The organism is Streptomyces sp. NPDC052910 (genome assembly GCF_055585605.1).
The window spans coordinates 1-107,338 of the sequence record NZ_JBVJJR010000015.1; the positions used below are offsets into that span (position 1 = coordinate 1).

The following is a 107,338-nucleotide window of genomic DNA, read 5'->3' on the forward strand; positions in this document are numbered from 1 at the left end:
GTCGTGGCGGGTGTCCCAGCCGGTGCAGTGGGTGGTCTCCTGGCCGTTGCTGTCGTAGCGGACGGTGATGTCCCAGACGGGCCAGGTGCCGAGGGGGCGCGGGCCGCGGGTGATGGCGAGGACCTCGTAGGCGCTGGTGTCGTCGCCGTGGTCGTAGCGGCCGCCGACGACGCGGGGGCCGATCTGGGTGGCGATCCACTTCTCGTGGGTCATCTCGAACCCCTCTTCGTCCCCGAGGGACTCGGCGGACATCGTGCTGCCGCACCAGTTGCAGTGGCTGCGGGTGGAGGGGTGGACGGTGCCGCAGGCCGCACAGGTCCAGGACGGACGCTGGCAGTCGTGGCAGGCGTCGTACGAAGGCGGGTTGTCGGCCCCGCAGATGCAGCCCCAGGCCCGGCCAGCCGCCTTCGCGCCCGCGAGGTCGGTCTCGTAGGTACCCATGGATCTCCTTCTCGTACGTACGGGCCCGGGGCCCGGGGTGGTGGTCTATCTGGCCAGATAAAACGCGGCTACACGGCCCGCAGGCGGCGCGGGGAGCGGGCCGCGGGCGGGTTGCCCGGGTCGGGCCAATCGTCGGCGGAGGGGCCGTAGGAGGGGGCTTCCAGCTCGCCGGGGCGTAGTGCCGGTAGACGTCCTCCCACGGCGCCTTGAAGTACGCCGGCAGCAGGCCGCCGCGGTTCGGGATCGGCTCGGGCGCCGCCGCGTTCTGCTCGCGGACCTGCTCGGCGACGCGCTCGGCGTGGTCGACGTGCCGCTTGCAGAACCAGTGCGGGATCGTCCAGCCGGTGCGCGGGTCCAGCTCCAGCACCTTGTGGTGGGAGTCGGCACCGCAGATCTGCCGTTCGTTGCGGACGTCGACCGGCGGGACGTAGCCCGGGTCGACGTGCACGACCGGCTCGGGCAGCGGCCGCAGCGGCACCGCGGCCACATCCTCCCCGCTTGTGGCGGGTCGGCGCGGCCGGTAGACGTGCGGCCGCAGACGCGGCGCCTCGCAGCCCGGCGCCTGCCCGGGGCCCCAGTCGGCGGCCGCGCGGGGTGGCTAATAGCGGGGCGCGTCGTCGCGACCAGGGCGTCGAACCGGGGGTGGCCGGTCGCCGGACTGCGGCCCAGGGCCCGAGCGGCGGTGTTCAGCACCCGTCCGGACTCGCCCGGGGCGACGAAGAGGGCGTACGCCACGGCGAGCAGCAGCTCCTGCGCCGGTGGGGTGGCCCGGCGGTCGCGGTAGATCCGGTGCACGGTCTTGACGTACGTCTCCGCCTGGTCCAGCCGGGGCAGTTCGTCCGGCGCGCTTACTGCGGCTTCCCGTCGGCGGGCCGGGCCACGAACGGCAGCCGGGCGGTCCGCTCCGCGTCGCTGTCCTCGGGCTCCGCGTCGATGACGACGACCTCCCGGGCGGCGGGCCGGGCGGCGAAGGGCAGGCGCGCGGCGCGCTCGGCTGCGAGGTCTTCCAGCTCCTTCAGGAGCCAGTCGAGCTGGATGACCGATTCGCGTGGTACGGGCTCGTGACGGCTCAGATGGCGGGCAGCGGTATCAACCAGCCGTTGTGCTCGTGTCAGCCCGCGGTAGATCCAATGCACCCGCAAGGACAACAACTCGGCGTCGGTGAAGGGTGCGGTGAGCGCGGTGAGTAGCGAGCCGTACCGGGCAGGTCGCCCATCCTCGACATACCTGCGCAGGTGGAACACGGTGTCGCGCGAGTCGGTGTAAAACGTCTGCACGTGCTGCCCGGTCACCCGCCCGTAGGCGTAGGCGACCAGAACGGCCGCCAATTCTCCGTCGACGACTTCTGGGGATCGCGGCATGGCCGCCACGCGCACGCTGTCCTCTTGGAGGCCCTCGCGGGAAGCCAGCACGAATGCCGCTGCTGAGCCGTCGTACTTGCGGGACTGGCCCCAGTCCGTCACCCACCCCCGCTCGCCGATATCCACCGCCGCGGGCAGAGTCGAGCGGGAGACGAGGCCCGTGGCGATGGTCTGGCTTGCTTCGTCCAAGCGGAGGAAGCTTTCCGCCGGCTTGCTCGCCGATACCGCGTGGCGCAGGTCGGTCATCACCCGCCGGTACCCCACTTCGATGGTGGCGGTGGCCAGGCGGGCGAGGTGCGGGGCGACGTGCGGGCGCAGCGAAGGCGCCAGCGACTCCACGCTGCGGGCCTCGACGAGGGACCGGATCAGTTCCCCCACGCTGAGGGGGGCGACGATGAACACCTGGTCATCGGGCTCGACGGCCGCCAGGCTGATACACAGCGCGGCCACTGCGCACTCGTCGGGGCCCACGTCCGGCTCGCTGATCCGTAAGGCGCGGCGACCGCTGCCGCCCGAATGTCCCCAGTTGTTGCCGATGGCCCGGTATCGCAGGCGCAGCACTGCGACTCGCGGCGCACCGCTTGATTCCGAGCGCCACACCTTCAGCACCTGCCGGATCGTGACGCGGCGTTCTGGCACGTCAAGGTTCTGACAGCCCTGGCTGGCACAGATCTCGGAAGCGCCGGGCGTCAGGTCGACGGACGGGACGGCGGGGTCCGTGGGCTCTTGTCCCTCCTCGGTGCCGGTGCTCACGGCTGCTGGTTCTCCTCGTCGTCGCCCCACAGCCGAGTGATGGCCTCTCGGAAAATGGGGACGTCCTCGTTGGCCATCTGGTAGGCGATGGCCTTCTGCCAGGAGGGGTTGTCCGGGTCGTACACCACCTCGATCGGTGTGCTGATCCCCTCCGGCCACCAGCCCTCGCGCACCCCACGCGGAACGGCGCGGGAGAGGGCGACGGTGGGGCCGTTGAGCTTGCCCAGCGCCTGGCGGAGCGTGTCGGCGTCGGCGTAGCCGTCGTTGTCGATGACGACGATCTCGGCGAAGCGGCGGGCGCCGGCGGGGAGGGAGCGGAGGTAGCGTTCGGCGCGTTCGACGGTCCAGGCGGTGTCGATGACGGTCAGCTCGGCGCGGTGCTGGGCGGCGAGCGTGACCACCTTCTCGGCGAATTCCTCGCTCGCGCCTTCAATGGTGATCTTCACAGAGGCCTTTCGACGGAAACTTACCCGGTTCTCCGGGATCTCCATGAGGAGTCTGCCCGCCCGGACCCCTCCGCGTACAGACCCCGGAGAAACTTGGCGGAATTCCGCACGCGATCGAGTGAACCGGTGGCACGGTGCGTCTCGGCTCGGATAATGTGCCATATCCGAGGTGATAAGCCGGTCCTGACGCCACGTCGGTCCGGCCCTCCCATCCCAAGCGGAAGGCGGACCTCCGTGTCCCAGCCCCAGGAGAACGGACAGCCCCTCTTCGACCCGGCGCACTTCGTGCGCGGCGGCGTGGAGAAGACCAGCATCGAGACGCCCGCCGTCCCGGCCGCCACCCTCCGCCGGTGGCAGGACCGCGCGCACCAGCAGCTCGCCGAGTTCCTCGCCCGCGGCGTGCGGGCCGACCTGCCGCCGCTGGTGTGGACGCTCGCCGCGAACGGCGCCCTCACCGGCGAGGCCGACAGCCTCACCTACACCCCCCACCAGCAGCGCGAGGCGATCCGCCGGTGGACCGACCTCCTGCGCATCCCGCTCGACACCCGCACCACCGCGGACGGCCGCGAGGAGCTGTTCGCCGGATGGAGCAAGCCGGTGAAGGGGGAGGCCGAAGTGCGCGGCTGCTTCCGCGCCACCATCTTCCTGGACAACGAGGACACCCCGCAGGAGATGCGGTGACCGCCCCGGCCGACCAGCCCGTCGCGGCCTCGATCCCCGCCGAGCACTTCGAGCACATCGCCGCCTTCGTCCTCGCGCGCCTGAAGAGCGCGCGCATGGAGTCCGCCGGCGGCGAGAGCGGGCGGGCCCTGGACGCCGTGCAGTACCTCGTCCACGCGGCCGACGACCGCCACCTCCACGTCACCCGGGGCGACGCCGACGCGGGGCCCTGGAGCATCCTCCACGCCCCGCCGGCGCCCATACGCCGCGCGGAGTTCAGCCAGATCAGCCTGCACACCGACCACCACCCGACCCCCGCCACCGAGAGGCCGACCCCCTCATGCCGCTGAGCGTCCCCCTGCTGCTGATCCCCGGCGAACCGGACCGCCACTACACCGTCCACACCCGCCGCGCCCGCTGGGACGCGGCCAAGCTCGCCGAACGGGGCGGTCGGGCCGCCCTGGAGGAGAGCGTGCGCGCGGGCCTGCGCCACGTCTCCGAGTGCCTGGCCGCCGAGCTCGCTGACGCGGACGTCGTCGTCACCGACCACCCCGACGGCTCCGTCGATGCGGTGGCCCGCGTCCTGTGCGACGAGGAGATCTGCGCCGCCGTCGCCGGGCGTACCCGCCGCGACGCCGACGAGGACATCGAGGCCGAGGCCGCCCGCGCCTGGGCAGCCACCAAACTCCAGAACCAGACCGTAGAACTCCTGCAACTACGTGGCGAGTTGGAGTGCAGCACGCCCGGCAAGACGCCCGCGGACATACTCGCCGCCGTGCTCGCCGCCCAGCAGGAGCGCACCGGCGGTTCGCCCGACCGCGTCGTGCTGATGCTGGACGAGGCCGCCCACCTGTTTCGGGAGAACGGCCTTTTCCACGACCGGTCCCCGGAGGGGGTGCGCAGGGAGATTGACCGGCTGGTCCGGCAGAACCGTGCGCCGTACCCGGGCGCCGACACCTGGGTGACGCCCCCGACCGACGCGGTAGCCGACCTGATCGCCATCCCGGACTGGGCGGCAGGGGTAAAAGCCCACCTGGACCTGCCGAACGCCTTCCACATGCAGCCCGAGCACCTCGTGCGCGAGACCGAGACGCTGGCCCGCTCCATCGCCGCGCGCGAGACCCGCAGCCTCGGCGTGAAGCGGCTCGCCGAGCTGTGCGGCGAGATCGCGCGGCGCTGCGACGCCGAACCGTATCCCCCGTGCCCCACCGACTGCGGGCAGTGCCGGCGAGAGGACCCGGACCCCGCACACGAGCTGATGCACCTCGTCGGCTACCGGACCCGCGCGGTCCCGGCCGGCGAGGTCCGCGCCGCGCTCGCGGGCGCCACCCGGGACTGGTCGCTGCGCACCCTGCCCGGCACCCTGCCGCAGGACGACGTGGACCTGGTCTTGGTGTACCGCGAACCCACCCCCGGCCTCGCCCTGCTGGAGCACCTGCGCACCGGGAACGACGCGGCCGTTCCGGGCGACATCACCGTCTTGCTGCGGTGGCTCACCGCGGACGGGAAGTGATGGCGTCATGATGCTCGCCCCCGTCACCCTCCCCGCCGGCGCCGCGACGGAGGACTCCTGATGAGCAGCTCCGCCGCCCTCGCCGCCCATCTGGGCTGGGCACCGTTCCGTCATCGGCAGGACTGTGCCAAGCCGGTGTGGGAGGTCGACCAGCAGAGCGAATCCGACACCCGACGCCCTCGCCGGGACGGCCCCGAGCACGCGTGCCCCAACGAGGACTGCGGCCACGGCGCCCACTACGACAAGGTCACCGTGCGGGTGCTGTGCCGCTCCTGCGGCGCGGTGCACCTGATCAGCGGTGAGGAGCACACCAGCCGGACGACCACCACGGCACGCACCGGCTACGGACAGCCGCCCAAGAAGGTGGGCGGCTTGTGGCTCTACCCCGGCCCGCCGCTGCTCGACCTACGGGACTACACCACGCCCGGCGCCTACCTCTGCTCCCGCGAGAAGGCCGACCGGCTGTCGGAGGACGACATCGTCGGCGTCGTCAGCGAGGGCCGGGGCAAGCGCGGCGGGACGGTCTGGCACGCGGCCATCGGGCCCGACTTCCACCCGCCCGCCCGTGGCCTCTCGGGCTACGCGACGTGGGCGAAGAACAGCGGCGAGAAGCCGTTCAGCACCGTCACCGCGGCGGCGAAGTGGGTGGCGGCGGAGCTGGAGGCGGCCGCCGCGACCGAGAGGAAGGAGGACCAGGACCGATGAGCACCGCCGAGCAGATCGACGGCACGGCCGTCGTCACTACGTACTTCGAGGACCGGATCGCCGAGGCGCAGAAGGAGGCCGAGCGGGACGCGTTCGTCCGGGACGGCTCCCTACACCCGGCCGCGTACAACGCCGAGACCGGTCAGCCGGAGTGGGAGCTGTGCCAGTGGGCGCAGGGTCGCATCGCCGACGTCGCCTTCACGGACATGACCGCCACGGGCACCACCGTCTACAACCGGCTGCGGGCCGAGGAGAAGGCGGCCCACGCGTGGCTGCGCGAGCACGGCCGCATCGTTCCCGAGCCGTTCGAGGGGAAGGCATGACCGAGGCACACGTCGGCGCGGACGTGACGTTCATGGCCGCCGAGACCCACCGCCCCGACGACGTTCCGGCCGGCACGCCGCTCACCTCCCTCGTGGAGAAGCGGGCCGCGGCTGGCCAGCGGCTGCTGAACAACCGGCTTCCCGACGACTTCCCGCACCCGGTCGACCGAGGCGACGTCGGGGACGCCCTGACGCAGCTCGCGCTGGGCGAGGTGATCCGCCGGACCATCAGTGGCCAGCGCGGCAGCGCGATCCGGGAGGCGCTGCTGCTCGGCGCGGACTGGAACCAGGTGGCGGCCGCGCTCGACACCACCGTCCTGGCGGCGGCGGACGAGCTGCGGGTGTGGGCCGAGGGGCAGCGCACCCTCTACCACCGCTTCCGGGCGGAGCACCCGCAGACGCAGATCGGGCTGGACGACGAGGCGCACGCCGCAATGATGGGCGCGGTCGACGCCGCCATGGGGCAAGCCGCCGCCGATGCCCGCGACACCTCCACGGAGCAGGCGCCCCGGCTGAGGGCGGCGGTCGCCGCGGCGCCGATGGTCGACACCGTGGGCGAGCTGCGCGCCCTGCTGGAACAGCTCCCCGGCGACATGCCGCTTTCCCTGGACGACCACCACCGGGCCCTGCCCGACGAGCCGAACCAGGTGCACACCGTGCACCCGAGCCTGGTGGCCACGGTCTCCGGGCTCGGCACCGAAGCCGAGAGCAAGCAGCCCGGACTGATGCTCACCCAGGTGTACGTGCCCTTCCCCGCCGAGCCGGAGGAACAGGCCGCCGTCGCCACCCGCGACGACCTGCCCGCCTACGGCGAACTCGCCCGCGCCGCGTACTACCTGGAGCGCGGGGAGCTTCGGGCGGGGCTGAAGGACGTCACCGAGGTGCTGGAGGAGCTGGCCCACCTGGTGGGCGAGGTCGCGGCGGACTTCACGAAGCACGACGAGGACGGCTCGACTCTCAGGGTCGAGGCGAAGCGGATCACCCATGCCTCCGAGCGGATCGGCAAGCTCGCCGACGAGGTGGAGGAGATCACTGAGTGACGATCACCAGGGAGGAGTACGGGGCCGCGCTGGAGCCGGTGGAGGTGGTCGACGCCGAACTGGTGGACGCCGATGCCCCCGGCGCCGGCGAGGTCGCCGTGCACGACCCGGTGGCCGCCGTGCTCGCCGCGCTGGACACGAAGGCCGCCGAGGACCTGCACGACTCCCGGCCCCGCAAGACGAAGACCGGGTACGCACGGGACTGGGCACTGTGGCGCGAGTTCCACGAGTGGCTCGGAGAACAGACCGGCACCCGCCTGCCGCTCAGCAAAATCACGGTCGGCACCTACGTCGCCTTCGTGAAGTGGCTGGACGAGGTCAAGGAAGCCGCTCCCAACTCGATCGAGCGCCGGGTGACCGGGGTGGCCTCCGAGGCCCGACGGCACGGCTACGACGTGCCCAAGGCCGCCCGGGCGGCCGCCACCCAGGCGCTCAAGCCGCTCAAGCTGGACAAGGAGCGGCAGAAGCGCGGCCGCGGGAAGGCCGCCGCGATCACCCCGGCCGACCTGCGGAAGATGAACACCGCCCCGCGCGAACGCGCTCCGCAGCCGGACGCCCGGCGCCGCCGGGTGCACGTCGTGCCGGAGCTGGCCCGGCTTCGAGACCGGTCACTGCACACCATGCGGTTCGCCGTCGCGGGCCGCAACGAGGAGATGAGCGAGCTGGACGACACCGGCATCCGGCTCGTGGCCGAGGGCCTGGAGGTCCACGTCCCCAGCGTGAAGGGCCGCCCCGAGCGCGACGTCGTCGTCTCCTACGGCGAGAACATCGACACCTGCGCCGTGCGCTGCTGGATCGCTTGGCAGGAGGCCAAACTCGCCGCCGGCGCGGCTCCCGACGGGCCCGCGTACCTGCCCGTCGACCAGTGGGGCAACCTCGGCACCGAGCGACTGTCGCCGGACGGCTGCGGCCGGGCGATGTCGCGTTCCGCGCAGTACGCGGGCATGACCGGGCGCCGGATCACCGGGCACTCCGGCCGCCGAGGACTCGTCACCACCGGCCGCCGTAAGGGCAAGCGACCCGAGAAGCTGCGCACCCAGGGCGGCTGGTCGAAGAACTCGCCGGTGTTCTGGGAGTACGTGGACGAGGGCGAGAAGTGGGAAGACAACGCGACCGAGGGGATCGGCCTGTGAACCGGCAGCAGCGGAACCGGGGCGGCACGGTGTATGAGGGCCTGCCGCCGGTGACGGCCGTGCCGACCGGCCTGCCGACGACCGACGGCTTGCTCGCCGCGCTGATCCTGGTCGTGGAGCCGGGCGTGGACCAGCAGGAGGTGAACGACTTCGTCACCCGCTACGGCCTGGTCCCCGGGGCAAGACCGCCCGGGCCGCCGACTCGCAGGCCCGGTGGACCTTGGAGACAGACGGCCGGGTGACGGTCCATCCGCTGTGCGACGAGAGCGCCGCCCGCATCGTTTTCCCCTCGGACCCCCGCATCCACCTGTGGGCGACCATGGCGCGGTCGGATGGCGGCAGCGTGTCCCTGATCGTGGCCCCCGCCCTACCCGACACCGACCTGACGACCATCGGCCGTCACCTCGGGCCGTACGGCGGACCGTACTGGCACATAAGCGTCGGCTGCATCCCCGCCTGACGCCCGCTCATGCGTACGGCGGTGGCCCTGAGGACTCCTCGGGGCCACGGCGTCGGCACCCGCGACCCGCTCAAGGCGGTGCCGCTGTACTGGCCTGTAGAACGCTCGATCGACGTGGCCGCTCGCTCTCCGGTGGTCACCGCCCGGCCGTCAACCGGGCAGTGACCACCGCATACCGGCGGCGAAGAGGCCGCCGAGCTGCACCTTGACGACAGGAGCATGCGATCGACGGCGGCGATGACCGTTCGCTACAGTTGGGTCTGCGGTCGTTGGACCGTGGGCCCGGCTCGTGGCCCGGTGCGTTCGGCCCAGACCGGACGCGCACCCCGAAGGTGCTCCGCGCCGAGCCGCCTTCGTTTTGCCTTCGCTGGTCTCGCTCTTGAGCGGCCGGTGAGTCTGGGATCACCGCAAGCCGCGGAGAAGAGCTTGAGATGCCGAAGGACCACGCGCGCAAGAAGGCCCTCGCTGCCCTCAAGGACGAGTTGGGCATCAAGCACGCCGACGCCATCGCGCTCCTGGACCACCCCGACCCCGACGAGCGGGAGATGCTGGAGCAGTACCTGGCGGAGTACATCGACATCAACACCTACCGCGAGGCGGTCGACTACCTGCGCCAGGAGCAGGCCGACCCGCGCAACCAGGTCATGTGCGAGCGGTGCGGGTGGACGTTCGGGATGGTATGCCCCGAGTGCTCCGAAGGGTGCGGCTGCTCGATCGGGTGCACGGGCTGGCGGCACGGCGAGTACCAGGAGGACGACTACGACCCGGACGCCGGCGCGGACTGCTTCGACTGCGGGGCCGGGTCCTCCAGCCCGTACGAGGAGTGCACCTGCTACGAGGACGACGACGAGGACCAGGAGCACCAGGCGGTCCCGGCGTGACGACCGCTGCCGCTGTCGGTCTCGCCGCCCGCGGCCTGGCCGTCTTCCCCCTCCCACCCGGCGGCCGGCGCCCCACCGGGCCCTGGCACACGCGGTGCCTCACCGACCCTCAGCACGTCCGGGAGCTCTGGCGCGACGGCGACAACATCGGCGTCGGCTGCCGGGCCTCCGGCGTCGTCGGCCTGGACCTCGATATCGAGGACGACGGCCCGGCCGTGCTCGCCGCGCTCGCCGCCCGCCTCGGCCGGCCGTGGCCCACCACGCTGACCGTCGCCACCCCGAGCGGCGGCCGGCACTTGTACTTCGCCGCGCCGCACGGCTGCACCATCGGCAGCTTCTCCGGCGCCCGCAGCCCCCTCGGGCCCGGAATCGACGTACGCGGCCCCGGCCTGCGCACCGGCGGCTACCTCATCGGGCCCGGCTCCGTCGTCGGCGGCATCCCCTACACGATCGCCCGCGACGAGCCCGTACGCCCCCTCCCTCGCTGGATCGCCGACCGGCTCCAGCACCACCCAGGAAGGACCAGCACGTGAACGCCTTCGACATGATGGCCGCCAACGGGCACCCGCTCGGCATCGGGATGCAGATCCCCGACGTCCTCCTCACCCTCCAGGACGTCCTGGAGCAGTACCGCGGGGACACCGAGCGGGCCGCCGGCAACAAGGACGCGCTGCGCACGTGGAGCGAGGCCGCCCCGGAGACGCGCTCCGCCCTCCTGCTCAGCACTGCCTGGGCCGCCCGCGCGGGCCGGCTCGACGCGGGTGAGGACACCGCCGGCCTGTACGCGGCCGACCTCCACGAGTACGCCCGGACTTTCGAGGGCGACGCCGAGGCCTTCCACGGCCCCCGCTTCCCCGCGATGCCCCTGCCCGCCCAGGCCGGGGCGCTCGCCTCCTCCCTCGGCTTCGACCGCGACGACGCCGAGACCTCGCTGAAGACCCTGTTCCTGCTGCTCGGCGTGGTCCGCGCGCTTCCCGCTCCGCCGCAGCCGCACTAGGAGGTGCCCGTGGCTTCCGAACCCGTCGAGCTTGGTACCAGAGAGGACGCGCACCAGGAGGTCGAGCTCGGCGACGGCCGTACGCTACTGGGCCGAGAAGGTCCAGCCGGACGGCATCAGCAGCACAGGCGTCCAGGCGTACGCCGAAGACCGCGTGAAGGCGTACATCAAGCAGGCCGCCCAGGAAGCCGAAGCCAACCACCCCGGCCTGCTCGCGGAGGTCGAGGAGGAGCTGTTCTCCCGCTACAGCAAGGCCGACCTGAAGACCGAGGCCGGCGCCAAGGCCGCGCTCGCCGCGTTCGAGTTCGACGGCTTCCGTTTCGACACCGCCGGCTGGGAGTTCACCGAGTACGACTACTGGTTCCTCTACACCTGCCAGGCCCTGGCCTGGACTGTGGCCCAGTACGATGCCCGCGTCCCGGTCGCCGCCTGACCCTGCCGTTCGGCAGGGTCAGGCCGTGCAGCGGCGCCACGGCTTGTCGTACGAGCCGCCGCAGGCACGGCAGGAGGCGGCGTAGACGGCGCTGGCGGGCGTCATCTGCTCCGAGGGCTCCGCCGGATACGGCTGGCCCATGATGATGGCGGTCAGCTCCGGCTGTGCGCAGGAGCACGGGCCGCCCGCATGTCCGGGGCGGCCCCTGCGCGGCGTGGGCACCGCGGCCGCGCCCGCCGCACCCACGATCTGTGCCGAGAGGTGTTCCATCCGCCAGCCGTCGATGGGCACCTTGCGGCGGCGACGGGCACGAGTGTTTCGGTCGAAACGCCGCTGCTCGGCGTCCGTCTCGAACAGCAGCAGCATCCCCGCCAGCAGCAGGAACGCCTCCCCGTTCACCATCCCGGACACCGGAGACAGAACGGCAACCGGGGTGCCGTCCGGGCCGATCAGAGGCGTCCCGCCGCCCCAGCGCCACTCGGCGGTGCTCATCCCGACTGTTACGTTGATGTGGTGCTCGCGGGCCAGGTAATCAACGGCTTCCCGCACACCCGGCCGGCGCATGAGCTTGTCGCGCCACCGGGCCCCGGCGGGCCCGAGGTTCGCCCGGCGCGCTTCCGCCTCGGCGGCGGTGGCCCGCTCCAGCGCGGCCCGGCGGGAGGCGGCGTTCCTCCGGTCGATCCCGGCCCGCTTGACCGCTGCCTTCTCCTTCAGCCGCGCCCGGCGCTCCTCCAGTTCACGCTGCCGCTTCTCCTCCTCGGCCAGGTAGGCGTCCTCGGCCGCCGCGTACTGCGGCGCCGTCCACACCTGCGCGAGCTGACGCTGCGGGTAGAACAGATGGCGGCGCGGAGCGTGCGGGGCGACCTTGCCGGCGAACACCCAGCGCAGGAAGTCGGCCACCGGCGCCTGTGGTGCCGCGACCCACCCGCCCTGGGCGAACTTCACCAGGCCCTCGGCGATGATCAGGCCGCCGCCGGTGGCGGTCAGCCGCAGGGACGGGACGCTGCCCAGCCAGGGCGGGCGGGCCCGGTCGCTGAACCAGCAGCAGGTCACGCCGTGCTCGCGCATCCGCTCAGTGCGGGCGGTGATGTCCGCGGCGGTGATCGGGGAGAGCTGGGCTTCCAGCGCCATCCGCCACTGCCCGGCCGGGTCACTGGCCAGCACGTCGGCCCGCCAGGAGCCGTCCGGCGCCCTCACCTCCAGCTCGGCGTCGGCGCCCGCGTCCCGGGCCGCGCTGGCGAGTTCGAGCTTGAGGAGGTGGTGGGCCTCGGACTCGCCCTGGCGGGCGATCTCGCAGTCCGGGGCGTGCGGAGCGTGGGCGAAGAACCGAAGGCCCCGCTCGGAGACCTTGGCGTACATCGGGTGCCGGCACTCCGCGCACGCGATCGGTGCGGGCGGCCGGATCTTCCAGACCGCCTCCCACGCCTGCCCGCACCCGAGATCCGGCAGGTGCGAGAACACGGTGCCCCACTCGGCGTGCACAGCCCGGAACGCCATCCGCCCCCCTCTGAACGACTTCTCGCTCAGAGTGTTGCGGCGGCCACTGACAGTCGATACCGCCGAATTCAGATGGACGGCCGGAAGTCGATCACCCACTCCCCGCGACGGCCGTGTGACGGCTACGCGATCCGGTGGCCCACCCCGCCGACGGGGCCAGACGGCCACCGAGGAACCTCCAGCTCAGGACCATGATCAATCTCAGCGCTACATCCTGTACCGCAACTACTCAGACCCGCACTCGACGGTCATTCGCACGCACATGCGAATTCGGGAGTAGAATCGCCGATTATGCGCGATTTCGACTTCCCCGCTCAACTCCTGGACGACCAGCGGGCGCTCGACCAGGCACGGGAGGAGCTCTCCGCGCTTGTGGCACGACTGCCATGGTCGGTCGAGCCCATGCAGAGCTGGAGCAGCGCGCGACCGGACAGCCCGGGGTGGACGCCCGAGGAGCTCCAGGCCGTCACCGCCCTGCGCGAGCGCGTCCTGGAGTTGAGCATCGCCGTGTCCACCCACCCGTACTGGACGACCGTCACCGAGGGTGTGGTCGAGGCCCGGATGGCCCTCAAGAGCGCGCACAAGAACACGGCGGAGGCGGCGTAGTGGACGCTGCTGCCTACGGCCCCCCGGGACCAGCGCCCCGGGTCTGGGTGGAGCTCCCCGGGGAGGTTGGCGTGCTCGCCGAGCTCCTCGCCCGAATCCGCCAGCGCTCGGGCGAGTGGTGGGTCGAGGTCCGCCTCGATCTGTGGGCGCAGGCCCAGCGCTCCGATGGCACCCCCACCGTCGAGCCCTCGCCGGTGATCTTCCGTGTGCCGGCCCGGCTGGTCACCCCGATCGAGGGCACCGACTACACGGCCGTGCCCACCCACCGCCCCGGCCCGGCCGGAGACGACCCGGCCGACGAGGCAGCGCCCCAGTGGAGCTTCCAGGAGCTGCCGACCGCTGTCGGCCGGCCCAAGCTCCGCGTCGTCCACCACGAGACCTGCTTCCTCGCCGACGCCGAACCCCACCTCACCCTCGATGAGACCCGCCGCGCCCTGGCCGAGGGCGCCGAGCCCTGCACCGTCTGCGGCGTACGGGAGAAGATCCGCGGCTGAGACAGCGTGCCCGACGTCCCGGCCGCTCGTTGGTCCGGTCGTGCGCCTCCCGGAGCCGATGCTCGCCGCCTCGCTGGACCGTCTACCCGACGACCTGACGGGCACCCAGGTGGAGGCCAAGTGGGACGGCGTCCGAGCGATCCTCGCGCGGGCGGGCGACGGGATCGTGCAGATGGCCTCCCGCCGCGGTACCGCCCTGGAGACGGCGTTCCCGGACGTCATGGCAGCGGCCGAACGCGACCTGCCGCCAGGGACGATGGTCGACGGCGAGCTCGTGATCCTCTCCGAAGGCCGGCTGGCCTTCGAGGCCCTTCAGCAGCGCCTGCGCAGCCGCCGCACCGCCCAACGCCAGGCCGACACGCTGCCGGCCCACATGGTGCTCTTCGACCTGCTGCACACCCCCGCCGACGGCGACATCATGGCCTGGCCCTACCACCGGCGCCGCGCCGCCCTCGAACGCCTCTTTGTCGACCGCGCGCTGGGCCCGCCGTGGACGCTCTGCCCGGCCACCGACGATCGATCGACCATGGAGGAATGGCTGAGCCCGGCCTGGGGTGCCGTCGGGATCGACGGAGTCCTGCTGAAGCCCAGGACGTCGCCGTACACGCCGGGGCGTCGCGGCGGGTGGCGCAAGATCCGCTCCCGCCAGACCACAGAGGCCATCGTCGGTGCCGCTTCCCCCTCCCGGACGGCGCCGCGGTCCGTGCTGCTGGGGCGCCTCGATGACCACGGGCGGCTGCGCTACGTCGGCCGGACCACGCCGCTGCCCGCCACGGCGGCCGCGCTCCTGGCCGACATGCTGACCCCCGCCGGTGCTGACCACCCGTGGTCAGGGCGCCGCTTCAGCTCCTCGTGGACAACCGCCGAGGCTCTGACCGTCGACCTCGTCGTCCCCGAGCTGGTGGCCGAGATCGCGGTCGACGCCGCCGTGGATGCCGGGCGCTTCCGCCACCTGACCCGCTGGGTGCGCGTCCGCCCGGACATGACCGCCGCTGATGTCCCTCCGTTCGGCGAGGGCGACCGGCCCGCAGACGGCTGACATACCCCGCCCGCCCCGGAAAACGAGCCCGCCGACGGCATGCCGCCGAGCGGTTCGTGAAGCCGTGACGCCGGGCCCAGGAGCATCGCGGGTCCACGAACCCCCTACCGGCCGCTGAGCTGCGCTGACCACCGGGGCTCTGCCGGTCCTGAACCTCCCCGACGTGCGGGGCGACGACGACGGCTGGTACTACAGCCGCCCCACACGTTGAGGAAAGCGCCGAGGACACCGGGCTTCGCCGGGCTAACCGGCACGCTCGCCGGCCGGTTACGCGGACGCACCCGAACGGCCCCTGGTCCGCGTCCACAGTCGTCGACATCGCCGGCACGCTCCTGCGCCCGCCCGAATCGATCCCGGCCCGACGCAGGGCAGAAGATCGCGGGCAACGAAGGGGCATGACCCAGATACGCCAGGAACCCGCCACGGAATGATCTTGGTTACCGTCCGAGGGCGCTGACGCGGTTCTCGTACTCGCGTCGGACCTTGCGCTGGGCGGGGACCACCGGGGCGCCCTGGCTGCCGTCGAGGGGCTGGCAGCGGGCGAGGAGCTGGCGGTGCACGGCGGGGACGGCGGTGACGCGCAGGGTGTAGCCCTGGCCGCGCCGTACGGTCACCCCCTGGTGTGCGACATCCCGCGAGTTCCTCTGAGCCCCGCTGAGCCCCTGGCCCCGTGGCCAGGGGGTTCTTCCTCCTTCGTGTGCTCTGCTGGCTTGTGACGTAACTTCGGGATTCCTGAAGCGTTCTCATCTCGCCCGACCGATCCGCAGTCGGGCTGAAGGTGAGGAGGCTCGGATTGGCGGCGCTGGCAGTCGTACGGGACCTGCGTGAGCACTGGGCGCCCGCGTCGGCGGAGGAGCTGGAGCGGTTCGAGACCGACGTGCTGTCCGGGTTCGTCCTCGCGCGGGCCTCGGCGGGCCTGGCGGACGGCACCATCCGCGGCGACGTCGGGCACCTGGACCAGATTCGTACGTGGTTCGGCCGGCCGCTGTGGGACATGGAGCCTGCTGATGCCGACGCGTACTTCGGGAAGGTGCTGCGGAACTCGCCGAGCGGGACCCGGCTGGCCCGGTCGCAGGCGCTGACGACGTACTTCATGGGGTACCGCCGAGGTGAAGGCGGAAGCCGCCAGTAGTTGATCTTGGATTCGGCGGCGTTCAGGGCCGGGCGGGCTCGGCTGTGGCTGCCGGGCGTGGGGCGGGGACTTCACCGGTCTGGAGGGCGCCGAAGTCGGCGTGGGCGGCCTCGATGGCTTCGGAGTGCGCCTCGCGCTTGGTGTGGTCGGCGAGCGCCCGGTAGATGCTGGCCACCGAGGGGTTGTGTCCCTTGCGCTTGCCCGTAGGGATGAACAGGTCGGGCTTGATCTGCTCGACGGACTCGGGGTGCCGCTTACGAACGGCGAACGAGGTGCCAAGTAACCCGCCAGTAGCCTTCGGTTCGAAGGCGCTGGGTGCGGCGTGGTCGTTGTTGGAGGCGTGGCGGTCGTCCCCGCCCTCGACCGCTACGGCCGCTCCCTCCAGACACCTCAGGCGAGTAACTCGTCAAGTTGGGGGCCTCGGATCACTGTGTAGCCTGTCGATCTGTTCGAACAGGATGAGAGTGGACGTGGAGACGCTGGTGGAAGCGGCTGTCGCGGAGGCGCTTCGTGACGGGCACGACGAAGCGGTCCGGCTGTTTGTCGCTGCCTGTGCCGAACGCATGGCGCCGCTCTTCGTGGGCGTCCGGGCGGGCGTGCCGGGCCGGGAAGCCGACCTCGACTTCTATGTGGAGTCCGTTCGCGATCTCTGGTACGCCGACCGGCCACTCGCTCACGCCGCCGAGCGCGTGCGCCTGCTGGAACGGTTCCCAGAGCTTCAGCCGAACGAGGAGGGGATCACCGATGTTGCCGACACCTACGCGTTCTTCGCTGTCCTCTGCCTGAGGTACGCCCTGCTGGCCCACGACTCGGGCAACGCTGATGACGCGGAGTCCTGCGGCCATGCGGTGCTTACCGCGATGGGGATGCTGGACCGGAATGTGGCGGGTGCCAGCCTCCTTGCCGACGAGCAACGGCTCCAGTCCCTCTCGCTGAGCGATGACATCTCAGGTCTGTGGGACGCGAGCGTCACGGCAGGGAGAGAGAGGCTCCGTGCCGTGCTGGGCCGCCTGCCCCGCAGGTAGGCACGCTCCTGATGGGGGATCGCCGAGGTAAACGCAAAAGGGGCCACAGGATGATCTTGAAGCCCTACCGGACGGGCTCCGGCTGGTCCGCCGGGCGCGGGCCGGGGAGGTCCTCGGCCTTCAGGGCGGCGAAGTCGGCGTGGGCCTGTTCGACGGCTTCGGGGTACGCCTCGCGCTTGGCGTGCTCGGCGAGCGCCCGGTAGATGCTCGCGACGGAGGGGCTGTGCCCCTTGCGTTTGCCGGTGGGGATGATCAGGTCGGGCTGGATCTGCTCGACGGACTCGCCGCCCGCGCGGCGCCGCAGGACGGTGTGGAGCATGTCGTCGGTGATGACCGGGGGCCGACCGCCGTGCTTGCCCTTGCGGGCCGCGGTGTCGAGCCCCTCCAGGGTGGACTCGCGGATGTTCTCCCGTTCGGTCTCCGCCATCGCGGCGAAGAACGCGAACAGCAGCTTCCCCGGCCCCGTGGGGTCGTAGAGCCCGGGCAGGGGGCCGGCGAGCATCTCCAGGATCAGGCCGTGGGCGGTGAGGTGGTCGGCGAGCGCGGTGAGCTCGGCGGCGTCGCGGCCGAGCCGCTTCATCTCGTAGACCGTGAAGATCACCCGGCAGTGCGGGGCGTGTGCCTTGACCTCCCGCGCCGTCCGCAGCGCCTCCTCGAAGGCGGGCCGGACCCGCACCCGGGTGCTGATCTTCTCGCTGAAGATCTTGTCCCTCGGGATGCCGTGCCCCGCGAGCGCGTCGAGCTGGGAGTCGAGTTCCTGCCCGAGCGTCGAGCAGCGCGCATAACCGATGCGGATGTCCGCGCTCGGCAGGTCCGCATCGATCGGCGCCGGAGGCGGGGTGCCCGGCCGCCAGGGCCGGCCCGGCCCGCGGTCGGCGGGGGTCGGCACGCGCAGTGCCTTCTTCAGTCGGGGCACCGTCGTGAAGCGGCGGGTGTGGTAGGCGGAGGCGACCGCGCCGCCGCGCGAGCGGCAGGGCGAGCCGGGCTGGGCGTCGCACGTCGGGCAGGCGTGCTGTTCGACGTCGTCGGCCTCCGACCGGCCGGCCGGGGAGGACTGCTGAGGTTCCGTCACGGCCCGGATTTTCGCACAATGCAAGTCTCAGAAGGGGATCCGTCCCGCTTTTGAGTGAGAACGGGTTGTGAGAGTGGATCCGGGGTCGGCGGGCGCCCGCCGACCCCGGATTGATCTTGCTCGGGCAAAGGATCGTTTGTGAGAACACGGCGGCGTGGTCCGGTCTGTGGTGCACGGGGTCGCCGTATCTCCGCCGAGGCCGCCAAGCGGCCTGACGGGTCACGGCGACCGCCGGCCCGTCGGGCCATGTGTCATGGCTGATGCGGGAGTGTGTCAGGAGCTGCGGGCGGGTTCGTTGTGGGTGGCCTGGGGTTGGGGCTTGTGGCTGGTTCGGTCGCGGGGGATGAGGAGGGTCGCGATGAGGCCGAGGGCGACGAAGCCGGCGGCCAGGTAGGCGCTGATGGTGACGGCGTGGCTCATCGCGGACTGGGCGGCGTTGGCGACGGGGGCGGTTGGCTGGTGGTGGGTGAAGGGGGTGATGACGGCGCCGGCGCTGTCGGTGACCGCGGTGGTGAACCGGTCGGCGGTGGTGCGGGGCATGCCGGAGGCGGTGAGCTTGTCGCGCAGGCTGGTGCCCAGGGTGGTGAAGAAGACCGTGGTCAGGACGGCGATGCCGAGGGCGGAGCCGAGCTGGCGGAAGGTGCTCTGCACCCCTGAGCCCTGTCCGGCGCGGTGGGCGGGTACGTCGGCGAGGACGACGTTGGTGACCTGGGCGGTGGCGAAGCCGACGCCGATGCCGTAGCCGAACAGCGGGAAGATGATCGCCCACCAGGGGGTGTCGGTGGCGGCGGTCAGTGCGAGGACGGCCAGTCCGACGCCTTCGAGGGCCAGGCCGATGCGGAGCATGGCCAGCGGGGTGGTGCGGGTCATCAGCCCGTAGCTGGCGCCGCTGGCGACGAAGCTGCCGACCGCGACGGCCAGCACGGTCAGGCCGGTCTGGACGGGGCTGTAGCCGAGAGTGAACTGCAGCCACAGCGGCAGCACGGCCATCAGGCCGAACTCGCCGAGCGCGATGATCGCGGTGGCCAGGTTGCCGTTGCGGAAGGACGCCAGGGAGAACAGTTTGATGTCCACCAAAGCGCGCTCCGGCGCGCTGCTGTGGGCCTGGCGCACCTGCCGCCAGGCGAACGCGGCCAGCGCCGCGGCGGCGACGACGAGCGCGACGAGGACGGGGGAGGGTCCGCCGTCCCAGACAGCGCCGAGCAGGTGGAACGGTGCGACGGTGGTGATCCAGCCGTAGGTGCGGCCTTCGACGAGGCCGAAGGCGAGCAGGCCCAGGCCCAACACCGACAGCACCGCACCGGGCAGGTCGACGCGCCCGTGGCGGCGCGGGGAGGGCGCCAGGAACGCCCAGGCGCCGGCGCACACCAGCAGGGTCAGCGGGATGTTGATGCCGAACGCCCACCGCCAGGAGGTGTGCTCGGCCAGCCAACTGCCCAGCAGCGGGCCGACGGCCGCGCCCGCGCCGATGGTCGAGCCCCAGATGGTGAACGCCTGGTCGCGTTCCTTGCCCGTGAAGGTGTGGTTGAGCAAGGACAGCGAGGTGGGCAGGATCATCGCCGCGGACGCGCCCTGCAAGAACCGGGCGGCCACCAGCACCTCGCCGCTGCCGGCCAGCCCCGCCAGCAGACTGGTCGCACCGAAGCACGCCACGCCGAGGACGAAGATCCGCCGGGCCCCGACGATGTCGGCGATACGCCCGGCCACCAGCAGCAACGCGGCGAACAATATCGCGTACGACTCCTGGATCCACTGCCCCTGGACCGACGTGACGTCCAGGTCCTTGATGACCGAGGGCAGGATCACGTTCACGATCGTGGTGTCCACCACGATCATCGCCACGCCCAACGAGATGGCCAGCAGCCCCAGCCACCGGCGGGCGGCCGAGGGGGCCTGTGACGCCGCCATGGCGGCACCTCCCATGAGTTACGGACCCCCGGGGGTCCTGCGGACATCACCGCACAGTGCTTTCACGGTGAAACAAACTCTGGCCACGGTAAGGTTGTTTCACCGTGAAAGCAAATGGCGTCCTGGGCAGACCCGGGACGCAGAAGGGGGGCACCGTGAGCGACGACAAGACGCGCGTGGACCGGCGCAGAGAACTGCTGAACCACCTGCGCCGTTACGGAACCGACTACGAGGACCTGCGCCGCGCCTTCGCCGCCTGGCTGCAACTGCACCCCACCGACGCGAGCGCCCTCACCGAGATCGCCAACCAGGAACTCGCCGGCCGCCCGCTGACCCCCGCCGCCCTCGCCCGCCGCATCCACCTCTCACCAGGCGCCACCTCCAACCTGCTCAACCGGCTCGAAAAGGACGGCTACATCCACCGCAGCCGCGACGACAGCGACGGCCGCAAAGTCATCCTGCGCACAGGCGGCCACGCCGCCGAACTCGCCCACACCTTCTTCGACCCCGTCGCCGCACGCCTCGCCGCCGTCATGGACCACTACAGCGACGACCAGCTCCGCACCCTCGCCCGCTTCCTCGACGAGGTCCACCAGACCATGCGCGAGCTGCTCACCACACCCCCGCCAGAGGCGGCACGCCCAGACACGGAACCACGCCACACCGCACCCTGACACCGCCAACCGGCTGTGGGCACGCCGCACACTGGAACAGCTTCGCGCTGCCGGTGGAATAGCGCACAGCGGGCCGGTCAGGCCGCCTGGCCGTAGCCGTCCGGCGCAGGTGGCCCGTCGCCGCGCAGCGGGCTGAAGTCGACGTCCAGGTGCGGGTCGTATGCCTCGGGTACGAGGCCGAGCTCATGGGTGGAGTACTCGCCGAAGCGGCGGATGTGCTCCGTCAGATACGGCGAGATGTGGGCCAGGTCCTCGGGGTCGATGACGTGGCCTTCCTCTTGGAGGCGGCGCACGGTCTCGGCGATGTCCAGGGCGTTGTGGAAGATCACCGCGTTGGTGAGCAGCGCGTTGAACTTCGCGGTCTTCTCCTGCTCGACGGGGTCGTTGTCGGTGAGGACGCCGCCGTTGCCGAAGCCGATCCACTGCGAGAAGCCGTTGAACGCCTCGACCTTGTTCGTGGCGGCGGTCACCCGCCGGCGCAGCGGGGCGTCGGAGAGGTAGCGCAGCAGTTGGACGGTGCGCATCACGCGGCCGACTTCGCGGAAGGCGGTGTAGGTGGCGTTCTTGCGGGAGCCGGCGCGCAGGCGCCGCAGCAGCAGCGTGGAGGAGATGGCGCCTTCGCGCACGGAGACGGCCACGCGCATCAGGTGCCGGAACTGGGACTCGATCAGGCCCCAGTCGATGACGTTGCGTCCGCTCTCGCCGAACAGGGCGTCGATGTGCACGTACTCGGCTGTCTTCGTGGGCCGGTAGAAGGTCAGGTCCTTCCAGTTCCTGATCCTGGGCATCAGGTCGAAGCCCAGCAGGTGGGCGAGCGCGAAGACCGGGAACGATTGGCCCTGCGTATCGGCGTGCACCGTGGTCGGCTTCACCTCGGCCGTGTTCTTCAGCAGGCCCTCGATGATGTAGACGGCCTCCCATACCCCGCACGGGATGAAGTGCGTGAACAGCGCGATGTAGGTGTCGGAGATGTGGTGGTAGGCGATGCCGCCCGGCTTGCCGTAGCGCACGGACGTCTCGGCGAGCAGGTTGTTGAGGTAGGTGTCCATGTGGGTGCCGTCCGCGGCGACCGTGGAGCCGTCGCCCCATGCCTGGGAGATGTCCAGGCGGGCGTGCGCGTTGACCAGGTCGGCGATGGCCTCGTTCAGCGTGGGGATGGAGAAGTGCCGGTTCGCGGCCAGTGACAGCTCGTGCCCCGAGACGCCGGGGATGTGGCGGGCGGCCTCGTAGGGGCCCATGTTCGTGCCCTTGACGAACGTGGTGATCACGTACCGGCCGAAGGGGTCCTTCAGCTTCGGCTCGTTGCCGGAGGGAGGGCCGAAGCGGCGCCACCACTCCACCCAGTACGCCGTGCGGGAGACGATCCCGAGCAGGGACCGCTCCGGCATCCGGGCCTTGATCGCCTGCTCCAGGGCCTTCGCCGAGGCCCGCTGGCCCTCACAGCGGTGGGCCTTCAGGGAGGGGATACCGCTCTCGGGGTCGATGACCAGGCCCTCGTTGTCCGGGTACCCGGCGTCCGCCGCCGCGGCGGCCGCACTCAGCTTGTCCTCCAACTGCCGGCGGAACGTCACCGCGTCGTACGGCGCCGCGTCGCCGGGCTCGGCGAGGCCGACCTCCACCAGGTAGTCGCCCAGCTTCGCCTCGACGTCCTCCCACTCCAGGAGCTGCTCGCTCCAGTCGGCGTACTCCTCGGAGCCGGCCACCGCGACGTCACCGGTGCGCAGCTCCTCGGCGAGCGCGGCGAAGACCATCGCCTCGAAGTGCTTGCGCACGAAGGCCCCGGGCCGGTTCTTGTCGCGGACGGCCTTCTGCCAGTTCAGTGTGGCGAACGAGATGTCGACCGGGCGGCCGTCCGCGTGCCGCTCAGGGATGCAGTCGCGCAGGTGCTTGTGCCGGCGGGCGTGCGCGAGCGCGTCCAGGACCCGGTTGTCCTCGGAGGTCGCGGTCAGTTCCAGGCGGCCGGTCAGGTCGTACAGGGTGGAGCGGTCCTTGAGCAGGTGCCCGTACAGCAACACCTCCCAGTAATTGCCGTGATGGGCGGCGACCTTCTCGATCCGCTCGTACTGCCCCTCGAACCCGCCGAAGCCGTCCACCGCAGCCGCGGGCACTCCCAAGGCGCCGGCCTGCACCCGCAGCGCCTTGGCCATCGTGTGCAGCGCGGGCGCGAGCCCCTCGCCGAGCCGGGCCGCGACGACGCCCGGCGCGGCGTCCTGGTCGAGCTCTGCGACCGCCGTCAGGATCCCGGCGGTCCACGCCGCCGCCTTCTCCCGCGCCGCCTGCACGGGAGAGTCGGCGTCGATGTGCTTCAGCACCGTGCGGTAGTTCCCGATCAGCGCCTCGACCAGGGCCTGCTGCTGCTCCCGGATCTGCTCCAGCTCCGCTTTGGCCCGCTTGACCTGCAACGCGATCCGCTTGCAGAACATCGTGGTCAGGTCGTCCCTCGCCCGCATCCGTGCCTTGTGGACCAGGCACACCAGCAGCGCGAGCCGCTTCACCAGGTTGTAGTCCCGCAGCCCCGGCGCGTCCGCGGCGTCCGCCTCACCGGCGAAGTCCGTGATCTTCCCCGAGGCGACGCCGGCCAGCCACACCCCGCTCTCACCCAGCCCGTCCACCCACCCCAGGTGCTCGGCCTGGGCGCGAAAGTGCGACCACGTCGGGGCCTTCGCCGACTGCTTCAGCCGGTTGTACTTCGTGGTGCCGCAGGTGTCCTTCTCCGACAGCAACGCCAGCAGCCGTTCGCGGTGGGCCTCGCTGAGCTGGTCGTGGATGCCGATGCAGATCGAGGCGTTCACCTCGGTGCGGACCTTCGCCGCGAGCGCGTCCAGCGTGGTGAAGCCCGGCAGCTCCAGCCCGGCCTCGACGACCTTCTCCAGCGCGAGTTGATCAGGTCCGCCGGACGGTTCTTCACCGCCGCCTCGCTCCGCATGACCGCCTCGGCGATCTTCCGGGCCTTCGCCTTGTCGTAGGTCAGGCCCGTCCGCCGGCGCACGGCGGTCCGCTGCCGCTCCGCCGTACGGTTCGCGGCCCTCGCCACCGTGCCCTGCGGCAGGTCCACCGCACGGCGGACGAAGTCGACCACCGTCTCCGGGATCTCGTCCAGCTTCGGGAAACACCCCATGCGCTGGTACGACTTCAGCGCCAGGAGCTGGGCCAGGAGGTGCTCGTCGCAGTCGGTCCGGGCGGCGGCCCACTCGACCTCGTCCCGACTCGGCGCGAAGAACAGATGCAGCTCATGCGCGGTGATCAGCCGCTTGAACCGCGGATACGCGGTCCTCTCGATCGAGGTCACAACCCACCCCGCCCCAGACGAAACCCAACATCACCAGCAACGACACCAGGCCGAACGGGTGACGGTGCGGGGCACTCATCACTTCAAGATCATTCCGTGGCGGGTTCCTGGCGTATCTGGGTCATGCCCCACGAAGGCGAGTTCCCCCGAGGTTGACGACAGCGGGGCTATGCTCGCCACCGGCGCACCGCGGTGCGCCCCCTCTCCGAGGACAGTTGTCCGGACGCTCGCCCAGGGCGCCCGGCACGGGCGTCCTCCGGAGCGCCACCGGCCATGGCGCGTCGAGAGGAGGGGGCGCGCCTATGGGGCGTCACTCGAAGGAGCGGCCGAAGCGGCTGTCCCGGGAAATCACCGGGCACGCAGTGCGGCGGGCTGGCTGGGCGGTGTTCACCGCCCTGGTCGGCTGCCTCGCGCGTGAGGGTCTGGATCAGGCCCTGAGCTGCGAGGACGGTCCTCTGTCCCACCACCAGCGTGGGGCAGAGGACCGGTAGCTCCTCAGGCCCCCGGTGTGCGGACTGGCCTCCGTCGCGCCGGGGGTTCGCCGTAACCGGTGGCCCGGTTCCGGTGTCACACTCCAACTTACCGCGGTGGAGGGATCTGCGCCCCGACCGTCACGTCACGACGTCCTCCTCGACGCCGGTTTGCTCGGGCAGGAGGTCGGTGACCCTTGCCGGGAGCGGGTCGCCGGAGGGTTGGTCCTAGCTCGGCTGGGCGGGCGCAGCAGCCTGTCGGAGCGCCATCGCGGCCGTCTCTTCGTCCTGGTCGTCGCCGTCGTTGACGAGGGGGGTGGGGGAGTGGGCGATGGCGTCGGCGGACAGGGTGGGGGCGATGTCCCGGAGGGCGGGGTGGAGGGCGGCGACGGTGCGGACGATGCGGAGGACGGCGTTGTCGGAGGAGGAGCGCCTGTCGCGGCGGGCGTCGGCGTCGCCGCCGAGGGCGCGGCCGGTGCGGCTGGTGAAGAGTGGGCCGTGGTCCTCGTAGGTGCCCCACTTCTCCTTCGTGACCCGGTGGGGGAGGTACTCGTCGATGGCCCAGACGAAGTCGGGGCACAGCGTCACGAACGCCTTCGCGGTGCGGCTGGCGTTCTTCTGGGGGACACCCCAGCGGGTGCGGTGCTGTTCGTCGTAGCGGTCTTCCAGGAGGAGGCCGGTGATCTGTCCGGGGCGGAGCTGGGTGGGGGCGTTCATCAGGGCGTAGATGATGGCGCGGTCACGCGGGGCGGCGTACCGGTCCGCGGCCTCCTTGAGGCGGAGCATGCCGGCGGCATCGAGGCCGCCGGGGCGCGGAGAGCGGTCGTCAGAGACGAAGCGCTGCCAGTTCTTGAGCAGCTCCTTGTACGTGCCGGCGGGGACGAGGTCGCGTCCTTCGAGGTAGCGGTAGAAGCTGCGGACGATGCCGACGGCCTGGTCGCGGCTGGCGGCGGCGCGGGCGTGGTGGACGGCGAAGTTCTGGATGTCCATCTGGCTCGGCTGCCACACCAGTTCGCCGGCCCAGTCGGCGTAGGCGACCAGGGTCTCGCGATACCGGTAGACGGATTCGTCGGAGAACACCCCGGAGGCGGTCGAGTGGGGGCCGGCCACGAACGCTTCGACCAGGTCGAGCACTGCATCATCGGTCACGACGCACGACTGTAAAGACCAGGACTGAATGTCGGGTAACAGACTCAGAGCCCCCACCCATCCCAGGTGAGCCGTGGTCGAGGTGGTGTTCCACGGGGACGGCGTGGGGCGGGGCGGGCGGCGCTGCCGGGTGGGTGGTGGGGGCGGGTCTGTTACCCGACATTGAGGCCACTGGTCGAGGCGGGCGTCCAAGGGCTGTGATCCCACGGCGGGCGGACCCGCTGTCAGTGGTGGATGCGATCCTGGGGAACCCGTAAACCCGCAGCTCAGCGGATGACCCACACCAGGAGCACGACCATGCACATCAACTACAAGGTGCACTGGACCCCCGCCGACGGCACCGCACGCCGCACCTCCGCCGTCTCCTACGACCTGCCCTCCGCGCAGCACCGGCAGGCAGACCTTGAGCGCCAGGGCGCCCTCGACGTGGAGATCGAGAAGATCACCCTCAGATGACCGACCCCGACGACCAGCCACCCCTCCCCCACGCCGACGAGTACCACGTCCTCCTCCGCTTCCACCCCGACGGACCCGCCGTCCAAGGAACCTGGACCAGCGGCGCCACGGCGCTGGAGAAGCACAACCGACTGGTCGGCACGTACGGCAGCATCCCCGACGTCACCATCACCATCGAAGCCGAGACCGCCGGCGTCCGGACGACGGTCAAGCAGTGGACCGTCGAGGACCCACAGCACTGACGCCGGGTCCGCCGGCTCCACTCCACGGCCGACCTCCCGGGGCAGATTCGTGGGTGTTTCTGAACTAGTGGCGGGTGGCGGTGTTCTCATAAAGGAATGTGGCCGGTGCCAGCCCGCCCAAGAGCCGCCAGCACCGTCCGGATACTCCCCAGCCCCCACTGGCCGGATGAGCCTCTAGCGTTCTGTCATGGTTTGGCCACTAGTCACCCTTGCAGGCGTATCAGTCGACTGTGACTCTTATGGAGGGGTTTGCGCGAGGCGTCCCCAGGGATGAGCTGAGGTGATCAGGTGTCCACCGCCGCTGACGAGAAGACCTGGCCTGACAGCAAGCAGCCTGACAACAAAGGGGTCGACAACAAGATCCGCGAGGGGGGTTTCGACCCCATCGGGAAAAAGCCGCTGAAAGAGGGCTACGTCCTTGGCCAAGTCGACTACCAGACCGAGGACGGCCGCAAGCTCCTGGAAGCTGGCCTTGGAGGGGGGCTGGGGCCGCCGATGCAGTACAAGGTGCTGATCCGCCCTGAGGTGATGACCTTCACCCCTGGTCCCTTCGCCGCGGTCGGCGACGCCTACATCAACTGCACTGACAACGCGGCGGGCCGCGGAGTCGGCTGGAAGCAAACCGTCTCGACCACGACGAGCTTCTCTGTCAGCGCTACCGTTTCGGCGACGCTCTATGAGGTCGTCAAGGTCTCAGTGACGGCATCGTTCGGGATGTCGTGGACTGTCTCCCAAGAGTTCAGCGACACCTACAACATGACGGTCTCACCGAAGCACATCGGGTGGCTCGAACGCAGCCCGGCTCTGCAGACCATCACCGGAGAAATCTGGATCTTCTTCATGAATTTTGCTTGGTGGGGGCGAGGCAGCATCACCGGGCTTGCCACTGACGGCCGCCCCGCCGGAGCACTGGTCGCCAAGCAACGACGACTCACCGCTCAAGAGGAAACGAGCTGGTGCCAGACGTGCAGGGATGGCGAAGGCGCAACCCCGGACACTATCCCCGCTGCCGTGGCAGCCATGCTGCCAACCGCCTCCACCGCCTTCCTCACCTGACATCGTGTACGGACCCGCGCGGCGCACTCGGTGCTCGACGTCCTGGTGACCGAGGACCCTCGTCCCTGGCGACAGCCGGCGCCGAGGCCCTCCTTCAGGCTCGGCCCTGGAGGAGGGCCTCGGCCTCTGCGGCGGGGCGGCCGTCCGTCGGACCGGCCCTCGTGACGTCGCGCGGGGACGGAACGCGTGATGATGGAGGTGCGGCAGGGACCGCGGCACCTTGCGCCTTCATCCGCGCGGCCGCTGTCGTCTCCGTGGTCTTCCGCGACCAGGGGATCCGTGGGCTCGTCCTGGTCAGGCGGCGGGTCATCAGCGTGATCGCCGCCCAGGTGATCAGCGTCTCCGAGTGCTGAACGAGCCGTTCGTAGTCGCGCGCGTGCCGGCGGGCGCGCATCATCCACGCCAGCGATCTCTCGACAATCCAACGACGGGGCAGGATCACGAAGCCGGAGGCGTCCCGGGGCCGGGAGACGGTCTTGACCGTCAGGTTCAGGTGCCGCTTCGCCCAGGTCACGAGCTTGCCCGCGTAGGCGGAATCCGCCCAGACGATCGTGATCTCCGGGTGCATCAGGCGGAGCCGGAACAGCACCTCCTTCGCCGCCGCCGAATCGTGCAGGTCCGCCGGCGTCACCATCACCAACAGGGGCAGGCCACGGGTATCGACGACCAGGTGCCGCTTCCTGCCATTGATCTTCTTGCCCGGGTCGTAGCCGCGACTCGCCCGGCTGACGGTCTCGGCGGCCTTCACCGACTGCGAGTCGATGATCGTGGCCACCGCCCGCGGGCTCTTACCCATCTGCCGACGGACCCGCCCGGCCAGCGCGTCACGGATCTGCCCGACGACCCCGCGCGCCGCCCACCGCGCCATAAACCCCCAAACCGTCCGCCATGGAGGGAAGTCGACGGGAAGGGCCCTCCACTTGCAGCCGGTATCCACCACATAACGGATCGCGTCCACGATCTCCCGGCGCGGGTGCTTCTCCGGCCTCCCACCGGCCTGCGTCTCGCAGGCCGGCACCGGCAAAAGCGGCTCGATCAGCGCCCACTCGGCGTCGGTGGTGTCCGAGGGATAACGGCGGCGACGCATCGGCGGCCTCCCTTCGGCGAGCCTGCGCGGGGGCCGACCGGCGAAGCCGGGCGGCCCCCGCGGGGAGGGGAAGGGGAGAGGTCAGGAGCTTTTGATCAGGTCGAGGGTGGCTTCGATGGAGTTGAGCTGGGCGACGAGGTGCCTCACCCACTTGTCGTTCGGGTGGACGGCGGCGTGAGGGCCGACCGTGCCGGTGATGAACCGGCGGAACTCCGTCAGCTTCTCGCTGACCATCGCCCGTTCGTACGCCTCCAGCGCGGCCCGCTCGGCCCCCAGTTGATAGCCGGTCGCCCGTGTCCAGATCAGCGGCGGCCAGCCCTTCTCTGCCGCCAGGTCGCGCAGGGCGGCCAGCCCGTCGCGGACCTGGTGCGGAGAAAGGTCGGCCGCCCGCACGAGCTGGTGGAAATCCAGGCCGGCCGGGCGAGCCTCGAAGAGGACGAACCGGATCGTGTCCGCGTGCCGCCTCGCTGCATCGCCCCGTCGCCGTGAGGCGCAGGGCACGGCTACTCGCCCTTCAGCAGCCGGGCCAGCGCCTCGTCCATGTCGACCTTGCCCGTGTCGACGGCCTGTTCGATCCAGTCGAGCGTCGCGCGCACCTTCGCGACGTTGGAGTGCACGATCGCGCGTTCGTCGTCGTTGAAGGTGCGGTCGCGCAGGCCCGGGACGGTGCGGCCGGCCGCGGCGACGAACGAGTGGCAGGCGGTGACCAGGTCCAGGAACTCCACCGACCGGTCGATGTGCCGCACGGCCGGCGCGACCGGGCTCGTGCGCTCGAAGTCCTCGCGGGCCTGCCGGTGCCGCTCGTTTTGCGCGTGGTTGACGTGGAAGCGGGCGGTGTCGTCGTTATCCGGACTACGGGCTGGCCGTGTGAGCTCAGATGTCGACGTGCGGCCGGGGGATCGAGGGCATGCCGAGTTCGGTGACCTGGTGGTCGTTGCCGTGGGCGCGTCGCAGGCTTCTGTCGAGAGCTGCGAGCTTCTCCTTGCCCTTGGTCAGGCTGACCTGAAGGCCCTGGACTTCGCCGAGCCAGCCGTTTATGCGGGCCTCGGCGATGCGGTCGTCGAGGTTGTGGATGATCTCGACGAGACGCGTGCGCTGGCGCGGTGAGACCTGCAGCATCGGGCATCTGATGCACGAGTGCTCGTGCCGACAAGGGGTTCCGTAGGGGCGGGCGCAATCGCCCAATTCGAGCTTGCGGGTGTGGAAGTGCTGCTGGAACTCGCGCCATTCGTCCTCGGTAGGCTCGCGGTACTCCTCGGCGGGCCGGACGGCCCGGCGCTGGTCGAGGAAGGCTCGGTAGGAGCGGATCAGGTCGTCCTGGAACACGGCGACGTAGGCTTCCGTGGTGGTCAGCGAGGCATGGCCGAGCACCCGGGCCGCGATGTGGACCGGCAGTCCGCCGGCAACGGCTTCGGTCGCGAAGATCCTTCGGAAGTCGTGGGGCGTGTAGTTCAGGGGCTGGCCGGTCGGGTCGGTCAGCGAGGCCCGGGACAGGGTGTCGTTGAGCAGTTGGTAGACCATGTTGGTGGTGATGACGTCGCGCTTCCAGCCGACGCGGCGCTGGAAGAGATGCGGCAGGGGCAGGCCGGTGACCAGCTCGTGGGGGTCGTAGCGGGCGACGAGCGGGACGGTGCCGTCGTTGTCCCCGCGGAGCCGGCTGATGACGGTGGCGAGGACGCTGGCCAGCTCGGGGCTGACGAGCAGGAGCCGTTCCTCGTTGCTCTTGGACGGGACGACCTGCAGCAGCGGGACGACCTCGCCGGTGTCGGCGAGTCGGTAGGACACCAGCGCCAGTTGGGTCAGCTCCAGGAGCTCTTCGAGGCGGATACCGGTGTGCCGCAGGGTCTCGATGACCGCCCAGGCCCAGAACGCCTCGTCCTCGCTGCGGGTGAGGTCCAGTTGCTCGCCGGTGGCGAGGTCCTGGGCGAGCACGATGGTGGGCCGGTAGTGGAGGCGCTTCCTGGTCTGGTCGTGCTTCCTGTCCATGCGCCGGTAGTGCCGGCCGTCGTGGGTGAAGGTGTCGCCGATCGCGGTGGCTTCGGCTGCTGAGAGCAATCGTCGCTGGTCGGCGTGGTGCTGTTCGGTGGCGGCGACGAGTTCGGGCAGGCGGGGAAGGCGTTCGCGCACGCGCTGGTGCATCTTGGCGCGGGCCTTCTTCTTGACCTTGGTGAAGCCACCCGTGTCGGAGCGGCGGACCGGGCTGGGGACGGCCCAGGCTGCCCAGCTCGGGTCCTCAAGCGCCCATTCGGCGATGTCGAGGTGGAAGGCGCGGACCGCGGCCAGGACGCTGACCCAGTTCTCTCGGGGGACGGGGGCCCTGCCCTCGCGGGCGATCACCTTCACCCGTTGTTTCCATGCCTCGGCGGCCTCCGGGGTCAGGTGCAGGCTGGAGATCCCGGGATGGTGCTTCTCGATGTCGGCCCAGAAGGCGCCCACGAGCTGGCTGGCGAGGCCGGACAGGGAGCTGTAGTCGAGGGAGGCACGGCGTTCGTCGAGGTAGCGCACGAGGAGGTCCCGGACAGGTCCCGGCCGGATGCCGTACCGGTCGACGAGTTCCGTCGTGGGCAGCGGCCCGCGTGCGAGCGTCCGGCGAAGGGACAGTCTCTCGGTCAGCACCCCGACGTCGCGCGCCAAATCCCAGGCGGCATGCAGCCCGGCGGGTGCCTTGGCGAAGGTCTCCCTGTGCCACTCGTGGTAGCTGATCAGGTCGTCGGCGGTGACCTGGGCGAGTTCACGGCCGGTGCGGAAACAGACCTTCACCAGGCTGTTCTCAGCCGTGGCCAGATGGCTGGGGATCACTCCGCGGGCCAGCCCGGCCTGCCGGAACTGCTCGAACAGCTCGGCGCCGAACTCCTGCTTGGCGTGACGGTAGAGCCCCGAGGAGCGGTAGCACTGGAGGAACTCGTAGCTCGGCCGCACCACCCTGGCCAGCAGAATGCAGGCCAGGCCCTCCGTCGTGGTCTCGCGCCGCGTCGCTTCGAGGCGCCCGTAGCCAGTCGTGACCTGGTCGATCCACCCGGTGCCGCGGTCAGCTCCCGAGTTGATCCAGCGTTCCTGCCACCCGCCGCCCGGGAAGGTCAGCAGCCAGTCCAGGACCCGGGTGGTCCCGCGCGAGCGGTCGGTACGTTTACTCCGGTTGCGTTTGCCGATCGGCGGCGGGAAGAAGGCCAGCGACGGCAGCAGCTCCAGCACTCCCTCGACGGGGAGGCTGTCGAACGGGCAATGCTCCGGAGCGGTCGTCCGCCGGGAGGCGAGCGGAGGAGCCGACGAAGTGGGACCGACCGGTCCGGCGGTCGTGGTCACGGTCATTGCGGGCGACCTCCGAAGAGCACGGCCAGGTCGGCAGCGTGGTAGCCGGCCGCGACCGGCGGTGCGGGCTGGCGAGCTCGTTCCTCCCGCTGAGCCAGGTGCTCGGCGACGCGGCGGATCACCACGGCCTCGTCCTCGATGAGGTAGACGTCCGCGGTGGTGCTGAGGTGGGCGTGGCCCAGGATCGTCTGCACGTCGAGCAGGGTCAGGTTCCTGTCCCGGCTCATCCGCAGCGCGGCGGTGTGCCGCAGGTCGTGCATCGTGTAGTTCGTGCCCAGCACCGCGTTGACCCGGCGGAACACCGCCCGCAGGGCCTCGTAGTTCATCGGCTGGCGCCGCAGCCCGTCGCCGCGGTCACGACGGCGAAGCGTCCACCAGACCGAGTCGTTCGGCCCCAAGGGGCCGAGGTCGGCCAGGTAGAGGCGGAGCCAGACGAACGCGTCCGGGCTGGCCGGCAGCCACTGCAGATCGTCGCAGCCCTTGCGGCTGACTCGGACCAGTTGGTCGCCCCAGTCCAGATCGACACCCCGGATGCCGAGGAGTTCACTGGCCCTGGCCGCGTTGCTGATGTCCAGGGAGAGGAGTGCCCGGTCGCGGTTGGAGCGCAGGGCGCCGAAGATCGCGTTCCACCGTTCGTCGGGGATCTCGCGCGGCCTGCTCTTGGGGACCTTGGGGTTGTAGCGGACCCGGCCCTCCGGCCGGAAGGGTTCGAGCGGGTTGTGGTGGGCGTTCGGCCGGCCGCCACGGCGGTCCAGCGGGACGGGGTTGACCAGGGGCCCGTGCCCGGTCTCGATCCAGAACTCGTAGAAGCTGCGGATGACCGCGTTGCTGTGCCGGATCGTCCGGGGCTGGTACTGGTCGTTCAGGTTGGGCTTGCGGGTGACCGGGTTGACCGTGCCCGCGGTCGCCGCCGATCTCGTGCGTGGTGAGTTGCGCGGCTTGGACGTCTGCCGCAGCCAGAGCACCAGGTCACGTACCTCCGCCGAGGTGGCTCTGTTCCATTCGACGTCGACGACGAGCAGCCATCGCCACCACCGCAGCAGCGCGTACGCGTAGCTGCGGACCGAGCCGGGCCGGTTCCGTGCCACGAAGTCGTGTAGGTAGCGGCGGACCGGGGCCACCGGCGTCCCGTCCGGGGCCACCACCAGCCAGGGCACGACGCCCTCGGCCGGGACTACCCTGCCCCACTTCGGCAGGCGGATGGCAACGAGATCCCGCTCCACCTCGTCCAGCGACCTCACCCGTTTCTCCTTCTCATCACGGGTGAGGTCTACCGGTCAGCCAGCACGTGCTCCGTCCAGCACCGCGGTGTGTCGCCTGGTAGTCCGGTCAACGGGCACTCATCACCCGGAACGCGACGTCCGGGCGCCGCAGCAGGCCCGTGACCGCCGTCGTGGCCACCGCCTCGTCCCGGGTGAACTCCTCCACCACCCGGACCTTCTCGCTCTCCGGCACCCGCGCCGCGACCGTGGGCCGCTTGAGGAAGTCCGAGGTCACCGCCGCGGCGACCTCCTCGTCCCGGGCCAGGGTGTGGATCGCGGTGATCTTCTCCTGCGGCGTCTCGGGGTGCTCGACCTGGCGCCCGACCAGCCGGTTGGCCTCGTCGACAGTCCAGCGACTCTTGCCCGCGGGCGGGTTCTTGATCGCGGCGAACCGCTCTTCCTCGTCAGGAATGCTGCCCAGGACCCGGTGAACGGTGAAGGACACCCCCGGCTGACGATGTTCCTTCGGCCACCGCGACGCCGTCCAGCGGGCGTTCTCCACCGTCGCGCGGCGCAGGCCGATGTCCTCCGCCAGCCGGCCCAGGGCCTGGCGGACGGTGAACAGCTCCCGGCCGGGAAGGGCCGCCCCCTCGTCGGCGACGCGCATCGGCTCGATCTCCAGAGCCCGGTCACCGATCGTGAACTGCCCTTGGGTCTGCTGTTCGACGACCTGCCGCAGCTCGGCCACGATCTCCTCGTAGCGCGACTGGCTGACGGCTCCGACCTTCTCGATCTCCTCGGACATGGCTTCCACCATCCCAAGTACGGGCCAGGGCACGGCACTTCGGGCCGCGACGGGACCAGGCCCGCATCCGGAAACCGAGACTCCGCCCGAAAATCCGAAGATCGCAACAAACGACTGAAAGAGCCCAAATGTGTTCGAAGGCGACCGGAGAGGTGTTCGCGCTGCGGTTACCGTGACCGTTCGCCGAACGGTTCGTTCCGGCTTCTCCAGGCCCTCACCTTGCACCGCGGCGAGCAGTACACCGCCGATGACCGCCGGTCCACACCCGCGATCCACCGGCCCCCGCACACCGGGCACACCGCCTCGCCGACGCCCTCCCGCACGGCCGCCAGCCGCCTGCGCAACCGCCGCTCCACCCGCCACTGCCTGGCCCGACACGCCGACGAGCAGAACACCGCCTCCGGCCGGACCCCCGGCCGCAGCCGCTCACCACACGCCCGGCAGACCCGCTCCCCAGCCCGCCCCGCGACCTCGGACACAGGGCCAGCGTAGGCCGCCTACCCGCTCTCGGACCGGGGATCGAAAACACGCACTCAGCGCAATGGTCACCCGGACCGCCGAAGACCTCGTCGACGCCCCCCTCGTTGAGAACAGCGATCCCCCTCGCTCTTCCCCGGGAGTCGAACATGCCCGAGCCCGTCGACATCTCCGCACTGGGGCTGAGAATCCTCCACCGCCCGGTGGTCAGTGCCACGGTCGAGCTGACCCGAGTACACGGGAGCATGGAGGAACTCGGCGAAACCCTCACGGAGAGCTTCGGCCCCGAAGGCCAGTGGTGCGTGGTGGGCACCGACCTGCACACGATCAGCACCGACGACGACCAAGAAATCCGCCTGCGCCCCGCCGGCACCGCCGCCTGGCACGCCGAGTACTTCGGGGCCGCCTGGGGCGGCGACAGCAGGTACGCGGAGGTACCGGCGACACGACGCGCCGACGTCGCCGCCTACATCGACCGGCGCCAAGAGGTGGACCTGGCGCTCCTCCAGGACTCCCATCTGCGCGCCGCAGCCGCCGAGGGCGGGCCCCCCGCAGTCGACGCCCTGATCCGCCGACACGTGGAACTACTCGACCAGTGGTACACCGCGCTGGGGGACCTCCACACCACCCTTCTCATCACCTGCGAACGGCGCCTGCCCGCGTGGGCCCTGCGGCTCATGCGCCACGAGCTCGCCGACTTCAACGGCGCTCGAGAGTGGCTCACCAGCGCGGTAACCACCTACCACCACGGCTCGGCCGGCCAGCGCCCGGACACGATCTGGGGGAGCCTTTGCTACCACTTCCCCCACGGATCGATCGAACTGTGCGACCACGACGACGCAGACGAGCTCAGCGAGGAAAACGCTCAGCCGCGCGCGGCGTCGGAGCACCTGACCGGGTCACCGAACGAGGCGGCCGTGCCGCTGCCGGGGTGAAGCGGCAGTGCTCCGGCGTCGTCGAGCGCGCCGGCCGGGTCAACCGTCGAGGTCCCGGCGAACGTCCTCGACCAGGAGCTCCTGGATCTCGGCACTGAGCTGGTCCTCGACGGCCCACAGCCCCACCAGTTGGGTCTGTGCGGCCCCCAGCCGGTGCAGGGCTTCGCGCAGGCCCGCGAGGCTCTGACGCGCCTGGCCGCCCGCGGCCGTGCAGCCGCTCGCACCGGCGACGTGAAGGACGTCCTCCGCTCGGCGGACCAGCCGGAACCTGCCCGTTGAGGCTTCAAGATCATCCCGTGGCCCCCCGGACCAGTGCCGCATCCCCTGCAACTCGCTCCAGGCGGTCGGCCTGAGCTCGGGCCAGGGCAAGCAGAATCCGAGCACTGTCCTGGTTCTTGTCCGCGTCGAAGAAGGTCAGCCTGACCCTGACGGTGCCCACCCGGAACACCATCTCCGTTTCCGGAGGACCATAGCGGGCGGCCGGGACGGCATAGGCGACGCTGTCCTCGCCGACCCGCGGCATGGCGATCTCCTGGGTGCCCTCCGGCGCCTTGCTCCTGCTCCTGGACACTTTCTCGGCGCTCTGCCGGTCCGGATACGCCAGCAGCCTCCAGTGCACGATGCCGGTGTCGCCCGGCGCCTTGTACTGCGCATCCGCAGTGGCGTGGAACTGGGAGCAATCTCCCTGCGCGTCATCCTTCGCGCACCACCGCTCGCGCGGGACCTCCCTGGCCTCCGGCCGTACGACGCCCACCCGCCAGCCGGGCGGCAGGCCCTGAAGATCCGGCAGAGCCTTCCGCAACGCCTCCGCGTCAAACGCCCGCTCAGGATCCGCAGCCGCCTCCCCACCACCGCCACAACCCGTCACGCCGAACAGCACCAACCCCGCCGCCAGCACCCCCGCACGCGAACGCGCCCCCCACCTCATGCCCCGCACGGTCCCCCCTCATCAATGATCACCTCGGACCGCGACCGAGCATAGGGCGCAAGCCGCAGGGGCCCGCTACGGGGCACCGCCGCCGAGGCACTGGCGACGGCCGCCGCCCAACCCCCCACGCCCGCCGGCCCGAACGTCATCCCGCTTCGCAGGACCCCCGTGATCCTCACCGAACCCCGAGGGATGCAGCGCAGATCCCGTGACCGCTTTTGGGCTCACCTCGGCGGGACCTCCAAGAGCTTTGAGCATCCACGGCCGTACCGGTACGGGCACCCTGGTCCTCGCCTGGTACCCGTCGCGGACGCGCTGGCCAGAGAAGTTCTGGCCGGACCGGCGGGGGAAGCGCAACTGGAGCTCTCCCGCGCGGCCGTCCGTGCTGGTCAGGGTGAGCACGCACTGATCTGCGTGATGCTGGTGGCAGGTGCACCAGCGGTCCTGGAGTCTCAGGGGCATCCCCCAGTGCGGAGCTGTCAGCAGTTGGGCGAAGCGGTCGTGCTCACTGGGCATGGTCCGGGGCTCGTGAATGTAGTCGATGATCCACTGCTCGCCGCGGTCGGCGGGGTTGACCCAGGAGGTGGTGGACAGAGGCACTCCGACCGTGCGCCAGAGCCCGACCCGTCGCAGGAGCCCACTGGCCAGCCAGGCGGTGCTGGCGGTCTGCTCCGAGCGGGCCCTCAGCAGGGCTCCCCTGCCGCGGACGTAGGCGCGCTCTTCATCGCTCCAATAGGTCGGCGACTTCCGGTGGCACGAGACCCACTCGTACCGTCGGGCTTCCTCCTCCTCCGCTTTGAGGGCGGCCCTCCAGGCGTCGGGACGGATCCCGGTGATCTGTAGCTTCGCCGACGTGCCGAGCAGGATCATGGTGATGCCCTGGTCGGTGGGGGGCGAGAACCGGGCCCCGGGGATGCCGTGGATCTCTCCGTACTCGTCCGCGCGGGGCGGAAGGTCCTTGGCGAGCTCGCCGGCCATGTTGTCGCCCTCGAAGCGGATGGTGAGCTGGTCGCGTTGCGGATGCACGTACACGATGCCCCAGGGGCGGACCGGGTCGTTGGAGGGCCAGGCGATTTCGCGCAGAAGCCCTCGCTCCAGCAGTTCCTGCTGTGGCGAGGGACGGGGGATCAGGGGCTCGCGCCGGCGGGTGTCGCCCGCGATGCCGAGGGCCTTCTGGTACGGGAGGCCGGTGTAGAGGGCGAGCAGTTCGGCGTCGCGGGTCAGGGCGGTCTTCGCCATCAGGGCTCCTTGGCCACGCAGCCGTCCCGACTCCGGCGCGCGACAGGATCCACAAGGCGGTGGGGGGACTGCTGGCGCGGGCGGTACCCACTTCTGCCCTGTCCGCGCTCCTGGAGTCGGGGAAGCACCCGGGCACGGTCTCCTCGGGACCGGCAACCGGTAGGGTCGCGGAGCCCGACGGCCGTACGCTCTGCGACACGCCGGATCACTACGGCCAGATCCCCCGATCGGCGAGACCCGGCCCTCCCGGACGGAAGACCGCGTCGTCGGCCTCCTCGCCACGCAGGCCGCCCCGACCACCTCGAAGCCCTCCGGCAAATCCCCCAACTCGTCCTCGCCGACGACCCCGACGAAGCGCGTCGGGCCGTCGCGGCCTTCGCCGAGGAGATGTCCCGCTACGGCGAGGAGAATCTGGGTGAGGCTCTACCGGCCGTGACGCGCCCGGCCCGGCCCGGGATCGTCACCGTCGGCCCCCGGGCGTGGGCAGGGGCAGGACAAGCTGGAGGTCGCGTAGGGCCAGCGGCAGGGGGTGGCGGCCGCGGTCGTCCGTCAGCCGGCAGCCGTCCAGCCGCGGGGCGGCCACGGTGACGTAGGAGGACATCCCGCTGCCCGTCCGGTACTCGACGCGCACGCGGGTCCCGGCTCGGATCGCCTGAGCGAGCGCCACGCAGTCCCCGCGCCCCAGCATCGGCGCGGACTTGCCGATGTGGGCGGCCAGCGGCGGGGCGGCGGGGTCGTCGGTGTCCGGCGGCAGGTCGGCGAGCCACCGGTCGAAGCCCCGCGGCAGCCCGGGGCTTTGGCCGCGCGTCTGCCGGGGCAGCAGCGGCGGACCGTCGACCGCCGTTTCCCGGCTCGCCGGCGGCGAGGGCGGGCAGCCAGCCGGGACCGGGCCGGTGGGGGCGTAGCCGTGCTCGCGGAGCCGGTGCAGCACGGTGGCGGTGTCGGCGTCGGCGAGGAGGACGGTGGGGGCGACCTGGCGCAGGCCGAGGTCGCGGAGTTGGCGGTGGTGGGTGAGCTCGGCGGCCAGGGCGGGGTCGCGGACGTCGAGGACGGCGCCGGGCCGGGCGACGGTGATGTGGCCGTGGCGCTGGTGGGTGTCGCGGATGAGGTAGGTGACGGTCTGGGGGATGGGGGTGCTGGAGGAGTCCGTCAGCCGCTGGAGGACGTCGTCGGCCGTGGCGGTGGGGTGGGTGTCGAAGTAGGTGCGCACGCTGGTGGGCGAGATGCGCCAGGTGGGGGCGTGGGCGTCGCGGCCGGCTGTGTCGCACAGCTCGTCGAGGAAGGCGGCGAGGGCGGGGGTGGGGACGCCGGTGACGAGGACGAGGTGGTCGGCCAGGACGGCCGCGGTGTGCCGGAGCGGTAGCAGGGCCGTCGCCGCCTGCACCACCTCATTGCCGCCGGCCCCCTGGTGCAGGGCGCGGCCCAGGTCGGTGAGGGCGCCGTCGGCGGCCAGGGCGAGCAGGGTGGTTTCGCGCATGACCGCGGTGGTGACGGTGTCGGCCTCCAGGGCGGAGGTGCACCAGATGCTCATGTAGGAGTGGAAGGAGTCATCCGCGAGCGGCGGGTGGTGTCCGTAGGGGGCGAAGAGCAGCGGGGCGCGATCGTAGACGGCGGCGGTCAGGCGCTCGTCGAGCACGGCGCCGCAGCCGTCCGGCACGTCGGCGAGGACGCAGAGCACGGTGCGGCGGATCGGTCCGGCGTCGCGCACCGCGCCGCCGGCACTCAACGCCGGGGCCGCGCCCGGGCGGGTGCCGTCCGGAATCGCCACCAGCGGCAGGGCGGGCAGAGCGAGCAGGGCGCGGCCGAGGTCCGCCAGCCGCGCCGCCGGCTCGGCGCGGGCCCAGGCGGTCGCCGTCTCCGTGGTCGTCCAGCGGCCGTGGGGGGCGGCGATCAGGTCGAGCTCGGCGGCGAGGTGCAGCCACAGCCGGGCCTCGTCCTCGGGGACGTGCAGCAGGCGGCCCAGGCGGCGGACCTCCGCCACCGCGATCCCGCCCCGCTTCAGCGCCGGCCACCCCTCGGTGAACGCCTCCAGCAGCCGGTCGAGGCGGGCCAGGGCGGTGGCGGCCGCCGCCTGCCCCGCCGCCGCGCCCTCGTGCGCCGACCGCAAGCCGGGGGGGCGGGGCAGCCGGGCTCCAGCGGAGCATGGCGGGGCGGCAGAGCGCCGGCAGCGCCGTGGGAACGCAGGCCCAGCGGGGCCCGGAACAGGTCGAGGGCGGCCGGGTGGATGCGCAGCACCCCCAGGTCGTCGTCGGCCAGAACCAGGGCGCGCGCCGCGAGCCGGCCGAGGACCTCCTCGATGCGGGCGGCACTCACCCGGCTGCCCACGCCCAGCATGCTCTCCAAGGCGCCGCGCACGACGACGGCCGGGCCATAGCGGCCGGAGCGCTGGCCGGACAGGGCGACCGCGGCCTCCAGGAGCTGTACCTCGCCGCGGGTCAACGCCGCGGCGTCGACGCGCAGGACGGCCAGCAGCCGCACGGCGAGCTGGTGGAGAGTCCGGGGGCGGGGAGCGGCGTACGCGTGGGGGAAACGCCCCACGAACTCCGTCCGCTCCGCCGGGGACAACTTGGTCAGGCGGTCCCGCAGCAGCTCCACCATCGCGCCCATCACCCGCCGAATCCTGCCACCCGCCGACACCCCGCGCGGGCCGAACCGTGGCCAAGAGGGGGTGCCGTTAACGAGCAGCCGGCCAAGTGACAAGTAGCTCGGCATGATGCTCGGGCCTGCACTCACGGTGCGGCGGGGCGCCCGGACGCCCGTCCTGCGGGCGCCGACGGTTGCCATGGGGGGGTCGGCGTACCGTCCGGGTCCAGGCCGTTCGGCCAGAACTTGGTCAGCACCCGCGTCCCCTCCGACACGTTGGTTGGGGCGGTGCCGTTGCCCTGGTCGGCGGCCTGCCGGAGGTGGGTTTCGGCGCCCTGCCGGTCCCCGGCCTCCATCCGTAACTGGGCCAGCTTGATCAGGGCGTGGGTGTTGCCGTGGTCGGCTGCCTGCTGGAGGAGGGTTTCGGCGCCCTGCCGGTCCCCGGCCTCCATCCGTAACTGGGCCAGCTCGATCAGGGCCTCGATCCGGACGTCGGTGTTGCCGTGGTCGGCAGCCTGCTGGAGGAGGGTTTCGGCACCCTGCCGGTCCCCGGCCGCCTCCCGCATCCGCGCCAGCTCGAACAGGACGTCGGTGTTGCCACGGTCGGCTGCCTGCCGGTAGAGGGTTTCGGCACCCTGCGGGTCTCCGGCCGCCTCCCGCATCCGCGCCATCGCGATCTGGGCATTGGTGTTGCCGTGGTCGGCCGCCTGTCGGTAGAGGGTTTCGGCACCCTCCAGGTCCCCGACCGCATCCCGCATCCGCGCCAGCTCGACCGTGACGTAGATGTCGCCATGGTAAGCGGCTGCCTGCCGGTAGAGGGTTTCGGCGCCTTCTCGGTCCCCGGCCGTCTCCCGCATCCGCACCAGGTCGATCAGGGCGTAGGTGTCGCCGCGATCGGCTGCCTGCCGGTAGAGGGTTTCAGCGCCCTCCCGATCCCCGGCCTCCTCCCGCATGGCCGCCAGCTCGTATGCCGCGTGGGTGTTGCCGTGGTCGACAACCTGCCGGAGGAGGGTTTCGGCGCCTTCTCGGTCCCCGGCCGCCTCCCGCACCTTCGCCAGCTCGAACAGGACATCGGTGTCGCCGTGGTCGACTGCCTGTCGGAGGAAGGTTTCGGCGCCTTCTCGGTCCCCGGCCGTCTCCCGCACCCTCGCCAGGTCGATCAGGGCGTGGGTGTTGCCGCGATCGGCTGCCTGCCGGTAGAGGGTTTCAGCGCCCTCCCGATCCCCGGCCTCCTCCCGCGCGCACGCCAGCTCGACTAGGGCGTCAGTGTTGCCGTGGTCGGCGGCGCGGAGTCGGAGATGGTAGGCCCACTGCTGGCGATGCCGGCTCGCGGCGGCGTGGGCAAGGTTGGCGAGGTCGTCGGGGCGGGTGAGGTGGGTGTGAGCGGCGTGCCAGAAGGAGGCGGGCGGGCACAGGTGGCTGCGGGTGGTATTGCCGTGCTGTTCGAGGTAGTCGGCCAGCCGGAATACCGGCCCCGTCGGGTGGGAGGGGGCGGCCGGTGGTGGGCTTCCGGGCGGGCGCCGTTTTGGGCGGGGGACAGCGCGGCGCAGGGGGGCCTGCTTGCCGTGCACGAGGTGGGCGAGTTCGGCGAACGCTTGTTCCGCCCAGTCGTCGGTCAACTGGTCGTAGTCGGCGTCGGTGAGGTAGTCGACCGCGGCGTCGGTGAGGAAGGCCTGCGCAAGGTGCAGGCCGACGCCGAGACGGCGCGCATCCATCGCCGCCTCCACAATGGCCCTGGCAGCCGGGGTGCCGTGCTGGTAGCGGTGCAGGAGTTCGGGGGCGCCGGCGAGATCCTGGGTGAGGCGTCCGTCGGCGCGGGTGCGGGTGAGGGCATCGGCCAGAAGCCGGTCACCACCCTCGGCGAGGGCGTCCGCGGCCGCCAGGGCACGAGCGTCGAAGGCGTCGGGGACGCTCACGGTGCGCCCGGTGAGCAGTTCCCTGACCTGGCTGTGCGGATCTGGTCCACCCGGGGCGGGCAAGGCGGTGTACCGGGTGGCGTACTCGGGCCACAGGGTGCCCAGCACCAGGACAGGTCCGCGCGCGGGCTGAATGAGCAGATGGTGCACGGCGGCCGCTATCCGTTCGCCGGCCCTGGGGTCGCCGAGGTAGTGCTGGGCCTCGTTCAGCCACACCACCGTGCGCGGGCCGACCCGGTGCAGAGCCTCCAGTGCGGCCTCTGCCCGGGTCGGGTCGAAAGGGTGCCATAGCCGCCACCCCTGCTTCGCCAGCGGCTGCACGGCCTCCCAGCACGCCCGCGTCTTTCCCGTCGAGGAGGTGCCGACCAGCACCACCATCCGGCTGCGGCCGCCCCCGGCCTCCCGTACCGCATCGGCCAGAACCCGGTCGTGCGCACGCAGCACATAGCCGGGCAGCACCCGCTGCTCCGGCGAGCCGGAACCGGGTCCGCCCGGGGCGGGACCGGCCGGGTGGACCTCCAAAATGTGCGGCTCCCACTCACCGATCGGCCTGCCCGGCCCTCCACCGGACTCCGCAGCCGAGATCGAAGTCGTCGCTGCGGACCGGCGCAGCTCCAGCAGTTCGTCTTCCGGCAGTTTCAGCGCGCGGGCCAACGCCGCCACCGTCCGGTCGGAGGGCACCGGCCCGTCGGCCTGGAACGCCTCTGACACGGTCGTCCGCCCCAGCCCCGCCCTGCGGGCGAGCTGCGTCTTGTCCAGCCCCCACCTGGCCAGCCCGCCCTCCAGCCTCCTGCGCAGCTCCGTCAGTGCCGGACTGGGGTCGTTCTGCTGGTCGTGCACGTGCTCCCCCCGGGGTCGTGATGTGTTCACCGGTGTTCATCTTCGACCCGGCACACCCCGGCGTACACCGATTCCGCGACCTTCGACCACGTCAACGTTCCACCCTCTGCAGGGAGTCTGCCGTGAACGTCACCGTCGCCCTCCTGACCACCGCCATAGTGATCGTCGTCGCTCTGATGGCTGCCGCCGGCGCGGCCAAGCTCGCCCGCCTGGACGGCGCCTCCTACCCCGCCGCTCTCACCCGCGCTGCCACTGCCTTCGCCGCGGTCATTACCCTCGCCACCGCCGTGACCACAGCCCTCGCTGCTGCGTTCACCTGAACCAACCCGCGCAGGCTACCGGCGGGTTACTTGTCACTTGGTCGGCTGCTCGTTAACGGCACCCCAAGAGAGCGGGTAGGGGCAAGCAGGTTGACGGGTACGCCGACCTCTCTAGAGTCACCTCTTAAGAGGTGACTTACTAAAACGGCCGTTTTGGTGAGTGGCCGGGAAATAGGAAAGCGGCCGGGCATCGCCCGGCCGCTGCCATCGCCTACCTGTGGTCGTCCGCGCGCGGACGAGGAGGCGGCTCACCGTCCGCAAGAGGCTGGCGTCCGGCTCCAGCGCATCAACCAGTTACTGAGGCTGCTCTCGTGGCGCCCGGTCAGGCCGAGCGCAGCGGGATGACCCGACGCTCGCCGGTGGCGCGCTCACCCAGGCGGTAGACCGAGATGTTGCCGTACCGCTCCACTTCTTCGAGCCATCCGGCCTCGACGAGGTCCTTGCGCACCCGGGAGAACAGCGTCGGAGTCCAGCCGAGCTCTCCGGCGAGGCGGGCGGCGGTCTGCTGGACTCCGCCGCTGGGGAGCTTGGGCGCCAGGGCGTAGAGCTGGAGCAGGAGCCGCTGGTTGGGCTTGAGCCCCTTGGACGTACGCAGCACCGTCAGTGCCGTCTGGTCGCTCATGCGAGGTCCCCCTTCACAGGCTGGGTCGAGTATCCCGCAAGCCCGGGGATGTCCGGCGGGTTGTAGGAGCGGATGGCGTTGCGCTGGCCCACCGCGTCTTCCTGGCTCGCGAAGTAGGGGCTGACCCGGTAAAAGCGCTGGCGGCCGAAGGTCTCGGCGACGAGCAGCAGGCGGCGCTTGTTCAACTTGCGGACGAACCGGCCAAGGGCGTCCGGGCTGGTGTGCAGCCTCTTGGCGATCTCCCCTGTGGACTTCATGATCGGCATACCCGGAGCCGGGGCCGCGCCGACGTACCACAGGAAGACCCGGAACTCGCGGTCCGTCAGGCCGCCTTTCTCCGGAGGGATCGCGGCGAGCGCTTCGAGCCGTTCGTTGTCCACGGTGCTGTAGCGGCCGATGTAGCCGAAGCGTGCGCGAGGCCGGGGGTCATCGCCATCGTGGAAGTCCGGCTGCCGTGCAGAGCGCGCCATGTCTCTCCGGTCCCTCGTCGACATGTCCCATGAGTACATGCGAACCGTACCGCGAAGCAGCATGCCTGAACTCCCGCGACATGTACTTCCAGTACATGCTTGCTGGTCCAGCGAGCCGTATATCCGGACTCCAGGAACCGGATAAGCGGACTCCTCGATCCCCATGTCCGATTCTGAGATCTGTATCCGATCACCCAAATTCGCAGGTCAGAGGCCAGTTCTGCTCGGCCCTCTCTTGTCGGTGTCCAGGAGGCGGAGATCAAGCTCACCCGGCATCAGCATCCGTCACGATCCAACCCCGGACCGGCGTGTCACCCAACACCTACTCCGCAACCCCGTCACGACCTCACGACCTTCGCCACAGAACGGAAGGCCCGACGTCGGGGGGCCGGAGTACTGCGTGCGGAGGTACGGAAGCCGTCCGGCCGGCCTCACCCCCCACCGGACACCAGCCCACGGTCCGGCCAGGCGACCCACCCACTGCCAGCAGCCACGCCTTGCGGGTTCCGCGTCACGGCCGGCCCCACCACTCCCAGCACCGTTGCCATCACCCATGCCCACCGGCGCCAGCCCGCCCAGACCACGCGAGCGCTAGCTACCAGCTCTGTGGTCATGCAGTGGCGGCTCGGATGCGCTGGCGTGTCTCCGTGGCCGTCCTGGCCCCGGTGGCGGCGAGTTCGGTGTCAAGCTCGCGCAGGCGGTCGGTGACGCGGGTGGAGTTCACCCGGCCCAGCAGGTGGAGGGCTGTGGCCGTGGTGTGGTCGGCTGCTTCGAGTTGTCCGGCCTGGACCTGGGCCCGGGCGAGCGCGATGTGGTCGAAGGCCCGGCTGCGCATCCGCTCGGCGGGGCGTTGCGCGGTGCCTGCCTCGATGAGTTCGATGGCCCGGGTGGCGTGGCGGTCGTCGTGGGTGGCGGCGATGGACTGGCAGACCCCGGCGGTGACTTGGTATTCGGCGTCGTCGAACCAGGCGGCCCAGCTAGGGGCGGGCTCGCCTCGGTCGGCGGCCAGCGCGTCGTCGGCGATGCCGAGGGCCCGGGCGGATTCGGGGAGGTGGCCGAGGACGGCGTGGCAGCGGGCTTCGAGTGTGCACAGGAAGGCGCGGAGGCGTCCGGGTGGGAGTTTGCGGGTGCCGTACTGCGCGGCTTGGACGAGTTCGAGGGCATCTTCGGCACGGCCGAGGTGGTTGGCTTGCCGGCTGAGGCAGTTGAGGAGATGTCCGGCGATTCCGGCGCCGGTGGGACCGGCTTGTTTGGCGGCTTGGAGGCCGAGGAGGAAGTAGTGCTGTGCCTCGGCGTGGCGGCCGACATCGTGGGTCATCCAGCCGGCGACGGAGGCGAGGTCGGCGATGGCGGCGAACAGGGCGCGTCCGACGTCGTCGGAGATGCGGCCGTTGGTGGCCAGGAGGGTGACGTCGTGGAGCTGGCCGACGACGGCGCGGCGGGAGAGGCCGCCGCCGTGGGTGCTGTCGAGGGTGCGGAAGGCGTCGGTGGCCGCCTCGATGGCCTTGACGTCGGTCATGCCGATGCGGCCGGGGCGGATCGGGTCGGGCAGGGGCTCGTCGGGCAGGTGGAGCCAGGGCTGGACGGCGCCGATCAGTTGGGAGCCGGTCAGCAGGGGGACGGCGGGCGGGGCACTGTCGTCGGTCAAGGTGTCGCTCCGGGCGGTGTCGATGATGGCTGCGACGACGGCGTCGGCCTTCCATGACGCGGTGGGGCCGAGAGCCGGCGTGCCGCGCAGTCCGATGTCGGCCAGGGTCAGGGGCCGGGCCAGGCGGCAGAGGCGGGTGAGGGCTTCGGCCAGGAATGCGGGGACGGGATCCCGGGGGTGCTCGCCTTTGGTGATCCACCTGCGGACGCGGGAACGGTCCGGCCGGACGTTGTGGTGGCCGTGAGCGCGGGCCACTTTGATGACTTCGGCGGCCACCGTCTCGTAGGTAGCGCCGCAGACGCGCACCCAGTGCTCCAGGGCTACGTTGCAGCGTTCCGGTCCGGTCACCAGGGGCCCCTTCGGTCAAGGGTGCATGGCTGTCGCAGGACGATGGCGCGTCCGTCAGCGTACCGCCGGGGGTACGGGCAGCCCGAGCCCTGCGGGCACTTCGCCACAGTTCGCCACAGCGCGCCCCACCCTGTACGCCCGGACTTCGCCCGCATCCGCTCCGCGGCGGGCCGTCGCTTCGCCCTGGGGGTTGGGTGTGTCCTCTCCCCGGGCCGCGTCACCGGCCCGTTCACATGGCCCGCCCTTACCGCCTCTGGGCGGTGGGCGCCGAGAGTTCGGAGGGTCCATGTCCATCCTGATCTTTGCTCCCCACCCGGACGATGAAGTGCTGGGCTGCGGCGGCAGCATCGCCGGCCACACGAGTGCCGGTCGCACCGTGCGGGTGGTGTTCCTCAGCTCCGGCGAGCACGGCGTTCCTGACCGGCAGGGCCAGGACGCGGCTGCGATCCGGGAGCAGGAGGCCGAGCAAGCCGCCGCCGTCCTGGGGGTGTCGCAGGAGAGCGTGCGCTTCCTGCGGCTGCCGGACGGCGGGTTCGCCCCCGCCCGGGCCGACCAGTTCCACGCCGTGCTGAAGGTACTCCGTGAGCTGCGGCCGGCGGTGGTCTACCTGCCGCACCGCGGCGACGGATCGTTCGATCACCGTCAGGCTCACCGGCTGGTGTGGCGGGGGCTGGAGATGTCCGCCAGCCGCAACTATCCCGAGCTGGGGGCGCCGCACTGGGTGCCGGTGGTGCTGGGTTACGAGGTGTGGCAGCCGCTCGCCCGCCCGTCCCTGCTGGTGGACATCGACGCGTTCGCGGAGCGCAAGGAACAGGCGCTGGCCTGCTACGGGTCACAGGACAAGGGTGCGGGGCAGGCCGATCACACGGTCGCCGGCGCGCTGGCGATGGCCCGGTGGCGGGGAGCTGCGACGGTCGGCGGCTGCCGGGAGGCGTTCGCGGTGGAGCGGATCTCGGCGTCGGCGGTGGCGTGGTGACCGCCGAGCGAGCACGCGTGGGCGCGGCCGTGGGCTGGGTCGGTGCCGCGGCGGTGACGGTTCGGGGCGTGGGCGGTGCCGTGCGGATGGCGGAGTCGCTGGCCTGGCTCTCCGCGGCCGAGCCCCGCCCGCAGACCGTCGTCGAGAATGTGTCCGCGGTGCGGTTCGCGCTCGTGCTCCCTCTGCTGCGGGAGCAGGCGGTCATCGAGGAGTCGGTGGCGTACTTCGAGAAGGTGCTCACCGCGTGGCCCGGGTCGGTGCTGCTGGTCGTGACCACCGCGCGGGAGGACGCCGAGCGGGCCGAAGCCGGGCGGCGCGTCGATGCGCTGGCACAGGCAGTCGCCGACGGGGCGGCGCCGGCTCAGGTGGCCGCGCGGTTCGCCGGGGTGTTGCCGCGCGAGCATCTCACGGCTCTGGCCGAGGAGCTCTCCGGGCAACCGTACGGCGCGTGCCGGGAGAAGGCGGGCCGGGCGTTCTCCGCATTGCCGATGACCGCTGAGCTGGCCGAGAAGCTGTGCGGTCAGGCGCGGGCGCGTGGCGCGGACGTGCGGCACCTGCACTACCCGCACCCCGAGGGGGCCATGGCTCACCAGGTCAACTACGCCGCCCAGCAGCTCCTGCACGGCGTGGCGCCGGGTGAGCGGGGGCGGTGGTGGATCGGGTTGTACAACGCCGACTCCCGCCCCCACCCCGACACGCTCGCCGCGGTCGCGGCCCGTGCCGCTGACCCGAAGGCGCGGATCGTGCAGCAGTCCGCCCTCTTCACCGGCTCCCTGGCGAGCCTGCCGCCAGGCCCCGGCGGGGCGGTGGCCGCGGGAGCGGCGTTGATGCAGTCGCGATGGACGCTCGCGCGGGAGATTCCTCGTCTGCGCCGCCAGGCCGCCGCCGCGCGCGCCGGGGCCCGGCCACACCTGGGGCACTGCGTCGGGCACGGTCTGTTCGTCCGCGGCGACCAGTGGGCGGCGTGGGACGGGCTGCCGGTCGAGACGATGAACGAGGACCTCGCGGCCGGCTTCCTCGCCTCCACGGCGGGGGTGCCGATCGACCCGCTACCGGTGCTGGAGGTCGGGGACTCCCCCACCAGCCCCCGAGCCCTGGTGGCCCAGCAGTCGCAATGGTTCTGGTCCTACGTCCAGTACCCCGCCATGGGCCGCCTCGCTGCCGAGCGGGGTCTGGGCACACGGTCAGTGCGGTGGCGGCTCGCGGCGGCCGGGGTGGGGCGGGGGGTGCTGTGGCTGGGGCAGTCCCCGGCGGTGGCCGCCACGCTCGCGTTGCCGCTGCTGCACCGCCGGGCCGGCGGCTCGGTCCGCTCCTGCGTCCTCGCCGCGCTCGTCTCCACCGCCGCCGTCGGCGCCTACGTGGTGCTCCCGGCCCGTCTGCTGGCCACCCGTGGCCAGGCCGAGGGAGAGGCTGACAGCAGCGCGTGGCGGCGGGCGACGGCCGGGGCCCTGCCGGCGGCGATGCTGTTCTCCGCCGGCCCCTGGCACTGCCTCGCCCGTGCCGCGTACTGCCGCCTGAGCGGACGCCAGGCCCGACACGGCAAGACCGAGCGGTGAACGCGGTGAGCGGCGACCTGGACGAGGTGGTGGCGGCACTGCGCGCGGAGGAACCGCTGCTGACGGACGTGCTGCGCGCAGCCCCGTCCGCGCTGGGCCCGGTGTCCGCGGTGCTGGCCACCTACAACCGGTGTCCCTTCGACCCCGACGGCTCCCAGGGCGGCGACAACCCGCTGGTGTGGGCGCTGGATTCACTGCGGACCCAGGCCGGGAGCGCGCTGGCGGAGATCGTCGTGGTGGACGACGGGTCCACCGACCACACCACCGCCATCCTCACCACGTACGAGCGGCGGCTCGACGGGGTGCCGGTGCGGGCGGTGTGGCTGGGCGGGCATGCCGGGTCGGCGGCCGCCCGGACGGCCGGGGCACGGGCGGCCCGGCACCGGTGGCTGCTGTACGCGGACGACGACTGCGTGATGCCGCCGCTGTGGGCCGCCGGTGCGAGCGCCACCCTGGCCGCCGTCCGCCGCCGGGACGAGAGGGCGGCGGCGCTGATGCTGCCGGTGTACTACCGCGCCCTCACCCCGGCCGAGACCGCACCGGCGCCTGCCGTCGGGCGACTGGACGTCGAGCGGGCACGGTTCTCGACCCGGTTCCATTGCTGGCCCGACACCCACCTGCCGCCCCGGCGCCTGCCCGGTACCGGCGGGCTGCTGGCCCCGCTGCGCGTGCACTTGGTCGGCGGCATGCTCCTGCTCGACCGCGACGCGCTCCTCGCGGTCGGCGGGTGGGCGGACCAGAGCGCCTGGGCCACCTCGTACGCGGACCAGATGACCCTCTCGGCCGACCTCACCGACGCCGGGCACTCCCTGTACTTCACCCCGGACGTGCGGCTGGGCTCTCCCCACCTGAAGTTCGGCGCCGTCGGCCGCTACCCGGACCGGGAGCGCGACCGGCCGGTGCCCGGCTGCGGCCGGCCCCTGGGGGAGCTGGTCGACATCTCCGCCGTCCCGCGGACCGCGACCGGCTGCCGCACCAGCCCGGCGGTGTTCTTCGAGGAGGAGACCGGCGCCCTGTTCGCCTTCTTCGCTTCCCGCAGCCCGCGCGGCGCCGCGGCGTGGGCCCGGCGCACGCACAACGAGTTCGTGGTGCAGGGCATCGTCCACTCCCGGTCGGTGGCCGCCCGGCCGCCGCTGGAGGAGCGGCGGCGGCTCTGGCGCCGGGGCATTGCCCGTGGCGCGGCCGCCGCCGGGGAAAGAGGCTGGGAGATCGCTGCCCGGGCAGTGGCCGCCGTCGGCGAGGAACCACTCAGCCCCGCGTGAGGGCTTCCGTGACTTCCTGACGGTTGCGGCACCACCAGCCGATCAGCGCCGAGGCAGCCGTGAACAGGTGGTCACAGCCGCTGTCGCCCTTGTCGTAGTGGACCTTGAGCTGCCACACGTCGCAGATGCGCTCCCACCGCAGCCGCTCGGCCGCCTCTGCCAACGCGGCCGCAGGCAGGCCGCTGGCCTTGCGGTAGCCGGCAGCGAACGCACTCACCAGCGGGAGGTCGAGCCCGTCCTCGCCCCCACTTCCGAACATCAGCGGAAGCGTCACGGTGCGCACGACCTCGTCGGCGTAGGCGCGGACGCCGAGGCGGTCCCAGTCCAGCACAGCGCTTACCGCGGACCCCTGCCAGAGGAGGTTCAGATCATGGAAGTCGCCATGGCACCAACCGGCCGGTCCCCGCTCGCCGCCATCCGGACACCGTCCGGCCCAAGCGGCCAGCAGCTTCTCGCGCTCGGCGAGCGCCTGCTCCACCACGCGATCGAAGGTGCCGTTTCCTGCGGCGGCCTTCCGGCGGTAGTCGGCGATCCGGACGGCCGCCTTCTGCGGGGCAGTGACGGTCACCGGCACGGTGTGAGGTGCGGGCGGCATGGTGGTGGCCAGCTCGGCGTGCAGCTCGGCCAGCAGGACCCCCACCGAGGCCGCCTGAAACACATCCCAGGAACGCGCGGGCACCATCTCCCCCGGAGCCCAGGGGGTGAGTGCGTACGGGCGGCCGCCGACGACCGCGAGGGTGTCTCCGTCGGGGGTGGACAGGGGGGCCGGCACCGGCAGGTCGGCGTCGGCCAGAGCCCGCGTCGCGGCGTGCTGCCGGCGAGCTGCGTCCGGGCCGACGTCCAGGACCTCCTTCAGCGCATACCGAGCCCCGTCGACAGTGCGGACATCCCAGTTGCGGTTCATCAGCCCCTCGGGGACCGCCCGTACCGCTTCCGGGGCGGGCAGGCCGAACGCAGCCAGCACCGTGCTGCACAGCCGCACATCCGCTTCGTCCGCGCTTTCCATGCCCGTTCCTCTCACGGCTTTCGCCCGTCCCGGTTCTCCCCGGAGTGCCCGAGGGTAGCGAGCGCACCCGAGATCACGGAGGCGTTCCGGTGAAGCATCCCCCGAACGCGCACACCGCCCTGATCGGGCAGATGCAGGTGGCGGTCGAGGGCCTGTGCGGGGCCGGGAAGACCAGCTTGGCCGGCCCGCTCGCGAGGGCCCTGGGCGCGCACGTGGTGCCCGAGTACGCCGATCTCGCCCCGCTGCCCCCGTGGCCACCATCTGATGCCGCGGCCGCCCGCGCCGGGCTGGATCATCTGGCCGCCGTCGAGCAGGCCCGGCAGGGCGCAGCCGCCACCCACTCGGTGGTGGTCTTCGACCGGTGCCCGCTCTCGCTGGCCGCGCACGAAGCCGCGATGCGCGCCATCGGCGTCCCCGCGGACCTCACCTACGCGGCTCGTCTGTTCGCCGGGCTGCGGCCGCCGGACGCCGTGCTGCACCTGTCCGTCCCCGAACCCCTCGCCCGGGCCCGGCTGCACGCCCGCGGCTCCCTCCCGGCTCACCTGGTCGCCCCGGCCGCACGAGCGGCGATGGCCCGCTACTACGCCCGGGCACTGGCCCACCTGCCCGGCCGGGTGCTGCACCTGGACGGCACCAGCGCGCCGTCCGTGCTCCTCGACCAAGCGCTCGACTTCCTTCGCTGTCTGCCGCCGGGTCCGCCCGGCGATTGGCCGCTGCCCGTACCCGCCACCGAAGGGAGCACCCCGTGACGAGCGTGTTCGTCGCCCCGGCCGTCGAGGAGGCCGTCGCCGCCGCCCGCGCCTGCCTCCCCCGCTTCACCCCCGCCGGCGCGCCGCTGGCCACCGAGACCTCCCTGCTGGTCCCCGGTACCGTCGACGACCGGCCCGCCTTCGCCAAGGTCCCGGTCGACCGCCGCCCGTTCTGGCTCAGCCGGGCCCGCCACGAGATCGCCGTCTACCGCGCCCTGCGATCGGCCCGGCCACCGGTGACGATGCCCGAGCTCCTCGGCGCCGACCACCAGGCCCCTGTCCTGGTGATCTCTCGCCTGCCCGGACAGCCTCTCGCCCCCGAGCGGTACCCGCGCGCACCGTTGCCGACGGGCGCCCTCGATGCCCTGCTGGCCTCGCTGGAAGCGGTGCATCACTGGCGGCCGCGCGGCGCGTGGGCGGACGACAGCGACTACCCCAGCCAGCTCGCCGCCCTCGGCCTGCTCACGTCCCAGCAGTTCGACACCGCACGGCGTGCCTTCGACCGCGCCCGCCGGCACCTGCCGCTGCGGCTCGAATTCGGGGACGGGCACCCCGCCAACGCCCTCACCCCACCCGGAGGCGGGCCGCTCTCTCTGGTCGATCTGGAGTTCCTCGCCCTGCGCCTGCCCGGCTACGACCACGCCGTGCTGTGGGTCCTCCTCGGCGAGCACCCGGCCAACCGGCAGGCCCTCACCACCGCCGTTCCCGCCAGGCCCTCGTATCAGGCGGCCTTCTGGCTCGCCGCCACCCTCACCAGCGCCCGCGAACTGCGCTCCCACCAACGCTGGGCCCCCACCCCCGCCCGCCGCGACCGCATCCCCCGCCTGCAAGCCGACCTCCACCGCGCCCTCGATCAGCTCACCACCCTCACCATGAACGGAGCACGGCGATGACACAGCCCGCCCTCTGCCTGCCCGCCGAGCCGGTCTCGGACTTCTACGGCTACGACCGCGGCACCCCCGTCGACCGCCACTTCATCGACCGCTTCCTCGCCCGCCACGCGCACCTCATCCGCGGCCACGCCGCCGAGGTCAAGGACGACACCTATCTGCGCACCTACGGCACCGGCGTGGCGACCACCACGGTCATCGACATCGACACCGCCAACACCCGCGCCACCCTGCACGCCGACCTCACCGTCCCCCACTCCCTGCCGCCCGCCGCCTTCGACGCGATCGTGCTCACCCACACCCTCCAGCTCCTCGCCTCACCGCAGGCCGCGCTGGACAACTGCCACCGTGCACTCGCCCCGGGCGGCACGCTGCTGCTGACCACCCCCACCGTCGGCCGACTCTCCAAGACCACCCCCGACAGCGACCTCTGGCGCCTTACCCCTCCCGGCCTCACCCGACTGCTCTCCCGCTGGAACGGCGAGGTCACCGTCACCGGCCACGGCAACCTCACCGCTTGCCAGGCCATGCTCCTCGGCCTGGCCGCCGAAGAGCTCCCCGCCGGGGCCCTCGAACGCGACGACCCCGCCTACCCGCTGCTCGCGTGCGCCGTCGCCACCAAACCCCGCTGAACACTCCTCGCCAGGAAGGACACAGCACCATGGCTCTCACCGGGTTATCCCGACCGCAGATCCGGCACGCGGCCGTCGTCTTCGACTGCGACGGACTCCTGGTCAACACCCAAGGCGCTTGGGACCGCGCCTACGAAACCCTCGCCGCCCGCTACGGTCAGCGCCTGAAGCCCGCCGACCGCCGCGGCCTCGTCGGCCTCCAGCTCATCCCCCTCGGCCACCGCCTCGCCGAGCTCCTCGATCACCCCGCCCAGCCGCACGTCCTGGGCCAGCATCTGTACGACCTCGTCCAGACCAACCTCGGCGACGGCCACGCCCCCATGCCCGGCGCCGTCGACCTCGTCCACACCCTCGCCGGCACCCGACCCCTCGCCGTCGCCTCCAACACCCCCGCCCCCATCGTCCGTGCCTACCTCGAACCACACTTCGACCTCGGCGCCTTCGACACGATCCTGGGCAGCGACACTGCCACCCACCCCAAACCCGCCCCCGACGTCTACCTCGACGCCTGCGCCACGCTCGACATCGACCCCAGGCAAGCCGTCGCACTGGAAGACTCACCGACCGGGGCCACCGCCGCCCTCGCCGCCGGCATGACCCTCATCGCCGTCCCCTCCGCACCCGACCTCAGCTTCGACGCCCACCTCCACGTCCCCAGCCTCACGGCCCAAGCGCTCTGGGAGTACCTGGGCATCCGCTCCACGAACGCCGAACCGGCCACACTGACCCCATGACCACCCCACCCCTCCGCCAGGCCGCCCGTGTCATCGCACTCGACGAGAAGGACCGCGTTCTTCTCCTCCGCTATGAGGAAGGCGGGGGGTTTTGGGCGACGCCCGGCGGATCGCTGGAGGAGGGCGAGGACCACGAGACCGCCCTCCGACGGGAGATGTACGAGGAGCTCGGCGTCGTCGACGCCGAGCTCGGCCCGCAGGTCGCCGAACGCAGCCAAGAGCATGATGTCGGAGGAGGGGCCGTCCGCCAGGTTGAGCGGTACTACCTCGCTCGCCTCGCTGCCAGCGCGGTGGACCTCACCCGGGCCGCCCAGCCCGACACCATCCGGGCCCTGTGCTGGTGGACCGTCGACGAGCTGCGCACGACCGGTGAGACCGTCTACCCCGGCCGGCTCGATGACCTGATCGCCGGGCTCTTGGCCGACGGCACCCCCCAAAAGCCCATCGCCCTCGCCAACTAACCAACCCAGTTCACCGGCTTATCCCCTGACCGGCGGAACGGCGTTCGGCGGGCGTAGCGGCTCTGTACGGGCCTGCCCGATGAGCCGCTCCCACTCGCGGAAGGCCTGCTCTCGCTGCTTCTCCTGCGCGATGGCCGCCCGGACCGCGCGCAGTACCTCGGCCGCATCCATGGCGTTCGTCGAGTCCATACCGAGGCAACGACCTCGGCCCTCCGGGGTTCCGCCGCTCTTCGTCATCCCTGTGGGGGCTGAGCGCCGTGTCCGAGGCGGCGCCGGCGGCCCCCAGGCAGTACCGCTTCGCCCGCGGAGGACGGCGGCTGCATGCGCTGGCGTAGGGCGGCGGTAGCGGCCGGGACGGGTGCGAGGAGGCGGGCGGCGGGAGGATCGACAGCGGCCAGCGCGGCCGCGAGGGTGTCGATGGCGTCGAGGACGTCCTCGACGGCGGCCGCGCTCCAGCCGGACGGAGCGACCGCGTCGGCAAGGGCGCACGCCGCTTCGGCGGCGGCGTCGGCGAGCTCGTCGACACCGGGCGCCGCGCGGTCCGCGAGCGGGAGGGCCGGGACGTCTGTCGCAGCCGTCAGAGGCTGGAACCCGCGGCCGAGGGCCCGCCCGCGAGGGTGTGCTGTGGTCACGGAAGCAGTCTGCCGCACCCCGACACGACAGAGAGCGCGTGGACCGCCTCCGGCCGAGCCCGGGCAGCCGGTGGGCGCCCGGGCTCAGGCGGGAGCGAGAGCGATCAGCGCTGGTTGGGCTTGCGGGCCTGCGGCTGCTCGGCAGCACCACGGCGGAGGTGCCCGGCCTGCTCGGTGCCGCCGGACGCCGCCTTCTTCCCTCCCCGCTTCGCGGTGGTGGTCGACCGGCCCCGGGCGGCCGCCGCGGAGACGCCGCGCTTCGCACCGGGCATCGGCCGGTTCAAGGCCTCGCCCATCTTGCGCATCGCGGGAACGTCGACCGTGCCCCCGCCGTTCGCGGCCGAGGGCGGGGTGCCGCCGCCCCCGCGCCGGGGACCGCGGTACTCGAGAGCCGCATCTCCCAGCCGCAGCAGTGCCTCCGCGCTCGGCAGGTCCTCGCGCTTGTCCGTACCGTGCTCGCTGGTGCGGCGCAGCCGGTCGGCGGCAGCTTGTGCCAACTCGGCGATCTTCTCGCACGCGCGGATCGAGACCCGGCGGACGAACTGGGTGACCCGGTTGTCGCCCATGAGCTTGCCGGCATGCTCGCCCGCCCGCTCCTTGATGACACTGATCAGGTGACCGATCGCGCCCTTCACGCTCTGGATGCGCTGCCACTCCGGCAGGTCTTGAAGGACGGGGGCGTGCGCTTCGGCCTCCCGCAGCGCCGCGTTCACCGCGTCCGCCGACTGCTGCGGGTCGCGGCCCTTCGCCGCTTCGGTCGGTTCGGCGGGCGACGGCGCGGTGGCGGGCTCGGCGGGCTGCACCACGGCGGTCGGCGGTGTCTGGGGAACCGGTGCCGCCTGGGCAACGGCCTGTGGCTGCACCGTGGCGACCGCCTCGGCGAACAGCTTCTCCAGCCGTCGCAGTTCGTCGATCACCGAGGCGGACAGGTCCGCGCTCGTGCCCTTGTCAGCAGGCACGTGGTCATCCCACGCCTCTTGGACGGCCGCGAAGTCGGCGACGACGTCGACGGGGCGGTCGTCCGCAGGGCCGGGGTCCGCCGGGCCGGTCCACAGCACCAGCTCCCCCGAGGGCTCCGCAGCCGCGGGCGACTCGGCCGTCGCCCCCTCGGCCTTGGGGGCCGGCCCGGTCGCCTCCGGAGTCTCGGGGGACGTGGAGCGGGCGGGTGTGGCCACGTCGGGGGCCTCCGGTGCTTCGGGATTCGGGGCAGGCTGGCCGGTCGACGCCACATCGGCGGCCCGCTCCGAGCCGGGTGCGTCGGCGGGCGCGGGCAGGGCGAGCAGTCGCTCGTAGACGCGCGGGGTGGCCAGGGCCAGCACCTGCTCACGACCGGCCGCCTCCCTCCCGAGGTAGGTCCATGCCAGGTGCTCGGAGACTCCGTCCCCGACCAGGGCGTCGGCGGCCCGGGCGAACAGGGGCCCGAACTCCTCCAGGTTGGCGGCGGCGTGCGCCGCGCGGAGCAGTCCCTCCTGCTCGGCAGCCGTGTTCACCAGCCAGGTGGCGACTTCATCCACGCTGGGCGCCATGCCGTCGCGCAGAGCGTCGCGGACCGCGGCGACGAGCGCCGCGCGCACCTTGGCGACGCTCCACGCCGGGGCCAGCGTGCCGGTTGGCAGGTGCGTGGCGAGCCATGCCTCCGTCTCCTCGTCCGACACCAAGTGTTCCGCGCGCTCGGCCGGGCGGAGCAGCATGGGTACCTCGACCGACGTCCGAAGGTTCTGCCACGGCATGTCAGCAACGCTGATCCCGGGCAGGGCCAGAGTGTTCGAGGCAGCGTCGGTCTGCACCCTGACGAACACCCGGCCCCGCCCTCTGGTGCGCAGCGCGAGAGAGACGGTGGGGCCGCGCACCGGCTCCACCGCCGGAGCAGGGTCGGACGCCGGGGGCGGAGCCGACTGTGCGCGCTCCTCGCGGACAGGTTCCGAAGTGAGGACGGTGGCCGTGGCTTCTTGTTCCTGGGCGGCCGCGCGCTCGGCCTGCACCGCCTCCTGGGTGGCCTGGAGGCGGCCTTGCAACCGCCGTGTGTCGTACAGCAGGTTCAGGAGCGGGAATCCGAGGTACTGGCGCACGTCGAGGAGGGGGTCCGCCGGCATAGTGCCGCCCCAGGCGCGAGCCGCCTGCTCGACTGCGGCGAGATTCGCGGCCATCTGCCGAGCGTTATGGCCTTCGGGTAGAGCCGCAGCCAGATCGTTGAGGCAGGTGGTCAGCGCCTGCAACTGCGGGTTGCGCATGTGGCTCCTGCCCGCCTGCGCGGCCGCCGAGGTGACGGCCTGCAGGTGCTGCTCGGCGGCGGAGCGCAGTTCGCCGCGCAGCACGTCCGCCCGGGACAGGCGTCCGTCGGCGGCGACCGCGGTCGGTGGTTCGCCGTAGGGCTCCCCGGTGAGCACCGAAAACATCCTCGCCGCCTGGTGCGCCGCTCCCTGCGGGGAGCTGTTCAGGGCCGTGACATCGGCAGGCACGCCGTCCGCCATCCGGGCGAACCAGCTCCCCACGGCCGACAGACGGACGGTAGCGACGGTGCTCTCGCCATACAACAGCTCACCCTCGCGGGGCCCCTCTCCTTCCACCATGGTCAGCCGGAGTCGGTAGCGGGCATCGGCGGGGAGCGGGAACGTCTCGGTGAAGGCCCGAGGGGCGGGCGGGTCTTCGACGTCCATGGCAGGCTCCGCTTCCTCCTGCGCGTCGACTTCCGCCGGGAGGCGTCCCACGGTCGGGGCGACGGCCGGGACGTCCATCGCGACGGAGCTGGGTTCCGGCTCGTCTGCCACTGCTTCCTCCTGGTCTGGCTGGTCGGGGTCCTCATCTGCGCCTTGCGACGCGGGGGCGTCGGCCGGCGACGCGTCGGGGACGGTCGGATCCTCTCCGGCCGCCGTGCCCGGGCCCGGGGCGGTGTCATCGGTCCCGAAAAGGGGAAGTTGCTCGTCCTCCAGGCCCAGACCGCCCTCGCGTGGCGCCTCGGTGTCAGACACCGAGGTGTTGACCGAGTCGACCGCCGGCGCCACCTCCTCCAGGGCGGCGGGTGGCTTCGGCCCCCCGGCCGCGAAGAGGTCCAGTTGCTCCTCGTCCAGGTCGGCGGGCGGACTTTCGGGCCGCGTCGGCGCCGGCGGCGTGGGGACGGGTTCGGGCACCGGCTGTGGCGGCATGCCGAGGAGGTCCCGCCGCTGCTGATCCGACGCTCTCGGCTCGCCGGGGGCGCGGGAGGGCTGTTCCTGCCAGGGCAGATCAGCGTGCGGCCCAAGGTCGGTGGGCTGCACGACGGCCTTGGCCTCGCCGGTCGAGCCGGACTCGACGTGAATGCCGTCGGCCCCGATCGTGGTGACCTTCATCCAGAAGCCCTCGGATTCGGGCACGAAACGGTGCCGGGCACGGACGTAGTCGCCCACCGCCGGCCGCCAGCCCGCGCCGCCCGGGTAGAGGACCTCGTCCACTGCGTCGTGGAACCGGCGCACGGCATCCATGAGCGGCCGGACGTCGGCGTGGCTGCTCTCCCGGTACCGAGTCAGGATCGCGTGACTGCGCGCCGTGGCGAGGTGACCGTCTCCCTCGGCGAGCTGACCGGCCTCGTAGTGGGCTTTGGCCCGGTCCCAGGCCTCGCGCGCCTGGGCCAGGTCGCTGGTGGTGTTACGGCGCGGGACGGCCTCGCGGATGCCCTCCGCCGCGGTGAGCGCTGCTTCGACCTCGGCCAGCGGCGCGGTTACCTGCTCCGGCTTGGGGGTGCCGCCGTGCGCGCGCGCCTCAGCAGGTCCGGCGCCCTCGGGCAACTGCTCTCCCGGCTCCGGCGGGGCACTCTCCTCGGCCGGGGTGTTGTCGGCGGGGCTCCGCATGGACGGCCGGGAGACCTCCGCGCCATCCGGAGGGAAGAGGCTGGTGTGCTGCTCCGGCTCAGGTGATGTCCCCTGCGGGGCGGACGCGCTCTCGTCGCTGCTGTCAAGCAGGTTGAGTTGTCCCTCCGGCTCGGCGTCGGCGTCCGCGGCAGACTCCGTTTCGAGGGCCTGCTGCACGGCTTCCGCAAGGCCTGGGACCGATGCCGAGGCCGGTTCCGCCTCTGTGCTGTGGAGCTGCGCGTAGAGCTGGCCCGCCAGTTCGGTGTGCAGGCCGTTGCGGTCCCGTACGGCGTCGTCGCCGCCGCGGAAGTAGGGGTGGACCCACTCAGGCCAGTCGCCCGTCGGGACGTCCGCCCACTCTTCGGTCACCCACCCTTCCGCCCAGCGGGCCAGCACGGAGATGAAGTTGTCCTGGTCGTTGACACGGGCCGCCTGTGTGACCCGCGGCGCGGCCAGTGCCGCGACGGTCATGGCCTCCAACGCAGGCCCGCGCAGGGCCGGGTCGGTCAGCGTGCCGGGGCTCTGGCGCAGCACGGCCACGCGGTACGCCTCGGCGGCCGCCTCCGGTTCCATGACGCCCGGCTGGACCGTGACGATGTAGAGGGGGGCGATGTCGACATCCCAGCCGTTCGGCCAGCCCTCCCGGTCGCAGACGACCTGCGCCTCGCGCCCGTACTCCTTGGCCGCGTAGCCGCCGACAATGCCCAACCGGCCGGTGGCGACGAACAGAACGCGGTCACCGACAGCGGGCTCCGGGCGGTCGGCTCGTTCCAGTTCGTTGATGCGCCGCCGTCCGGCCGGGGTGATGTTGATGTTCAGCGTCGCCCCGTATTCCAGGAGCCCCGCATTCATCAGCCGCTCGACCACGGCGCTGTCGACACGGACGCCGTCACCCATGACGATGCGGCTGATGTCCCAGGTGACGCCGTCGTCAGCGAAGCCGAGGGGCACCAGTTCCCGGAAGGCGGCGTAGAGGATGGCGAACTCGTCGGACACGACGGGCAGATCGCTGTCGGCGTCCGGCGCGGGCGCCGCCGACGCCGAGGGCGGTTGCGAGGTGACCGGACCGGGGTCGGCCGGGCGCTGCTCCTCGGCGGCGGCCGCGGGGGCGGCCTCCTCCGGGGCGGGCGCGGGTTCACCCGGCTGGCCCCCGGGGTCCGGCTCCTGCTGAGCGGCGGAGGACCCCTCCGCCGGGACGGGAGCGGCGGCCTCCTCGGCGGACGCGGCCCGTTCTGCGGTCAGGGCGGCGATGGTGGCCTGCGAGCGGGCGGCCAGGACGCGGGCCGCCGCGTACACCTCCTGGAGGGGGTCGAGGAGGTCCGCGTCGACGGCAGGTTCGAGCGCCCGGCACCAGGCGGTCACAGCGTAGAGCCTGCGGACGATCTCGCCCGGCCCCCCGGGGACGGGTTCGTGCAGCGCCACCCCGGCCCGATAGTAGGCGGCGTCCAGTTCGGCGATGGGGTTGTCCGGGGTGCCGTAGCCGTCCGGCCGGACATCGTAGTCCTGGTTGCGGTAGGCCACGACGGTGGGATGGAGACTCCACCGTTCGTAGGCGTTCTCCAGCCGCCGCTGGATGTCGCGCAGGTCGTCCTGGTCGGTGAAAGGGGCGGCCTTGAAGAACTGCGGCACCTCGTCGAGGTTCGGCGCCGTGACCTCCAGCTCCGGCAGCCGGGCGGGCCGCTGTGGAGGCTGCTGACGCTCCTCCCGGCTGGTGTGCACGGTGACCGTGCGCCCGGCGGCCGCGAGGACGCGCACAGCGTCGTCCACTCGCTGCCTGCGGGTCGGCTCCTTCCAGGTGCGCGGCAGGTACCAGCCGCCGACCTTGCGGGACTGCTTGAAGCCGCCGCCGGTCCACATCGCCGCCCGGGCGGTGTCGTCCTCCGGGCTCACACCGAAGACGAGGGTGTCGGAGCCGTTGTGCAGAATCCAGACCGGGTCACGGCCCTGGTCATCGAGCGGCGGCCGGTGCACCTGGTCGCCGTAGACGACCGCGTGGTGGTTGGCCATGCGCTTGGCCACAGTGGCGCCATCCTCGGTGCCGCGAACCGTGTCGCCGCGGACGTCGCCCTCGTAGCGGTACCTGCTGTAGCTCCACTTCGCCGTGCCGACCTCCTCGCCCGCCTCGGTGTAGAGGCGCACGGTGCGGCCTTCCTCGGTGTAGTGGTAACCCTCGGCACCCGGGATCGGCGAGGCGTCCTCGGGGAGTTGCGTGGACTCCTCTGGTGCACTCTTCCCGGCGGGAGCGTCCTCGGCGGCGGGCGCGGGCTTCGTGACTGTGCCGGGCGATGCGGCCGCCGGCGGGGCGTACCGGTCGCGTACTTCGGCAAGCTGTTCGTCGGTCGGGGGCACGGTCTCGCGCAACGCTTCGGCCAGGGCATCCATCGCGGTGCGGATGGCCTGGTTGCGTTCGTCGCGCCGGAAGTGGATCTCGGCGGCCAGGTTCCCGTACTGCCACCACGGCTTGAGCGGGTCGCGGTTGGCGGTGTTGTGCGCCACCGCGACGTCGATCCAGGCGGGGAGTTCCTCCCACAGGATGGTGGTGGTGACGTCGCCCTGTTCGATGGTCAGCCCGTCCGCGCGGGTGGACAGGCGGACGTCTCCGTCGCCCCGCAGGGCGGCAGGCAGCTCGCTGCTGGTGGAGGCATAGAAGGCGGTCGTCGGCGTCTGCTGCTGCTCGGCGATCCACTCCCGTACACGGTCGGTGGGCATGACGCCGGGCACCGTGCTGACCGGCTGGCCGTCGACCGCGACCGCGCTGACGAGCCCGCGTACCTGGTCGTCGCTGAGGACCGCCATGATGGCCCACCCGGCGGACTGGTGGGTGCGGGCGGGCTGCGGCCCGCCGATGTGGCCGACCATGACGCGGTCACCGAGGGCGTCGATCGCGTCCTGCCAGAGCGCCTGCCGGCCGGCGTCACCGGTCGACGTCTCCGCCGGGGCAGGGGCGGGCACGACCCCCTGTAGCCCGCTTTCGTTGGCCGGGGCGTCGTCGGCGCCGGTGGCGTTCGAGGCGGGCGTGGCCGTCGGCGGTGCGTACCGGTGACGGGCGTCAGCAAACTGCTCATCGGTGGGCGGCGTGGTCTCGCGCAGGGCCTCAATCAGCAGGCTCATCCGCGCCTCGTGGATCACGGTGCCCGGGGTGGCGGACAGTACGTCGAGGACGCCGCCTTGGCGCCCGGTGGCCCGGGCACGATCGTGAGCGTCGGCCGCGTCGATCCACGCAGGCACTTCCTCCCACAGGATCGTGGTGGACGCCTCCCCCTGCTCCACCCGGATGCCATCGTCGTTCGTGGCCACCCGGACCGTGCCGTTGCCGCGTAGGGCCGGGGAAAGTTGCTCGCCTCGGACCAGCTTGACCATCCCAAGTTGACGGCGGGCGACCCAGTCTCGGAACAGGAGTGGGTCTGGGCCGTCCGTGTCGGGTCCGACAGCCAGGCTGGTCAGAAGGTCCTGCATGTCCTGTGCGGTCAGGATCGCTGGGATCGCCCACCCGGCGGACTGGCGGGTAGGGGCGGGCTGCGCCTCTTCGGGTCCGGTGGCCCGGGCCTGCTGCCAGACGATCCAGGCGGCTTCGCCGATCAGCATCTGCCGGGTGTCGGCTGATTCGGGCTGTAGCCAGGCGCGCAGCCACGCCGGTCGGTCCTCCGGGAGGTTGGCGCGCTCCAAGGCCCAGTCCTGCGCCCACTCGGCGAGGGCCGCGCGGAAGCCGCTGGCGCCGTAGTCGGCGTCGGCGTTCTGCGCCCGGGCGGTCACGTCCTCGTCGGCGGCCGCGGCCACGATCAGGGCTCGCAAAGCTTCGCGGTACTGCCCGTCGTCGGCGAGGTCGGGCATCTGTGGTTCCGCGACCGTGGCATCGGCTCGGCGGGCGATGCCGATGGTCTGGCCCTCGCTGACCACGGCGGCTGTGCCGCCGAGCATCCCGGCCATGACGGTGGCGTCGTGCATCGCCATCTCCGCCTCGGTCATCTCGCGGCCGCCGTCAGCGGCGGCGCCGGGATCGAACTGCGGGCCCGACCCGCCCTCGCGGCCGGAGGCTATGGCGGCGCCCGAGATCTGCGCCTCCAAAGCGGCCTTGCGCTCGCGGACGGCTTCCAGTTCGGCGTGCTTCTCGAAGGGGCGCCCGATGTGGGATCGGGTGTCCTCCAGTGCCGCGCGCCACTTGGCGAGCTTCTGCTCGATCTCGACCGGGGCGGTCACCGCTTCGTCGGCGGCTTCCGTCAGCGCCTTGACGATGCGCCAGGACTGGCCCTTGCCGAACCAGCTCAGGCTCAGGGGGACATCGACCTGGTGGCCTCCGCCGACCAGGTGCGCCCACCCCTCGTAGGTCATCCCGCCGAACTGTTGGCGCCGGTGCCAGGTGAAGCCCATTTGCAGGCCTCGCCAGCGGTAGCCCGCGTTCAAGTCGAGGGTGGGCTTGGAGCCCTGTGCGGTCTGCGCGAGGACGCCGGCGACGTCATCGGGATCGATGAGGCGGCCGTCGGCGGTGCGCCAGGTGTCGTCGTCCCCGGCGGCGGTCACCGCGTCGGCCATGGCGCGGATGGCGGGCAAGATGCGCTCCGCGTCGCGGATCTGGTCGGAGAGAACCTCGACCTTGCGCTTAATGCGGGCCTGCGCCTGCCGGTGGCCGTCGGCCTCGTTGAGGAGCATGGTCAGCTCGCCGTTGACGTCGGCCAGCTCCAGCAGCATGGGGTTGCCGGTGGCGATGGCCTTGGCCTGCCCGAAGCTGGCCCCGACGGGGTCGATCTCCTGGATGACACGGCCGACCTTGCGGCCGGACATGATCTGGACGATGGGTCGCTGCTTGCGCTCCAGTTGCTGGAACATGTAGCTGTCGAAGCTGTTCAGCGCGATGTAGCGCAGGAACTCGACGGGCATGTCGAGGTCGATGAGAAGGTTGCCGGGGCGGTCGAGTCGGCCCTCGCGCTGCTCCCACTCGGCGGGCTTGTGCGGCGGGTCGACGTGGTGCAGCGCAATGCCGAGGGTCTGGACGTTGACGCCCGTCGCGCCTTTCTCTGAGGACATGAACAGGACGCTGACTTTGCCCGCGCGGGCATCGCTGAAGAGTTGTTCCTTGGCGAGGTCGCTGTTGTAGTCGTGGATGAAGCGGATGCGCTCGCGGGGGATGCCCGGCAGTCCTTCCTCCGGCAGGCCGTCGATCAGGCCCCGGCGGATCTTGCCGTAGACCTGACTGCCGCGGTCCCTGCTGGGGGTGCCCAGGTCGCAGAAGACGAGCTGGAGGCCGCCGGAGATGTCGTCCGGATAGCCGGGGAACTTCAGGTCCTTGGTGCGCTCGTGGATCTGAAGGACGTTCCTGACGACGGCCCCGACCTTGCCTGGGCCGTCCGGCTTCATCCCGACCAGCTCAAGGTCCAGGGCGGCTTTGCGGCCGTCCGTGATGACGTTGAGCATGTTGTCCTTGGACGGCTTGACCTTGCCGGACTGGATCTTGTCGATGCGGTCGGAGATCGAGCTGACGTACTGGACCAGGTTCGGGGTGGCCTCGATCTCCACGAAGCGGTCGATGCGCTTGGGCCGCTTGATCTTGAACGCTTCGCGTGGCCGCAGCTCCGCGACTTCCGCGAACAGGGCCAGGGCCTCGTCGGCGTTGGTGTACTCCACCGGGCGCCGCTTGAGGCGGAAGCTGACGCCGTCGACCCCGACCTCCGGCCGGGACTCGAACTGGATGAAGTTCGCCGCCCAGGCGTCGGGGCTGCCCAGCCCGAGCCTCTCCAGCCGCTTGGGCATCGTGTAGTGCTGGAAGACGTACATCTCGCGCACCGAGTTCGAGATGAACGTGCCGCTGTAGAGGGCGGTGACGTTGTCCCGGCCGGTGCGCTCGCGGGTGACGATGAGCTTCAGGTCGAGGTCGGTGGCCCGCTTGGACGGCTTGCCGAGCGACATGCCCTCGGTCGTGGCCGGCAGGGCGAGGTTCTTGAACAGGTGGGCTTCATCGACCTGGAGGAAGTCCACGCCCAGATTCTCGTACGTGACGCCGGCGTCGGTGGCCTTCGAGCGCAGGTCGGACGCGCGGGCGTCGAACCGATCGACCATCTTGGCGATCTCTTTGATCCGCCGGTGGTTGGCGTCGCCGCCGTCGATCGCGCTCAGCGCGTCGCGGTACTCATTCGCCAGCTCCTCCAGGTAGGTGGCCTCGGTGACGGGGTGGACCCCGAGCCGGCCGAAGGAGTTGTGCGTCATCACGATCGCGTCCCAGTCGCCGGTGGCGCACCGGGCCGCGAACAGCATGCGCGAGCGGGCGTCGGCGAGGTCCTTCTTGCCCGCCATGAGGATCTTGGCGTTCAGGAACAGCTTCTTGCCGTCCCGGGAGATCTGCTCCAGCAAGTGGTTGGGAACGACGATCATCGGTTTGTTGACCAGGCCGAGCTGTTTGAGCTTGATCGCCGTCATGAACATCGTGGCGGTCTTGCCGGCGCCGACCGGGTACGGGCACAGCGAGCCCTCTTCCGCGCTCAGCACGCGCTGGACGAAGTCCCACTGGTGCTCGTACGGCTTGAACTCCGGGTCCATGCCGTCGACCGTCAGGTGGGAGCCGTCGTGCTTGGGCAGGACCGTGCTGTTGAAGATGCGGTTGTAGTCGGCGGCCAGGCGGTCCGCCCGGTCGGGGTCCTCCCACACCCAGCTCGCGAAGCGGCGCATCAGCGCCGTCATCTTCGACTCCGCGAGCATCGTCTCCTTGTCGTTGCGCACCCGCCGCGAGGCACCCTCGGGCGTGCGGAAGGTGTCGTAGACCTTCGGGGCCTGACCGTTCAGCGCGAGGTCGAGCAGCTCGAAGGCATTGACGCAGGAGGTGCCCCACTCGCTGGTCGCGGCCTCCGGGATCGTCATCGGCATGTCGACGTTCCACGTCGCCGTCTTGGCCACGTGGATGATGTCGACCCCTACGCCCAGCACTTCCTCGGCGAACGCGATGACGTCCTCCACCGGAATCCACGGGGCGCCGAGCTTGGCCTTGATGTCCTCCGGCGGCAGCGGTTCGGGCTGCACCTCGCGCAGGGCGTCGACGTGCCGCTGGAGGTCGTCGCGGCCCTGCGACAGTAGGAACTCGGCGCGCTCCAGCTTGTCCACGACCGGCCCGGACAGGTACGCACCGCGGGTCAGCAGTTCACCGCTGTCCGGGTCGGGGAAGACCAGGTCCCCAAGCGCGCCGGCCACCTGATCCTTTTCGATCCCCAGAAGCTGCGCGATGGTGGGGACGTCGACCTTGTTCTTGAAGTTCAGGCAGAGCGACAGCGCCTCTTCCGGCGTCTCCGCCGACGTCGGCCGCTCGATGCGGCGGTTGACCCGACGCAGCAGCAGCGGGGCCTTGTCCGCCTTCTGCGTCTCGTCGTCAAAGTCCTCCAGTGCGAGGACGGACACGAAGTCCGGGTCACGGCGGAACCCACCCAGCCGCGGGTAGCGGCGGCTGACCGCCTTCTCTCCCGTCTCCTCGTCGACCGCGCCCTCGGCGAGGGTGAAGCGGTTGATCGGGCCGTGCGCCTTGACGTAGGCGTCGTACAGCCGGTTCACCTCGGCGCGCAGCGGGTCGAGCTGCACGTCGGGGATGTCGTGGTCAGTCTCCGCCTCGATCAGCGTCAGCGTGGCGTCGCGCAGCGCGATGAGCTTGGGCAGCTCCTTGCCCGCGCGCTCGACCGCGACCAGCTCGCCGTCGACCACCTCGTGCGGCTTGCCGTCCACGAGGTGGAAGGAACCTTCCTTCCGGCCGTCCTCGCGGACGGGGAAGGGCAGCGTGTCCTCGGTGAACGGCTGCGCGCCGACCGCGACCCGCCAGTCGCGTCCCGCATCCCGGGCCGCTGCGGTGATGCCACCGAAGGCCCGTCCCAGCGCGGCCCCGAGGTCCTGGCCCTCCGGCGCCTTCACGGCCAGGGTGTGCCCGTGCTGCGCAGCACGCCCCTGCTCAAACGTGCCGAGCACGTTCTCCGGGTGCTGGAGGAAGTAGTTGTTGGCGTACTGGCCGGGGACCGTCGGGACCTCGCTGACCTCCATCCAACTGTCCTCCAGCGGGCCGTCGGTGTCGCGCCGGCGGACGATGAGGATGTCGGCGAGGACGCCGGTGCCGCCCTCGGCGAGGGCGCCGTTGGGCAGCCGGATGGCGCCCAGCAGGTCGGCGTGCTTGGCGATGGCGCGGCGGGCGGTGTCGTCCGCGGAGTCCATCGTGTAGCGGGAGGTCAGCAGGATGGCGACGCCGCCGGGGCGCAGGGCCTGCACCGAGCGCCAGATGAAGTAGTTGTGGATCGAGCCGGTGACCGCCTTCGGCGCGGTCTTGTCGTGGACCTGGAAGTTGCCGTACGGCACGTTGCCCAGGACCGCGTCCACGCTGTTCGACTGGAGTCCGGCGTCCTGGAGCCGGGCGTTGACGATCTCGACATTCGGGTACCGCAGCGCGGCGATGCCCGCGGTAGTCGGGTCGCGCTCGATCCCGAACCAGTCGACATCAAGTCCGGGTGGAGTGCGCGCCGCGAACTTGCTCATACCGAAGCCGGGCTCGAAGAGGCGCCCACCTGTGAAGTTGAGGTCCTGCAGCGCCGACCAGCACGCGTCAACAATCAACGCGGGCGTGTAATAGGCGGTGGAGGTTCCCTGTTCGGCCTGCCGGTAGTCCCGCGGGGACAGCAGCCGTTGTAGCTGCTCACCGATCTCCGCCCAGGTTCCCTCTCGGTCATCCGCCAGTGCCGGGGCGAGCGGTCCCCAACCCGGCCAGCCGTCGAAGACTTCGAGGTCCTCGGACGTCGGATCGGTCTGATCCTCTCGCAGCCGGATCAGGGTCTCGACAGCCGCCAGGGCAGCACGGGCCCGACCGATCGGCCCCAGACGGCTTTCCGGATCAGGCTCGGGGGCAGGAGCAACCGGGGTTTCGACGGAGTTGGACATGTCGTTCTCCAAGCTGCAGGGCCCGGCGCAGCCTCAGCGCCGACGGTCCGGCGGGCGGTCGGAGGGCAGCGAGTGCGTCAGGCCGGCGCGGCGAAGGCCGACAGACGCATCTCGAACGCGTCGTCGTCGTTCTCCGGAAGTCGCTGCGGACCGCTCTCCCGGCTCGGAGTCAGGCCCGGGTGGGACAGGACCATGTCGGCCCAGCGCGCCACACGGTCGGGCGAGGGCACCAGGTCTTCCCCCATGAACCAGTCGCTCGTGCCAGCCTCGGCAGGCAGCCGGAGCACCCAGCCGAAGGCCTCGTCCCAGGCGAGTTCGACCTCCGCCTCTTCGTCGGCGTACGGGCCGCTCTCCGGCGCCGCGAGCGTCACCACAGCGGTCCGCACCGCCGGTGGGCGCCCGGTGATGGCGTGTCCCAGCACCGTCAGGCCGATGTCGTCGATCGCCGTGACCGCAGCCTGAACGTATGGCTGGTGGTCGGTGCGGATCGTCATGAGCACCCCTTTCCCGTCGCTTTCAACGGACGGACCCCCTGCCCGTCCCCCCAGCCGCTCACGCCGAGGCGACCGGCTGGCGGCAGACGTACATGATCCCAATCTGATGGTCCGAACGGCGCAGAAACAACCAGATTCAAGCCCCTGACTTCGACATACCCGCCGGGCGCGTCATCGGAATAGTGCGGGCCACCGGGGGCGGGGGTCTTCGCGACACCCACGGGCACTCGACGAAGGTGACCCGGCGTCTCCTCCGAGTGACCCGCGAACTCGCCGAAGCGGGGCGGCGTAACGAGTAAGGTGCGCTCGTACACACAACTGGGCGCCCGGCCACTACCTTTGGCCGGGCGCCCAGTTGGTATGTGATCGCTATCGGTTACGTCATCCGCTCAGAGACGATGTCGAAGACCCGGGAGTCCTTCTCGTCAACGAAAGCGGCCAGCAGGTGGGTCAGGACCTCAGCGCGAGGGATACGCCCACGGTTCAGCCGGTCTGCGAGCGCCAGGGACCGCCGATCGACGTCACGCTTGAGGCTCTCGGGCAACCCGCCCTTCGGCTTGGAGGGCGGCGGTGTCGCTCCCTCTATGGCAACGGCCAAGGACTGAGCGATGACCTGGGCATCGTCGTCATCACTGAGGGCCAGGTCCCCAGGAAACAGCTTCACGGTTTCCCTCAGCCGTTTGGCAGTGACTTTGGACGCCCCTACAGCCTGGACAACCATCTCATAGACCCCGACTGCCGCCTTGAGCCCATGCCGGTTCTGGAATGGCACGAGCTCACGGACCTGCCCTTCGGGGGCCTTGTAACCGCGGGCGTTGAGGACTTCACCTAGCTGCCAGCCATCACGAAGCTGGCTGCACCGGGAGCGGCTGATGCCGTACTCGTTCTCCGCCCACTCTTCGATGGTCTTGTAGCAGCGCTCGGGCTCCAGCTTGTGCGGGATCCTCCGGAACAGGCGCCCGGTGGCGATCGTGTCGAGAGACTTCCCCGCGATCCAGGTCGCGGTGGAGAGCAGGTCTATCCCGGCTACGCAGGCGTCGAGGTGTTGCTGCTCTTCAGGGGTGAGGTCTCCAGCGCCCGCGGGTTCTACCGGGTCGGGGATCTTGTCCAGTCCGGGGCGGACCGCCTCGACAGCGGCGGCGATGCGCTCGGCGAGGGCCTGTTCGTTTATCGCTTGGCGTTCAGCTTCAGCGCGCTCGGCGGTCCGGCTCAGGGAGCCAGCCGCGTCATCGGCGGCGTCTTCATCATCCCAGCCGTCCAGTTCGAACTCTTTCACGCGGCGGCCACCAGCCCGGCATTGGATGCGATGCTGCGGAAGAAGTTGGCAGTATCCGTCTTGGGCCGATGGTGCACAACCGGCAGCCCCTTGTTGCGGGATTCCTTGAGGTGGGAGGACCGGATGGGAATTTCACCCAGGAGGGGGATGCGCGGGTGGTTTTGAAGCTGCTTGTAGACGGCGGCGTCGAAGTCGCCCATCGGCTTCACGACACGACCGATGACCATGCCCAGGATGTCCAGAGGCTCGGTGCGCCCCAGCTTCGCCATGATCTTCTTGTGCTGGGCGACCTGCATCTTTACGGCCTTCATCGCCCACTCGTCTACGTCGACCATGATGATCGCGGCATTCGCCGCCGCGGTTTGAGCGTCTGTGTCCGTGTCCAGCGCGGGGCGCATGTCGAGCAGGATGTCGTCGTACTCCCCCTGGAAGTGCTCCAGCATTCGGGCATAGAGCTGAAGCGCGGCACCCGTCTCCCGTAGACGGGAGGGCAGGAGGTACATGTCCATACTGGCGGGCAGGACATCAATGTTGTCCACCCGGGTCTTGGCTACCAGATGGTGCGGGTCGACCATGTCAATGACGACGGTGGCCTGCGTGGGACCCTTGTCGTCGTCCAGCATGGGCACCTTGAACGCCATGGTGGCGTTGCCCTGTGGGTCACAGTCACAGACCAAGACGCGCCGGCCGCGCTCAGCGAGCGCGCCAGCGAGGTTGATGGTGGTGGTCGTCTTGCCGACACCACCCTTCTGGTTGCACATGGCGATGATTCGAGTCTGCCCGCCTTCGCTGATGCGCGGCGCGGGGAGCTCGACGGCGCCGACGATAGGCTCCGAGGCGATTTCAGTCATGACAGGGACGATATCCAGCGCGCACCCCTATCTCTGACCAGCACACCCAGATCCGCCCGGACAAGGGCGCACGAAGCACCTACACAGCCGCCGACCAAGATCGTTCTTCCACAATTGTAGAAAAATGATCTTGGTCGGCGCCGAAGCCTCTCCCGGACTCACATCGCGCGGTTGACCCACATGGAGTTCCCTGCCGCCTGCGACGGGACGGGCTGTCCGGCCCTGCTCAGTGCTCGCCAGCAGTCCGGCACCACGCGGGGCTGGCAGAACGGACCCGGGGTCAGACCGGCCGGGGGTGCTCCAGGCGTGCCGTGGGCTGGACGCGGTGGCGCGCGACGGGGAGGTGTCGGGCCCAGGTGCGCCAGCGGGGCGGGTGGACGTGGCGCCAGGCGCTGTTGGACAGGCCGTCCTCGGTGGGGAAGCGCTGGCTGATCCCGCAGGAGCACTCCCAGCCGTAGGGGAGCGGGGCGTCGTCGTCGCGGGTGGAGGTGACGACGGCCTTGGTGGCGCCGTGGGTTCCGTGGAAGGTTCCTACCGTCCAGCGCTCGGTGCGGCGGGTGGCGAGCTGCCGGCGCCGGGCGTCGCGGAGGATCTCGCCGTGGTCGAACGCCAGGGGGGCGCCGGGGTTGTCGAGGGGGACCCAGTGCACGGCGGCGGCGTCGTCCCCGGCCCGGGCCTCGGTGCCGTCCGGCACGGTGACCATGTAGGCGGCGCTGATGTACCTCCCGCGCGGGTCCCGGTCGGGGGCGTCGTAGACGCCGACGAGGATCAGCTCCTCCGGGTCGGCCTCGATACCGGTCTCCTCCAGCAGTTCGCGGGCGGCGGCGGCACGGGAGGCCTCGCCCGGGTCCACGTGTCCGCCGGGCAGTGCGAGACGGCCGGCGTAGGGGTCGTATCCCCGCTCGATGAGCAGGACGTCGTCGCCTCGCAGGCACACGATGTCGGCGGTGTAGCGCAGGGTCTCGATGGTCTCGGTGTCGGTCACGGTGGTCGTTCTCCTCTCCCTGGTTGGGGGTGTTGGGTCTAACCGGTCTGGTCGGTGCGGGCGCGGTCGTGGCGGGTGTCCCAGCCGGTGCAGTGGGTGGTCTCCTGGCCGTTGCTGTCGTAGCGGACGGTGATGTCCCAGACGGGCCAGGTGCCGAGGGGGCGCGGGCCGCGGGTGATGGCGAGGACCTCGTAGGCGCTGGTGTCGTCGCCGTGGTCGTAGCGGCCGCCGACGACGCGGGGGCCGATCTGGGTGGCGATCCACTCCGCGTAGGTCATCTCGAACCCCTCTTCGTCCCCGAGGGACTCGGCGGACATCGTGCTGCCGCACCAGCCGCAGTGACTGCGGGTGGAGGGGTGGACGGTGCCGCAGGCCGCACAGGTCCAGGACGGACGCTGGCAGTCGTGACAGGCGTCGTACGAAGGCGGGTTGTCGGCCCCGCAGATGCAGCCCCAGGCCCGGCCAGCCGCCTTCGCGGCCGCGAGCGCCCTTTCGTACGCCGACCCGGACTTCGGGCTGCCGGCGGCCGCCTCGTCGCGGTCGGGGGCCTGGGGGCGATGGGCTCCCATGCTCATCAGCTCTCCTTCGGTGGGTTGGCCCCGTGGGGTCCAACGGGTCTGAGCGGCGGGCCCGCAGGCCCTGAGGTGGTCAGTGGAGGGCGAGGACGGAGAGGTCGCCGGTGAGGGCGGTGATCAGGGCGGCTGCGAGGGCGATGAGCGCGCCGCCGGTGAGGTCTCCGGCCAGGCGCAGGGCCCGGTATTTGCGGCGGGCGATCTGTGCGAGGTGGATGAGGTCGGCGGCGCGGTCGTCGGGGCTGTGCAGGCTGCGCAGTAGTTCGTCGGGGGTGCATTGCGCCCAGCGCAGGAAGCCGCTGCGGGGGGCGCCGCCGAGGTGGGGGCGGACGACGAGCAGGACGGTCAGCAGGGCGGCGACCAGGCCGACGGCGCCGGTGGCGACGAGGACGGCGGCCGTGGGCGGTAAGGGGCGCCCGGGTGCGGTGGCGACGAGGGCGGCCAGTGGCAGGGAGATCGAGGTGAGCAGGACGCCGGCCTTGGCGTCGGTGCGGGTGACCTCGGTGAGGACGGCGGCGGTGGCTGCGTCCAGGCGGGCGTTGAGGGGGCCGGAGGGGGTCACCGGGGTCACTGGGTTTCCGCCGTGCTGGTGGTCCAGATCCAGGGCTGGGGGTCGGCGGCGGCGGTAGCGGCCGCGATGCCCAGCCGGGAGGCGAGCTCGCGGTGTGGCTTCTCCAGGTGCCGGTGGGCGGCGACGCGGCGCAGGAGCATGGCCAGTACGGCGGACTGGTCGGCGTCGAGGGCATGCTCGGCCTCGCCGGCGTCGTCCAGGAGGGTGGTGAGCGGCGGGTGGTCGTCGGCGGGCAGGATGCCGCGGACGTGCTGGCCGAGGTCGCGCAGATGGGGGGCGGGGAAGATGTCGAGGCCGAAGAAGTCGCTGCCGTGGCTGACGGTGACGTGCGTGCTCATGTGCAGAGGTCCCTTCGTCGGAGGGCTGACGGATCTTATTAGCCCTGTTGGCTCTAACTGATCTGATGGGGTGTGGCCTGCGGTTTTTGTGCCCGCCGGGTCAGTGGCGGTTGTCGTTGCGGGTGCGGGCGATCAGGCCGCGGGTGGCGGAGCTGTAGGTGGTGTGGTGCTGGTGGACGGTGCTCTCGTAGTGCTGGTGGATGACAGGCGGGGCGGCCCTGGCGACTTCCTTGGCCCCCTTGAAGACTCGGGAGAGGGCACCGAGGAACGCGATGGGCGCGACGCAGACGATGCCGACGACAACCGGGTTGACCTGTCCGACGGTCCACATCACGAGGGAGATGCCGCCGGAGATGGGCACGGAGGCGAGACCGGCGGAGAGCATGATGCCGCTGAGATCGGCGGCGCGCTGGCTCATCGGGGGCCGGCCGGGTTGGGCGACGGGCGGGGTGGGGCCGATGGCGGGCAGGGGGGTGGTGTCGCGGTAGGAGGTCGGCAGCGTGGGGGTGGGGTGGTAGGCGTCGGCGATGAGGCGGCGGGCCTCGGCGGCGGCCTGGATGTCGCTGAGCGGCTGCTGGTCGCGGTGCATGGCTCTCCTGGGGTCGGTGCCGGGTAGGGGCGGGCCCCGCGGCGGGAGGTCGCGGGGCCCCAGGGGGTGACGCGGAGATCAGGAGCGGGTGAGGTCGTCGAAGGCGGCGGCCGCCTCGTCGGCGGTGATGCCGTCGCCGGTGACGGCATCGATGACCATCTGCCGGTCGGCGCCGGGGAGCATCTGCAGAAACCGCCGGACGCGGTCGGCCGCTGACGGGCGCGAAGGCGCGGTCGTGGCCTTGGTCTTGGACTTGCGGGCCCTGGCGGGCGGGCCGACATCGTCGGGGTCGAAGTCCCCGTCGCCCTCGTCGCCCTCGTCGTCTTCGTCGTCGGGGGCGTTCCAGTCGCCGAGGAGACCGCGCTCGTCCAGGGCGCGTAGTTCGTAGCCGGTCAGGTGGCCGACGGTGTCGGGGAAGAGGGCGGCGAGGTTGGTCTCGGCGTCGAGGCCGGAGAGGTCGACGTAGAGGGTGCGCATCACCACGGGGCGGCCCTTGATGACGATCCAGCCGACGCCGCCGATGCCGGTGGCGTCTTCGGGGGATTCCTCTCCGGCGATGCGCTGTTCGATGGTGAGCTGGCTGCCGCCGTACTCGGCGGGCAGCGGGTCGGGGATGTACTCGCCGGGGACTAGGCCGTCGAAGGCGCGGCGGGTGGCGGCGGCGTCGCCCATGTTGAGGATGACCGGACGGCCGTTGGTCTTGAGTTGGTTGCGCATGGTGGTGGTGAAGCCGTCGTCCACCTTGATGTCCTGGCCGGCCAGCTTCAGGCCGACGCCGTATTTGCGGCCTTTGACGGAGAGGACTTCGGCGAGGTTGGCGATCCGCTCGCCGTACTTGGCGTCCTTGGTGGCGGCCAGGTACTCGTCGACGTATACGGTCAGCGCCGTGTAGGGGCAGCCGGGATCGTTCGGTTTCCAGTCGCGGACGGTGCCGTCGGCGCGTGGCATGGAGCCGCGGATGTCCATCAGGGCGACCGCCGCCCGCAGCATCCGGTAGATGAACAGCGGGCCGACGCCGTGGCGGTCGACGTGCGGGGCGAGGAGGGCGATCTTCCCGTCGGCGCCTTCGGTGGCGACCCAGGAGGTCATCTGGGCGTTGGCGTCGGCCGCGACGCACAGCACGATCAGTTGGGACTTGCCGGAGCCGGAGGCGCCGCCGATCAGGCCGAGGGCGATGCCCTCGGGGCGGTGGGCGCGGCCGCGGACGAAGGTGCCGTCGTAGGCGACGCCGAGCCGCCAGAACCCCTCGGCGTCGGGGGTCAGATCGTCGCGGGTGGCGGTGCGCACCGCGACGAGCGGGGGTTCGTCGTAGACCTGGACGTGGACGCGGTGACGTTCGACGTGGGCGAAGACGCGCAGTTCCTCGGGGCGGGCGCCGACGGCGGTGCAGAGCTTGGCGATGTCGGGCCGGGGTGCTTCGGTCTCGTCGTCCATGCGGGCCACCCAGTGGGTGACGCCGCGCGCGTTGTCGCGGACGGTGTACTCGAAGAGCGTGTCGGGGATCGCTTTGCCGGGGCGGGCGATGTTCTGCGCCCACCACGCGGCGTCCGCGTCCGCGCCGTCGCCCTGCCGGGTGGCCTGGGGGGTGAGGACGATTTCCTTCCAGCCCGGGCCGTAGGCGGTGCCGTCGGGGCCGTGGACGGTGTCGATGACCTTGACGGCCTCGGTCGGGACGCCGAAGGCGGCGGCGACGGCTCGTTCCTCCAGCGGCGGTACCGGGCAGCCGTCGGGTGCTTTGACGAGGGCGGAGAAGTCCACGGTGCAGCCCGGGTGGCGGGTGATGCCCAGGAGTTTGGTTGCGCCCGAGACCGGGGCCCGGTCCCACATGCCGCGGATTTGGCGGGTGAAGGCGTCGTCCTTGCTGTGGGGGCCGGCGGGTGCGGGGGAGTCGGCGGTGGTCAGGGCAGCGTGGGCCAGTCGCAGGCTGCGGCTGCGGGTGAGGGGGGCGAGCAGGCCCATGCCCAGGGCCCATCCGGCCGCGAGGGCGGCGTCCAGGCCCCAGCCGGGGGTGTGCAGGGCCGTGAGGTCGATGGCGGTGGCGGAGGCGAAGGGCAGCGCCCGCACCACGGTGGTCATCAGGTTCGCACCCGGCTGCTCCGCCCGGCGCCAGGCCCGCACGAGAGCGACCCCGGACGGCACGGCGGTGGCGGCGAGCACGGAGAGGTGGGCCGGGCCGGCGGGGTCGGTGTTGGGGGCGAGGGCCAGGCCGAGCGCGGCCGCTCCGTAGACGGCGCGCTCCAGGCGCAGACGTCGGGCGAGGAGGCGCCCGTAGACCGCGGTCGACATCGGAGTCGTCTTCCTTTCGACAAGGGGCCGGGGCGGGCCGCGAGTGCGGTGGCCCGCCCCGGAGTGGTGCCATGCGCTGGGGTCAGTCCTCGAGAAAGCCGGGCTTGGGGGTCTTGGTGGTGCGGGAGCGGCGGATGTCATCCAGCGCGCCGTACTTCGCCCGGTGCACGTCGGCGGCCTGCCGGGCGGCGTCCCCGGCGGCCTGGGTCACGGTCTCGGTCTTCTGGGCCTCGGCAGCCGCCCCGCCGAGCAGGACGGAGACGTTGGAGGTCAGCTCCACGTACCGCGGGTCGCCGTCGGCGTCCCGCAGTTGTTGCGCGGCGGTCAGGGCGAGGCCGGCATGGGCCTTCATCTGCTTCTTCACCTGCCTCAGGTCCTCAACCGCCACGTCGATGCCGCGGGCGAACACCCGGAGCGTGCGCTGGAGTCCGATGTAGTCGTTGCCGCCGGAGGTCTCGCTCATCTGGTCACCCTTCGTGGTGTGCGGCGGCCGACGCGTGGCGCAGGCCCGCGTCTGCCTTGGCGTTCTTGTCGCGGCGATAGTCGGCGTTGACGGCCCGTGCGGCCATCACGGCCGCTTCCGCCGCCGCCTTGCTCTGGCCGGCCATGCCCTCGGCGGACTTGGCCATGGCCCGGGCGGTCTCGGCGAGACGGTCCAGCGCGATCATCACGCCGGGGTCGACGACGTTGTGGCCGGTGGCCAGGTCGCTCTGCATCACGACGATGGCCGCGGCCGTGCGGCGCATCGTCTCGGCGACGTCGGCGGCCGCCTCGCCGGTGAGGCCAGCACCGAGCGCGATGCGGCCCATGGCGAAGATGTAGTCGTCCAGGGTCACATCGGTGCGGTGCTGCTGGGCCAGGCCGCCCTCGGGCGGCCGGCTGTGCGAAGTGCTCATGGGTTCCTCTCGCCAGGCTCCGGCCGCGCGTGGTGCGCGCCCGGAGTGCTCGGACGGACCGGCCGGACGCTGGGTCCCCGGCCGGCGGGTGTGGCGCTCGGGTGCCGGGCCGAGCCCGGCCTGCCCCCGGCCGACGGCCGACGGACGCTTGGGCCGCGCGGGCTGGTCGGCGCGCACGATGTAGAAGGGGTCCCACCGCGGACCGCCAGCGCGCTGCGCCGAGGTCCAGGCGTCCTCGCGCTCCTGCCGGAAGGCGCCCGGACCACCCGCCGACGACGCACCGTTCGACGACGCGTTGTTCGTCCGGCCACTGCCGGGCCCCGGCCCCGGCCCCGGCCCCGGCCCCGGCCCCGGCGCAGCGAAGCGCAGGCGCCACCAGGCGCCGAAATTCCTCGCCCGTTTCCTTCCGGGCGGCTTCTTCGCCCGGCGGGGCCGGGTGCGGCCGCTCTTCGCCTTCGCAGTCGGCGCCGGCCCAGGCGGCGAGCCGGTCGTCGGACGCGTCCTGGTGAACCAGACCTTCTTCGGCCGGACCTTCTTCGGCCGTCGCGGTGGCTTCGTCCCCGGGCCTGCCGTGCCCCCGGAGGGGGCCGTCGGTCCCCCGGGACCCGGCCCGGCGGCCGCGCCCGTCCCCGGTGCCGGGCCCGCCCCCGGGGACGGGCCGGTGCCGGGTGCCGCGCCCCTTCCGGGTGCCGGGCCGGTCGGCCGCCCGCCCTTCTTGCCCTTCTTGATCTTTCTGAGGACCGGGGTGATGTTCTTGCGACGCTTCTTCAGCCGACGCTCCGCGGCCTCCGCCACGGCCTCGCCCAGCGTCGTGCGGCCCCCGGTCTTGCCCCCGGCGGCGTCCGCCCGGCGGGCCTCCTTCGCCGCGCGGCGTTGCTGCCGGTCCTGTTGCCGGTTCTCGCGGGCCAGGTCACGGTCCTTGGCCCGGTCGGCCAGAGCAGCGGTCTGCTTCGCGGCCCGCCGCTCCTGGCGGCCCCGGGCCCGTTCCATCGCCGGGCTGGACGCGGACGAGCTCGGCGCCTTGCCGCCCTTGGGGGCCACGATGCCAGCGCCTCGTCCGGCGCCGCCCGGCGCCGACTTGCCTTTGGCACCCGCCCCACTGCTGCCCTTCGTTTCCGTCCCCTTCCCGGAGCCGGGGACACCCGAGCCGGGCCCCTTGCCGGCGGGGCTCTTGCCTGCGGGGCCCTTGGCGGCCGGGCCGGACGGGGCGGGGCGGGCAGGAGCGGAGCCGGAGCCCTTCCCCGAACGACCGTCCGAGGCCTTCGGCCCCGTCCCCTTGCCCGTCGCACCGGCGGCGGGCAAGGGCCGGGCCCCCGGACCCGGCGGCTTCGCGCCCGTAGCCGGGGCTGCGCCGCCGCTCTTCCCCCGGCTGCCGCCCGGCGAGCCGGCCACCCCGGCACCACGGGCCGATCCGCCACCGCTTCCGGCCACGCCTCGGCCCGCGCCGCCGCCGGCGGCCTTGCGGCCGTACTCCTGACTGGAGGGCACGGTGGCCTTCGCCCGTGCCTCGTGCCCCTGGTCGCGGAGCTTCTTCATCGCCAGGGCGTGCCCGGCGGCCTGTTCCAGCGCGGCGACCTTCGCTTTCATCCTGGCCTCGCGCAGCGGCCCGGCCTCGGCGTGCTCGGCCATGCGCCGCTGGCGCCAGTCCGAGACGAGCATCGCCATGCCGCGCAGCGCGACCAGGGCCGCGGCGAGCGGGGCGGCGATCAGCAAAGCGCCCGTCCCGCCGCCCGGCGGCGGCTGTCCGTCGTCCCCGCCGGCGGGCAGGCCCGGCATCGACAAGGTCGTCGCCGGGGCGGGGGAGACGGCGGCCGCGTCGTCGGCGGCACTGATCCTGTCCGGGATGGCCGGAGGCCGATCGGCCTCCGGCCCTGCCGCCGGGGGCGGCGGGTCGGACCGGCGGGGCGGGGGAAGCCCCGGCATCCCGCTCAGCCCCTCCTCTCGTTGAGGGAAGGGGATCAAGTCCCCGTCATCAGCCAATGGTCTTCTCCTTGTTGACAGAACGTGACGTTCTCGCGTACGCGCGCGCGTGTCCGCGCGTCCGCGTGTCCGTGCGTCCGGTTGGGGTGCGGTCAGGGCCGCTCTCCCGAGGAGAACGGCCCTGACTGCGCCGACCTGATGACTACCGTCCGTAGCGCTGGCAGAAGTTCTCCAGCGTCCGCGCCAGCTCCACCAGCGGGCCGGCGCTGCCCCGCCGTTGGTGCTCCTTGGCCACCGCCTTGGCCTCCTCGACCCAGGCGAGGATCACCCCCCACTCGCCCAGCCGGGCCGCATACTCAGCCCGCCGCTGCTCGTGGTGGGCCTCCTGGCGCAGGCGCCGGGCCTGCGCCCGCGTCATCGGCTCCGTGCTCACGCCGCCCCCCGCCTCTTCTCCATCTCCAGCAGTGACCCGGCGACCGGGAGGTCCTTCCCGTCTTCCGTCGCACCGTCCAGGCGCTGCTCGCTCTTGTGCAGCGCCTTCGCCAGCAACTCCCCGACCGTGGCGGAGCGCTTGGCCCGGGCCAACGCCTTCTGCTCGCGCTCTCCAGGCAGCTCCCGCACGGTCGCGGTGTGGTCGATGTGCGCCACGTGCAGGGCCTCCAGCGCCTCGTACTGAAGCCGGGCCCCGCGGACCAGCTTCCTGGCGTGCTTCTCCATCCGGCGCGAGCGCCGACGGGCGTCGAACCGGCCGTCGCCCTTGACCTCCTCGGCGCGGTACTTCGTCCGGATCGCCGTCAGCAGGTCGTCGTAGACCTCCCAGTCCAGGCGGTGCGAGCGCCGCCGGGCCTGGACGAACTCGGCGAAGGGGTCGGGTTGCAGCAGGTGGGACATGTCAGTCACGTGAGAACTCCTTGAGTCAGGGAAGGGCCCGCATCGTGCACAGCGGAACGCGGGCCCGGCCCGCGAAGTGCTCACCGCCCGGGCCGCCGGGCGGTGTCGAACCGTGGAGCGCCGACTGCCGCTCGAACGTCAGCCGGCGCTCGGGGTGGTGACTCCGTACTTCGCGGCGTCGGACGGCCGCAGCAGACCGGCCTCGGCAAGCAGCCGTACGGCCCGGTCCCGGTTGCAGCCGAGCGCCGTACGGGCGGCGTTGACGGTGACGAACCCGTCGTCCCCGCGCGGCAGCCCCCGCAGTGCCTCGATGCACGCGGCGTCCGTACGGGCCGTGGCCGCAGCGCCCGTACGGTCCTTCGCCATACGGGCCGTATCGGCCGTACGGGGCTTGGGCGTACGGCCCGTACCGGCGGGCTCCGTACGGTCGCCCGTACGCCCCGTACGGGACTGCCCCGTACGGTCTGCCGTACGGTCCGTACGGGGTGACTCCGTACGGCCCGTACGGGGTGGCCGTACGGGAGCCGTACGGGCCGAGGGCGTACGGGCGGTGCCGTACGTCTCGTCCGTACGCGGCTCGTCCGTACGGTGCCCGTCCGTACGGTGCCCGTCCGGCTGAGGGTGGTCGGGTTGGTGGCGGTCCTTCTCCAATTCGTGCACACGCCAGACGACCAGCGGGCCAACCGAGGAGACGGCCAGCAGCAGCCACCAGGGGGCGTGCCCGTCCGCACCGAGGGCGATCACGCCCTGCTCGGCGAGCCGGTCCAGGCCGTTGAAGAACAGCGCGAGCAGGACGGCCACGTGCTTCTCCTGGAAGCCCTGCGCGCCCTTCTTGGCGTTGCGGTACGCGGAGATCACGTACAGGTCCAAGGCCACGGGGACCAGGATGGCGAGGTAGGGGCCGAAGCCCGCGAGCATCGCGAGCCGGTACTCGCCCAACGCGGCGATCCCCAGACCGGCGATCTTGGCGAGGGTTTTGAGGAGCTTGCCGAACGCCCGGTCCGCCCGGGTCCGTATCGCCCGGGTCCGGCGGCCGGCGGCCGCCCACCACTTCGAGTGGCGCTCGGCCCGCCTCAGACGCTCCCTCGCCTCCTGGTCGATCACCTCGGCCTCGGCCCGCGCCCGGCTGAGGATCTCCTCCGCCGTGACAGCCGCCGCCTCGCGCGTCTTCTCCGCCGAGGCGATGACAGCCGCGGCCTTGCGCCGGGCCTCCTCCACGGTGGCCTCGGCCGTGCGGGCGGCCGTCGACCGAACCGTCTCGGCCTGGGACTCCGCCGACCGGGTCTGCTGCTCCAGCGCGCTGTGTGCCTGGTCCAGCACGGCGCGGGCCCGCGCGGTGATCTGATCCGCCTCATGCTTGGCTGCCGAACGCGCCGTCGCCGCCTCCGCCGCCGCGGCCGCGCGCAGTTCCTCCGCCTCACCGCGCGCGGCCTGCCGGTCCGCATCCGCTTCGGTGCGAACCTGCTCGGCCTCGGCTCGGTGCCGCTCCAGGTCCTCCTCCGCCTCACGGCGCCGCACCACCAGCTCCTCGTCGAGCTCCAGGTGGGCCCGCCGACGGATCAAGTCCGCCTCGGACTCGGCGGTCCTACGGATAACCTGCGCCTCAGCCGCCCGTTCCTGAGCCTCCCCCAGGATCCTCGCCGCGTCCGCCAGAGCGGTGCGGTACGCGGCCTCGGCGGAGGACCGGCGCAGGGCCGCGAGCTCGATCGCCTGCTGCTCGGCCTCGGCCAGCAGCGTGTGGGCCCGCTCCTCGGCGGCCTCGATGATCTCCTCGGCCACCCGCTGCGCGTCGGCCCGGGCGGTCTCAAGGAGCTGTCGGGCCTCCTTCCGGACCTTTTCCTCCGCGAGCGTGGCCCGGCGCAGCCGCTCGCCGGCTTCCTCGGCGGCCTCGACCAGCACCTGCCCGGCCTGTGCCCGGGCCCCGTCGAGGACGGCCTGCGCAGCGCGGGTAGCCTCGGCGCGCACCTGCTGGGCCTGCAGGCCGCCGTCCAAGCGGAGGGCATCCGCCTGAGCGTTCGCCTGCTCCAGCCGGCGCCCAGCCTCCGCGGCCGCCCGCTGCGCGTCGGCTTGGGCGGCGTCGAGAACCTGCTGGGCCTCCTCCCGGACGATGTCCTCGGCGAGTCGGGCCTGGCGCAGCCGCCCTCCGGCCTCCTCGGCCGCCTCGACCAGGACCTGCCGGGCGTCAGCGGCCGCCGCCCGGCGGATCGTCTCAGCCCGCTGCTCAGCAACGCGGATCAGGGCCGCCGCCTCCTCAGCGGCGGCCTGCCGGGCCCCCTCACGGATGTCGGCGGCCCGGTCCATCAGGTCGTGAGCCCTATCCCGCAGATCCGAGAGCCGGGCCTCGGCCTCCGCCCGCACCTCCTGGCTCGGCGGCACGGGCACCGCCGCGGGCGCCGGGCGGCGCGGCGGCGGGGGTGTCGTCGTCTTGACCGACGGCTGCTTGGCCGTCGTCTTCTTCCGGGTGCTGCGGGTGCCGCTACGGGCCGCCACACGAGCTCCTTCCTACGTGCGGGTGGCCGCCTCCCGGCGGCCACCTGAGTTGTGCGATGCGGTCCGTCAGCCCTGAGCCATGGCCGCGAGGTTCTGGTGCACCTCGAAGTCCACGGGGTTCCAGGCGACGGGGTCACCGTGGCGATCGACGAAGCTCTCGATCATCACAACCGCCCGCCTGCGGTAGTAGGCGGCGAGCTCGTCCTGACGCGGGAGAGACCCCGTCCTGGGCAGGAACGCCGGACGAGCGGGCCCACGAGGGCGAGCTCGGCCGTCTGGTGGTCGCGCTGCTTCTTCATCCGGGCCAGCCGCCCCTGCACCGCACGGGCACGGCCCAGTTGCGCGGCCAGCCGGCGCTTGGAGACGAACCAGATCACCGTCCCACCCCCGTCACTGCCCGGCCGTGGCGCTGCAGCTCGGCCTCCGCCTGCCGGCGGGCGGCCTCCGCGCGCTCGGCGGCCTCGGCCGCTTCCTTCGCCGCCTGTTCCTGAGCGGTCATCAGGCCACCGCCCCGAAACCGCGGTCGTCGGCGGCGTTGTCGAGGCCGGAGCACAGCGCCTCCAGCATCTCGACGCTCAGGTCCGCCCGGCGGACGATCAGGCGAGTGATGACCGAGCCCTCGCACATCGTGCCGACCACGCGGACGACGGACGGGCCGTAGGACACGCGGGCTTCCTCCAGCTCACGCATCAGGGCCGGCAGCAGGTGCATGGTCTCCGGCGTGACGCTGACGTCCGTGATGATCGCGCCCGGGGACACCGTCACCGAGACGGCCAGCCCGAGCCGGGCCAGGTCCTGCACCTCGCTGCGGACCGTCCGCGCCTGCAGGACGGCGTCGAACAACGCGCTGGCGGCCGCCCCCGGCCGTACCGGCGCGGTGGTCGTTGCTGCGATGATGGTCATGCGGATCAACTCCCAGTGAGATCGTGTTGGTCCGTACAGACCCCCGGCACACATGGCGTCACCAGCGCCGTGCCGGGGGTCGCGCCGTCTGAACGGCGCGGTGAGCGAGTAGGGATTCGAACCCCGGCTCCGCAGAGCCCTACCGAAGCTCGCCCGTGGATCTGCCTCCGCCTCGCCCCGCACCTCCTTTCGAAGGGCTCTCGGCGGGATCCCGTACAAGCACACTGTTGAGTTTTCAAGACCGCAGGCACTGGCCGGCCTATCCCCGCGATGAGGGCATCTTCCGGTCGCGCATTTCGGCTGGTCAGCCGGTTGATCAGACGACTTCACCGTCGGACGAGCATGCTCGTCCTCGATGAACCCTAGGGTTCCCTATGGTTCCTTAGGGTGTCAAGCAGTACAGTAGGGTCAGCGACGGACAGAGAAGGGAGTGAGAGGTGACCAAAGCGGCCGACAACAGGCCCCCGAACGCGAGGATTGCGGCCCATTACCGCGATCTGATCGGCTCCGGGAAGCTTCAGCCGGGCGCGCTGCTGCCGAGCATCAAGGCCCTGGCGGAGGAGTGGAACGTCAGTACCGCCACGGTCGAAAAGGCGCTCGGCAAGTTGCGGGGCGAGGGGTTGGTTCGTGGCATCCACGGCGTCGGAACCGAAGTTGTGGGCAGCCCCGTTGCCTTGTCCTCCGGGTCGCAGCGCCACGACCGCGGGACGCGTACCGGCTCGTCCTGGGGAGCAGGGGAGAGGTCGGACTCTCACAGCGCGGCATACGTCGCAGCTCCCGACTATGTAGCGGAGGCGCTTGGCATCCAGCCAGGTGATCGAGTGATCCAACGAACTCGCATCTACCGCGACGGGCACGGCGTCGTCGCTCACTCCACCTCGTGGATCCCCGAGCATTTCGGGCAGGCTGTGCCCGAGCTACTGAGCAGCTCACGGCTGAAGGGGGGCACGTCACTCGATCTCATCGCCCGATCAACCGGCCGGCGGGCCGTACGGCGCGAAGACGTCACCACCGCCCGAGTGGCCACAGACGAAGACATCGCCCTTCTGGAACTGGAACCCGGCACCGTTGCTGCGATTTTGGTCCTGGCATCACGCTTCCTCGACGCGAGCGGCCAGCCGGTGGAATATGGACTCGACTTGGGCGCGCCGGGGCGTACCCGCTACGACGCCTCGGACATCGCGCAGTGAAGGCCCCTGTGGAACAGCCGGCCTTGCATCCCAAGCGGACTCCGCGATGCGTCCTGATGAGTGGAATGCCTGGGTCAGGTAAGACCCACCTAGCGCTGGCTCTCGTTGATCATGGGCTGACCCGCCTCTGCCCAGACGAGCTCATGTTCGAGCGCTACGGGCGGTATGGCCACGACTTTCCGCGCGGGCAGTTCCGCGTCCGCGAAGCGCCGGTTCTCCGAGATCTCGCCGCGCGGCTTCAAGCGCTCCTCAGCGCCGGCCACGACGTCGTCTTCGACCACGGCTTCTGGACTCCGGAAGAGAGGTCCCAGTGGCGAAGGTTGGTCGTCGAAGCTGGAGCCAAACCGCTATTGGTCTACCTTCCGGTTGCACATGATGTGCGCTGGGCTCGCGTCCAGGCGCGCAACGAGCGCTCTCTCGCCGACGCCAACGCGATCGAGTTCTCTGAAGAGGACCTGCTCCGCTTCGCCACCCGCTTCCACCCGCCCGCTGATGAGCCACACCTCGTGTACGACGGCCGGCCGGAAACGGTACTGGCAGCACTCGGGAGTCAGGCGCGCCCCGCTGACTGCGGTTGGGACTGCGGATCCCACCCTCAGGGTTACGATACGGACCGTCACTCTTCGCAAACGGAGTGACAAAAAGCAGCAGGCCCGGACCAAAAGGCCCGGGCCCACTAGCCAGCTCCTCGTCTCTCTCGCCAAAGATTTGATCGAGTCGCTGGCCTAAGTCGCGGTGGCGGCTCAGGAGCGTTCCCCTTCGCTCGCGACGAACCGCGTGCGGGCCCTAGCCTAGCGGGCCTCACGCCAGTTCGTGGAGTAGGCGTGACGCCCTGTTCCGCTGATCGCGGGAAGGCGATCACGGTGCACGGCTTGAATGGCCCCTTTGACCAGGCGTTTCTTCGCCTGGAGGCGCCCTCCGACGGCGCTACACCCCTGGGTGAACCGTCAAGAGGTGGCGTCAGTCACATCAGCCCTCTTCAGTTCGGCTTGACTAACGGGGGGTGCTGGTGAGCATCCCGAAGCAGCAGAATTCCTCCGAAGGCGAGCAACTCGTCGAGCTCTACGGCCCCGAGGACGGTGGCTGGTACGAGACGCGAGTGAAGGACTGGATCGGGCTGTGCTCCGACCTCCGCGACGCCGACGTGCGGGGGTACGTGGTTCTGCGCGGTCTCGTGATCGAAAAGTTCGCGAACCACGTCCGAAAGCTCACGCTCAGCGAGATTTGCGAGCTGATCCCGGGCCCGAACGGGAAGACCTCCAGCCTCACGCGTGTCCGCGACATGCTGCGGGCGTTGACTGGCGTCGGTCTCGTGACCACCCCCGAGGGGGAGCCGCTGACGACGTCCTCCAGCAAAAAGGCCGCCGACAAGCCGTTGCGCATCCGCATCAACGACGCTCCGCCCAAGGGCTACCGAGGGTGGCGGAACGCCGAGGCGAAGCTCCAGTCCATCAAAGCCGCCGCCGGAGCCGAGGCCGAGGGGCCCGGAACCGAAGAGCCTGCCCCAGCGCTGGCGCCAGCGGTGAAGCCGAGCCGCAGGGCCGCCCTGAAGCCTGGTCGGAATTCCGACCAGGACAAGGGTCGTGGTCGGAATTCCGACCAGGCTGGTCGGGATTCCGACCATGGTGGTCGGGATTCCGACCAGGACTCTCGCGGTGACCTGCGGAAACGCGATCTTCCCGTGGTGTCTTCCAATGGATCTTCTCTCTCTGTCGACGCCGCAGGTCAGGGTGCTTCTCCGCTGCCCGCTGCGCGGGGAGAGAGAGACCAGGCTTCGCCGACCACCTCCCACGCAGTCCTGGCCGAAGCGGTCGCCGAGGCGTTCGCGGAGCAGTGGAAGGCCCAGCGCGGTACCCGCCCGGGACGCCGGCAGTTGCGCGTGGTGACCGAGGACGCCGCAGAAGCTCTGGAGGGCGGTGATACCGCTGAGTGGCTGCTGGGTGCCGTCGTGCCGTTCATGGTCCGCAACGGCTACCTCGACTTCGGCCGGGCGAAGACCCATCCGCAGTGCCCGGCTCCAAGGGGCGCCCGTGTGCTGGGCGACCGTGCCACGGTCCCCGACTGGTGCGGCGAGTGCAACGACGGCGTCCGCCCCGAGCTCGTCGCCGAGCGGTTCCGCAAGATCGGCGGCCGCTTGGTGAAGTGCGCGGCATGCCACCCCGGCGCGGCCAAGCACACCGCCGCTGTCTGACCTGCACCGATCCAGAAACAGCGCGGCGGCCGCTCCCGTCAAGAACCGGCCGCCGCGCGTGATCCCAACCCGATGGAGAAGAGATCCATGACCAGCATGACACCCCCGTCCCCGAAGACCGACGGCGGCAGCCTGTTCGACGGCGACCTGGACGTGGTGCCCGGCCCCCGCCGGTCCGCCGAGGGTTTCGACCGCGTGCCCCCGCAGGATCTTGAGGCCGAGCGGTCCGTCCTCGGCGGGATGGAGTTGTCGAGGGACGCCATCGCGGATGTCATCGAGATCCTCAAGGGGCACGAGTTCTACCTGCCAGCCCACGAGACGATCTACTCCGTCATCGTCGAGATGTACGGCAAGGGCCAGCCCGCCGACCCGATCACGGTCGCCGCCGAACTCACCCGCCGTGGTGAACTCGCCCGCATCGGTGGTGCCCCCTACCTGCACACCTTGGTGCAGTCGGTGCCGACCGCGGCGAACGCCGCGTACTACGCCGAGATCGTCCGAGAACGATGGAAGCTGCGCCAGGCCGTGGAGACTGGCACGCGCATCACGGCCATGGGCTACGCCCAGGAAGCCGATCCGGAGGACGTCGTTGAGTCGGCGGCCGCCGAGCTGCTCGCCCTGAAAGCGTCGTTCGACACCGGCAAGGACCCCGCTGGGTGGGACACCCCGCTCTCGGAGCTGCTGGAGGAGTGGGAGGAAGCCCAGGCGGAGGGCGAGAACCCGGGTCTGCCGATGCCGTACTCAGACCTGCAAAGCATGCTCGGCACCGTCCCCGGCCACCTCGTCGTCGTCGCCGGCCGCCCCGGCATGGGCAAGTCCGTCGTGCTCTTGGACTTCATGCGGCACCTGGCCGTCGTCCACGGCAAGCCCGCCGCGTTCGTCTCCCTGGAGATGGCCCGCCGCCAGATCATGAACCGGCTCATCGCCGCCGAAGCCGAGATCCCGCAGCACGCCGTACGGACCCGCTCCATGAACGCCGACCAGTGGAAGCGTTACGACAAGGTCAAGAACATCCTCATGCAGGCCCCGCTTCGGTTGATCGTCCCGCCCGGCGGCATCACCGTCGCGCAGATCCGCTCCAACCTGCGCCGCTGGGCCATCGAGGACCGCCTTCCGGCCGCCCTCGCTGTCGACTACCTTCAGATCGTCAAACCGGAGCCCGGCAAGGGCGCCAACCGCACCAACGAGGTCGACGGCATCGCCCGCGGCCTCAAGGAAGTCGCGCTCGAATTCGACCTCCCGATCTTCGCTGCCGCCCAGCTCTCTCGGCTTACCACGGCCACCTCGGACCGCGTTCCGCAATTGTCCCACCTGCGCGAGTCCGGCGAGATCGAGCAGGCCGCCGACGCCGTCGTTCTCCTCCACCGGGAGGACTACTACGAACCGGAGAACATCCGAGCCGGTGAGATCGACCTGATCGTCGCCAAGAACCGCGAGGGCAGCACCGGCATCGTGACTTGCGCCTTCAGGGGAAGGTACAGCCGTGTCGACGACATGGATCAAGGCTGACCAGCCGTTTCCTCGAACCGGTCCACCCGGTGCCGGAATCCAGCACACTGGGCTCAGACAGCAGGAGGAGGCTCTCGATGAGTGCACAGCCGACGGAGGCGTACCCGACCCGCTCGCCGTACCGGATCGAGGCCGACGAAGGCCCGCAGACAATCGCGGGACTCAAAGCGGCGTTGGCTCCGTGGCCTGAGCACTTGATGGCGTTCACCGCGCGCCTGGAGGCCGCCGAGTTCGCGAAGCTGCGTGACCTGATCGCGGAGTACCGGATGGTGTGGCTGTCCCTCGTACACCCTGTGCTTCGCGCAGCGGCCGCGGATCCGCAAGAGCGGGAGGGTGCGGCCGTTTCCTGGGACGAGGTCATGGCCGATTACGACCCTGAGACATTCGAAGCGCTCCCGGGGGCGCGTTCGTGACCTACAAGGTCGTCATCGCCCCTGACGCCCGGCGCGGCATGGCAAGCCTGGCCCCGGAACAGCGGCGAGCCGTCAACGAAGCGGTGCGCGGCCCGCTCGCGCAGCGGCCGCTCGGCGTCGGACGGGTGCACGAAGGACGTGGGCCGACCGCGCTGAGGATGCTGGTCCTGGAGGCGGCGCGAGTATCCGTCGGCTACCGCGTTTACCCCGACCGCGTCGAGGTCGAGATCGTCTGGCTGATCGGGCACCCCTGAGCCGTGATGAAGCCCCGGGCGCTGGTTACGAAGGAGCGCGCCCGGGGCTTCGTGCCGTTCGCGGCCCGAGAGGGCGGGCCGCGAACGGGGTCAGGGGGTGCGGATGACGGTCAGGCGGGTGATGGCCGGAACCCGCAGGAGGGGCCCGCCGTCGTCGAAGACGATGACGACCCGGGGCGCCATCGGGGTGGAGCGGTCGGTGCGCACCGTACGGACACAGCGCCGCCGGCCGTCGACGGCGAGGACGTCGGCGGGGCGGACGGCCTGGGCGGGGCGGAGTACGGCCGACACCGGGTCACTCGCTGAGCAGGTTCAGGGCATGCCGGGCGGTGCGGGCCAGCTCTTGCAGGTGCATCACGGCCGACCGTCGTCCGGTGCCGGGGGCGGGTGTGAGGTCGCCGTCGATGCGGACGATCACCGCCTGCCACTCGTACCACCTCTCGCAGTGCCGGGGGTGCGCATCGCGGCGCAGCACCATCTCCTCGGCCAGCACGGCGAGGTGGCCGCGCAGGGCGAGGGTGAGCTCGTGCACCTCCGTCGGGCGGGGGAGCGCGCGCCGGTCCACCAGGGCCCTGTCGATGGTGGCGCGGATGGTCACCGCGTCGAGGGGCACGGTGTCGCCGTCGAGCAGGGTGGTGAGGCGCGTGGTGGCGGGGGGAAGGGTCTCGGACTTGGCCATGCCCTGACGGTAAGAGCGGTATACCAGAGGTGACCCACACACTCCGTGTGGGTCACCAACTTCGTCTCCAGGGCGGCCTGATGGAGAAGTTCCAGTTCGGCCGGAGGGTTCGGTACTGGCGCACCCGGCGCGGCATGGACCAGCAGACGCTCGCGACGCTGATGGGCCGGTCCCTGCGGTGGGTCGAGGAGCTGGAGGGCGGCCGCCGGCAGGCCGACCCCCAGTTGTCGGTGGTGCGACAACTGGCACTCCGACTGGGGGTCACCGTGGAGCGGCTGCTGGCCGACCCGGCGGTCGTCGAGTGCCCGACCGAGCCGGAAGTCGCGGCGGTGCGGGCCGCCTTGCACCGCCACGACGTGCTCACCGGCTGGAGCGAAGACACGCGCGGCGAGCCGATGCCGGTGGAGACGCTTCGGCGCGGCCTGGAGCACGCGCGCGCCGGCTTCCAGACCGGCCACTTCGCGCAACTGGGTACCGTCCTCCCGGCGCTGCTGGTGGACGCGACCGGCGCCGCCGACCGCCACCGGGGGACGGCGCGGCTACAGGCGTGCGCGGTGCTGTCGCTGACCCTGGAGCTGGCTGAGGCCGCCGCCATCAAGTGGGGCGAGCCTGAGCTGGCCGTGCTCGCCGGGCACCGGGCGGTGGCGGCGGCCGAGCGCAGCGAAGACCCGGTCATCATGGCCTCCGCCGCGCGGCACCTGGCCGACGCGATGACGCACCACGGCCAGGCCGCCGCCGCGGTCGACTTCGCCACCGCCGCCGCCCGCCGGCTTCAAGAGGACCTGCTGCGGCGCGGCGCGGACGGGCTGTCGGTCTTGGGCATGTTGTGGCTGAAGGCGGCGATGGCGCAGGCCGCCGCGGCGGAGGCCGACGACGAGCAGCCGGACGTTCTCGCCCGGCGTGTACCGGGCCTCCTTGACCAGGCCGACGGCCACGCCGCTCGCCTCGGTGCCGACGGCAACGCGTTGTGGACCGCTTTCGGCCCGACCAACTGCGTCCTGTACCGGGTCGCGGCGAGCGTCTACCTGTCGGAGGGGGCCGACGCTCTCGCGGCCGCCGCGGGCATCCCCAGGCAGGCGCTGGCCGCTCTGCCGCGCGAGCGCCGAGCCCACCTGCTGACCGACCGCGCCCGCGCCGAGACCCAGACCGGACAGCGCGAGGAGGCGGTGGCGACCCTGCTGGAAGCCGAACGCCTCGCGCCCGAAGAGGTCCTCTGTCGACCGCGCAGCCGCCAAATCGTCGAAGACCTGCGGCTGCTGGGCGCCGGGCGGGCCGAGGGGCGGTTGCACGCCTTGGCGGACCGTTGTGGACTGCCCCGGTGACCACACGAACGCTCTACCTGATCGCGTGCGCGGCCCCGCCGGCCCGCCGTCTCGACATCCCAGTCCGCGCCGCTCAGACCGCCGGGTGGGAGGTCTGCGTCATCCTGACGCCATCCGCCTACCGATGGGCGAGCGAAGACACCGACGACGAGGTCGCGGCCCTGGAGGAGCTGACCGGGCACCCGGTCCGCCACCAGTACAAACTCCCCAGCCAACCCGACGTCCTGCCGCCCCCGGCAGCGCTCCTTGTGGCCCCCCTCACCTCGAACACCTTGAACAAGTGGGCGGCCGGCATCAGCGACACCCTGGCGCTCGGCCTGATGACCGAAGCCATCGGCCTCGGCCTGCCGATCGTCGCCCTACCGCACTGGAACGCCGCCCAACACCAGCACCCCGCGGTCGACACGAGTGTCACCCGGCTCCGCGACGCCGGCGTGCGGGTACTCCTCGGCGACGGCGGGTTCGTCCCGCACCCGCCCCGGAGCGGAGACCTCGACGCGTACCCCTGGCAGGCCGCTATCGACGCGCTACCCGTGTAGAAGCATCGGGAGCTGGGCCGGACGCACGACGAGCCGGCGTTGACCCGCATCAGTTACTCACCTCTTAAGAGGTGTGTTTGTGGCTGGGGGGGGGGCGAGGTGTGTGTGGGTTCGAGCGGCTGGGGGTTCCATCCCCAGGCCCCTGGGCCCTCCACAGAGGGGAGGGGGCTCCGTTGCCGTCTGGCGGTCCGTGGGTGGTGCTGGGTGGGTGGGGTCGGGGGGCCCTCCGCGACCGGGCACCCGGAGGGGACCACAGCCCGCGCCGGGCCACCAGGCCACGCCGCCTTCCGCGGTTGCGCGGTGACCCGGCGTCAGCGGGACGGGGAACGGCTGTGGTTCAAGCCCCAGGGCCGCAAGCGGCCCTGCCTCCGGCGGCCCTCCGGGGGGCCGGCGCTCGCAGAGAGGGGAGGGGGCACCGTCGCCGTCTGCGGGCCCGTGGAGGGACCGGTGGACCACCGGGGGTCTCTCCGCACGACCGGCGCCAGAGGCAAGCGCACCGCCCGCCGGGGCGTCCAGGCCAAGCCGCGCAAGCGCGGTCGCCGCAAGCGGCGAGCCCGGACACCCCGACGACCGGCGCGCTCGGGCGATGCCCGCCGGCCGAGCGGAGAGACCCCCGACGCCCCACCTCTGCAAAGACGACGGCAACCCGCCATCACCCGCCCGCCGCATCCCGACCGCCCCGCCAACCAGCATCACCCCCGGGCCGACTCCGCGGCCCGCATCAGCCGCACCGCGGCCCCCGATACCAGGCCGCTCCGCGGCCCCGCGCCGCAAAACGCGAGCCGCGCCCCCCGACGCGGCCCGTGGTCGGCTGCGTCTGCCCAGCCGGAGCTCCCGCGCCGGCCCGTTGTGCGACGTCCGCCGGAGGGGTTTCCCCGGGGGTTGGTCGAGACGTCGGAATTCTCCGCAAGAATGCCTCTGACCTGCGGCTTTTCGGAGGGCGGGTTGACTTAGACCCAAAAACTTGAGAGTATTGTCTACGTCGGAAGGGGGCGGGAATCCCCTCCCGACTACCGGGCCCCAGGCCCACACCGAGAAACCTCAACAGGAGACGACATGCCGAACTCCCAGGCCGCACACCACCGCGGCGGAGCGGAGCCCGAAACCCGCTACACCCCCCACGCCGTCCAGCGCCTCGTCCGCCGCGCCGTCGAAGCGGTTGCCGAGGCCGCCGGGCAGAGCCCGGCCGTGGGCCGCTTCCGCCACGCCGCCGACGCCATCCCGCTCGTGCTGGCCGACTTCCCGGTGTGGTGGGACGAGCCCGTGCTGAGCTCCTCCACCACCTTCACTCGAAGCGACATCCTCGTCGCTGCCTGCGAGGGGCTCGACCAGGCCGCCGAGCACTGGCGCGAGAGTCTGCCCGACGACATCGACGACCTCATCGTGAAGACCCTCAGCACCCTGTTGGCCGACCCGGACGCGTGCTTCGCGGACGTGGTGCGCAAGCACTACCCCCACAGCGCGGAGCGCGTCCGCGTGTGGCTGGTCGCCCCGAAGCTCCGCGACCGCCTGACCTTGCCGCAGGACTGACCACACGACCGGCCGGACCCACCGGACGACGCGGACCGGCCGGACGCCCGGCGGGGGAGCGGGGCGGGAATCCCGCTCCCCTACCCGGGCCCCGGCCTGAGCACATCGAAAACCCTCAACTGGAGACGACGTGACGAAAAACCCCCTCACCCCGCCGCGCGGCACCGGATGCGCCGGGGCCCAGGCCGGGCAGATGGAACTGTTCCCCGCGCCGGCCGCCGCGCCGGCTGAGCCCCCCGCCGACTTCGACTGGGACGCCCACGACTTCGTGGTCGTCGGCGACAGCGGTGGCAAGGACTCCGGTGTCACCGTGCACGAGGTGTGCACCCAGGCCGACAAGGCGGGCCAGCTCCACAAAGTCCGGGTGCTGCACTGCGACCTCGGGCGTACCGCCAAGGGGCACCTGGTTGAGTGGCCGGGCGCGCTCGACGTCGCCCGCGCGCACGCTGCCCAGTACGGCGTCCCGTTCGCCGTCCGCCGCAGCACGCGGTGGCCGTCGCTGTGGGACCGGATCCGGGCGCACGGCAACTGGCCCGGGCACTTCGCACGCTTTTGTACGAGTGATACGAAGACCACCGTCGGGCGCGACTACATCGACGAGATCGGTGCCGAGCTGCGACTCGGGCGCCCGCCCCGGGTCGGGTACGCGATGGGCATGCGTGCCGAGGAGTCCACGGCCCGTGCGAAGAAGCCGGTCGTCGAGCGGCACCGCATGAGCGGCAAGGGCACGCTGCGCGTGGTGACGACCTGGCTGCCGATTCATCACCTCACCACCGAGCAGGTGTGGAAGATCCACCGCGACCACGGCGTCGCGCACCACGAGGCGTACGACCAGGGCATGCGCCGCCTGAGCTGCCGCGCCTGCCCGCTGGCCCATACCGACGACCTGGTGCGCTCCGCCCAGCTCAACCCCGAGCTGTTCGCCGAGTACGCCGAGGCCGAGGCCGAGATGGGCCGCCCGTTCAAGACGTCGATCACCCTGCGGGCCATCATCGAGCGCGCCCGGAGCTGACCGGCCGTGCCCGGCGGGGGAGCGGGGCGGGAATCCCGCTCCCCCGCCGAGGGCCGTGCACCACACCGAAACCCTCACCGACCGAAGGACCGCAGCATGAACCGGATCATCCGCCGCCCCCAGCGCACGCTCACGCCGCAGGAACGCGAGACCGTACGGGGCACCGCTGCCCTGAACCTCCAGGGCGGCCTGCTCCTGGGCATCGTCGACCCGGTGCCCAACCCGTCGCCGATGAGCGAGGACGAGGGCGCGTGGGTGCGTGAGCAGGTGTGGCCTGCGTTCCTCACGGAGATCGAGCGCAAGTACCCGTTCGGGTACTGGCGGTGGACGGCGTGCGAGCGGGGCACATGCTGGAACTGTCTCGGCGGCCGGTGCGAGCTGTGCGTCCACCGGCAGAGGGGCGGCCCGCACGTGGACGACAACGTCGACTGGGTGCACAACGCTCGGGGGCAGGTCGTGGCGAAGGTAGTCGTCCGGCCGGACGGCGCGCCGTGCGTGTGGTGGTGCCGGTGCCCCTGCCCCAAGGACGGCCCGGCCCCCGCCGCGCCCGCAGCGCCCGCCGAGGAGCCGGCGGAGCCGGACCCCGACCGTCGAACGGAGCGTGCCGTCCGTGGGGGACGCCGCACGCGAGGATGCGAGCCTGCCGACGAGGCGGAGTACACCCTGTTTTGAGGCAGTCCCGGGGCCGTCCGGCGCTGGACGTCGAGCGGCCCGGCGGGGCGCAAAAGCGTGGGAATCCCGCCGGGCCGTGCGTTCGGCCACCGAGGGCCCTCAACAGACCCATAACCGAACCCGTCACCATGGTATCCACGACCGACACCACCAGGAGCACCCCCTTGAGAACCGTCGATGGCCGCCGGTGGGCGACCCGCGAGGACCTGATCGAGCACAGCGGCTACAGCGCGATGACCCTGAAACGGCTGTGGCGCGACCGCGGGGCCAACGGGCACCCCGAGGCCCGCGAGATCGACGGCGTTCTGCACTGGGACGTGGAGCTGTGGGACGAGTGGTTCGCGGAGCAGCGGCAGCGGCCCCGTGACCTCTCCGGCGTCGACCGCAGCGGCGACCCGGACGAGGAACTGCCGCCGGCGGGGCAGGCCCGCGTGCTCGGCGTCGACCCCGCCCGCATCACCCAGTACACCAGGAACCCTCCGCCTGGGTGGCCCGACCCGGTTCGCGTCGAGGAGCTGAAGACCCGCAACCGCGAGTACCGCACCCGAGCCCAGCTCTGGGCATGGGCCGACGATCCGGTCAGCGGGTACGGGACCAAGGGCGGACGTCGGCCCGGCCCCAACGCCAAGGCCCGTGCCCTCGGGGCGAAGGTGCGTGAGGAGCGCGTCCGGCTGGCCGCCGAGGCGCTGTCCGCGATGCCCGGCAAGAAGCCCGGCGAAGTAGCCGTCACCCTGGCCGAGCGTCACGGCCACTCGGTGGACACGTGGAAGCGAGTCATCACCCAGGCCCGCAAGCTGGCACAGCAGTAGCAAGACCCCTGGCAGAACGATGGCCAGCGCGACCCGGACCGGACGCGCTGGCCATCGTCGTACCGGCAGCCGACTCTCCCGCAATAGCACCTCTTAAGAGGTGTGTTTGTGGCTGGGGGGGGGCGAGGTGTGTGTGGGTTCGAGCGGCTGGGGGTTCCATCCCCAGGCCCCTGGGCCCTCCACAGAGGGGAGGGGGCTCCGTTGCCGTCTGGCGGTCCGTGGGTGGTGCTGGGTGGGTGGGGTCGGGGGGCCCTCCGCGACTGGGCCCCCGGAGGGGACCACCGCCCGCCGGGCCGCCAGGCCACGCCGCTTCGCGGTCGCCTTCGGCGAGCCTGGCCCCTCGGCACGGCCTGTGGTCGGCTGCGCCTGCCCAGCCGCGGAGGGAACCCCCCGACCGGCCCGTCCTTCGGCATTCGCCGGCGAGGGTTCCCGGGTGAGGGTGGCGCGTCGGACAGCCCCGAAGAAGTGCCATTGCGCTTATTCGACGGGCAGGGGTTGACTCGCACCCCAAAACTTGAGAGTATGGTCTACGTCGGAAGGGGGCGGGAATCCCCTCCCGACACCGGTCCCCAGGGGCCACCACCGAAAACCTCAACCAGGAGTACGACCACCATGACCATGCAGACCACCACCGTGCCCGCGCTCGCGCAACTCCCGCTCTTCGAGAAGCTGAAGGCCGCTGGGCTGTCTCCCGAGATGCAGAACGAGAGCGCGGGGACCTACGTCCTGCTGACTCTCGCGGACTCCTCGCAGATCACCATCAGCGCCACCATCATCGACGGGACGGAGATGCGGGCGGACCACGAAGTGGGCGAACACCGTAGCTGGCAGGCGTGCTGGAACGCCGAGCCGTTCTCCGAGATCTACGACTCCGAAGGGGACGACATGGAGTGCGCGGCAGACACGGCCGCCCTCGCCGATGCCGTCATCACCTGCGTCCGTCAGTACGAGTCCACGCTCACCGAGGCGGACGTCCTGCGCGGCGCGCTGTCCAATCGCGGCCTCACCGCCTACGACGGCGGTGAGAGCGGATTCACCTGGCTCGTCGTGCCGATCAACCCGCACACCCCCGAGGAATCTGCCCGGCTCGCCCCGCATTTCCTCATCTCCTCCGGCGAGGAAGCGCACCGTCTGATGGCCCAGCACGACGAGCCGTGGAGCGCCACGCTCTACGACGGTCTCGGCGACTACGTCGACATCCTGGATGCCGCGCCGGAGGGCTCGTCCTTGGCGGAGGACTCCGAGCACTGCGCCCGTGCCATCGCGGAGTACATCGCTACCCACCGGCGTGACTGGATCGTCCCGGCGAGCACCGGTCTGCGCACCGTCCCCGACGAGGGCAACCCGATCCAGCATTGCGTGTATAAGGGCGCCGAGCGCCTCGGCGTCATCTTCGACGAGACTCCCGCCCGCCTCGCCCGGGGCGGCTGGGCGGCATGGTCCCCGAAGGCGTCCGGCCCCGACGGTAACGTCGGCTTCTTCCCCACGAAGGAGGCGGCTGCACTCGCCATCGCCCGCACCTGGGGCCTGTGCCTCGCCGAGGCGGCGCAGTGGCGGACCCTCAAGGGCATCACGACCCCGTTCTTCACGTTCGGCGACGTGCAGGACGACGGCCGCGTCCGCCTCGCCCGTGACCGCAAGCGACTGTCCGGCTCGCCGATCAAGGTCGTCCGGCTGGTGACGGAAGCCGGACGCCGGTACGGGTACACCGTCAGCGGTCAGCGCATCTCCTTCGGCGGCACCGCTACGAAGGTCTGGGCCGCGTAACGAACACCGGGGCGAGCAGGGCCCCTGCTCGCCCCGGCATGGCATTCCGCGATGATCAGGAAGAAGTGAAGCGGCCGACGAGTTTCCCCGTCGGCCGCTTCGGCGTTCGGTCACCGAGGGCCCGGCCGGACCCCGTGCGCACCGAGGGCCTGCCCAAGGGCGGCGTGCGCGAGTACCGCACCCGTCAGCAGATGTGGGACTACCACGACAACGTCGAGAACACCGACCGGGCCGGAGTCGCCGGGCGCCCCGCCAGGCCCCAACCCGACCCCCGCGTGCAGGTCGCCGCCGACGCGTTGGTCGCGCACCCGACCGCACCGCCGGCGACATCGCGGCCGACCTTGCGAACGAGCACGGCCAGTTCGTCCACACCTGGAAGCAGTGCGGCCGGCGGTCCGGGCGACAGGTCGGTGGAGTGCCGGGGGCGCTGCCCCCAGACCCCCGCCAGCGCCCCGGCGGCGCTGGACCCGCCATGGTCATTCACAGTCCCTCGGCATGGTGTGGTCGTACCGCGCGCCGTGCTGCCCGGCGGTCGGGCGCGGGCATCGTCCCCGCGCGCGGCCGCTGGCCGGTGGCACGCTCATCGCACCTTCGGCGCGATCCGGCAGTGCGCCCCTTATCGGGGCCCGAGTGCGCAAGCGCCCTCGGGCTGCGGGCGCCAGGGCGCCCTTGCGCATTCCCGCGGGGGGCTCCTCCGGACCCCGCCCCCCGCGGACCGGTATCGGCGGGTGCTCACCGCCGTGGTGGAGGTAAACGACGAGGGGGCACCGTCGGCTGACTCACCGTCGTGGTGGCGTCCTCGTGGTGGAGGGTGGCAGTGGTGTCGAGAGGAATCGGCGCTAGCAGATTGCCGCTTCGCGGTGGCCGAGGACGGCGTCCGCGGTGCAGTCGAGCGGTGCGCGGCCGGAGCGGTCCAGCCGACCGTGGTGGACGCGGCGTGCGCTGCGTCGGGTCGGCTGCGCCTGCCCAGCCGCGGAGGCCTCCGACCGGCCCGTCATACGGCGGCCGCCGGATGGGGGGAACCGCGCCTGAAGTGCCATCAAAAGTGCCGCTGACCTGCGGTTTCGTGGCGTGAAGGGGTTGACTCGGGCCTTAAAACTTGAGAGTATTGTCTACGTCGAAAGGGGGCGGGAATCCCCTCCCGGCCACCGGGCCCCGGGCCCACACCGAGAACCCTCAACGAGACCAAGGACGGTCACGGTGAGCACCCTTGCGAGCAGCACCGCCCCCGTCGCGGCGGCGGACTCGTTCGGCCGCCCGTACGCGAACGGCTTCCAGCCGGCGGTGCTGGAGTGGGACGGCTGGACGTGCGCCGACTGCATCGTCTGCGGCCTCGGCGCGCAGTGCGCCGACTGCCGGGCCTGCACCGAGTTCGCCTTCCCCTACCCGCCGCACTGGGCCCGGCCGTGGGTGAAGGGGATGCCCGAGCGCGGCATCGAGGCGTTCGGCGGCCCGGGCGGCATGTCCGCCGGACGGCGCCTGGTGGACGACGGCGGCGACTGGGTGCTGATCGAGTACAACCGCGACGCCGCAGCCACCGCCCGGGCGGCCGGGCACTGGGTGATCGAGGCGGACATCCGCACGCTCGACCCCCGCCACCCCGTCCTGCGGGGCGTACGCCGCTTCCACGGCTCCCCGCCCTGCCAGACCCTCTCAGGCGCGGGCAAGCGCGCCGGGTGGAACGCCGACGAGATCGCCGAACTCCAGTCGATCATGTGGCAGGCGAGCGAGGCCTTCGGCTTCCTGGAAGTCGACGACCTGTGCAGCCTCTACGGCGGTCCCCACCACTACTTCGGCGACATCATCGACGGCATGGAGGACCACCCCGACGCCGACGGGGGCGAGCTGTGCGGCGGCGGGCACCTGCCCCCCTGCATGACCCCCGCGGAGTTCCGGGAGTGGGCGGCCTCGGTGGTCTCCGACGACCGTACGGCGCTCATGGCCGAGATGCTGATCTGGCCGATGTGCCTGGTCCAGATCGGCGCCCCGCTGGTGTCCATCACCATGGAGCAGAGCGCGAACCTGCTCCGCCAGTCCCCGGCCCTCGCCGAGGCCATCCAGTCCGAGATCACCAGCGTGGAAGGCCTCGGCTGGGCATGGTGCTCCTGGCAGGTCGCGGACGCCGCCGACTACGGCGCGGCCACCCACCGCGAGCGCGCCTGGATGGTCGCCACCCGCTACGAGGAACCCCGCTACGCGGACCACGTGGACGGCGACAAGGCGGCCCGCGCGATGTGGGCGCACATCCTCAAGCGCACCGGCCGACTGCCGGACTGGGCGCCGGAACTCGACCGGCGGATCGAGCCCTACCAGGGGCGCCCCGCCCTGCCGAAGGTGACCGTTGCGGCCGCGCTCGACCTCCCGGCGGACTGGTGGGCCGACACCCGCGGCAAGCGCGGGCTGAACGCCGACGGCAAGCCCCTGGGCGGCGGATCCTTCCGGCTCGACACCGTCGGGCAGTGCGTCACCGCCCCCTGGTACGCCATCAAGTTCCGCCCCGCTCACGTCCCCCAGGGTGAGGGCACCAACACGATCACTGCCCCCGAACTCGGCGCCCTGGTCGGCTTCCGCCGGGACTACCCGTGGACCTACATTCCCGCCCGCGTGGGCGCCCGGGGCGTGCGGAACATCGCGCAGATGATCGCCGACGCCGTGTCGCCGTTCATGGGCGCAGCCGTCTCCTCCGCCGTCCAGGGCGAGGACTGGTACCAGCCGACGGCCACCTATCAGGCAGAGGTCTACCGGCTGGACGCGCCGGACCCGGAATGGGCCGACATCCCCGCCGACACTAACCACCCGGTTCTGCCCGGTCAGCGCGCCGAGCGCCAGTCGATCGAGCAACTGGAGCTGTTCCCCGCAGCCTGATCGGCATCCACGACGAAGCCCCGGCGGGCCGCTGGAGATGCGGCTCGCCGGAGTAGTGTGCGAAGACGCGGACGCCGATGTCGATGGCAGGTTCACGATGTGGGTGAGGTGCCCGGTGTGATCGGGCGGGGGCAGCGAGATCCTCTGGATCGGTCGTCCACTCCGACCTCCGCCCGACGGGAACCGTCACGTCGGCGGACACGGTTTGTTGCCCGTAAAGGCATTCCCTAGGCCGGGAGATGGAGTGTCAAGGTGGAGCGCCCGCACCGCCGGCGCGTCGGGAGGAACGAGCGACGCGGCGAGGAGCGGACGTACGACCTTGGCGCGGAGGAGACCGGCCGGACACTGGATAGGCCGGGGAGGGATGCGTGCACAACGCGAAGGGCCCCGCGAAGCGGGGCCCTTCCTCTGCGCTCCTGCGTCGTTAGCCGGAGGCGGCTGCGGCGGTCGCCGCTTCATCCGCACCAGCACCTTCCTGCGCGGGCAGCGTAGCCACCGACGGGGCGGTCGAGGAGCCCGAAGAGGGCGCCTCCGGTCCCGTCCTCTTGGCCGCGGCGCGCCGACGCGGACGACCCTTCGGACGCTTCTCTGGTTCCTCGCAGCCGATGGCCGTCAGCTCCTCCGAGGTCCACCCTGCCGCTTCCGCATTTGCGTAGGCCTTGCCGTACGGCTCGTCCAGCAGGGCCAACTGCCGCTGGAGTTCCTGACGCTGGCCCAGGATCTCCGCCAGCGGCTCGAACGCCGCCTCACGGGCTGCCTGGATCTCCCTCATCCGCTGAATGATCTCGTGTGCGTTCGCCATGCCCGGGATCGTACTTGCACGCCGCCGGCCGCAGCTTCGCGGGACGTCTCGTCACCGCAGTCCATAGGGGTTTTTTGATGGTCAGCCATGTGCACCGGGTGCGTTTCTGGTGGCAGTAGCCACCGGAAGCAAGGCGCAGCACACCGTCGCGTTGGTCAACGACCTCGTCGCCAGCCACTTCGGTTCGCCCCCCGAACGCCTGCCGCTGACCCCCTACTCGTACACCCTCACCACGCAGGCTGCGCGGGACTACCTCATCGTGCGCATGGCCGACCTGGTCCACCAGAGCAGCCGCGTTCTCCTCCCGCTCGCCATCGGCGAGATCCACCCGGGCGTCACCGCGGCGATCGACGACGCACGCACCCACCTCACCCGCGCCTCCATCCTCGGACGCAGCCGGTCCCGCCTCGCCGACGCCTCCGTCGGTGCGCTCCCCGTCGCCCTGCCGGTCGAGGCGGTACGGGCCCTGCCCAGCGATTCCACTACCACGGTGACCAGCCAGCTCACCGCCGACTGCGACCGCCTGATCCGCGCGGCCTTCGAGGCCCGCACCGGGGCCAGCGACCACCGGCTCAGCGGCTCGGACCTGCAATACATCGGCCGCGCTGCGGCCCTGGGCCGGCTCTTGGCCGGACGGATGATCCTCCACACCACTGCACACCACCCCGACACTGCCCTCGCCGCCCTGGCACGGGACGCAGCGGACCGGCTCCGAGACGCCGCCCGGGCCTGGCACGAGACGGCTACCGCCTGGCACCACATCGTCGACCTCGCCGATCCGCGCGCCTACCCCGGTCTGCCGCAGCCCGCCTACCGGGTCGGTGAGCACATCCGGCTCCCCCAGATCCTGCCGCACCCGGCAGCCGTCATCGCCGAGACGGCCACCATCCGCCTCGGCCAGATGCTCTACGGGCCCCAGTGGAAGCCCGACGCCACCACGCTTGAACAGCGGCTCGCCGCCGCCGTGGTCGCCGACGCCCGAGGCGAGGGACTGCTCCTCGCGGCCGTCTACCGTCTGCCCGCCGCCGGCCGCCTCCTCGCCGACGCCGCACCCGCCATCGTCGAGCGGCTGAGCGACCGCCTGGTCACCGATTCTCCCCACTACCGACCCACCGGTGCCCGAGTCCGCTTCTACCCCGCCCAGCTCCGGCAGATCGAGCACCTGAACACCGTCTACGGTCAGGCCGCCACCGCGGACGCCGCTGCGGCGGACGTCCTGGTGACCGCGTGCCGACGTACCGGAACCGACCTGACGCGAGCCGCCCTCGATGCCACCGTCCAGCAATTGATGCCTACCGCCGCCGCAGAGCAGGCCCGCCGCGTGTCCGCTGCGGCGGCCCGTGCCCGCTCCACTACCCGGCAGACCGGCCCCCGCTCCCCGTCCGGTCTGCCGGGAAACCGCGCCTTGCCGCCGCAGTGGAGGCAGCGCCTCGGTCATCTGCCCCGGGACGGCCGGTCCCGTTGATCAGGACCATATCGCCGGGAAGGCCAGCCGGGCAGTGCCGACGGTTTCCCGGAGCTGCTGGCGACCGGCCTCGGGGAACATCGGTACAGCGGTTATCCGTGAGAACGATCATGGTGAGGGGGCGAGGGCGCTGACCCTGTTCTCGTACTCGCGGCGGGCCTTGCGCTGGGCTGGCACTGCGGGGAGGCCCTGGCCGCCGCGACCGCGCCGCCCGCGAGGGCGGGGCGGCGCTTGGTGTAGCGGTCGGCGAGGGTGGGGGCCTGGGCTCCGAAGGCGGCAAGGTCGGCGGTGAAGACGTCCTGGAGGACCTGGTAGTCCTCGACGCCGGGGGCGCTGACGGTCTCGCCGAGTTCGAGGCCGCGCAAGGCGCCGGTGACGAGGTCGTCGGCGCTCATGCGGGGCACGGCGCTCATGGCCCGCCGCTTCACCGGCGAGAACACCATCTCCTGGCGCGACCCGACACCACGGCATCAAGCTCACATTCCAGGATGAAACACCGAGAGAAAACGACCTCTGAGAAGTCCGCACCGCGGCAGGAAACGCCCCTGGGCGGCCGGCGGGTTCGTGAGATCCTGAGCGGGTTGTGGCCCGTGTGGGAGACAGGCCGAAGTACCAGGAGGAGACATGGAAAGCGGCGTCAAGGGGCTTGCCCGGCGCACGGCCGTCGCGTTTGCCGGCGGTCCGGCGTTCGGTCTGGTCATGTGGGGTGTGACCGGTGTCCAGGGGTGGCTGATGTGGGGGGTGTGGGCCGGGATGGTGTTCGCCCTGGTCGTCCTGGGCGCCGGGGCGATCGTGCTGCGGCACGGTCGTGCGTAGCTGGGCCGCACCCACCCCGCCGCCGGCGGGACTACCTTCCGGGAGACCCCGATGGACGACACCACCGCCCCGCGCCGCGTGCTCACCGAGGACGAGTACGCCGAGGCCGCCGCCGGTCTGCGCTGGGCCGCCCGGCACGGCGGCGTCACCTTCTCCGAGGCCCAGGCCGAGGACTTCGCCGCCGCCGCCCTGGCCGCCGTCGGCGTGCTCACCCCGCCGCCCGCCGTCGAGCCGGACACCTGCACCGCCCTGTGCGCCGACGAGGACGGCGCCTGGCTCCAGTGCGGCCAGACCCCCGGACACACCGGCGACCACGAGGACGAGGGCGGGGAATGGACCTGGACCGACGGCGATCCCGACGCCATCCCCCCGCAGGGCTGAGCCCTCGATGAGCGAGACGGACACCACGCCGCCGGCGGCGGAAAACTCCGTCGGCGGCGCCACCCTGGACGTCGAACCCGTCGGCGGCCAGGCGCTGCCCGCCGCCCGCTCCGGCCTCTCCGACGCCGCCCGCCGCACCCACACCCCGCCGCCGGCGGGACCACTCCGGGAGACCCCGATGGACACCACCACCGCACGCCGCATCATCACCGAGGCGGAGTACCAAGACGCGTGCAACCGGGTGCACAAGGCCACCGGTCTGACCGGTGACAGCGTCGCCCACGCCGTGACCGTCGCCCTCGCCGCCGTCGGCGTCCTCACCCCGCCGCCCGGACCGGACGAGCTGGAGCCCGATACCTGCACCGCGCTGTACCCGGACAACTATGGCCACTGGGCCCAGTGCAAGGAGGAGCCGGGGCACAGCAAGCCGTACCACCATGACGGTGACTTGATGTGGCTTGACGAGCACCGTGATGCCCGGGCCGCACAGGCATGACCCCGCCTTGCCGATGAGCACACCGAGCACCACGCCGCCGACGGAGGAACACCCCGCCGGCGGCGCTCTGGACGTTGCGCCCCCCGGCGGCCAAGCGGTGCCCGCCGCCCGCTCCGGCCTCTCCGACGCCGCCCGCCAGGCCGCCGCCGACGGCATCCCCGACGAGACCCGGCGCGGATATGCGGGCGACTGGCGCCGGTTGACGGCGTGGGCGCTCGCCAACCGCCGCAACCCGCTGCCGTGCACCGGCGACACACTCACCGAGTACGTCACGTGGCTGACCCTCACCCCGCGGCCACGGACCGGCCAGCCCTACAAGCCGGCGTCCATCGACCGCGCCATGGCATCCGTCGTCGTCGCGCACCAGGCCGCCGAACTCCCGCCGCACCAGAAGGGGGCCCGGTTGGTCCTGCGCGGCTACGAGCGCTGGCTGAAGGAGAGCAAAGACCCGCGCGGCCGCCGGAATGCAGCCACCGCCGCCACCCCGGCCGTCCTGCGGAAAATGGTCGGCGCGCTGGACCGCACCATCCCCATCGGCCTCCGCGACGCCGCCGTCCTGCTCAACGGGTTCGCGCTCGCCGCCCGCCGCCGCGATGTGCTAGACGCCCATGATCGTTCTCACCGATAACCGATGTGCCGATATTCCCCGAGGCCGGCTACCGACTGCGGCGCCGCTGTTGGTCGGTACCAGGAGCGCTACCGGTGTGCGGAGCCCCGCTGTGCGGGTGAGCGGGCTCAGCCGGCCCACGCGTGACGGTGGTGGAACGGCTGCGGGCCGCGGAGACGCGGACGGCCGGTAGCGTCGTCGGCGCTGCAGGCCACAGGGGGCCCAGCGCACGATGCACGGCGCTGTCGGCTGCGGGGTGCGCGAGAGGGCGGGCGAGTTTGGCGATTGCCCCCAGCTCCCGAAGGGGTGCAGCACGATCCGACACCGGGAGTTCGTTGATCCGTCCGTGGGTGCGCGCGACGATCGCGGCGAACCGGCGGGACTCCTGTTCGGTCCAGGGACGGTCGCGCTCCCCGATCACTGCCTGCGGTGTGCCCGGATCTCGCGCCCACCGGCCGGTGCTGTCGAGGTGGTTGCTGTAGACGACGGACGCGTCCCTGCGTACGACGAAGACCCAGTTGGCGAGCCGGCCCTCGTCGATTCCTGCGGCTGCCCGAACCACGCCGCGGTAGCAGGCGTCGTGAATGGCCCGGTCGATCATCCGCCCCTGCCCGAAGGCCTCAACCTGCTGGAGGTAGCGGTCCAGCGCCCCCAGGCGGCTCATCGACTCGTGCACCGCGACCACGGGCACTTCGACGCGGTATCCGGCCGCCCTCAGCCGGGCGGCGGGCTCCTCGAAGTCGCGAGGATCCCGCATGGCGGACTCCAGCACAATATCGAAGCGTTCACGGATGGCGTAGGCCTCCGCTGCTTCCATCCATTTGTGCCCGTCGATGCTGGTGTAGGCACCTGCGGTGGTGTCATCCGCGCGCATCAGCTCATCGAACTTCGGGTGGTACGGCTTGTAGGTGTCCAGGTTGATGTTGACGGCGTTCCCCCGGCCGGCGAGCGCTTGGGTGGCCAGCGCGGTGATGGAGGTCTTTCCAGCACCGGTCTGTCCCGACACGATGATGGCCAGAGGCTGCTCCTGGGACGTTCCGACAAGCTCGTTGGGTACGATCCGCTCGCGGAAGATGCGGTCGTTGTCCGCCTCGGACAGGGCGTACAGGGTGCGGTCCACCTCGGTCACTCAGCACCCCGCAGCTCTGTCAGGAGCTGGACGCACTCAGCGGTGACCGCGTCGACCTCGGCCCGATCGGCCGGCGTGAGGCTCCGGCGACGAGCGGCCCACTGGCGCTGTGCGACGGACAGAGATTCGGCTCGCGCCGTGGCGAAGGCGGCTTCCGCTGCCTCGATCAGCCGCGAGTAGGCGCCGATGACGTGATTGATGCCTTCCAGGGCGACTTCGTAGGCTGTTCCGTCCTCGGCCGACCACGGGGCCGAGCTCAAGTTCCGAAGGACCGATCCGGGTTCCGACATGATCCCCTCCTTACTCCTCATCGTGGTGCGGTAACTCCGACGCTGGATACACATCTTGACTCTGGCAGACGCGGGCCACTGCGGTCTCGGGATATTGCTCCTCGCCTGCGAGTCGGTGTGAGGGGACCTTCCAGGTTCTGCGAGGGCGTCAGCGGGGCGCGGGTGCATCTTCCCTCTGTGTGCACCCCGAGAAGCGCGAACTCGCCCCCAAATCTCACCTCTTAAGAGGTGAGATTTGGCTAAGGTGGAGCCATGACCACCGAAGCCGTCGCAGCCATCCCCGAACCCGCGCCTGCTCCGTCCCTGGAACTCGTGCCCGACCCGCCCGCCGAGGTGACGGTCGCCGAGATCGCCGCCGGAGTCACCTCCGCCCTGGTCGAGGCCTGGAACGCGGTCCGCGCCCGCCACCCGGACGTCCCCGAGGCCGTCATCAGCATGGCCACCGGCGGCCGCGCGAGCTCCGTCGAACTGGCCCACTTCGCCCCCCGCCGGTGGCGCCTGCGCGAAGGCGACGGCCCGCTCCACCACGAAGTCTTCGTCACCGCCGAGTCGCTCGCCGACGGCCCGGCGAAGGTCTTCGGGTACCTGCTGCACGAGGCCACGCACGCGGCGAACGAGGCCCGCGGCGTCAACGACTGCTCGGCCAGCCAGTACCACAACAAGCACTTCCGCAAGACCGCCGAGGAGCTGGGACTCATCCAGCGCGACGTCACCGAGAAGTGGAAGAAGAAGTACGGGTTCGCCGGTACGGAGCTGGGCGAGGAGGCCGCCAGGACGTACGCCGACCAGATCGCCGCCCTGGACAAGGCAATGCACGCCACCCGCACCCCCGACAACTTCCCCACCCGCACTCGCGGGGACAGCGGCAGCACAGGCGGAACGAGCGACGCGGAAGCCGGTGCCGACGCCGGCGAGGACGGCGGGGACGGCGAGGTGCCCACCGGCAAGAAGGAGAAGGAAGACCGCAACTACCTCAAGGCCGTGTGCCAATGCGAGCCGCCAGCGGTCATCCGGGTGTCCCCGAAGACCCTGGAGCGCCGCAACATCATGTGCGGCGACTGCATGGAGAACTTCGCGCCGGAGCGGTCCGGCTGAGAGAGGCCGCGGGCCCCGGCGGTCCCCTGCGAGGGGGAGCCGGGGCCCGCGTCGTTATGCGTCCGCGCCCCCGTGGTGCACCAGGTGCAACACCTACGGCGCGGGGTCAGGCGAAGTGCCGGGAGGCCGCCGCGACGAACCTGTCCGCCGCGGCGATGGCATTCTCGCGCAGTGCGTCCAGCACCGCCTTGTCGGTGGCGCCGCGCAGCGCGAGCACGGCCCGCGTCGCCTCCTCAGCGGCCGGGGTGAGCGAGGGAACGAGGATCGAGACCAGCACCTTGGGCGCCTCGATGACGGACCGGGTGGCGTGCGAGGCGGCCCGCGCCTCGGCGAAAACCTCCGTGGTGGCCCCATCGAGCCGGAGGCCTTCCCGTACGACCATGGTGCGGCGGTGGTCGGCGACCGCTGCGGCGAACGCCGTGACGGCCTCCAGCTCCTTGTCGCGCCGGTGGTCGTCTCGGGCCTCGGCGCGGGTGGTGTGGGCGGTGCGGTGCTGGATGACCCCGGCCACGATCGCGCCGAGCAGCGTGCCGACGACCGCGATCACGGTGCTCAACACGAGCCCTGGCCGTCCGGGGCGACCGCCACCACGTCCGCCGTGAAGCGCCACGCGTCCTTCCCGCCGGCGGGCGGCTGTGCCACCACCGTGTCGTGGCGGGTGTCCCAGCCGGTGCAGTGGGTGGTCTCCTGGCCGTTGCTGTCGTAGCGGACGGTGATGTCCCAGACGGGCCAGGTGCCGAGGGGGCGCGGGCCGCGGGTGATGGCGAGGACCTCGTAGGCGCTGGTGTCGTCGCCGTGGTCGTAGCGGCCGCCGACGACGCGGGGGCCGATCTGGGTGGCGATCCACT

At 71.7% G+C, this 107,338-nt stretch carries 103 protein-coding genes and 5 pseudogenes; 53 read left to right on the forward strand and 55 right to left on the reverse strand.

All coding sequences use genetic code 11. The features are described 5' to 3' along the window. The 3 genes and pseudogenes from ACZ6X9_RS31965 to ACZ6X9_RS31975 form a co-directional block, all read right to left on the reverse strand. Positions 1 to 441: pseudogene (locus ACZ6X9_RS31965) on the reverse strand (hypothetical protein); the annotation flags it as partial. A gap of 848 nt (positions 442 to 1,289) precedes the next feature. Further along, positions 1,290 to 2,555, reverse strand: a complete 1,266-nt coding sequence (locus ACZ6X9_RS31970; protein ID WP_469781528.1) for a hypothetical protein — start codon at positions 2,553 to 2,555, stop codon at positions 1,290 to 1,292. Then, on the reverse strand, positions 2,552 to 3,001 hold the full coding sequence (locus ACZ6X9_RS31975) for a hypothetical protein (RefSeq protein WP_469781529.1): 450 nt from the start codon (positions 2,999 to 3,001) through the stop codon (positions 2,552 to 2,554). Before ACZ6X9_RS31975 ends, ACZ6X9_RS31970 begins: the two co-directional genes overlap by 4 nt. Before the next feature lie 234 nt (positions 3,002 to 3,235). On the opposite strand from ACZ6X9_RS31975, the gene ACZ6X9_RS31980 reads away from it, so the two are divergent. From ACZ6X9_RS31980 to ACZ6X9_RS32040, 13 genes are all read left to right on the forward strand, one after another. Beyond that, on the forward strand, positions 3,236 to 3,682 hold the full coding sequence (locus ACZ6X9_RS31980; protein ID WP_469781530.1) for a hypothetical protein: 447 nt from the start codon (positions 3,236 to 3,238) through the stop codon (positions 3,680 to 3,682). Then, on the forward strand, positions 3,679 to 4,011 hold the full coding sequence (locus tag ACZ6X9_RS31985; RefSeq protein WP_469781531.1) for a hypothetical protein: 333 nt from the start codon (positions 3,679 to 3,681) through the stop codon (positions 4,009 to 4,011). The genes ACZ6X9_RS31980 and ACZ6X9_RS31985 overlap by 4 nt, the downstream gene beginning before the upstream one ends. Beyond that, the gene (locus ACZ6X9_RS31990; protein ID WP_469781532.1) at positions 4,002 to 5,174 is read left to right on the forward strand and encodes a hypothetical protein; all 1,173 of its coding nucleotides are present in this window, start codon (positions 4,002 to 4,004) and stop codon (positions 5,172 to 5,174) included. Before ACZ6X9_RS31985 ends, ACZ6X9_RS31990 begins: the two co-directional genes overlap by 10 nt. 60 nt (positions 5,175 to 5,234) lie before the next feature. After that, positions 5,235 to 5,879 carry a hypothetical protein gene (locus ACZ6X9_RS31995; protein WP_469781533.1) on the forward strand — a complete coding sequence of 215 codons (645 nt, stop codon included), beginning with the start codon at positions 5,235 to 5,237 and terminating at the stop codon, positions 5,877 to 5,879. Then, positions 5,876 to 6,202 (forward strand): hypothetical protein, encoded by a 327-nt coding sequence (locus tag ACZ6X9_RS32000; RefSeq protein WP_469781534.1) that lies wholly within the window; start codon positions 5,876 to 5,878, stop codon positions 6,200 to 6,202. The genes ACZ6X9_RS31995 and ACZ6X9_RS32000 overlap by 4 nt, the downstream gene beginning before the upstream one ends. Next, positions 6,199 to 7,242 (forward strand): hypothetical protein, encoded by a 1,044-nt coding sequence (locus ACZ6X9_RS32005; RefSeq protein ID WP_469781535.1) that lies wholly within the window; start codon positions 6,199 to 6,201, stop codon positions 7,240 to 7,242. Before ACZ6X9_RS32000 ends, ACZ6X9_RS32005 begins: the two co-directional genes overlap by 4 nt. Further along, positions 7,239 to 8,375 carry a site-specific integrase gene (locus ACZ6X9_RS32010; protein ID WP_469781536.1) on the forward strand — a complete coding sequence of 379 codons (1,137 nt, stop codon included), beginning with the start codon at positions 7,239 to 7,241 and terminating at the stop codon, positions 8,373 to 8,375. Before ACZ6X9_RS32005 ends, ACZ6X9_RS32010 begins: the two co-directional genes overlap by 4 nt. After that, positions 8,372 to 8,617: a hypothetical protein gene (locus tag ACZ6X9_RS32015; RefSeq protein WP_469781537.1), complete on the forward strand. Its 246-nt coding sequence runs from the start codon at positions 8,372 to 8,374 to the stop codon at positions 8,615 to 8,617. The genes ACZ6X9_RS32010 and ACZ6X9_RS32015 overlap by 4 nt, the downstream gene beginning before the upstream one ends. Further along, positions 8,614 to 8,835, forward strand: a complete 222-nt coding sequence (locus tag ACZ6X9_RS32020) for a hypothetical protein (protein ID WP_469781538.1) — start codon at positions 8,614 to 8,616, stop codon at positions 8,833 to 8,835. Before ACZ6X9_RS32015 ends, ACZ6X9_RS32020 begins: the two co-directional genes overlap by 4 nt. 431 nt (positions 8,836 to 9,266) lie before the next feature. After that, a complete protein-coding gene (locus ACZ6X9_RS32025) occupies positions 9,267 to 9,716 on the forward strand; it encodes a hypothetical protein (RefSeq protein WP_469781539.1) in 450 nt (149 codons plus the stop codon). After that, positions 9,713 to 10,249 carry a bifunctional DNA primase/polymerase gene (locus ACZ6X9_RS32030; protein ID WP_469781540.1) on the forward strand — a complete coding sequence of 179 codons (537 nt, stop codon included), beginning with the start codon at positions 9,713 to 9,715 and terminating at the stop codon, positions 10,247 to 10,249. The genes ACZ6X9_RS32025 and ACZ6X9_RS32030 overlap by 4 nt, the downstream gene beginning before the upstream one ends. Next, positions 10,246 to 10,713 carry a hypothetical protein gene (locus ACZ6X9_RS32035; protein ID WP_469781541.1) on the forward strand — a complete coding sequence of 156 codons (468 nt, stop codon included), beginning with the start codon at positions 10,246 to 10,248 and terminating at the stop codon, positions 10,711 to 10,713. The genes ACZ6X9_RS32030 and ACZ6X9_RS32035 overlap by 4 nt, the downstream gene beginning before the upstream one ends. A gap of 31 nt (positions 10,714 to 10,744) precedes the next feature. Beyond that, positions 10,745 to 11,146 (forward strand): hypothetical protein, encoded by a 402-nt coding sequence (locus ACZ6X9_RS32040; RefSeq protein ID WP_469781542.1) that lies wholly within the window; start codon positions 10,745 to 10,747, stop codon positions 11,144 to 11,146. A gap of 18 nt (positions 11,147 to 11,164) precedes the next feature. Here ACZ6X9_RS32040 and ACZ6X9_RS32045 read toward each other — a convergent pair whose 3' ends face one another. Continuing rightward, positions 11,165 to 12,643, reverse strand: coding sequence for a competence protein CoiA (locus tag ACZ6X9_RS32045; RefSeq protein ID WP_469781543.1), 1,479 nt, complete (start codon positions 12,641 to 12,643; stop codon positions 11,165 to 11,167). Positions 12,644 to 12,934: 291 nt separating this feature from the next. On the opposite strand from ACZ6X9_RS32045, the gene ACZ6X9_RS32050 reads away from it, so the two are divergent. From ACZ6X9_RS32050 to ACZ6X9_RS32060, 3 genes are all read left to right on the forward strand, one after another. Beyond that, the gene (locus ACZ6X9_RS32050; protein ID WP_469781544.1) at positions 12,935 to 13,249 is read left to right on the forward strand and encodes a hypothetical protein; all 315 of its coding nucleotides are present in this window, start codon (positions 12,935 to 12,937) and stop codon (positions 13,247 to 13,249) included. Between the two features lie 71 nt (positions 13,250 to 13,320). Next, the gene (locus tag ACZ6X9_RS32055; protein ID WP_469781545.1) at positions 13,321 to 13,743 is read left to right on the forward strand and encodes a DUF6233 domain-containing protein; all 423 of its coding nucleotides are present in this window, start codon (positions 13,321 to 13,323) and stop codon (positions 13,741 to 13,743) included. A 40-nt stretch (positions 13,744 to 13,783) separates the two neighbouring features. After that, positions 13,784 to 14,782, forward strand: a complete 999-nt coding sequence (locus ACZ6X9_RS32060) for an ATP-dependent DNA ligase (RefSeq protein ID WP_469781546.1) — start codon at positions 13,784 to 13,786, stop codon at positions 14,780 to 14,782. 437 nt (positions 14,783 to 15,219) lie between these two features. Here the strand turns inward: ACZ6X9_RS32060 and ACZ6X9_RS32065 are convergent, their stop codons facing one another. Continuing rightward, positions 15,220 to 15,396, reverse strand: a complete 177-nt coding sequence (locus ACZ6X9_RS32065) for a hypothetical protein (RefSeq protein ID WP_469781547.1) — start codon at positions 15,394 to 15,396, stop codon at positions 15,220 to 15,222. Positions 15,397 to 15,575: 179 nt separating this feature from the next. Between ACZ6X9_RS32065 and ACZ6X9_RS32070 the strand changes: the two genes are divergently transcribed. Further along, entirely contained in the window at positions 15,576 to 15,914 is a 339-nt protein-coding gene (locus ACZ6X9_RS32070) for a hypothetical protein (protein ID WP_469781548.1), read from the forward strand. Positions 15,915 to 15,936: 22 nt separating this feature from the next. Here ACZ6X9_RS32070 and ACZ6X9_RS32075 read toward each other — a convergent pair whose 3' ends face one another. After that, positions 15,937 to 16,089 (reverse strand): hypothetical protein, encoded by a 153-nt coding sequence (locus ACZ6X9_RS32075; RefSeq protein ID WP_469781549.1) that lies wholly within the window; start codon positions 16,087 to 16,089, stop codon positions 15,937 to 15,939. A gap of 289 nt (positions 16,090 to 16,378) precedes the next feature. Between ACZ6X9_RS32075 and ACZ6X9_RS32080 the strand changes: the two genes are divergently transcribed. Then, positions 16,379 to 16,939, forward strand: coding sequence for a hypothetical protein (locus ACZ6X9_RS32080; protein WP_469781550.1), 561 nt, complete (start codon positions 16,379 to 16,381; stop codon positions 16,937 to 16,939). Between the two features lie 64 nt (positions 16,940 to 17,003). Here ACZ6X9_RS32080 and ACZ6X9_RS32085 read toward each other — a convergent pair whose 3' ends face one another. Further along, positions 17,004 to 18,011, reverse strand: coding sequence for a recombinase family protein (locus ACZ6X9_RS32085; protein WP_469781551.1), 1,008 nt, complete (start codon positions 18,009 to 18,011; stop codon positions 17,004 to 17,006). Positions 18,012 to 18,284: 273 nt separating this feature from the next. Continuing rightward, entirely contained in the window at positions 18,285 to 19,919 is a 1,635-nt protein-coding gene (locus ACZ6X9_RS32090) for an MFS transporter (protein WP_469781552.1), read from the reverse strand. 155 nt (positions 19,920 to 20,074) lie between these two features. Between ACZ6X9_RS32090 and ACZ6X9_RS32095 the strand changes: the two genes are divergently transcribed. Further along, complete coding sequence (locus ACZ6X9_RS32095; protein WP_469781553.1) at positions 20,075 to 20,593, forward strand: MarR family winged helix-turn-helix transcriptional regulator; 519 nt, start codon at positions 20,075 to 20,077, stop codon at positions 20,591 to 20,593. A gap of 77 nt (positions 20,594 to 20,670) precedes the next feature. On the opposite strand, the gene ACZ6X9_RS32100 is transcribed toward ACZ6X9_RS32095, so the two are convergent. The 3 genes from ACZ6X9_RS32100 to ACZ6X9_RS32110 all read right to left on the reverse strand — a co-directional run bounded on the left by ACZ6X9_RS32100 (position 20,671) and on the right by ACZ6X9_RS32110 (position 25,501). Beyond that, complete coding sequence (locus ACZ6X9_RS32100) at positions 20,671 to 23,466, reverse strand: Tn3 family transposase (RefSeq protein WP_469781628.1); 2,796 nt, start codon at positions 23,464 to 23,466, stop codon at positions 20,671 to 20,673. Then, positions 23,382 to 23,882, reverse strand: coding sequence for a DUF4158 domain-containing protein (locus tag ACZ6X9_RS32105; protein ID WP_469781554.1), 501 nt, complete (start codon positions 23,880 to 23,882; stop codon positions 23,382 to 23,384). The genes ACZ6X9_RS32100 and ACZ6X9_RS32105 overlap by 85 nt, the downstream gene beginning before the upstream one ends. Before the next feature lie 698 nt (positions 23,883 to 24,580). After that, a complete protein-coding gene (locus tag ACZ6X9_RS32110; RefSeq protein WP_469781555.1) occupies positions 24,581 to 25,501 on the reverse strand; it encodes a hypothetical protein in 921 nt (306 codons plus the stop codon). 273 nt (positions 25,502 to 25,774) lie between these two features. On the opposite strand from ACZ6X9_RS32110, the gene ACZ6X9_RS32115 reads away from it, so the two are divergent. The 3 genes from ACZ6X9_RS32115 (at position 25,775) to ACZ6X9_RS32125 (ending at position 27,255) form a co-directional block, all read left to right on the forward strand. Further along, complete coding sequence (locus ACZ6X9_RS32115; protein WP_469781556.1) at positions 25,775 to 25,957, forward strand: hypothetical protein; 183 nt, start codon at positions 25,775 to 25,777, stop codon at positions 25,955 to 25,957. Next, positions 25,954 to 26,199 (forward strand): hypothetical protein, encoded by a 246-nt coding sequence (locus tag ACZ6X9_RS32120; protein WP_469781557.1) that lies wholly within the window; start codon positions 25,954 to 25,956, stop codon positions 26,197 to 26,199. Before ACZ6X9_RS32115 ends, ACZ6X9_RS32120 begins: the two co-directional genes overlap by 4 nt. A gap of 288 nt (positions 26,200 to 26,487) precedes the next feature. Then, the gene (locus ACZ6X9_RS32125; protein ID WP_469781558.1) at positions 26,488 to 27,255 is read left to right on the forward strand and encodes a hypothetical protein; all 768 of its coding nucleotides are present in this window, start codon (positions 26,488 to 26,490) and stop codon (positions 27,253 to 27,255) included. 94 nt (positions 27,256 to 27,349) lie between these two features. Here the strand turns inward: ACZ6X9_RS32125 and ACZ6X9_RS32130 are convergent, their stop codons facing one another. The 6 genes and pseudogenes from ACZ6X9_RS32130 to ACZ6X9_RS32155 form a co-directional block, all read right to left on the reverse strand. Continuing rightward, a complete protein-coding gene (locus ACZ6X9_RS32130; protein ID WP_469781559.1) occupies positions 27,350 to 28,342 on the reverse strand; it encodes an IS5 family transposase in 993 nt (330 codons plus the stop codon). A gap of 81 nt (positions 28,343 to 28,423) precedes the next feature. After that, the gene (locus ACZ6X9_RS32135; RefSeq protein WP_469781560.1) at positions 28,424 to 28,843 is read right to left on the reverse strand and encodes a RacP protein; all 420 of its coding nucleotides are present in this window, start codon (positions 28,841 to 28,843) and stop codon (positions 28,424 to 28,426) included. A 2-nt stretch (positions 28,844 to 28,845) separates the two neighbouring features. Continuing rightward, positions 28,846 to 29,217 (reverse strand): annotated as a pseudogene (locus tag ACZ6X9_RS32140) (DUF6192 family protein); the annotation flags it as partial. After that, a complete protein-coding gene (locus tag ACZ6X9_RS32145; RefSeq protein ID WP_469781561.1) occupies positions 29,216 to 31,651 on the reverse strand; it encodes a tyrosine-type recombinase/integrase in 2,436 nt (811 codons plus the stop codon). The pseudogene ACZ6X9_RS32140 and the gene ACZ6X9_RS32145, both read right to left, overlap by 2 nt. Then, complete coding sequence (locus ACZ6X9_RS32150; protein WP_469781562.1) at positions 31,648 to 32,892, reverse strand: tyrosine-type recombinase/integrase; 1,245 nt, start codon at positions 32,890 to 32,892, stop codon at positions 31,648 to 31,650. Before ACZ6X9_RS32150 ends, ACZ6X9_RS32145 begins: the two co-directional genes overlap by 4 nt. A gap of 97 nt (positions 32,893 to 32,989) precedes the next feature. After that, positions 32,990 to 33,658: pseudogene (locus ACZ6X9_RS32155) on the reverse strand (DUF6192 family protein); the annotation flags it as partial. Between the two features lie 626 nt (positions 33,659 to 34,284). Here ACZ6X9_RS32155 and ACZ6X9_RS32160 point away from each other — a divergent pair. Beyond that, positions 34,285 to 35,070, forward strand: a complete 786-nt coding sequence (locus tag ACZ6X9_RS32160) for a hypothetical protein (RefSeq protein ID WP_469781563.1) — start codon at positions 34,285 to 34,287, stop codon at positions 35,068 to 35,070. 39 nt (positions 35,071 to 35,109) lie between these two features. On the opposite strand, the gene ACZ6X9_RS32165 is transcribed toward ACZ6X9_RS32160, so the two are convergent. The 6 genes from ACZ6X9_RS32165 to ACZ6X9_RS32190 all read right to left on the reverse strand — a co-directional run bounded on the left by ACZ6X9_RS32165 (position 35,110) and on the right by ACZ6X9_RS32190 (position 42,606). Next, a complete protein-coding gene (locus tag ACZ6X9_RS32165; protein ID WP_469781564.1) occupies positions 35,110 to 35,391 on the reverse strand; it encodes a hypothetical protein in 282 nt (93 codons plus the stop codon). Further along, positions 35,360 to 35,968: a hypothetical protein gene (locus tag ACZ6X9_RS32170; protein ID WP_469781565.1), complete on the reverse strand. Its 609-nt coding sequence runs from the start codon at positions 35,966 to 35,968 to the stop codon at positions 35,360 to 35,362. Before ACZ6X9_RS32170 ends, ACZ6X9_RS32165 begins: the two co-directional genes overlap by 32 nt. Positions 35,969 to 36,073: 105 nt before the next feature. After that, positions 36,074 to 37,237, reverse strand: coding sequence for a hypothetical protein (locus ACZ6X9_RS32175; RefSeq protein WP_469781566.1), 1,164 nt, complete (start codon positions 37,235 to 37,237; stop codon positions 36,074 to 36,076). A 460-nt stretch (positions 37,238 to 37,697) separates the two neighbouring features. Continuing rightward, entirely contained in the window at positions 37,698 to 39,344 is a 1,647-nt protein-coding gene (locus ACZ6X9_RS32180) for a helicase-associated domain-containing protein (protein WP_469781567.1), read from the reverse strand. Beyond that, positions 39,236 to 39,844: a hypothetical protein gene (locus ACZ6X9_RS32185; protein WP_469781568.1), complete on the reverse strand. Its 609-nt coding sequence runs from the start codon at positions 39,842 to 39,844 to the stop codon at positions 39,236 to 39,238. Before ACZ6X9_RS32185 ends, ACZ6X9_RS32180 begins: the two co-directional genes overlap by 109 nt. A 122-nt stretch (positions 39,845 to 39,966) precedes the next feature. After that, positions 39,967 to 42,606 (reverse strand): tetratricopeptide repeat protein, encoded by a 2,640-nt coding sequence (locus tag ACZ6X9_RS32190; RefSeq protein WP_469781569.1) that lies wholly within the window; start codon positions 42,604 to 42,606, stop codon positions 39,967 to 39,969. A gap of 92 nt (positions 42,607 to 42,698) precedes the next feature. Here ACZ6X9_RS32190 and ACZ6X9_RS32195 point away from each other — a divergent pair, with 92 nt between their 5' ends. Continuing rightward, on the forward strand, positions 42,699 to 42,896 hold the full coding sequence (locus tag ACZ6X9_RS32195) for a hypothetical protein (RefSeq protein ID WP_469781570.1): 198 nt from the start codon (positions 42,699 to 42,701) through the stop codon (positions 42,894 to 42,896). A 322-nt stretch (positions 42,897 to 43,218) separates the two neighbouring features. Here ACZ6X9_RS32195 and ACZ6X9_RS32200 read toward each other — a convergent pair whose 3' ends face one another. From ACZ6X9_RS32200 to ACZ6X9_RS32210, 3 genes are all read right to left on the reverse strand, one after another. Further along, a complete protein-coding gene (locus ACZ6X9_RS32200) occupies positions 43,219 to 43,518 on the reverse strand; it encodes a replication initiation protein, RepL2 (RefSeq protein ID WP_469781571.1) in 300 nt (99 codons plus the stop codon). Then, a complete protein-coding gene (locus ACZ6X9_RS32205; protein WP_469781572.1) occupies positions 43,515 to 43,988 on the reverse strand; it encodes a MarR family transcriptional regulator in 474 nt (157 codons plus the stop codon). Before ACZ6X9_RS32205 ends, ACZ6X9_RS32200 begins: the two co-directional genes overlap by 4 nt. 610 nt (positions 43,989 to 44,598) lie before the next feature. Further along, positions 44,599 to 45,984, reverse strand: coding sequence for a transcriptional regulator (locus tag ACZ6X9_RS32210; protein WP_469781573.1), 1,386 nt, complete (start codon positions 45,982 to 45,984; stop codon positions 44,599 to 44,601). A 286-nt stretch (positions 45,985 to 46,270) separates the two neighbouring features. Between ACZ6X9_RS32210 and ACZ6X9_RS32215 the strand changes: the two genes are divergently transcribed. The 3 genes from ACZ6X9_RS32215 to ACZ6X9_RS32225 are packed head-to-tail and all read left to right on the forward strand — an operon-like array spanning position 46,271 to position 49,778. Further along, a complete protein-coding gene (locus tag ACZ6X9_RS32215; RefSeq protein ID WP_469781574.1) occupies positions 46,271 to 46,960 on the forward strand; it encodes a PIG-L deacetylase family protein in 690 nt (229 codons plus the stop codon). Next, positions 46,957 to 48,516 carry a hypothetical protein gene (locus tag ACZ6X9_RS32220; RefSeq protein WP_469781575.1) on the forward strand — a complete coding sequence of 520 codons (1,560 nt, stop codon included), beginning with the start codon at positions 46,957 to 46,959 and terminating at the stop codon, positions 48,514 to 48,516. The genes ACZ6X9_RS32215 and ACZ6X9_RS32220 overlap by 4 nt, the downstream gene beginning before the upstream one ends. Continuing rightward, positions 48,513 to 49,778, forward strand: coding sequence for a glycosyltransferase (locus ACZ6X9_RS32225; RefSeq protein ID WP_469781576.1), 1,266 nt, complete (start codon positions 48,513 to 48,515; stop codon positions 49,776 to 49,778). The genes ACZ6X9_RS32220 and ACZ6X9_RS32225 overlap by 4 nt, the downstream gene beginning before the upstream one ends. Here ACZ6X9_RS32225 and ACZ6X9_RS32230 read toward each other — a convergent pair. Beyond that, a complete protein-coding gene (locus ACZ6X9_RS32230; RefSeq protein WP_469781577.1) occupies positions 49,765 to 50,784 on the reverse strand; it encodes a phosphotransferase enzyme family protein in 1,020 nt (339 codons plus the stop codon). The genes ACZ6X9_RS32225 and ACZ6X9_RS32230 overlap by 14 nt on opposite strands. Before the next feature lie 89 nt (positions 50,785 to 50,873). On the opposite strand from ACZ6X9_RS32230, the gene ACZ6X9_RS32235 reads away from it, so the two are divergent. From ACZ6X9_RS32235 to ACZ6X9_RS32255, 5 genes are read left to right on the forward strand one after another with little or no spacing between them, the layout of a single operon-like run. Continuing rightward, complete coding sequence (locus tag ACZ6X9_RS32235; RefSeq protein WP_469781578.1) at positions 50,874 to 51,533, forward strand: AAA family ATPase; 660 nt, start codon at positions 50,874 to 50,876, stop codon at positions 51,531 to 51,533. Next, complete coding sequence (locus tag ACZ6X9_RS32240) at positions 51,530 to 52,426, forward strand: phosphotransferase (protein ID WP_469781579.1); 897 nt, start codon at positions 51,530 to 51,532, stop codon at positions 52,424 to 52,426. The genes ACZ6X9_RS32235 and ACZ6X9_RS32240 overlap by 4 nt, the downstream gene beginning before the upstream one ends. After that, on the forward strand, positions 52,423 to 53,055 hold the full coding sequence (locus ACZ6X9_RS32245) for a class I SAM-dependent methyltransferase (RefSeq protein WP_469781580.1): 633 nt from the start codon (positions 52,423 to 52,425) through the stop codon (positions 53,053 to 53,055). The genes ACZ6X9_RS32240 and ACZ6X9_RS32245 overlap by 4 nt, the downstream gene beginning before the upstream one ends. Before the next feature lie 29 nt (positions 53,056 to 53,084). Beyond that, entirely contained in the window at positions 53,085 to 53,789 is a 705-nt protein-coding gene (locus tag ACZ6X9_RS32250) for an HAD family hydrolase (protein ID WP_469781581.1), read from the forward strand. Then, positions 53,786 to 54,250, forward strand: a complete 465-nt coding sequence (locus tag ACZ6X9_RS32255) for an NUDIX hydrolase (protein WP_469781582.1) — start codon at positions 53,786 to 53,788, stop codon at positions 54,248 to 54,250. Before ACZ6X9_RS32250 ends, ACZ6X9_RS32255 begins: the two co-directional genes overlap by 4 nt. An 18-nt stretch (positions 54,251 to 54,268) precedes the next feature. On the opposite strand, the gene ACZ6X9_RS32260 is transcribed toward ACZ6X9_RS32255, so the two are convergent. The 20 genes from ACZ6X9_RS32260 to ACZ6X9_RS32355 all read right to left on the reverse strand — a co-directional run bounded on the left by ACZ6X9_RS32260 (position 54,269) and on the right by ACZ6X9_RS32355 (position 82,657). Next, entirely contained in the window at positions 54,269 to 54,439 is a 171-nt protein-coding gene (locus ACZ6X9_RS32260) for a hypothetical protein (protein WP_469781583.1), read from the reverse strand. Positions 54,440 to 54,483: 44 nt separating this feature from the next. Next, on the reverse strand, positions 54,484 to 54,882 hold the full coding sequence (locus ACZ6X9_RS32265; RefSeq protein ID WP_469781584.1) for a hypothetical protein: 399 nt from the start codon (positions 54,880 to 54,882) through the stop codon (positions 54,484 to 54,486). A gap of 104 nt (positions 54,883 to 54,986) precedes the next feature. Then, positions 54,987 to 67,595: a hypothetical protein gene (locus ACZ6X9_RS32270; protein ID WP_469781585.1), complete on the reverse strand. Its 12,609-nt coding sequence runs from the start codon at positions 67,593 to 67,595 to the stop codon at positions 54,987 to 54,989. Positions 67,596 to 67,672: 77 nt separating this feature from the next. Beyond that, the gene (locus ACZ6X9_RS32275) at positions 67,673 to 68,089 is read right to left on the reverse strand and encodes a DUF6292 family protein (RefSeq protein ID WP_469781586.1); all 417 of its coding nucleotides are present in this window, start codon (positions 68,087 to 68,089) and stop codon (positions 67,673 to 67,675) included. A 376-nt stretch (positions 68,090 to 68,465) separates the two neighbouring features. Beyond that, positions 68,466 to 69,365 (reverse strand): hypothetical protein, encoded by a 900-nt coding sequence (locus ACZ6X9_RS32280; protein WP_469781587.1) that lies wholly within the window; start codon positions 69,363 to 69,365, stop codon positions 68,466 to 68,468. Further along, a complete protein-coding gene (locus ACZ6X9_RS32285) occupies positions 69,362 to 70,216 on the reverse strand; it encodes a ParA family protein (RefSeq protein WP_469781588.1) in 855 nt (284 codons plus the stop codon). The genes ACZ6X9_RS32280 and ACZ6X9_RS32285 overlap by 4 nt, the downstream gene beginning before the upstream one ends. A 280-nt stretch (positions 70,217 to 70,496) precedes the next feature. Beyond that, the gene (locus ACZ6X9_RS32290) at positions 70,497 to 71,201 is read right to left on the reverse strand and encodes an NUDIX domain-containing protein (RefSeq protein WP_469781589.1); all 705 of its coding nucleotides are present in this window, start codon (positions 71,199 to 71,201) and stop codon (positions 70,497 to 70,499) included. 38 nt (positions 71,202 to 71,239) lie between these two features. Continuing rightward, positions 71,240 to 71,776, reverse strand: a complete 537-nt coding sequence (locus ACZ6X9_RS32295; protein ID WP_469781590.1) for a hypothetical protein — start codon at positions 71,774 to 71,776, stop codon at positions 71,240 to 71,242. 73 nt (positions 71,777 to 71,849) lie between these two features. After that, the gene (locus tag ACZ6X9_RS32300; RefSeq protein WP_469781591.1) at positions 71,850 to 72,344 is read right to left on the reverse strand and encodes a Pycsar system effector family protein; all 495 of its coding nucleotides are present in this window, start codon (positions 72,342 to 72,344) and stop codon (positions 71,850 to 71,852) included. Then, entirely contained in the window at positions 72,341 to 72,682 is a 342-nt protein-coding gene (locus ACZ6X9_RS32305; RefSeq protein WP_469781592.1) for a DUF7739 domain-containing protein, read from the reverse strand. The genes ACZ6X9_RS32300 and ACZ6X9_RS32305 overlap by 4 nt, the downstream gene beginning before the upstream one ends. Before the next feature lie 100 nt (positions 72,683 to 72,782). Beyond that, positions 72,783 to 73,271, reverse strand: coding sequence for a hypothetical protein (locus ACZ6X9_RS32310; RefSeq protein ID WP_469781593.1), 489 nt, complete (start codon positions 73,269 to 73,271; stop codon positions 72,783 to 72,785). Between the two features lie 78 nt (positions 73,272 to 73,349). Beyond that, complete coding sequence (locus tag ACZ6X9_RS32315; protein WP_469781594.1) at positions 73,350 to 75,557, reverse strand: hypothetical protein; 2,208 nt, start codon at positions 75,555 to 75,557, stop codon at positions 73,350 to 73,352. 82 nt (positions 75,558 to 75,639) lie between these two features. Beyond that, positions 75,640 to 76,020 carry a hypothetical protein gene (locus ACZ6X9_RS32320; protein ID WP_469781595.1) on the reverse strand — a complete coding sequence of 127 codons (381 nt, stop codon included), beginning with the start codon at positions 76,018 to 76,020 and terminating at the stop codon, positions 75,640 to 75,642. A 4-nt stretch (positions 76,021 to 76,024) separates the two neighbouring features. Then, complete coding sequence (locus ACZ6X9_RS32325) at positions 76,025 to 78,433, reverse strand: DNA polymerase III subunit gamma/tau domain-containing protein (protein WP_469781596.1); 2,409 nt, start codon at positions 78,431 to 78,433, stop codon at positions 76,025 to 76,027. Positions 78,434 to 78,575: 142 nt separating this feature from the next. Further along, positions 78,576 to 78,806, reverse strand: a complete 231-nt coding sequence (locus ACZ6X9_RS32330) for a hypothetical protein (RefSeq protein WP_469781597.1) — start codon at positions 78,804 to 78,806, stop codon at positions 78,576 to 78,578. Continuing rightward, entirely contained in the window at positions 78,803 to 79,273 is a 471-nt protein-coding gene (locus tag ACZ6X9_RS32335) for a hypothetical protein (protein WP_469781598.1), read from the reverse strand. The genes ACZ6X9_RS32330 and ACZ6X9_RS32335 overlap by 4 nt, the downstream gene beginning before the upstream one ends. A gap of 129 nt (positions 79,274 to 79,402) precedes the next feature. Beyond that, positions 79,403 to 81,754, reverse strand: a complete 2,352-nt coding sequence (locus tag ACZ6X9_RS32340; protein WP_469781599.1) for a hypothetical protein — start codon at positions 81,752 to 81,754, stop codon at positions 79,403 to 79,405. 164 nt (positions 81,755 to 81,918) lie between these two features. Further along, a complete protein-coding gene (locus ACZ6X9_RS32345) occupies positions 81,919 to 82,131 on the reverse strand; it encodes a hypothetical protein (protein WP_469781600.1) in 213 nt (70 codons plus the stop codon). Continuing rightward, the gene (locus tag ACZ6X9_RS32350) at positions 82,128 to 82,253 is read right to left on the reverse strand and encodes a hypothetical protein (RefSeq protein ID WP_469781601.1); all 126 of its coding nucleotides are present in this window, start codon (positions 82,251 to 82,253) and stop codon (positions 82,128 to 82,130) included. The genes ACZ6X9_RS32345 and ACZ6X9_RS32350 overlap by 4 nt, the downstream gene beginning before the upstream one ends. After that, positions 82,253 to 82,657, reverse strand: coding sequence for a hypothetical protein (locus ACZ6X9_RS32355; protein ID WP_469781602.1), 405 nt, complete (start codon positions 82,655 to 82,657; stop codon positions 82,253 to 82,255). The genes ACZ6X9_RS32350 and ACZ6X9_RS32355 overlap by 1 nt, the downstream gene beginning before the upstream one ends. 437 nt (positions 82,658 to 83,094) lie before the next feature. Here ACZ6X9_RS32355 and ACZ6X9_RS32360 point away from each other — a divergent pair, with 437 nt between their 5' ends. The 6 genes from ACZ6X9_RS32360 to ACZ6X9_RS32385 all read left to right on the forward strand — a co-directional run bounded on the left by ACZ6X9_RS32360 (position 83,095) and on the right by ACZ6X9_RS32385 (position 88,214). Next, positions 83,095 to 83,847: a GntR family transcriptional regulator gene (locus tag ACZ6X9_RS32360; protein WP_469781603.1), complete on the forward strand. Its 753-nt coding sequence runs from the start codon at positions 83,095 to 83,097 to the stop codon at positions 83,845 to 83,847. Positions 83,848 to 83,912: 65 nt separating this feature from the next. Then, the gene (locus ACZ6X9_RS32365) at positions 83,913 to 84,485 is read left to right on the forward strand and encodes a P-loop nucleotide/nucleoside kinase family protein (RefSeq protein WP_469781629.1); all 573 of its coding nucleotides are present in this window, start codon (positions 83,913 to 83,915) and stop codon (positions 84,483 to 84,485) included. Between the two features lie 371 nt (positions 84,486 to 84,856). Continuing rightward, entirely contained in the window at positions 84,857 to 86,038 is a 1,182-nt protein-coding gene (locus ACZ6X9_RS32370) for a hypothetical protein (RefSeq protein ID WP_469781604.1), read from the forward strand. Between the two features lie 87 nt (positions 86,039 to 86,125). Beyond that, the gene (locus tag ACZ6X9_RS32375; RefSeq protein ID WP_469781605.1) at positions 86,126 to 87,547 is read left to right on the forward strand and encodes a replicative DNA helicase; all 1,422 of its coding nucleotides are present in this window, start codon (positions 86,126 to 86,128) and stop codon (positions 87,545 to 87,547) included. Between the two features lie 77 nt (positions 87,548 to 87,624). Next, the gene (locus ACZ6X9_RS32380; RefSeq protein WP_469781606.1) at positions 87,625 to 87,960 is read left to right on the forward strand and encodes a hypothetical protein; all 336 of its coding nucleotides are present in this window, start codon (positions 87,625 to 87,627) and stop codon (positions 87,958 to 87,960) included. Then, positions 87,957 to 88,214 (forward strand): hypothetical protein, encoded by a 258-nt coding sequence (locus tag ACZ6X9_RS32385; RefSeq protein WP_469781607.1) that lies wholly within the window; start codon positions 87,957 to 87,959, stop codon positions 88,212 to 88,214. Before ACZ6X9_RS32380 ends, ACZ6X9_RS32385 begins: the two co-directional genes overlap by 4 nt. A gap of 90 nt (positions 88,215 to 88,304) precedes the next feature. Here ACZ6X9_RS32385 and ACZ6X9_RS32390 read toward each other — a convergent pair whose 3' ends face one another. Both ACZ6X9_RS32390 and ACZ6X9_RS32395 read right to left on the reverse strand, forming a co-directional pair. Then, positions 88,305 to 88,505, reverse strand: coding sequence for a hypothetical protein (locus tag ACZ6X9_RS32390; RefSeq protein ID WP_469781608.1), 201 nt, complete (start codon positions 88,503 to 88,505; stop codon positions 88,305 to 88,307). Positions 88,506 to 88,509: 4 nt separating this feature from the next. Then, on the reverse strand, positions 88,510 to 88,893 hold the full coding sequence (locus ACZ6X9_RS32395; protein ID WP_469781609.1) for a DUF6415 family natural product biosynthesis protein: 384 nt from the start codon (positions 88,891 to 88,893) through the stop codon (positions 88,510 to 88,512). A gap of 47 nt (positions 88,894 to 88,940) precedes the next feature. Here ACZ6X9_RS32395 and ACZ6X9_RS32400 point away from each other — a divergent pair, with 47 nt between their 5' ends. The 8 genes from ACZ6X9_RS32400 (at position 88,941) to ACZ6X9_RS32435 (ending at position 99,409) form a co-directional block, all read left to right on the forward strand. Further along, positions 88,941 to 90,215, forward strand: coding sequence for a helix-turn-helix domain-containing protein (locus ACZ6X9_RS32400; protein ID WP_469781610.1), 1,275 nt, complete (start codon positions 88,941 to 88,943; stop codon positions 90,213 to 90,215). Beyond that, positions 90,212 to 90,754: a flavoprotein gene (locus tag ACZ6X9_RS32405; RefSeq protein WP_469781611.1), complete on the forward strand. Its 543-nt coding sequence runs from the start codon at positions 90,212 to 90,214 to the stop codon at positions 90,752 to 90,754. The genes ACZ6X9_RS32400 and ACZ6X9_RS32405 overlap by 4 nt, the downstream gene beginning before the upstream one ends. A 1,056-nt stretch (positions 90,755 to 91,810) precedes the next feature. Then, complete coding sequence (locus tag ACZ6X9_RS32410; RefSeq protein WP_469781612.1) at positions 91,811 to 92,284, forward strand: hypothetical protein; 474 nt, start codon at positions 91,811 to 91,813, stop codon at positions 92,282 to 92,284. 130 nt (positions 92,285 to 92,414) lie between these two features. Continuing rightward, complete coding sequence (locus ACZ6X9_RS32415; RefSeq protein WP_469781613.1) at positions 92,415 to 93,296, forward strand: phosphoadenosine phosphosulfate reductase domain-containing protein; 882 nt, start codon at positions 92,415 to 92,417, stop codon at positions 93,294 to 93,296. Positions 93,297 to 93,392: 96 nt separating this feature from the next. Then, entirely contained in the window at positions 93,393 to 93,968 is a 576-nt protein-coding gene (locus ACZ6X9_RS32420; RefSeq protein WP_469781614.1) for a DUF6248 family natural product biosynthesis protein, read from the forward strand. Positions 93,969 to 94,132: 164 nt separating this feature from the next. Then, complete coding sequence (locus tag ACZ6X9_RS32425; RefSeq protein ID WP_469781615.1) at positions 94,133 to 94,777, forward strand: hypothetical protein; 645 nt, start codon at positions 94,133 to 94,135, stop codon at positions 94,775 to 94,777. A gap of 612 nt (positions 94,778 to 95,389) precedes the next feature. Then, complete coding sequence (locus ACZ6X9_RS32430) at positions 95,390 to 96,544, forward strand: hypothetical protein (protein WP_469781616.1); 1,155 nt, start codon at positions 95,390 to 95,392, stop codon at positions 96,542 to 96,544. Between the two features lie 1,200 nt (positions 96,545 to 97,744). Continuing rightward, positions 97,745 to 99,409: a DNA cytosine methyltransferase gene (locus tag ACZ6X9_RS32435; RefSeq protein WP_469781617.1), complete on the forward strand. Its 1,665-nt coding sequence runs from the start codon at positions 97,745 to 97,747 to the stop codon at positions 99,407 to 99,409. A gap of 424 nt (positions 99,410 to 99,833) precedes the next feature. Here ACZ6X9_RS32435 and ACZ6X9_RS32440 read toward each other — a convergent pair whose 3' ends face one another. Next, positions 99,834 to 100,211, reverse strand: a complete 378-nt coding sequence (locus ACZ6X9_RS32440) for a hypothetical protein (RefSeq protein WP_469781618.1) — start codon at positions 100,209 to 100,211, stop codon at positions 99,834 to 99,836. 109 nt (positions 100,212 to 100,320) lie between these two features. Here ACZ6X9_RS32440 and ACZ6X9_RS32445 point away from each other — a divergent pair, with 109 nt between their 5' ends. Next, positions 100,321 to 101,676 carry a hypothetical protein gene (locus ACZ6X9_RS32445; RefSeq protein WP_469781619.1) on the forward strand — a complete coding sequence of 452 codons (1,356 nt, stop codon included), beginning with the start codon at positions 100,321 to 100,323 and terminating at the stop codon, positions 101,674 to 101,676. Positions 101,677 to 101,768: 92 nt separating this feature from the next. On the opposite strand, the gene ACZ6X9_RS32450 is transcribed toward ACZ6X9_RS32445, so the two are convergent. After that, entirely contained in the window at positions 101,769 to 102,089 is a 321-nt protein-coding gene (locus ACZ6X9_RS32450) for a hypothetical protein (protein WP_469781630.1), read from the reverse strand. On the opposite strand from ACZ6X9_RS32450, the pseudogene ACZ6X9_RS32455 reads away from it, so the two are divergent. The 5 genes and pseudogenes from ACZ6X9_RS32455 to ACZ6X9_RS32475 form a co-directional block, all read left to right on the forward strand. Then, positions 102,052 to 102,168 (forward strand): annotated as a pseudogene (locus tag ACZ6X9_RS32455) (IS5 family transposase); the annotation flags it as partial. The gene ACZ6X9_RS32450 and the pseudogene ACZ6X9_RS32455 overlap by 38 nt on opposite strands. Positions 102,169 to 102,300: 132 nt before the next feature. Further along, positions 102,301 to 102,492, forward strand: a complete 192-nt coding sequence (locus ACZ6X9_RS32460) for a hypothetical protein (RefSeq protein WP_469781620.1) — start codon at positions 102,301 to 102,303, stop codon at positions 102,490 to 102,492. A 51-nt stretch (positions 102,493 to 102,543) separates the two neighbouring features. After that, positions 102,544 to 102,873, forward strand: coding sequence for a hypothetical protein (locus ACZ6X9_RS32465; RefSeq protein WP_469781621.1), 330 nt, complete (start codon positions 102,544 to 102,546; stop codon positions 102,871 to 102,873). Positions 102,874 to 102,880: 7 nt separating this feature from the next. Further along, positions 102,881 to 103,369, forward strand: a complete 489-nt coding sequence (locus tag ACZ6X9_RS32470) for a hypothetical protein (RefSeq protein ID WP_469781622.1) — start codon at positions 102,881 to 102,883, stop codon at positions 103,367 to 103,369. Between the two features lie 13 nt (positions 103,370 to 103,382). Then, positions 103,383 to 103,997, forward strand: a complete 615-nt coding sequence (locus ACZ6X9_RS32475) for a hypothetical protein (protein ID WP_469781623.1) — start codon at positions 103,383 to 103,385, stop codon at positions 103,995 to 103,997. Positions 103,998 to 104,025: 28 nt separating this feature from the next. On the opposite strand, the gene ACZ6X9_RS32480 is transcribed toward ACZ6X9_RS32475, so the two are convergent. Both ACZ6X9_RS32480 and ACZ6X9_RS32485 read right to left on the reverse strand, forming a co-directional pair. Further along, positions 104,026 to 105,105, reverse strand: coding sequence for a zeta toxin family protein (locus ACZ6X9_RS32480; RefSeq protein WP_469781624.1), 1,080 nt, complete (start codon positions 105,103 to 105,105; stop codon positions 104,026 to 104,028). Further along, a complete protein-coding gene (locus ACZ6X9_RS32485; protein WP_469781625.1) occupies positions 105,102 to 105,395 on the reverse strand; it encodes a hypothetical protein in 294 nt (97 codons plus the stop codon). Before ACZ6X9_RS32485 ends, ACZ6X9_RS32480 begins: the two co-directional genes overlap by 4 nt. A 252-nt stretch (positions 105,396 to 105,647) precedes the next feature. On the opposite strand from ACZ6X9_RS32485, the gene ACZ6X9_RS32490 reads away from it, so the two are divergent. Further along, the gene (locus ACZ6X9_RS32490) at positions 105,648 to 106,490 is read left to right on the forward strand and encodes a hypothetical protein (RefSeq protein WP_469781626.1); all 843 of its coding nucleotides are present in this window, start codon (positions 105,648 to 105,650) and stop codon (positions 106,488 to 106,490) included. A 106-nt stretch (positions 106,491 to 106,596) separates the two neighbouring features. Here ACZ6X9_RS32490 and ACZ6X9_RS32495 read toward each other — a convergent pair whose 3' ends face one another. Both ACZ6X9_RS32495 and ACZ6X9_RS32500 read right to left on the reverse strand, forming a co-directional pair. Next, positions 106,597 to 107,049, reverse strand: coding sequence for a protein kilB (locus ACZ6X9_RS32495; RefSeq protein ID WP_469781627.1), 453 nt, complete (start codon positions 107,047 to 107,049; stop codon positions 106,597 to 106,599). Then, positions 107,043 to 107,338: pseudogene (locus ACZ6X9_RS32500) on the reverse strand (hypothetical protein); the annotation flags it as partial. The pseudogene ACZ6X9_RS32500 and the gene ACZ6X9_RS32495, both read right to left, overlap by 7 nt.

Coding starts and splice junctions, on each gene's coding strand:
- ACZ6X9_RS32295 (WP_469781590.1), bottom strand. CDS start 71,776: ATGAGCATGGGAGCCCATCGCCCCCAGGCCCCCGACCGCGACGAGGCG.
- ACZ6X9_RS32285 (WP_469781588.1), bottom strand. CDS start 70,216: ATGACTGAAATCGCCTCGGAGCCTATCGTCGGCGCCGTCGAGCTCCCC.
- ACZ6X9_RS32395 (WP_469781609.1), bottom strand. CDS start 88,893: ATGGCCAAGTCCGAGACCCTTCCCCCCGCCACCACGCGCCTCACCACC.
- ACZ6X9_RS32315 (WP_469781594.1), bottom strand. CDS start 75,557: ATGTCGACCGCGGTCTACGGGCGCCTCCTCGCCCGACGTCTGCGCCTG.
- ACZ6X9_RS32310 (WP_469781593.1), bottom strand. CDS start 73,271: ATGCACCGCGACCAGCAGCCGCTCAGCGACATCCAGGCCGCCGCCGAG.
- ACZ6X9_RS32025 (WP_469781539.1), top strand. CDS start 9,267: ATGCCGAAGGACCACGCGCGCAAGAAGGCCCTCGCTGCCCTCAAGGAC.
- ACZ6X9_RS32485 (WP_469781625.1), bottom strand. CDS start 105,395: ATGTCGGAACCCGGATCGGTCCTTCGGAACTTGAGCTCGGCCCCGTGG.
- ACZ6X9_RS32115 (WP_469781556.1), top strand. CDS start 25,775: ATGACCCACACCAGGAGCACGACCATGCACATCAACTACAAGGTGCAC.
- ACZ6X9_RS32120 (WP_469781557.1), top strand. CDS start 25,954: ATGACCGACCCCGACGACCAGCCACCCCTCCCCCACGCCGACGAGTAC.
- ACZ6X9_RS31990 (WP_469781532.1), top strand. CDS start 4,002: ATGCCGCTGAGCGTCCCCCTGCTGCTGATCCCCGGCGAACCGGACCGC.
- ACZ6X9_RS32440 (WP_469781618.1), bottom strand. CDS start 100,211: ATGGCGAACGCACACGAGATCATTCAGCGGATGAGGGAGATCCAGGCA.
- ACZ6X9_RS31995 (WP_469781533.1), top strand. CDS start 5,235: ATGAGCAGCTCCGCCGCCCTCGCCGCCCATCTGGGCTGGGCACCGTTC.
- ACZ6X9_RS32420 (WP_469781614.1), top strand. CDS start 93,393: ATGAACCGGATCATCCGCCGCCCCCAGCGCACGCTCACGCCGCAGGAA.
- ACZ6X9_RS32270 (WP_469781585.1), bottom strand. CDS start 67,595: ATGTCCAACTCCGTCGAAACCCCGGTTGCTCCTGCCCCCGAGCCTGAT.
- ACZ6X9_RS32320 (WP_469781595.1), bottom strand. CDS start 76,020: ATGAGCGAGACCTCCGGCGGCAACGACTACATCGGACTCCAGCGCACG.
- ACZ6X9_RS32410 (WP_469781612.1), top strand. CDS start 91,811: ATGCCGAACTCCCAGGCCGCACACCACCGCGGCGGAGCGGAGCCCGAA.
- ACZ6X9_RS32230 (WP_469781577.1), bottom strand. CDS start 50,784: ATGGAAAGCGCGGACGAAGCGGATGTGCGGCTGTGCAGCACGGTGCTG.
- ACZ6X9_RS32205 (WP_469781572.1), bottom strand. CDS start 43,988: ATGGCGCGCTCTGCACGGCAGCCGGACTTCCACGATGGCGATGACCCC.
- ACZ6X9_RS32045 (WP_469781543.1), bottom strand. CDS start 12,643: ATGGCGTTCCGGGCTGTGCACGCCGAGTGGGGCACCGTGTTCTCGCAC.
- ACZ6X9_RS32215 (WP_469781574.1), top strand. CDS start 46,271: ATGTCCATCCTGATCTTTGCTCCCCACCCGGACGATGAAGTGCTGGGC.
- ACZ6X9_RS32260 (WP_469781583.1), bottom strand. CDS start 54,439: ATGGACTCGACGAACGCCATGGATGCGGCCGAGGTACTGCGCGCGGTC.
- ACZ6X9_RS32380 (WP_469781606.1), top strand. CDS start 87,625: ATGAGTGCACAGCCGACGGAGGCGTACCCGACCCGCTCGCCGTACCGG.
- ACZ6X9_RS32350 (WP_469781601.1), bottom strand. CDS start 82,253: ATGACCGCTCAGGAACAGGCGGCGAAGGAAGCGGCCGAGGCCGCCGAG.
- ACZ6X9_RS32165 (WP_469781564.1), bottom strand. CDS start 35,391: ATGCGGCACTGGTCCGGGGGGCCACGGGATGATCTTGAAGCCTCAACG.
- ACZ6X9_RS32430 (WP_469781616.1), top strand. CDS start 95,390: ATGACCATGCAGACCACCACCGTGCCCGCGCTCGCGCAACTCCCGCTC.
- ACZ6X9_RS32160 (WP_469781563.1), top strand. CDS start 34,285: ATGCCCGAGCCCGTCGACATCTCCGCACTGGGGCTGAGAATCCTCCAC.
- ACZ6X9_RS32450 (WP_469781630.1), bottom strand. CDS start 102,089: ATGAGCGCCGTGCCCCGCATGAGCGCCGACGACCTCGTCACCGGCGCC.
- ACZ6X9_RS32130 (WP_469781559.1), bottom strand. CDS start 28,342: ATGCGTCGCCGCCGTTATCCCTCGGACACCACCGACGCCGAGTGGGCG.
- ACZ6X9_RS32305 (WP_469781592.1), bottom strand. CDS start 72,682: ATGAGCACGCACGTCACCGTCAGCCACGGCAGCGACTTCTTCGGCCTC.
- ACZ6X9_RS32145 (WP_469781561.1), bottom strand. CDS start 31,651: ATGACCGTGACCACGACCGCCGGACCGGTCGGTCCCACTTCGTCGGCT.
- ACZ6X9_RS32375 (WP_469781605.1), top strand. CDS start 86,126: ATGACCAGCATGACACCCCCGTCCCCGAAGACCGACGGCGGCAGCCTG.
- ACZ6X9_RS32355 (WP_469781602.1), bottom strand. CDS start 82,657: ATGACCATCATCGCAGCAACGACCACCGCGCCGGTACGGCCGGGGGCG.
- ACZ6X9_RS32475 (WP_469781623.1), top strand. CDS start 103,383: ATGAGCACACCGAGCACCACGCCGCCGACGGAGGAACACCCCGCCGGC.
- ACZ6X9_RS32200 (WP_469781571.1), bottom strand. CDS start 43,518: ATGAGCGACCAGACGGCACTGACGGTGCTGCGTACGTCCAAGGGGCTC.
- ACZ6X9_RS32005 (WP_469781535.1), top strand. CDS start 6,199: ATGACCGAGGCACACGTCGGCGCGGACGTGACGTTCATGGCCGCCGAG.
- ACZ6X9_RS32185 (WP_469781568.1), bottom strand. CDS start 39,844: ATGGGCGCGATGGTGGAGCTGCTGCGGGACCGCCTGACCAAGTTGTCC.
- ACZ6X9_RS32245 (WP_469781580.1), top strand. CDS start 52,423: ATGACACAGCCCGCCCTCTGCCTGCCCGCCGAGCCGGTCTCGGACTTC.
- ACZ6X9_RS32000 (WP_469781534.1), top strand. CDS start 5,876: ATGAGCACCGCCGAGCAGATCGACGGCACGGCCGTCGTCACTACGTAC.
- ACZ6X9_RS32365 (WP_469781629.1), top strand. CDS start 83,913: ATGCCTGGGTCAGGTAAGACCCACCTAGCGCTGGCTCTCGTTGATCAT.
- ACZ6X9_RS32490 (WP_469781626.1), top strand. CDS start 105,648: ATGACCACCGAAGCCGTCGCAGCCATCCCCGAACCCGCGCCTGCTCCG.
- ACZ6X9_RS32275 (WP_469781586.1), bottom strand. CDS start 68,089: ATGACGATCCGCACCGACCACCAGCCATACGTTCAGGCTGCGGTCACG.
- ACZ6X9_RS32175 (WP_469781566.1), bottom strand. CDS start 37,237: ATGGCGAAGACCGCCCTGACCCGCGACGCCGAACTGCTCGCCCTCTAC.
- ACZ6X9_RS32255 (WP_469781582.1), top strand. CDS start 53,786: ATGACCACCCCACCCCTCCGCCAGGCCGCCCGTGTCATCGCACTCGAC.
- ACZ6X9_RS32465 (WP_469781621.1), top strand. CDS start 102,544: ATGGACGACACCACCGCCCCGCGCCGCGTGCTCACCGAGGACGAGTAC.
- ACZ6X9_RS32470 (WP_469781622.1), top strand. CDS start 102,881: ATGAGCGAGACGGACACCACGCCGCCGGCGGCGGAAAACTCCGTCGGC.
- ACZ6X9_RS32250 (WP_469781581.1), top strand. CDS start 53,085: ATGGCTCTCACCGGGTTATCCCGACCGCAGATCCGGCACGCGGCCGTC.
- ACZ6X9_RS32090 (WP_469781552.1), bottom strand. CDS start 19,919: ATGGCGGCGTCACAGGCCCCCTCGGCCGCCCGCCGGTGGCTGGGGCTG.
- ACZ6X9_RS32050 (WP_469781544.1), top strand. CDS start 12,935: ATGCGCGATTTCGACTTCCCCGCTCAACTCCTGGACGACCAGCGGGCG.
- ACZ6X9_RS32460 (WP_469781620.1), top strand. CDS start 102,301: ATGGAAAGCGGCGTCAAGGGGCTTGCCCGGCGCACGGCCGTCGCGTTT.